The sequence below is a fragment of the Novosphingobium sp. AAP1 genome, assembly GCF_001295765.1.
Lineage (GTDB): Bacteria > Pseudomonadota > Alphaproteobacteria > Sphingomonadales > Sphingomonadaceae > Novosphingobium > Novosphingobium capsulatum.
The window spans coordinates 514,578-626,946 of record NZ_LJHO01000001.1 but is presented as its reverse complement, the minus strand read 5'-3'; the positions used below and the strand labels follow the sequence as shown (position 1 = coordinate 626,946).

The 112,369-nt window shown below is 66.4% G+C and carries 101 protein-coding genes, 3 tRNA genes and 1 riboswitch (1 of these 105 running past the window's edge); of the genes, 51 read left to right on the top strand and 53 right to left on the bottom strand.

Annotation, left to right across the window (positions count from 1 at the left end; all coding sequences use genetic code 11):
* The first annotated feature begins 83 nt into the window (after window positions 1–83).
* Window positions 84–473, top strand: a complete 390-nt coding sequence (locus IP65_RS02750; RefSeq protein WP_054130660.1) for a hypothetical protein — start codon at window positions 84–86, stop codon at window positions 471–473.
* On the opposite strand, the gene IP65_RS02745 is transcribed toward IP65_RS02750, so the two are convergent.
* Window positions 465–1,439: a glutaminase gene (locus tag IP65_RS02745; protein ID WP_054130659.1), complete on the bottom strand. Its 975-nt coding sequence runs from the start codon at window positions 1,437–1,439 to the stop codon at window positions 465–467. The two genes, IP65_RS02750 and IP65_RS02745, sit on opposite strands and share 9 nt — an antisense overlap.
* Before the next feature lie 98 nt (window positions 1,440–1,537).
* Between IP65_RS02745 and IP65_RS02740 the strand changes: the two genes are divergently transcribed.
* The 11 genes from IP65_RS02740 to IP65_RS02690 all read left to right on the top strand — a co-directional run bounded on the left by IP65_RS02740 (window position 1,538) and on the right by IP65_RS02690 (window position 10,978).
* Entirely contained in the window at window positions 1,538–2,392 is an 855-nt protein-coding gene (locus IP65_RS02740) for a rhodanese-related sulfurtransferase (RefSeq protein ID WP_082349718.1), read from the top strand.
* An 81-nt stretch (window positions 2,393–2,473) separates the two neighbouring features.
* Window positions 2,474–3,283: an IclR family transcriptional regulator gene (locus tag IP65_RS02735; protein ID WP_054130658.1), complete on the top strand. Its 810-nt coding sequence runs from the start codon at window positions 2,474–2,476 to the stop codon at window positions 3,281–3,283.
* Window positions 3,284–3,388: 105 nt separating this feature from the next.
* Window positions 3,389–4,393 (top strand): aldo/keto reductase, encoded by a 1,005-nt coding sequence (locus IP65_RS02730; protein WP_054130657.1) that lies wholly within the window; start codon window positions 3,389–3,391, stop codon window positions 4,391–4,393.
* The gene (locus IP65_RS02725; protein ID WP_054130656.1) at window positions 4,390–5,214 is read left to right on the top strand and encodes an amidohydrolase; all 825 of its coding nucleotides are present in this window, start codon (window positions 4,390–4,392) and stop codon (window positions 5,212–5,214) included. Before IP65_RS02730 ends, IP65_RS02725 begins: the two co-directional genes overlap by 4 nt.
* Window positions 5,195–5,521: a UxaA family hydrolase gene (locus tag IP65_RS02720; protein ID WP_054130655.1), complete on the top strand. Its 327-nt coding sequence runs from the start codon at window positions 5,195–5,197 to the stop codon at window positions 5,519–5,521. The genes IP65_RS02725 and IP65_RS02720 overlap by 20 nt, the downstream gene beginning before the upstream one ends.
* The gene (locus IP65_RS02715) at window positions 5,521–6,747 is read left to right on the top strand and encodes a UxaA family hydrolase (RefSeq protein WP_054130654.1); all 1,227 of its coding nucleotides are present in this window, start codon (window positions 5,521–5,523) and stop codon (window positions 6,745–6,747) included. The genes IP65_RS02720 and IP65_RS02715 overlap by 1 nt, the downstream gene beginning before the upstream one ends.
* Window positions 6,744–7,487 carry an SDR family oxidoreductase gene (locus IP65_RS02710; RefSeq protein WP_054130653.1) on the top strand — a complete coding sequence of 248 codons (744 nt, stop codon included), beginning with the start codon at window positions 6,744–6,746 and terminating at the stop codon, window positions 7,485–7,487. Before IP65_RS02715 ends, IP65_RS02710 begins: the two co-directional genes overlap by 4 nt.
* Window positions 7,488–7,547: 60 nt before the next feature.
* A complete protein-coding gene (gene fucP / locus IP65_RS02705; protein WP_082349717.1) occupies window positions 7,548–8,873 on the top strand; it encodes an L-fucose:H+ symporter permease in 1,326 nt (441 codons plus the stop codon).
* A gap of 1 nt (window position 8,874) precedes the next feature.
* Entirely contained in the window at window positions 8,875–9,222 is a 348-nt protein-coding gene (locus tag IP65_RS02700; protein WP_054130652.1) for an L-rhamnose mutarotase, read from the top strand.
* Window positions 9,219–10,064, top strand: a complete 846-nt coding sequence (locus IP65_RS02695; RefSeq protein WP_022674981.1) for a fumarylacetoacetate hydrolase family protein — start codon at window positions 9,219–9,221, stop codon at window positions 10,062–10,064. Before IP65_RS02700 ends, IP65_RS02695 begins: the two co-directional genes overlap by 4 nt.
* Before the next feature lie 176 nt (window positions 10,065–10,240).
* Entirely contained in the window at window positions 10,241–10,978 is a 738-nt protein-coding gene (locus IP65_RS02690; protein WP_028657496.1) for a GntR family transcriptional regulator, read from the top strand.
* 88 nt (window positions 10,979–11,066) lie between these two features.
* Here the strand turns inward: IP65_RS02690 and IP65_RS02685 are convergent, their stop codons facing one another.
* The 6 genes from IP65_RS02685 to IP65_RS02660 form a co-directional block, all read right to left on the bottom strand.
* Entirely contained in the window at window positions 11,067–13,775 is a 2,709-nt protein-coding gene (locus tag IP65_RS02685; protein WP_054130651.1) for a TonB-dependent receptor, read from the bottom strand.
* 460 nt (window positions 13,776–14,235) lie between these two features.
* Window positions 14,236–14,312 (bottom strand) — tRNA-Pro (locus IP65_RS02680).
* A gap of 61 nt (window positions 14,313–14,373) precedes the next feature.
* Entirely contained in the window at window positions 14,374–15,183 is an 810-nt protein-coding gene (locus IP65_RS02675) for a GNAT family N-acetyltransferase (protein ID WP_231627522.1), read from the bottom strand.
* Between the two features lie 152 nt (window positions 15,184–15,335).
* Window positions 15,336–15,411: transfer RNA gene (locus IP65_RS02670), tRNA-Ile, on the bottom strand.
* Window positions 15,412–15,487: 76 nt separating this feature from the next.
* Window positions 15,488–16,525, bottom strand: a complete 1,038-nt coding sequence (locus tag IP65_RS02665) for a polysaccharide deacetylase family protein (RefSeq protein ID WP_369801211.1) — start codon at window positions 16,523–16,525, stop codon at window positions 15,488–15,490.
* Between the two features lie 5 nt (window positions 16,526–16,530).
* A complete protein-coding gene (locus tag IP65_RS02660) occupies window positions 16,531–18,417 on the bottom strand; it encodes a histidine kinase dimerization/phospho-acceptor domain-containing protein (protein WP_054130650.1) in 1,887 nt (628 codons plus the stop codon).
* 318 nt (window positions 18,418–18,735) lie between these two features.
* Between IP65_RS02660 and IP65_RS02655 the strand changes: the two genes are divergently transcribed.
* Complete coding sequence (locus tag IP65_RS02655; RefSeq protein WP_054130649.1) at window positions 18,736–19,203, top strand: Lrp/AsnC family transcriptional regulator; 468 nt, start codon at window positions 18,736–18,738, stop codon at window positions 19,201–19,203.
* Between the two features lie 152 nt (window positions 19,204–19,355).
* Here the strand turns inward: IP65_RS02655 and IP65_RS02650 are convergent, their stop codons facing one another.
* Window positions 19,356–19,658 carry a chorismate mutase gene (locus IP65_RS02650; RefSeq protein WP_054130648.1) on the bottom strand — a complete coding sequence of 101 codons (303 nt, stop codon included), beginning with the start codon at window positions 19,656–19,658 and terminating at the stop codon, window positions 19,356–19,358.
* A 104-nt stretch (window positions 19,659–19,762) separates the two neighbouring features.
* On the opposite strand from IP65_RS02650, the gene IP65_RS02645 reads away from it, so the two are divergent.
* The gene (locus IP65_RS02645) at window positions 19,763–20,776 is read left to right on the top strand and encodes a polyprenyl synthetase family protein (RefSeq protein WP_022677958.1); all 1,014 of its coding nucleotides are present in this window, start codon (window positions 19,763–19,765) and stop codon (window positions 20,774–20,776) included.
* 33 nt (window positions 20,777–20,809) lie between these two features.
* On the opposite strand, the gene IP65_RS02640 is transcribed toward IP65_RS02645, so the two are convergent.
* Window positions 20,810–20,998 carry a hypothetical protein gene (locus IP65_RS02640; RefSeq protein ID WP_054130647.1) on the bottom strand — a complete coding sequence of 63 codons (189 nt, stop codon included), beginning with the start codon at window positions 20,996–20,998 and terminating at the stop codon, window positions 20,810–20,812.
* A gap of 140 nt (window positions 20,999–21,138) precedes the next feature.
* On the opposite strand from IP65_RS02640, the gene IP65_RS02635 reads away from it, so the two are divergent.
* Complete coding sequence (locus IP65_RS02635) at window positions 21,139–21,525, top strand: glutaredoxin (RefSeq protein WP_197279194.1); 387 nt, start codon at window positions 21,139–21,141, stop codon at window positions 21,523–21,525.
* Window positions 21,526–21,596: 71 nt separating this feature from the next.
* The gene (hrpB, locus tag IP65_RS02630) at window positions 21,597–24,143 is read left to right on the top strand and encodes an ATP-dependent helicase HrpB (protein WP_054130646.1); all 2,547 of its coding nucleotides are present in this window, start codon (window positions 21,597–21,599) and stop codon (window positions 24,141–24,143) included.
* 6 nt (window positions 24,144–24,149) lie between these two features.
* Here the strand turns inward: hrpB and IP65_RS02625 are convergent, their stop codons facing one another.
* From IP65_RS02625 to IP65_RS02605, 5 genes are all read right to left on the bottom strand, one after another.
* The gene (locus IP65_RS02625) at window positions 24,150–25,901 is read right to left on the bottom strand and encodes a cation:proton antiporter (RefSeq protein ID WP_054130645.1); all 1,752 of its coding nucleotides are present in this window, start codon (window positions 25,899–25,901) and stop codon (window positions 24,150–24,152) included.
* Between the two features lie 94 nt (window positions 25,902–25,995).
* Window positions 25,996–26,832, bottom strand: coding sequence for a helix-turn-helix transcriptional regulator (locus IP65_RS02620; RefSeq protein WP_082349715.1), 837 nt, complete (start codon window positions 26,830–26,832; stop codon window positions 25,996–25,998).
* Between the two features lie 95 nt (window positions 26,833–26,927).
* A tRNA-Thr gene (locus tag IP65_RS02615) sits at window positions 26,928–27,003 on the bottom strand.
* 27 nt (window positions 27,004–27,030) lie between these two features.
* A complete protein-coding gene (locus tag IP65_RS02610; RefSeq protein WP_054130644.1) occupies window positions 27,031–27,897 on the bottom strand; it encodes a hypothetical protein in 867 nt (288 codons plus the stop codon).
* Window positions 27,894–29,234, bottom strand: coding sequence for a replication-associated recombination protein A (locus tag IP65_RS02605; protein ID WP_054130643.1), 1,341 nt, complete (start codon window positions 29,232–29,234; stop codon window positions 27,894–27,896). The genes IP65_RS02610 and IP65_RS02605 overlap by 4 nt, the downstream gene beginning before the upstream one ends.
* A gap of 112 nt (window positions 29,235–29,346) precedes the next feature.
* Between IP65_RS02605 and IP65_RS02600 the strand changes: the two genes are divergently transcribed.
* Window positions 29,347–30,066 carry a PadR family transcriptional regulator gene (locus IP65_RS02600; protein ID WP_082349714.1) on the top strand — a complete coding sequence of 240 codons (720 nt, stop codon included), beginning with the start codon at window positions 29,347–29,349 and terminating at the stop codon, window positions 30,064–30,066.
* Window positions 30,067–30,192: 126 nt separating this feature from the next.
* Complete coding sequence (locus IP65_RS02595; RefSeq protein ID WP_156306361.1) at window positions 30,193–31,818, top strand: hypothetical protein; 1,626 nt, start codon at window positions 30,193–30,195, stop codon at window positions 31,816–31,818.
* Between the two features lie 45 nt (window positions 31,819–31,863).
* Here IP65_RS02595 and IP65_RS02590 read toward each other — a convergent pair whose 3' ends face one another.
* The 3 genes from IP65_RS02590 to typA all read right to left on the bottom strand — a co-directional run bounded on the left by IP65_RS02590 (window position 31,864) and on the right by typA (window position 35,642).
* Window positions 31,864–33,030 carry a glycosyltransferase family 1 protein gene (locus tag IP65_RS02590; RefSeq protein WP_054130641.1) on the bottom strand — a complete coding sequence of 389 codons (1,167 nt, stop codon included), beginning with the start codon at window positions 33,028–33,030 and terminating at the stop codon, window positions 31,864–31,866.
* A 200-nt stretch (window positions 33,031–33,230) separates the two neighbouring features.
* Entirely contained in the window at window positions 33,231–33,605 is a 375-nt protein-coding gene (locus IP65_RS02585; RefSeq protein ID WP_022677909.1) for a hypothetical protein, read from the bottom strand.
* Window positions 33,606–33,800: 195 nt separating this feature from the next.
* Window positions 33,801–35,642: a translational GTPase TypA gene (gene typA / locus IP65_RS02580; protein ID WP_022677908.1), complete on the bottom strand. Its 1,842-nt coding sequence runs from the start codon at window positions 35,640–35,642 to the stop codon at window positions 33,801–33,803.
* Between the two features lie 349 nt (window positions 35,643–35,991).
* Between typA and IP65_RS02575 the strand changes: the two genes are divergently transcribed.
* The 3 genes from IP65_RS02575 to IP65_RS02565 all read left to right on the top strand — a co-directional run bounded on the left by IP65_RS02575 (window position 35,992) and on the right by IP65_RS02565 (window position 39,645).
* On the top strand, window positions 35,992–38,664 hold the full coding sequence (locus tag IP65_RS02575; RefSeq protein WP_082349713.1) for a TonB-dependent receptor: 2,673 nt from the start codon (window positions 35,992–35,994) through the stop codon (window positions 38,662–38,664).
* Between the two features lie 118 nt (window positions 38,665–38,782).
* Window positions 38,783–39,208 carry a DUF805 domain-containing protein gene (locus IP65_RS02570; RefSeq protein ID WP_054130640.1) on the top strand — a complete coding sequence of 142 codons (426 nt, stop codon included), beginning with the start codon at window positions 38,783–38,785 and terminating at the stop codon, window positions 39,206–39,208.
* 20 nt (window positions 39,209–39,228) lie between these two features.
* Window positions 39,229–39,645: a DUF805 domain-containing protein gene (locus IP65_RS02565; protein WP_022677905.1), complete on the top strand. Its 417-nt coding sequence runs from the start codon at window positions 39,229–39,231 to the stop codon at window positions 39,643–39,645.
* On the opposite strand, the gene IP65_RS02560 is transcribed toward IP65_RS02565, so the two are convergent.
* Complete coding sequence (locus IP65_RS02560; RefSeq protein ID WP_054130639.1) at window positions 39,646–42,219, bottom strand: ABC transporter permease; 2,574 nt, start codon at window positions 42,217–42,219, stop codon at window positions 39,646–39,648.
* On the bottom strand, window positions 42,216–42,905 hold the full coding sequence (locus IP65_RS02555; protein WP_054130638.1) for an ABC transporter ATP-binding protein: 690 nt from the start codon (window positions 42,903–42,905) through the stop codon (window positions 42,216–42,218). Before IP65_RS02555 ends, IP65_RS02560 begins: the two co-directional genes overlap by 4 nt.
* 89 nt (window positions 42,906–42,994) lie before the next feature.
* On the opposite strand from IP65_RS02555, the gene IP65_RS02550 reads away from it, so the two are divergent.
* The gene (locus IP65_RS02550; RefSeq protein WP_054130894.1) at window positions 42,995–43,717 is read left to right on the top strand and encodes an arylesterase; all 723 of its coding nucleotides are present in this window, start codon (window positions 42,995–42,997) and stop codon (window positions 43,715–43,717) included.
* 4 nt (window positions 43,718–43,721) lie between these two features.
* On the opposite strand, the gene recF is transcribed toward IP65_RS02550, so the two are convergent.
* Both recF and pspF read right to left on the bottom strand, forming a co-directional pair.
* Window positions 43,722–44,795, bottom strand: coding sequence for a DNA replication/repair protein RecF (gene recF / locus IP65_RS02545; RefSeq protein ID WP_054130637.1), 1,074 nt, complete (start codon window positions 44,793–44,795; stop codon window positions 43,722–43,724).
* A 142-nt stretch (window positions 44,796–44,937) separates the two neighbouring features.
* Entirely contained in the window at window positions 44,938–45,969 is a 1,032-nt protein-coding gene (gene pspF, locus IP65_RS02540; protein WP_054130636.1) for a phage shock protein operon transcriptional activator, read from the bottom strand.
* 149 nt (window positions 45,970–46,118) lie between these two features.
* Here pspF and IP65_RS02535 point away from each other — a divergent pair, with 149 nt between their 5' ends.
* The 10 genes from IP65_RS02535 to IP65_RS02490 all read left to right on the top strand — a co-directional run bounded on the left by IP65_RS02535 (window position 46,119) and on the right by IP65_RS02490 (window position 50,633).
* Complete coding sequence (locus IP65_RS02535; protein ID WP_022677116.1) at window positions 46,119–46,319, top strand: hypothetical protein; 201 nt, start codon at window positions 46,119–46,121, stop codon at window positions 46,317–46,319.
* An 83-nt stretch (window positions 46,320–46,402) separates the two neighbouring features.
* Entirely contained in the window at window positions 46,403–47,146 is a 744-nt protein-coding gene (gene pspA / locus IP65_RS02530) for a phage shock protein PspA (protein ID WP_231627549.1), read from the top strand.
* Window positions 47,147–47,151: 5 nt separating this feature from the next.
* Window positions 47,152–47,463, top strand: coding sequence for an envelope stress response membrane protein PspB (pspB, locus tag IP65_RS02525; RefSeq protein ID WP_082349712.1), 312 nt, complete (start codon window positions 47,152–47,154; stop codon window positions 47,461–47,463).
* Window positions 47,460–47,837 (top strand): envelope stress response membrane protein PspC, encoded by a 378-nt coding sequence (gene pspC, locus IP65_RS02520; RefSeq protein WP_022677113.1) that lies wholly within the window; start codon window positions 47,460–47,462, stop codon window positions 47,835–47,837. The genes pspB and pspC overlap by 4 nt, the downstream gene beginning before the upstream one ends.
* Window positions 47,838–47,882: 45 nt before the next feature.
* A complete protein-coding gene (locus IP65_RS02515) occupies window positions 47,883–48,188 on the top strand; it encodes a hypothetical protein (protein WP_022677112.1) in 306 nt (101 codons plus the stop codon).
* Window positions 48,185–48,439, top strand: a complete 255-nt coding sequence (locus tag IP65_RS02510) for a hypothetical protein (RefSeq protein WP_054130634.1) — start codon at window positions 48,185–48,187, stop codon at window positions 48,437–48,439. The genes IP65_RS02515 and IP65_RS02510 overlap by 4 nt, the downstream gene beginning before the upstream one ends.
* Before the next feature lie 67 nt (window positions 48,440–48,506).
* Window positions 48,507–48,746 carry a hypothetical protein gene (locus IP65_RS02505; protein WP_054130633.1) on the top strand — a complete coding sequence of 80 codons (240 nt, stop codon included), beginning with the start codon at window positions 48,507–48,509 and terminating at the stop codon, window positions 48,744–48,746.
* A gap of 305 nt (window positions 48,747–49,051) precedes the next feature.
* The gene (locus tag IP65_RS02500; protein ID WP_054130632.1) at window positions 49,052–49,465 is read left to right on the top strand and encodes a SufE family protein; all 414 of its coding nucleotides are present in this window, start codon (window positions 49,052–49,054) and stop codon (window positions 49,463–49,465) included.
* An 8-nt stretch (window positions 49,466–49,473) separates the two neighbouring features.
* Complete coding sequence (locus IP65_RS02495) at window positions 49,474–49,827, top strand: YbaN family protein (protein WP_054130631.1); 354 nt, start codon at window positions 49,474–49,476, stop codon at window positions 49,825–49,827.
* Between the two features lie 8 nt (window positions 49,828–49,835).
* Window positions 49,836–50,633 (top strand): MOSC domain-containing protein, encoded by a 798-nt coding sequence (locus IP65_RS02490; RefSeq protein ID WP_054130630.1) that lies wholly within the window; start codon window positions 49,836–49,838, stop codon window positions 50,631–50,633.
* 56 nt (window positions 50,634–50,689) lie between these two features.
* Here IP65_RS02490 and IP65_RS02485 read toward each other — a convergent pair whose 3' ends face one another.
* Window positions 50,690–51,205 (bottom strand): sterol desaturase family protein, encoded by a 516-nt coding sequence (locus IP65_RS02485; protein WP_054130629.1) that lies wholly within the window; start codon window positions 51,203–51,205, stop codon window positions 50,690–50,692.
* Between the two features lie 216 nt (window positions 51,206–51,421).
* Here IP65_RS02485 and IP65_RS02480 point away from each other — a divergent pair, with 216 nt between their 5' ends.
* From IP65_RS02480 to leuD, 5 genes are all read left to right on the top strand, one after another.
* Window positions 51,422–51,814 (top strand): hypothetical protein, encoded by a 393-nt coding sequence (locus tag IP65_RS02480; RefSeq protein ID WP_022677105.1) that lies wholly within the window; start codon window positions 51,422–51,424, stop codon window positions 51,812–51,814.
* Window positions 51,815–51,962: 148 nt separating this feature from the next.
* Window positions 51,963–53,393: a 3-isopropylmalate dehydratase large subunit gene (leuC, locus tag IP65_RS02475; protein ID WP_054130628.1), complete on the top strand. Its 1,431-nt coding sequence runs from the start codon at window positions 51,963–51,965 to the stop codon at window positions 53,391–53,393.
* Between the two features lie 10 nt (window positions 53,394–53,403).
* Window positions 53,404–53,904 (top strand): DNA-deoxyinosine glycosylase, encoded by a 501-nt coding sequence (locus IP65_RS02470; protein ID WP_022677103.1) that lies wholly within the window; start codon window positions 53,404–53,406, stop codon window positions 53,902–53,904.
* 57 nt (window positions 53,905–53,961) lie between these two features.
* Window positions 53,962–54,126, top strand: coding sequence for a hypothetical protein (locus IP65_RS21225; RefSeq protein ID WP_022677102.1), 165 nt, complete (start codon window positions 53,962–53,964; stop codon window positions 54,124–54,126).
* A gap of 100 nt (window positions 54,127–54,226) precedes the next feature.
* Window positions 54,227–54,829 (top strand): 3-isopropylmalate dehydratase small subunit, encoded by a 603-nt coding sequence (gene leuD, locus IP65_RS02465; protein ID WP_054130626.1) that lies wholly within the window; start codon window positions 54,227–54,229, stop codon window positions 54,827–54,829.
* 9 nt (window positions 54,830–54,838) lie between these two features.
* Here leuD and IP65_RS02460 read toward each other — a convergent pair whose 3' ends face one another.
* The 11 genes from IP65_RS02460 to IP65_RS02410 form a co-directional block, all read right to left on the bottom strand.
* Window positions 54,839–55,732, bottom strand: coding sequence for a transglutaminase family protein (locus IP65_RS02460; protein ID WP_054130625.1), 894 nt, complete (start codon window positions 55,730–55,732; stop codon window positions 54,839–54,841).
* Window positions 55,729–58,233, bottom strand: a complete 2,505-nt coding sequence (locus tag IP65_RS02455) for a circularly permuted type 2 ATP-grasp protein (RefSeq protein WP_231627521.1) — start codon at window positions 58,231–58,233, stop codon at window positions 55,729–55,731. The genes IP65_RS02460 and IP65_RS02455 overlap by 4 nt, the downstream gene beginning before the upstream one ends.
* Before the next feature lie 5 nt (window positions 58,234–58,238).
* Entirely contained in the window at window positions 58,239–61,652 is a 3,414-nt protein-coding gene (locus IP65_RS02450) for a DUF2126 domain-containing protein (RefSeq protein WP_054130624.1), read from the bottom strand.
* An 88-nt stretch (window positions 61,653–61,740) separates the two neighbouring features.
* Window positions 61,741–62,451: a trimeric intracellular cation channel family protein gene (locus IP65_RS02445; RefSeq protein ID WP_156306359.1), complete on the bottom strand. Its 711-nt coding sequence runs from the start codon at window positions 62,449–62,451 to the stop codon at window positions 61,741–61,743.
* Window positions 62,452–62,473: 22 nt separating this feature from the next.
* Window positions 62,474–63,946: a DUF4403 family protein gene (locus tag IP65_RS02440; RefSeq protein ID WP_054130623.1), complete on the bottom strand. Its 1,473-nt coding sequence runs from the start codon at window positions 63,944–63,946 to the stop codon at window positions 62,474–62,476.
* A 142-nt stretch (window positions 63,947–64,088) separates the two neighbouring features.
* Window positions 64,089–65,504: a dihydrolipoyl dehydrogenase gene (lpdA, locus tag IP65_RS02435; protein ID WP_054130622.1), complete on the bottom strand. Its 1,416-nt coding sequence runs from the start codon at window positions 65,502–65,504 to the stop codon at window positions 64,089–64,091.
* Window positions 65,505–65,628: 124 nt separating this feature from the next.
* On the bottom strand, window positions 65,629–66,900 hold the full coding sequence (gene odhB, locus IP65_RS02430; protein WP_054130621.1) for a 2-oxoglutarate dehydrogenase complex dihydrolipoyllysine-residue succinyltransferase: 1,272 nt from the start codon (window positions 66,898–66,900) through the stop codon (window positions 65,629–65,631).
* A 45-nt stretch (window positions 66,901–66,945) separates the two neighbouring features.
* The gene (locus IP65_RS02425; protein WP_054130620.1) at window positions 66,946–69,783 is read right to left on the bottom strand and encodes a 2-oxoglutarate dehydrogenase E1 component; all 2,838 of its coding nucleotides are present in this window, start codon (window positions 69,781–69,783) and stop codon (window positions 66,946–66,948) included.
* A 283-nt stretch (window positions 69,784–70,066) separates the two neighbouring features.
* Window positions 70,067–71,029, bottom strand: a complete 963-nt coding sequence (gene mdh / locus IP65_RS02420) for a malate dehydrogenase (RefSeq protein WP_022675965.1) — start codon at window positions 71,027–71,029, stop codon at window positions 70,067–70,069.
* A gap of 388 nt (window positions 71,030–71,417) precedes the next feature.
* Entirely contained in the window at window positions 71,418–71,807 is a 390-nt protein-coding gene (locus IP65_RS02415; protein WP_231627520.1) for a hypothetical protein, read from the bottom strand.
* 190 nt (window positions 71,808–71,997) lie between these two features.
* Window positions 71,998–73,305: a cell wall hydrolase gene (locus IP65_RS02410; RefSeq protein WP_231627519.1), complete on the bottom strand. Its 1,308-nt coding sequence runs from the start codon at window positions 73,303–73,305 to the stop codon at window positions 71,998–72,000.
* A gap of 161 nt (window positions 73,306–73,466) precedes the next feature.
* Window positions 73,467–73,664, top strand: a riboswitch (cobalamin riboswitch).
* Between the two features lie 109 nt (window positions 73,665–73,773).
* On the opposite strand from IP65_RS02410, the gene IP65_RS02405 reads away from it, so the two are divergent.
* From IP65_RS02405 to uvrA, 5 genes are all read left to right on the top strand, one after another.
* Window positions 73,774–75,654: a TonB-dependent siderophore receptor gene (locus IP65_RS02405; RefSeq protein ID WP_231627518.1), complete on the top strand. Its 1,881-nt coding sequence runs from the start codon at window positions 73,774–73,776 to the stop codon at window positions 75,652–75,654.
* A gap of 33 nt (window positions 75,655–75,687) precedes the next feature.
* Window positions 75,688–76,602 carry an ABC transporter substrate-binding protein gene (locus IP65_RS02400; RefSeq protein WP_054130618.1) on the top strand — a complete coding sequence of 305 codons (915 nt, stop codon included), beginning with the start codon at window positions 75,688–75,690 and terminating at the stop codon, window positions 76,600–76,602.
* A complete protein-coding gene (locus tag IP65_RS02395) occupies window positions 76,599–77,582 on the top strand; it encodes an iron ABC transporter permease (RefSeq protein WP_054130617.1) in 984 nt (327 codons plus the stop codon). The genes IP65_RS02400 and IP65_RS02395 overlap by 4 nt, the downstream gene beginning before the upstream one ends.
* 14 nt (window positions 77,583–77,596) lie before the next feature.
* Entirely contained in the window at window positions 77,597–78,334 is a 738-nt protein-coding gene (locus IP65_RS02390) for an ABC transporter ATP-binding protein (protein ID WP_054130616.1), read from the top strand.
* Window positions 78,335–78,447: 113 nt separating this feature from the next.
* A complete protein-coding gene (uvrA, locus tag IP65_RS02385) occupies window positions 78,448–81,408 on the top strand; it encodes an excinuclease ABC subunit UvrA (RefSeq protein ID WP_054130615.1) in 2,961 nt (986 codons plus the stop codon).
* A 53-nt stretch (window positions 81,409–81,461) separates the two neighbouring features.
* Here uvrA and IP65_RS02380 read toward each other — a convergent pair whose 3' ends face one another.
* Window positions 81,462–82,292, bottom strand: coding sequence for a 23S rRNA (adenine(2030)-N(6))-methyltransferase RlmJ (locus IP65_RS02380; protein ID WP_054130614.1), 831 nt, complete (start codon window positions 82,290–82,292; stop codon window positions 81,462–81,464).
* A gap of 118 nt (window positions 82,293–82,410) precedes the next feature.
* The gene (locus IP65_RS02375; RefSeq protein WP_082349711.1) at window positions 82,411–83,979 is read right to left on the bottom strand and encodes a DHA2 family efflux MFS transporter permease subunit; all 1,569 of its coding nucleotides are present in this window, start codon (window positions 83,977–83,979) and stop codon (window positions 82,411–82,413) included.
* Window positions 83,980–84,097: 118 nt separating this feature from the next.
* Between IP65_RS02375 and IP65_RS02370 the strand changes: the two genes are divergently transcribed.
* A complete protein-coding gene (locus tag IP65_RS02370) occupies window positions 84,098–85,147 on the top strand; it encodes a type III polyketide synthase (protein WP_054130612.1) in 1,050 nt (349 codons plus the stop codon).
* Window positions 85,144–85,647, top strand: coding sequence for an isoprenylcysteine carboxyl methyltransferase family protein (locus tag IP65_RS02365; RefSeq protein ID WP_054130611.1), 504 nt, complete (start codon window positions 85,144–85,146; stop codon window positions 85,645–85,647). The genes IP65_RS02370 and IP65_RS02365 overlap by 4 nt, the downstream gene beginning before the upstream one ends.
* On the opposite strand, the gene IP65_RS02360 is transcribed toward IP65_RS02365, so the two are convergent.
* The 3 genes from IP65_RS02360 to IP65_RS02350 all read right to left on the bottom strand — a co-directional run bounded on the left by IP65_RS02360 (window position 85,637) and on the right by IP65_RS02350 (window position 88,027).
* A complete protein-coding gene (locus IP65_RS02360) occupies window positions 85,637–85,900 on the bottom strand; it encodes a hypothetical protein (RefSeq protein ID WP_028657822.1) in 264 nt (87 codons plus the stop codon). The genes IP65_RS02365 and IP65_RS02360 overlap by 11 nt on opposite strands.
* A 74-nt stretch (window positions 85,901–85,974) precedes the next feature.
* The gene (locus tag IP65_RS02355) at window positions 85,975–86,154 is read right to left on the bottom strand and encodes an SANT/Myb-like DNA-binding domain-containing protein (protein WP_054130888.1); all 180 of its coding nucleotides are present in this window, start codon (window positions 86,152–86,154) and stop codon (window positions 85,975–85,977) included.
* 706 nt (window positions 86,155–86,860) lie between these two features.
* The gene (locus IP65_RS02350) at window positions 86,861–88,027 is read right to left on the bottom strand and encodes an aminotransferase class I/II-fold pyridoxal phosphate-dependent enzyme (protein WP_054130610.1); all 1,167 of its coding nucleotides are present in this window, start codon (window positions 88,025–88,027) and stop codon (window positions 86,861–86,863) included.
* Window positions 88,028–88,122: 95 nt separating this feature from the next.
* Here IP65_RS02350 and IP65_RS02345 point away from each other — a divergent pair, with 95 nt between their 5' ends.
* The gene (locus tag IP65_RS02345) at window positions 88,123–89,868 is read left to right on the top strand and encodes an amidohydrolase (RefSeq protein ID WP_054130609.1); all 1,746 of its coding nucleotides are present in this window, start codon (window positions 88,123–88,125) and stop codon (window positions 89,866–89,868) included.
* A 31-nt stretch (window positions 89,869–89,899) separates the two neighbouring features.
* Here IP65_RS02345 and IP65_RS02340 read toward each other — a convergent pair whose 3' ends face one another.
* From IP65_RS02340 to IP65_RS02310, 7 genes are all read right to left on the bottom strand, one after another.
* Complete coding sequence (locus IP65_RS02340) at window positions 89,900–90,445, bottom strand: hypothetical protein (protein WP_054130608.1); 546 nt, start codon at window positions 90,443–90,445, stop codon at window positions 89,900–89,902.
* A gap of 11 nt (window positions 90,446–90,456) precedes the next feature.
* Window positions 90,457–91,005: a methylamine dehydrogenase light chain gene (locus IP65_RS02335; RefSeq protein WP_022676185.1), complete on the bottom strand. Its 549-nt coding sequence runs from the start codon at window positions 91,003–91,005 to the stop codon at window positions 90,457–90,459.
* Between the two features lie 37 nt (window positions 91,006–91,042).
* A complete protein-coding gene (locus IP65_RS02330; protein WP_054130607.1) occupies window positions 91,043–91,645 on the bottom strand; it encodes a methylamine utilization protein MauD in 603 nt (200 codons plus the stop codon).
* 6 nt (window positions 91,646–91,651) lie between these two features.
* The gene (locus IP65_RS02325) at window positions 91,652–92,230 is read right to left on the bottom strand and encodes a MauE/DoxX family redox-associated membrane protein (protein WP_231627517.1); all 579 of its coding nucleotides are present in this window, start codon (window positions 92,228–92,230) and stop codon (window positions 91,652–91,654) included.
* The gene (locus tag IP65_RS02320; protein WP_054130606.1) at window positions 92,227–93,429 is read right to left on the bottom strand and encodes an amine dehydrogenase large subunit; all 1,203 of its coding nucleotides are present in this window, start codon (window positions 93,427–93,429) and stop codon (window positions 92,227–92,229) included. Before IP65_RS02320 ends, IP65_RS02325 begins: the two co-directional genes overlap by 4 nt.
* 178 nt (window positions 93,430–93,607) lie before the next feature.
* The gene (locus IP65_RS02315; protein WP_054130605.1) at window positions 93,608–94,294 is read right to left on the bottom strand and encodes a TetR/AcrR family transcriptional regulator; all 687 of its coding nucleotides are present in this window, start codon (window positions 94,292–94,294) and stop codon (window positions 93,608–93,610) included.
* Between the two features lie 140 nt (window positions 94,295–94,434).
* Entirely contained in the window at window positions 94,435–96,858 is a 2,424-nt protein-coding gene (locus IP65_RS02310; RefSeq protein WP_156306357.1) for a TonB-dependent receptor, read from the bottom strand.
* A 497-nt stretch (window positions 96,859–97,355) separates the two neighbouring features.
* On the opposite strand from IP65_RS02310, the gene IP65_RS02305 reads away from it, so the two are divergent.
* Window positions 97,356–99,461, top strand: a complete 2,106-nt coding sequence (locus tag IP65_RS02305) for a tetratricopeptide repeat-containing sulfotransferase family protein (RefSeq protein ID WP_082349709.1) — start codon at window positions 97,356–97,358, stop codon at window positions 99,459–99,461.
* Between the two features lie 21 nt (window positions 99,462–99,482).
* Here the strand turns inward: IP65_RS02305 and IP65_RS02300 are convergent, their stop codons facing one another.
* Window positions 99,483–99,923: an organic hydroperoxide resistance protein gene (locus IP65_RS02300; protein WP_022676158.1), complete on the bottom strand. Its 441-nt coding sequence runs from the start codon at window positions 99,921–99,923 to the stop codon at window positions 99,483–99,485.
* Between the two features lie 196 nt (window positions 99,924–100,119).
* Between IP65_RS02300 and IP65_RS02295 the strand changes: the two genes are divergently transcribed.
* Complete coding sequence (locus IP65_RS02295; RefSeq protein ID WP_054130885.1) at window positions 100,120–100,587, top strand: MarR family winged helix-turn-helix transcriptional regulator; 468 nt, start codon at window positions 100,120–100,122, stop codon at window positions 100,585–100,587.
* 66 nt (window positions 100,588–100,653) lie between these two features.
* On the opposite strand, the gene IP65_RS02290 is transcribed toward IP65_RS02295, so the two are convergent.
* Window positions 100,654–102,078: an aldehyde dehydrogenase family protein gene (locus IP65_RS02290; RefSeq protein ID WP_054130603.1), complete on the bottom strand. Its 1,425-nt coding sequence runs from the start codon at window positions 102,076–102,078 to the stop codon at window positions 100,654–100,656.
* 151 nt (window positions 102,079–102,229) lie between these two features.
* Window positions 102,230–102,379, bottom strand: a complete 150-nt coding sequence (locus tag IP65_RS21220) for a lmo0937 family membrane protein (protein WP_022676155.1) — start codon at window positions 102,377–102,379, stop codon at window positions 102,230–102,232.
* Window positions 102,380–102,578: 199 nt separating this feature from the next.
* Here IP65_RS21220 and IP65_RS02285 point away from each other — a divergent pair, with 199 nt between their 5' ends.
* A complete protein-coding gene (locus IP65_RS02285; RefSeq protein WP_054130602.1) occupies window positions 102,579–104,870 on the top strand; it encodes a bifunctional diguanylate cyclase/phosphodiesterase in 2,292 nt (763 codons plus the stop codon).
* A gap of 287 nt (window positions 104,871–105,157) precedes the next feature.
* On the opposite strand, the gene IP65_RS02280 is transcribed toward IP65_RS02285, so the two are convergent.
* From IP65_RS02280 to IP65_RS02260, 5 genes are all read right to left on the bottom strand, one after another.
* The gene (locus IP65_RS02280; protein WP_022676153.1) at window positions 105,158–105,676 is read right to left on the bottom strand and encodes a CHAP domain-containing protein; all 519 of its coding nucleotides are present in this window, start codon (window positions 105,674–105,676) and stop codon (window positions 105,158–105,160) included.
* Between the two features lie 205 nt (window positions 105,677–105,881).
* Window positions 105,882–107,291 (bottom strand): type I glutamate--ammonia ligase, encoded by a 1,410-nt coding sequence (gene glnA / locus IP65_RS02275; RefSeq protein WP_022676152.1) that lies wholly within the window; start codon window positions 107,289–107,291, stop codon window positions 105,882–105,884.
* A 160-nt stretch (window positions 107,292–107,451) separates the two neighbouring features.
* On the bottom strand, window positions 107,452–107,790 hold the full coding sequence (locus IP65_RS02270) for a P-II family nitrogen regulator (RefSeq protein WP_022676151.1): 339 nt from the start codon (window positions 107,788–107,790) through the stop codon (window positions 107,452–107,454).
* A gap of 292 nt (window positions 107,791–108,082) precedes the next feature.
* The gene (gene map, locus IP65_RS02265) at window positions 108,083–108,913 is read right to left on the bottom strand and encodes a type I methionyl aminopeptidase (protein WP_054130601.1); all 831 of its coding nucleotides are present in this window, start codon (window positions 108,911–108,913) and stop codon (window positions 108,083–108,085) included.
* A 282-nt stretch (window positions 108,914–109,195) separates the two neighbouring features.
* Window positions 109,196–110,008 carry a PdaC/SigV domain-containing protein gene (locus tag IP65_RS02260; RefSeq protein ID WP_231627516.1) on the bottom strand — a complete coding sequence of 271 codons (813 nt, stop codon included), beginning with the start codon at window positions 110,006–110,008 and terminating at the stop codon, window positions 109,196–109,198.
* A 104-nt stretch (window positions 110,009–110,112) separates the two neighbouring features.
* Between IP65_RS02260 and IP65_RS02255 the strand changes: the two genes are divergently transcribed.
* The 3 genes from IP65_RS02255 to argC all read left to right on the top strand — a co-directional run.
* Window positions 110,113–111,510 carry a M17 family metallopeptidase gene (locus IP65_RS02255; RefSeq protein WP_054130599.1) on the top strand — a complete coding sequence of 466 codons (1,398 nt, stop codon included), beginning with the start codon at window positions 110,113–110,115 and terminating at the stop codon, window positions 111,508–111,510.
* Window positions 111,511–111,592: 82 nt separating this feature from the next.
* Window positions 111,593–111,961 carry an SH3 domain-containing protein gene (locus tag IP65_RS02250; RefSeq protein WP_054130598.1) on the top strand — a complete coding sequence of 123 codons (369 nt, stop codon included), beginning with the start codon at window positions 111,593–111,595 and terminating at the stop codon, window positions 111,959–111,961.
* Window positions 111,958–112,369, top strand: the start of a protein-coding gene (gene argC / locus IP65_RS02245; RefSeq protein ID WP_054130597.1) for an N-acetyl-gamma-glutamyl-phosphate reductase. 518 nt of this gene lie beyond the right edge of the window; 412 of the gene's 930 nt are visible here — the first part of the coding sequence; its start codon is at window positions 111,958–111,960; the stop codon falls past the right edge of the window. The genes IP65_RS02250 and argC overlap by 4 nt, the downstream gene beginning before the upstream one ends.

Genomic DNA, 112,369 nt, shown 5'->3' with positions numbered 1-112,369 from the left:
CTGGTGCTATTACCACCGATTCTGCGGCGCACAGGGATAGCGCGGGGGCGCAAGAGCATGGGGTTGCGATGACGCGATATGGAATGGGTGCTGCGCTGGCTTTGGCGCTGCTGGCATGCCCGGCACTGGCACAGGCCAAGGGGCTGGGGGTCGAGGCCACCGGCGGCAAGGCCGATGGGCAATGGGGCGCCGAAGTGGGCGCGAGCTACAGCATGGGCTTTGGCCCGTTTACCGTGCGGCCGGTTGTAGGGGCATTCATTCCCACGCAAGACGGCGCCAGCACCTCGATCTATGCCAAGGGTGAGGCAACGTTCACGATTCCGGCCGTGGCCGAACTGGGGCTGGGCGCGCGCCTGGCGCATGAAAAGGTGCGGGCCTATGCCCTGGCGGCCTTTCCGATCCTGCCCAAGTTCAAGCTGACCCTGCAGGGTGGCGAGCACTATGGCGCGGCGGGCCTGCGGTTTTCATTCTGAAGCGCTGCCCTGGCTCTGGCTTTGATCCTGGCCAAGGCCCGGTTCGAAGACCGACCAGCCGGTGTGCTGCACCAGCCGCTCCAGCGCCAGGGTGCCGGCCAGCGAATTGCCGCGCGCGTTGAGCCCGGGGGACCAGACGGCAATGCTGGCCACCCCCGGCGCGATCGCCAGGATGCCGCCGCCCACGCCGGATTTTCCGGGCAGGCCGGTGCGGAAGGCGAATTCGCCCGATCCGTCATAGTGCCCGCAGGTGAGCATCAGGGCGTTGATGCGCCGTGCGCGCTGGGGTGAAACCACGCTGCGCCCGGTATCGGGATTGCGGCCCCGCGCCATGAGATAGCGCCCGGCCATGGCCAACTGGCGGCAATTCATTGCCAGGGCGCACTGGTGGAAATAGAGGCCCAGCACCTTTTCCACCGGGTGGTGGATGTTGCCGAACGCGCGCATGTAGTTAGCCAGGGCCATGTTGCGATAGCCGGTTTCCTGCTCGCCGCGCGCCACCTCTTCATCCACCACGATGCTGTCATCCCCGGCGAGCGCGCGCACGAAGCGCAGCATCTCGCCGATTGCCTCACGCGGTTCATAGCGGCCGAGCAGGATATCGCTGACCACGATGGCCCCGGCGTTGATGAATGGGTTGCGCGGGATGCCGTGCTCGCTTTCGAGCTGGACGATCGAGTTGAACGCGCTGCCCGAAGGCTCGCGCCCCACCCGCTGCCACAGCGCATCGCCCACCGCGCCCAGCGCCATGGTCAGGGCAAAGACCTTGGAAATGCTCTGGATCGAAAAGGCTTCCTGCGCGTCGCCGGCCATGTGGCAGGTGCCATCGGCCATGACCACGGCGATGCCAAAGCGATCGGCCGGAACCGTCGCCAGCGCCGGGATATAGTCGGCCACCGTGCCCTTTTCGGGGTGGTTGCGCATTTCGGCGGCAATCTCGTGCACGATGGCGCCCAGGTCGGGCATGGCAATCTCCCTTTGGCAGCCTCCCTTTCACACCAGGCGGGGCCAGGGCAAGTGCGGGATAGCCAGCGCCCTGCTTAAGGGTTTATGGGGGCGTCGCCATGGACCCGATCACTGTTGCCGCGCTCTATCAGTTTGCCCCCTTTGCCGATCCGGCCGCGCTGCGCGCGCCGCTGCTGCAACTGTGCGATGAGCAGGGCGTCAAAGGCACGCTGCTGCTGGCGGGCGAGGGGATCAACGGCACGATCGCCGGCAGCGCGGCGGGGATCGCCGCCGTGGTGGCGCATGTGCGCAGCCTGCCGCATTGTGCCGGGCTCGACGTGAAGTATTCCACCGCCGCGACGATGCCGTTTGCCCGCATGAAAGTGCGCCTCAAGCGCGAGATCGTGACCATGGGCGTCGATGGGATCGATCCTTTGGCCAGCGTTGGCACCTATATCGATCCGCACGACTGGAACGCGCTGATCAGCGATCCCGACACCATCGTGATCGACACGCGCAACGATTACGAAGTCGCGGTGGGCACTTTTGCCGCGGCAATCGACCCGCAAACGCGCAGTTTTCGCGAGTTTCCCGCCTGGTTCCGCCAACAGCGCGATGCCTTGCTGGGGCAGGGGCGCCAGCCGCGCGTGGCGATGTTCTGCACCGGCGGCATCCGCTGCGAGAAATCGACTGCCTTTCTCAAGGGCGAGGGGGTGGATGCGGTCTATCACCTGAAGGGCGGCATCCTCAATTACCTGGAACAGGTGCCCGAGACAGAAAGCCTGTGGCAGGGCGAATGCTTCGTGTTCGACGAGCGCGTGGCGATCGGCCATGGTCTCAAGCCGGGCAGCCATGTGCTGTGCGGGCCGTGCGGCCGGCCGGTGGATGCGGCGGGCCAGCAATCGCCACTTTATCGTGCGGGCGTGTCGTGCCCGGCCTGCCATGGCGAAGGCAGCGGCGACGCCGACGCCTGAGTGTGGCTGCGCCCCTTGCCGAGCCGTGCCGCCAGGCGATAGCATCGCATGATACCGCAACAGGGTTGAGGATCTTTCCAGTTGAACGACATTCCGGGCATGCCGCAGGGCGACGATGAAGGCCGTGGCACCGGCAACCGCTATCGCGCGCCGGCGCTGGAAAAAGGGCTCGACGTGATCGAGTTGCTGGTCAATTCCGGCCGGGCGATGACCATGACCGAAATCTGCCAGCGCCTGGGCCGCTCGCAGGGGGAAATGTTCCGCATGGTGCAGGTGCTGCAGGCGCGCGGCTTTGTCGAACAGGACGGCGCCAACGACGGCTATTACCTGACCGACCTGTTGTTCACCATGGCGATGCGCCAGCCGCCCACGCAGAACCTGGTGGAAGTGGCGCTGCCGCGCATGCGCCAACTGGCGATGGACGTCGGCCAGTCGTGCCATCTGGTGTTCCACACGCGGGGTGAGATCGTGGTGGTGGCGCGCATGGAATCGAACGAGCAGATCGGCTTTTCGGTGCGCATCGGCCACCGCCTGGCGCTGCACCGGTCGGTATCGGGCGTGGTGCTGTTCGGCCACCAGCCGGCCGATATACAGCAGGCCTGGCTGGCACAGCTTTCCCCTGCAACCGATCGCGGCGAGATTGCCGCGTTCGTCAAGGCCGCCAAGGCCGCCGCCGCGCAAGGGCACGCGCAGGCGCAAAGCACGTTCGTGAACGGCATCAGCGATATTTCCGCCCCGATCATGCGCGGCGATCGCGCGGCGGCGGCGCTGACCGTGCCGTTCATTCATCACGGCAATCTGCAAAAGACCATGGACGAGGCGACTGGCCACCTGGTGGAAACCGCGCGGCAGATATCCGAGCTGCTGTCCACCGCCGACAGCCGGGTGTGAGCGCAAGGCGGGCGGTAAACATCGCCCTTGCAAATATGAAAGCTATTTTTGTATGTGAGAGGAGCGAGCTGGCCACCATGGCGCGGCGGTAGGAGTTTGGGCGGGATGCTGGGATTTGGCGGCGCAGCGCTGGGCAATCTCTATCGCGCCATCCCCGATGATCAGGCGCAGGCGACGCTGGCCGCCGCATGGGACGGCGGCATCCGCCTGTTCGACACCGCGCCCTATTATGGCCTGGGGCTTTCCGAACAGCGGCTGGGCGCGTTTCTGCGCGGCAAGCCACGCGCCGACTATGTGATTTCCACCAAGGTCGGCCGCCTGCTGGAATACGATGCCTCGCTGGAAGGCGCGGCCGAACGCCATGGCTTTGCCGACCCGCTGCCCTACCGCGTGCGGTTCGATTATTCCTATGACGGGGTGATGCGCGCCTTTGAAAGCAGCCTTGATCGGCTGGGGCTGGACCGCATCGATATCCTGCTGGTGCACGATATCGGCGAAGTGACGCATGGCGAAGACGCCGCCCGCCATTTTCGCGATCTGGCCGAGGGCGGCTATCGCGCGCTGGCGCAGCTGCGCGAGGCAGGCGTCGTGGGTGCGATCGGGCTGGGCGTGAACGAGTGGGACGTGTGCCTGGCGGCCATGGCCATCGGGCGCTGGGACCGTTTCCTGCTGGCCGGCCGCTATACCCTGCTGGAGCAGGAGGCGCTGCATACCTTCCTGCCGCAATGCCTGGATCATGGCGCCAAAGTGCTGCTGGGCGGGATATTCAACAGCGGCATCCTGGCCAGCGGCACGCGTGGCCCTGGCCCGTTCCATTACAACTATGCCCCCGCGCCGGCCGCCGTGGTGGACCGCGTGGCGCAGATCGAGGCGGTCTGTGAGGCCCACGGGGTGAGCCTGGCCGCTGCCGCGCTGGCCTTTCCCCAGGCGCACCCGGCGGTGGCCGCCGTGCTGCCGGGCCTGGCCAGCGTCGCCGAGGTGCACAGCGCCCTGGCCCTGGCGGCAACGCCGATCCCGCCGGCGCTGTGGGCCGATCTGGTGGCGCAAGGGCTGCTCGATCCCGCAGCACCAGTGCCCGTTGCCGAACGCGGGCAGGGCGCCCTGGCATGATCCTGGATGGCCACCAGCATTTCTGGGCACTGGCCAATCCATTCACGGATTGGCCCACGGCCGATCTCGCGCCGATCCATCGCGATTTTTTGCCGGCTGATTTTCCCGCAGACGCAGCGGTCTGGGGCACGGTGCTGGTGCAAGCCGCGCCCGATCCGGCCGAAACCGCGTGGCTCCTGCGCCTGGCGCAGGATCATCCGCTGGTGCGCGGCGTGGTCGGCTGGGCCGATCTCTCCGCGCCCGATGCGGCCGCCCAGATTGCCGCTTTGGCGCAGGAGCCACTGCTCAAGGGGTTGCGCCCGATGTTGCAGGGGCTCGACGATCCGCGCTGGATCTTGCGCGCCGACGTGGCCGATGGCCTCGATGCCATGGCCCGGCATGGGCTGTGCCTCGATGCGCTGGTGCGGGCGCCGCAACTGCCGGTGATCGCCCAGCTGGCCGCGCGCCATCCCGCCTTGCGCATCGCGCTCGATCATGCGGGCAAGCCCGATATTGCCAGCCATGGCTATGCTGCCTGGGCCAATGAACTGGCCGCGCTGTCTGGCCATGGCAATGTCTGGTGCAAGCTGTCTGGCCTGTGGACCGAAGCCGGCGGCCAAACCGACGATGCAACGATCGCGCCCTATGTCGATCACATCCTGGCCTGCTTTGGCCCGGATCGCGTGATCTGGGGCAGCGATTGGCCGGTGCTGCATCTGGCCGGGGACTATCACGACTGGCTGGCGCAGTGCCGCCGGCTGCTTTCGGGTTTCAATGAAACGGAACAGGCGCAGGTTTTCCTGCACAACGGGGTTGGGTTTTATGGTCTCGCCACAAGCTGATCTGGCGCAGGAAGCGTTCCTGCTGCTGGACCCGGCAGACAATGTGCTGGTGTGTATTCGCGATGCCGCGCTGGGCGAGATCGTGACGATCGATGGCGTGGCGGTGCCGCTGCCCCAGGCCGTGCCGCTGGGCCACAAGATTGCCCGCCATGACCTGGCCGTCGGCGACAAGGTGCTGCGCTATGGCGCGCCGATCGGCAGCATGAAGGCAGCGACCCCACGCGGCGGCCACGTTCATTCCCACAACCTGGCGAGCGATTACATTCCCGCCCATGGCCGCGATGCCAGCACGAAAGGCAGCAAGTGATGCAGCATCACCCCATCCAGGGTTTCCTGCGCGCCGATGGGCGCAAGGGCGTGCGCAATGTGGTGCTCGTCGCCTATCTGGTGGAATGCGCCCACCATGTGGCGCGGCGCATCGTCAGCGCGATCGACGATCCCGATGTGCAACTGGCCGGCTTTCCCGGCTGCTATCCCAACAGCTATGCCGCGCAGATGATGGCGGCGATTGCCACCCACCCCAATGTGGGCGGCGTGCTGGTGATTTCGCTGGGCTGCGAAGGCTTTGACCGCCAGACCCTGGCCGCGCAGGTTGCGGCCAGCGGCCGGCCGGTGGAAACCCTGGTGATCCAGCAGGCCGGCGGCACCCGCGCCACGATCGATGCCGGCCGAGAAGCGGTCGCCCGCCTGCGCGCCGCGGCCGAGCAGGCCCCGCGCGTGCCCATGGCCGTGTCGGAACTGGTGGTCGGCACGATCTGCGGTGGATCTGACGGCACCAGCGGCATCACTGCCAATCCGGCCGTGGGGCGCTGTTTCGATATGCTGGTGGCCGAGGGTGCCACCTGCATCTTCGAGGAAACCGGCGAGCTGATCGGGTGCGAGCAGGTCATGGCCGCGCGCGCGGTGACGCCGGAACTGGGTGACGAGATCGAGGCCTGCGTGGCCAAGGCCGCCCGCTATTATGCCACGCTCGGCTATGGCAGCTTTGCCCCCGGCAATGCCGATGGCGGGCTGACCACCCAGGAGGAAAAGTCGCTCGGCGCCTATTCCAAGTCGGGCGCCTCGCCCATTTCCGGGCTGATCCGCCCGGGCGAGCGGACCGGCGGGCCGGGGCTTTACCTCATGGACGTGGTGCCCGATGGGGAGGTGCGTTTTGGCTTTCCCAACATTTCCGACAACGCCGAAATCGTCGAGATGATCGCCTCGGGCTGCCACCTGATCCTGTTCACCACCGGGCGCGGTTCGGTGGTGGGATCGGCGGTTTCCCCGGTGATCAAGGTTTGCGCCAATCCCGAAACCTATGCCCGCCTGGCCGAAGACATGGACGTGGATGCCGGGCGCATCCTGCATGGCAAGGCCACGCTGGACGAGGTGGGCACCGAGATCTTCGATCAGGTGGTGGCCGTCGCTGCCGGGGCGCAGACCCGATCAGAAGCGCTGGGCCACCAGGAATTCATTCTCACCTACAAGCAATTCGAGCCGAGCGGTCCGGGATGCCTGCCGCTGGCCCACCGTGCAGGAGCCCTGACATGACGCATCACCCGTTCGACCTTACCGGCAAGCGCGCGATCGTGACTGGCGCAGGCCAGGGGATCGGCCGCGCCAGTGCCGAAGCCTTTCGCGATGCCGGGGCCGATGTGTTGGCACTCGATCGCAATCCTGCCGCGCTCGAAGAGCTGCCCGGCTGTCGCACCGCTGTGCTCGACGTGACCGATGCCGCCGCCATCACCGCGCTTGCCGCGCAAGAGGATGGTTTTGACATCGTGTTCAACTGCGCCGGCGTGGTGCACGGCGGCACGATCCTGGACTGCAGCGACGATGACTGGGCCTTTGCCTTTGATCTCAACGTCACGGCGATGTTCCGCCTGATCCGTGCGCTGCTGCCTGGCATGATCGCGCGGGGCGGCGGGTCGATCATCAACATGGCCTCTGTCGCCGGATCGGTGATCGGCGTGCCCAATCGCTTTGCCTATGGCGCCAGCAAGGCGGCGGTGGTCGGGCTGACCAAGGCCGTGGCGGCCGATTTCGTGCAGCAGGGCATCCGCTGCAACGCGATCTGCCCCGGCACTGTGCACTCTCCTTCGCTGGAACAGCGCCTGGCCGCCACCGGCGATTTCGATGCGGCCATGGCTGCGTTCAAGGCGCGCCAGCCAATGGGCCGTATTGGCGATCCGGCGGAAATCGCGGCGCTGGCGCTCTACCTCGCCAGCGATGCCGCCGCTTTTACCACCGGCCAGTGCCACATCATCGATGGCGGCTGGGCCAACAGCTGATCGCCCGCAGCGACGCTGCCGCCCCCTGCAAACCAGAACATAATCCAACGAGAGGTTACCATGGCCCCGATCACCATCGGCTTGAGCGACCAGGAACAAAGCGGCCCTGCCGACCGTGCATCCGCGGACACCCAGCGCGCCCTGCCGTTGGTGGCACGCGGCGCGCGGGTGGCCTTTGCCGTGGTCTGCTCGATGTTTTTCCTCTGGGCCCTGGCTAACAATTTCAACGATATCCTGATCAAGCAGTTTCAAAAGGCGCTCGATCTCACGCGGATGCAGTCGGGCCTGGTGCAGACCGCGTTCTATTGCGGCTATTTCACCTTTGCCCTGCCGGCGGGGTGGGTGATGAACCGCGTGGGCTATCGCAACGGGCTGTTGATCGGGCTGGTGCTCTATGCCGTGGGCGCGCTGCTGTTCTGGCCGGCCGCGCATGTCCAGGCGTTCGGCTTTTTCCTGGGGGCGCTCTACATCATTGCGGCGGGCCTGGCTTTCCTGGAAACGGCGGCCAATCCGCTGATCACGGTGATGGGGCCGGCCAGCACGGCGGCACGGCGGCTCAACCTCGCGCAAAGTTTCAACGGGCTGGGGGCCTTCGTGGCGCCGTTCGTGGGCGGGGCGCTGATCTTTTCCGGGGTGGAGCGCACGCCGGCGCAGCTGGCGGCAATGGCCCCGGCGCAAGTGGCGGCCTATCGCACGCAGGAAGCGCTGGCGGTGCAACTGCCCTATCTTGGCCTTGGCCTGCTGGTGCTGTTCCTGGCGCTGGTCGTGCGGCTGACGCGGTTTCCCGCCGTGGACGAGCCGGCGCAGGGGGAGGGCGGCAGCCTTGCCGCCGCGCCCTTGCTGCGCAGGGCGGTGATCGCGCAGTTCTTCTATGTCGGCGCGCAGGTTTCGATCTGGAGCTATTTCATCAACTTTGCCCAGGATGCCACGCGCATCGGTGAAATGCGCGCGGCGCATCTGCTGGGCTATAGCCTGATGGCGTTCATGGCCGGGCGCTTTGCCGGCACCGCGCTGATGAAGCGGGTGCCACCGGTGCGGCTGCTCACGCTGTTTGCGGTGATCGCGGCCGGGCTGTGTGCCGTTGCCATCATGGCGAGCGGGTGGACGGCGGTGATCGCGCTGGGGCTGTCGAGCTTCTTCATGTCGATCATGTTCCCGACGATCTTTGCCTTGGGCGTCTCGGGCCTGGGCAGCAAGACCAAGCTCGGTTCCTCGCTGCTGATCATGGCGATCATTGGCGGGGCGGTGTTCCCGCCGCTGGTCGGGCTGATTGGCGATCATCTCCATTCGCTCAAGACCGGCATGGTCGTGCCACTGGCCAGCTTCCTGGTGGTGGCATGGTTTGGCACGCAGGCGGCCCGCGCCGTGGCACAGGAAAGAGGCTGACATGCGCGAGGTTTTCCTGCTCGACCTGGCAGACGCGGGTGTGGCTGCCGCCTATGATGCCTGGCACCAGCCGGGCCGCGTGCCGGCTGGCGTGCTTGCCGACATTGTCGGATCGGGCGTGCGCGTGATGGAAATCTATCGCGTGGCCGATCGCCTGGTGATGATTACCGAAACCACCGGCGATGCCCCCGCCGCAGATCGCGTAGCCAGCGCTGACTCACATGCGTGGGAGCGCACTATGGACCCACTGCAAAAGCCGCTGGACGCCGCCCCGCCAGGGGTGAAATGGTTGGCGGCCCATCGCATTTTCAATCTGGCCGATCATTTAGACACAAAGGACCAAGCATGAAGCTGCTGCGTTTTGGAAACCCCGGGGCAGAACGCCCCGGCCTGCTCGATGCCCAGGGAGTGGTGCGTGACCTGTCCGGCGTAGTCGCCGACATTGCCGGCGATACGCTCTCGCCCGCCGTGCTCGACCAGTTGCGCGCGATCGATCCCGCTACGCTGCCGGCGGTGGAGCAGCCTGGCCGCCTGGGGCCGTGCGTGGCCGGCGTGGGCAAGTTCGTGTGCATCGGCCTCAACTATTCCGACCATGCCGCCGAAACTGGCGCTACCGTGCCGCCCGAGCCGGTCGCGTTCATGAAGGCGACCAGCGCGATCTGCGGGCCGAACGATCCGGTTATCAAGCCGCGCGGCAGCACCAAGCTCGATTGGGAAGTGGAACTGGCGTTCGTGGTGGGCAGCCATGTCAGCTATGCCGACGAGGACACCGCACGCGCCGCGATCGCCGGCTATTTCGTGTGCCACGACGTGTCGGAGCGGGCATTTCAGATCGAGCGCCACGGCCAGTGGATGAAGGGCAAGGGCTGCGACAGCTTTGGCCCGATCGGCCCCTGGCTGGTGACCGCCGATGAAGTGGGCGATCCTGGCGAACTGGCGATGTGGCTGGAAGTCAACGGCAAGCGCTACCAGGACGGTTCCACCCGCACCATGGTCTACAAGCCGGCCTTCCTGCTCAGCTACATGTCGCAGTTCATGAGCTTCCAGCCCGGCGATATCATCACCACCGGCACGCCCGCCGGCGTGGGCCTGGGCCTCAACCCGCAGGTGTTCCTCGACGTGGGCGATGTGGTGGAACTGGGCATCGAAAAGCTCGGCACCCAGCGCCAGGTGGTTGTCGCCGCGCCCTGAACCGGGCTGGCGCTTCAATTATGCGCAGCATGCAAGCCGCGCCGGGCCTTTGCGCCTGGCGCGGCTTTTGCGTGGCGGTACGGCCCAATATGTAACCTATGATGCCAGTTGTCTCGAAAGGGTCGGTACTCTAGTCTGGCCGAATAATACGAGCGCGTGGTTTCGAGGCGAACATGATGTCCTTCGTGCAGAGAGTTGGTCGATTGCGCGAAGATCTGCGCGCGCCACTCTATTTGCAGCTTCAGCAATTGGTGCGCCAGGCGATCGAGACCAAGGTCTTGACCCAGGATGACATGATCCCGGCCGAACGGGATCTGGCTCTCGAATATGGCGTGTCGCGCATTACCGTGCGCAAGGCGATCGATGGCCTGGCGCAGGAAGGCTTGGTGGTGCGTCGGCGTGGTTCGGGCACCTATGTGGCTGCGCGCGTGGAAAAGAGCTTTTCCAAGCTCTCGTCATTTTCCGAAGACATGCTGGCGCGGGGCCGCAAGCCGAGCAGCGAATGGCTGTCGCGCTCGGCGGGGCTGGTCACGCCCGAGGAATCGCTTTCATTGGGACTGTCGCCGGGGCGGCAGGTCTATCGCTTCCAACGCCTGCGCTTTGCCGATGACGTGCCGATGGCGTTCGAAACCTCGACCATTGCCGCCGATTGCCTGGCGGGGATCGATGCCGTCAAGGATTCGCTCTATGCCGCGCTGGAAGCCGAGGGCAACCGCCCGGTGCGCGCGCTGCAACGGCTGCGGGCCATGCCGTTCCCCGGGGAGCAGGCGCGGCGCCTGGGGGTGGAAACCGGCCACGCTGGCCTGCTGATCGAGCGGCGCGGGTTCCTGGGCGATGGACGCGCGGTGGAATATACCCAGTCCTATTACCGGGGCGATGCCTATGACGTGGTCGCGGAATTGAACGCCGGCTGATCGGCGCCCAGCACATCTTGCAGAAAAAAGGCCCGCTTCCCTTTCAGGAAGCGGGCCATACCACGCAAGGGTTGTGGCTTTCAGGGTCTTAGAAGCGCCCGGTCACGCTGGCGGAGAACACGCGGCCGTTCTTGTAGACCGACGTGGGCGCCTTGGGATCGGAGCTGTACTGGTAATAGGTTTCGTCCAGCAGGTTGGAGGCGGTCGCCGTCACCTGCACGTGATCGTTGATGGTATACGAGATCTGCGCATCGAGCTGGCGATAGGCGTCGGTATAGTCCTGCGACTGCTGGCGGCCGAAGCGGTAGAAGTACTTCGAGCGACGGTTGTAGCTGACCCGCGCCTGGAACGGCCCGTTTTCATAGTAGGGCGAGATCTGGATCGTGTTGCGCGACAGGAACGGCAGGCCGGTGGACGCCTGCGTGTCTGCATCGGCAAACGTGTAGGCGGCCTGGATGCCGAAGCCCCAGATCAGGTTGGTATTGCCCGAGAGCGAGAAACCGGTGACGGTTGCCTTGCCGCCGTTGACCGGGCGCGAGATCGCATAGGTGCGGGTCTGGCCGGTGATCGGGTTGGTCAGCGTGGTGTCGAGGGTTTCGTTGCCAACGTAGTTGCTGATATCGCGGTAGAACACTTCGCCCGAGAGGAAGCTGGACGGGGCGAAGTACCACTCGGCCGAAAGACCGAAGTTGGTCGCGAGATAGGGCTTGAGGTCGGGGTTGCCGCCGCCGCCGCTCAGCGTGCTGTCATCGAGCGAGAGATAGCCGGCAAGGTCGGAGTAGCGCGGACGCGCCATGACCTTGGCGACCGCACCGCGCAGCACCACGCTCTGCCCGGCATTGTAGATCACGTTGAGGGCAGGCAGGAAGCGGTTGTCGGTCTTGTTGTACTGCACCAGGTTCACGGTCGAACCGCTCTGGGCGTAGAAGTTGGATTCCACGCTGGTGCTGACGAAACGGCCACCGATGTTGCCGCGCAGCTTGCCGCTTTCGAAGTTGGCCTGGATATAGGCTGCCTTGATGCGCTCGTTGACCAGCCAGTAATCGCCCTTGGACAGGCCGCGATCGTCGGTGAAGTTGCCATACTTCTTCAGCGTGGCGATGATCCCGTCCTTGTCCATGCCGACATAGGGCGCCCCGTTGCCCGAGGTGCCCAGGCCATTGTAAAGGCCCGAGTTCAGCACGTTGTAGTCAAGATCGGCCAGCGTGTAGTTCTGGTTGGTGAAGATCGCGTTGCTGTAGGTGGTATTGCTGTTCTGGTGCGAGCTGTAGCGGCCACCGAACAGCAGCTTGTTGAACGGGCCGACGTTGATGTCGCGCACGAAGTTGGCTTCGCCGTACCATTCCTTGTCGACCGTGAAGCCTGACTGGGTGGGAATGCCGCCGATCTGCCGGCCGAAGAACTTGCGGCCATCGGTGGCCGTGACGTTTTCGCCGCCCAGCGCAGTGTAGTTGCTCAGCCACTTGGTGGGATCGGTGGCCGGGCGGTCCCAGTTGACGATCGTGTTGCGGCCATTGGCGCCCGAGGTGAAGCCCTGCTGGGTGCGGAAATCGAGCAGGTATTCGGGATCCTTGCCGCCCGAGGCGCGGGTGTAGCCGACATTGCCGGTGATCGCCCAGCCTTCCGGCTTCCAGTCATAGGCCAGCGAGTAGGTGTCGTTTTTGATGCGGGTGCGGCGATAGAGCGTATCGAGCTGGCCGGTGGCGCCGGTCTGGCCAGCCGGAATGCCCGAGAACGTCGCTTCGGTGACCAGGCCGTTGCCATACTTGGCCGAAATCAGGCGCGAGCCTTCATACCCGTAGGTATACATCGAATTCGACACGTTGTCGTAGTTGCCGCGAATGACCAGGCCCGTGGCGGTCAGCACGAGGTTGTCGGCCGGCTTGAGCTGGATCGCGCCGTTGAAGCCCAGGCGTTCGCGATCCTGCTTGAAGAATTCGCGCGCCAGGAACGAGGCAAAGCGGGCGTCGGAGAAATCGGCGCGTTCGGTGGCCGACAGGGCCGAGATCGGCTTGCCGTTGACCGTGGCGGTGGCGGGCGCGTTATCGAGCAGGGCCTGACCGGTACGATACCAGTACACGGCCACGCCGGCGCGGCTGAGCTGCTCCTTGTCGTAGTTCACCGCTGCCAGGATGCCGATGGTTTCGTCATCGTTCTTCCAGCTGTACAGGCCGCCGCCGCGGAAGCTGCCACGCTTGGCGCGGTCGTTGTATTCATAGCCGCCGTTGAAGCGGATGGTGTTGGCAGCCAGATCGAGTGGCTTGCGCGTGACGACATCGACGGTGGCGCCGATGGCGCCTTCCTGCAGGCGCGCCTCGGGAGTCTTGTAGACGACGGCCTGGCTGATGATCGCCGGCGAAAGCAGCGAGTAGTTGAAGCTGCGGCTCGAACGGTCGGACGGGTTGCCGCCCCAGTCGGCCGAGGCGACCGAGTGGCCGTCGATCGTCAGGCGGTTGAGCGCGGGCTCCACCCCAGCGATGGACAGCTGCTCGCCTTCGCCGAACTGACGGTCGACCGTGATGCCCGGCAGACGCGAGAGCGATTCCGCCACGTTGCTATCCGGGAATTTGCCCACGTCTTCGGCGCTGATCACGTCGACGATCGAGTTGGCGTTGCGCTTGATCTCGATGGCGTTGCGCAAGCTGGCGCGGATGCCGGTGACAACGATGCCCGAACCATCGCCCGAACTGCTGGAAGCGGTTTCGCCCGGTCCTTCCGCAGCGGTCTGCGCCTGCGCCGCAATCGGCATGGCGACCATCGCGGTTGTGGCGATCAAAAGGAAGCGCCGCACGTTCATTCCCATTCCCCCAGTTTTTCAGCGCACCGCGCTGATCCCTCGCCGAAGCCCGGTTCGGCCACGTAACTTTTCCCGTCTGGGGATGAGGCCCATTTTGTTACCAAACCCCCATTTGGTTATGCATATGTTATATGTCACACTTCGAGAATCCAGGAAAAAATTGGAAATGTCTTCAATATGTTTCATATTCTCTCTATGAGAATGAAATTTATATATAAAAATTGTTGCCCAAAATGATGGACGGCGCTGTCATTCCGGCGGGTGAAACGCGCAAACGCCGATGGCACCGCGAATCAGCGCGGGGCGGCGCTGGCGGTGTGAATAAGAACCAGTTGTTGATTGGTACTGTTTTGCGCGGCGTGGCGCGGGGCGATGGCGCCGGTGCGCCTCACGCAAGAATGCTCGCCGCTACCGCCCCTGGCGTGGGGCGGTATGGCTTGGCGATGTCAGATGATGGAAATGGTCGGGGAGACAGGATTCGAACCTGCGACCCTCTGCTCCCAAAGCAGATGCGCTACCAGGCTGCGCTACTCCCCGACACGAGCATGCCCTTAGGTTTGCAGGGCGTTGCGTGCAAGCGCGAAGTTGCAGCCGGGGATTATGCTGCCACGCTGAAGCGGGTGGCGTAGCGCTGGCTGATCTGTTCCACCGGCAGGACGACGCAGACATCGACAGTGTTGAACGCGTGATCGATGAACGCGCCATCGCCAAAGCGCGCGCCGCAACGCAGATAGCCCTTGATCAGCGGGGGCAGCGCCAGCATCGCGCGGCGCTCGTCATAGCTGCCGCGCGGCAGGCGTTCGAGCGGCACGGCGCAGCGGGCATTGGGCCGCACCTGCGGGCGCTGTTCTGCCGGGGCCAGGCAGGTGTGGGCCAGCAACGAGAGCGCGGCGGCATGGGCATCGGGATCGATGCCGGAAAACGAGGCGCAGCCGAACATCAGGCCGATGTCATGGGCGGCGATGTAATCGGCGATGCCACGCCAGAGCAGGGAAATCGTGGCGCTGGTGCGGAAGGTCGGCAGCACGCAGGACCGGCCCAGTTCCAGCAGTTCGCCGCCGACCCTGCCTTCACCGGCCATCAACGGGGCAAGATCGAATTCGCCGGCGCTGTAAAACCCGTCCGCCGCCCGCGCCACGCTTTCGCGCAGCAGGCGATAGGTGCCCACGACCTGGCCATCGGGCACAGTGGTGCCGGGCTGGTCTTCATCGATCACCAGCAGATGATCGCACAGCGCATCATAGGGATCAGCGTCAAGCTGGCTGAGCAAGCCGTGGGCCTGGGCGCCCATTTCATCGAAAAAGACCTGCCAGCGCAGCTTCTGCACTGCCACGAGATCGGCGCCGTCGCGCGCCAACCGCACGGCCAGACGCCGCTGCCGCTTGTCCATTCCGATCACTTCGCCCATCGAACGCGCCCTCCGTTCGGAACGCGATAGCGCACGGGCATGACGCCGGTTTTGCAGAATGATGATGATCGTGGGTCACTTGTGGCACGCGTGTCGCGCGCCTGTCGTAATTACAGCGCCGCAATTTGGGCGCCGCCATGCTCGCGGGGTGGTGGTAGGCCCGGCAGGATTTGAACCCGCGACCTAGCCGTTATGAGCGGCCAGCTCTAACCACTGAGCTACGGGCCCCCGTTGCGCCCCATGCCGTTAAAGCGCTGCCGCGCACTTGGCAAGAAAGCGTATGCGGCGCAGCGCGATGGCGGTTTCAGATCAGGGCGGCCTGCATGATGTCAGACACACTGGCAGGCTTGATGCCGCAGCAGGCCAGATGCGTGAACACCACGCGCCACCAGTCATAGAGCTGGTCAAGCTGGCGGGCATCGCGCACATAAGGTGTGTGCCCGGGGCGCAGCGACGGGCTGTGGAACGAAAACACCAGGATCGGTAGGCCATCGGCCAGCGTCAGGTCGATGCAGCGGATGGCTTCGGCCGCGGTGACGCCTTCGGGCGTGAACGGCACGCGGTTCATCAATCCGGCGCGGGCCATCGCCCCGCGCAGGCGCGGCACGCGCCACAGGCGGGGAAACAGCCAGGGCCCCTGGCGCCGCAGCGCACCCGAAAACACTGTGGTCAGCGGCAATTCCATCAGCCCGCCCTGGCGATCGACCCACCAGGGATGCAGCGGCAGCGCGGTGAAATCGGGGCCGCCCTGGCTGGAGTAATCGAAATGGCTGCGCACCGAGGTATCGATCGCGATGCCGGATTCGGCGAGGATCTGCGCCGTGGCCGACCCCACGCCATAGCGCCCGGCGCGATAGATGCGGGGCGCTTGGCCAAACGCGGCCGAGATCGTGTCGCGCAGCTTGACCAGCTTGGCGCGTTCCAGCGCCGGCGGCAGATTGCCGGCAAAGCTATTGAATACGTTCAGCTGTTCCTGGTGTGGCGGATTGACCCAGGGATGCAGCTGCACCCCGATTTCGGCGCGGCCATGGCGAACCGCATCGCCCAGCGCCATGCCCACGGCCGGATCGCTGGCGATGGGATAGTCGATCAAATAGATCGGGGCGACACCGAACCCCTCGCAAAACTGCTGGAACTTGGCGAGGCGCGGCACATGGCTCAGGCCGTGGCCGGTACGCTCGAACGGCTTGGCCCAGTCGAATTCCTCTTCGGTGTCGACGGTAACGACGAAACGCTGCCCGAATTCGGGGGCAAAGTGCACGCGGGCATCGGACGGGGGCGGGCGGGTGATCCGCGCCGGTGCGCCCTGGCGCTCGCCTTCGCCCCCAAGCCGCGATGGCACCGTGGTCAGCCCGCCTGCGCCGGGGTGGCGCTATCGCCGCCGACGAGAGCGTGCGGCGAGACAGCAGCGGGCAACTGTGCGAGCAGCCGCGCCCCTTCGCGGCGCAAGCCGCCGCCCATGGCACGCAATTCCGCCGCCGCCAGGCGCAGGGCAAAGCCATTGCCCATCATGCCGCCAGGGCCCAGGCCGCCGGCCTGCTGGCCACCGCCCTGGCTGCGGGCGCCATCGGCGGCAAACAGCGTGGCATCATCGCGCATGGCGAGCGTTGCCGGCAATGGCAGGTCGAGGCGCACGGCTGCTGGCGCGCTGTCGCCGGCAACGGGCGCGGCGAGTGCGATGGCCAGGCGCTCCCCCGGTGCTGCCGTGCTGGCGATTACGGCGAGCAGGCGCCATATCGCATGTTCGAGCTCGGCCGCAGGGGCTGCAACCCGTACCGGTTCTGCCGGGGGCTGCCAGCGCAGGCGCACTTCGCGTGGGCCGATCACCGGATCGAGCTGGGCCAACTGCCGGCTGACCAGCGCGGCCAGATCGATGCCGCTGTCGGGCGCGGGCATCTCGGCAGCGCCGGTTTCCAGCCGGGCCAGCCGCTCCAGGTCTTCAAACCCGGCCAGCATGCGGGCGGCATCGGCCGCGATGCTGGCGGCCAGGCTGCGGTATTGGTGCGGCGTGGCGCCAAACACCTGCTGCTGGATCATTTCGGCAAAGCCCTGGATCGCATTGATCGGGGTGCGCAACTCGTGCAGCGTCTGGCGCAGGCGATCGGCGCCTTGGGCCACCGGCGCCTCAGCAGCAGCCGGGGCGCTGGCCATGGTCGCGGCCGGGCGGCGCAGGCAGGCGCGATAGCCGGCAAAGGCGCCGCCAGCGCGGGTGAACACCGGCACGGCATCGCATTGCCAGGCCCCCGCCACGGCCGGCGCGCCATCGAGCATGAGCAGGCCGGCGGTGATCGGCAGCCGTGCGGCAAAGGCACGGGTGCTGCGCGCATCGACCCGCGCCGGCGCATGCGGCTGCGCGGTAAAGGGGCGGTGGCCCACCAGCATCGGCGCCCAATCGGCATCGGCGGCAACCACCGTGCCCAGCGCATCGATCGCGATGGCGATGCTTTCCGGATGCAGCGCGGCGGCAGGCGGTTCATCGGCAAAAGGCAGGCGCGGGTGCGGATCAGCCGCAGTGGCCAGGGCAGGAGCGCCGGGGCTGGCGGCACCGGTGGGGCGCGCCTCGCGGTCGCGGCGGAATGCCTCGATCCGCCGCACGATCGCGCCGATGCCCTCGCTCGCGCTGGCAGAAAGCAACGGGGCGGGCGATTCGGGCAGAACGGCCTCTATCGGCTCTGCTGGCGGCGCCTGCGCCACGATCGGATCGACCTTAGCCATCTGATCAACCGGCGCGGAGAGCGCAAAGTCATCAATACCCAGCCGCGCGAGCAAGGCTTCCACCGCCGGGCCCAGGTCACGGCGGTGGCGCAGGAAGCCGCGCGCGTGGATCGGCAGGCGTGGCACGAGCGCGAGCCAGTCTGCCTCGGCAAGCCGGGCGGCGCGGATCGCGGCCAGCGCCAGGCGCGGCGCCTGCGCGGCAAAGTGGCTGACCAGGCGGGGATGGCCGAGCGGCGTGCCGGCGAGCAGCGCGGCAGCGCCTTCGTGCCCGCCCGGCGCCGTGGCGATTTCGTGGAACAGCGCATCGAGCCGGGCAAGGGCGGCATCGTGCGGCGCTGCCCAGGCGTCGGGCGCCACGCGGCCAAGCAGATCGGCAAGCTGCCGGAACTGCACCCGCATGCCCGCCGGCCCGGCGGCGCGGGTGCGCAGCACGGTTTCCAGCCGATCGTCCACCACCAGGGCGGCGCCAGCCGTTGCGGCATGCGCAGGCGTCAGGGAAGGATCAAGATCGGCAGGCATCGCTCTGGCGCCAAGGCATCCTGTTGTGCGGTCTTCTGCCATGGGGCAATGCCTGGCGAGAGGCAAGCCGGTTACGGACCGTTTCGGAACTCATCCTTGTGCCTTTATCGGTCAGGTTTTTAAGAAAGTGTGGCGAACCCGCTCGCCATGCGGTGAATGGTGATCCGTTCATCGTGGAGCGGGTTTTTCCACACTATGCACTGGCTTTGGTGATGGTGCGTTGCATTGCAGGACAATTGCGATATGAGCTAATAATATTAGCTTCACTGCCAGCGGTGACGCACAATCTTGCGGGTCGAGCGGCTAAAGAACACGAACATGGCGACATTGGACGGAATTGACAGGCGGCTGCTGGCCGAGCTTCAGGATGAGGGCCGCGTAACCAACGTGGAACTGGCCCAGCGCGTGGGCCTCACGGCGCCGCCCTGCCTGCGCCGCGTGCGCGCGCTGGAAGAGGCCGGCGTCATCCGCGGCTATCACGCCGATCTCGATCCGGCCAAGCTGGGTTTCGCGATCACGGTCTTTGCGCTCGTCAGCCTGAAAAGCCAGGCCGAGGAATCGCTGCGCCAGTTCGAAGAGCATATGCGCACGCTGCCCGAAGTGCGCGAATGCCACATGCTCAATGGCGAGATCGACTTCATCCTCAAGATCGTCAGCCGCGATCTGCAAAGCTTCCAGGAATTCCTGACCAGCAAGCTGACGCCCGCGCCCAATGTGGCCAGCGTCAAGACCTCGCTTACCATTCGCACCGCCAAGCAGGTGCCCGGGGTGCCGTTTACCGAGTAAATCGGGCCTATGCTCCCCATCTTGTTTAGATGCGGGGGGCGGCGGGGGGTGGACGCCTTTTGCATGGTTTCACACCACCCCCGGCCCCTCCTCTGAAGAGGAGGGGAGGAAGTATACGGGCGCCCTTTAGGGCAAGGAACCGCGCGTGGCGATTACTGCGCGGCCTTGGCCTGCTTGTGGTGGCGGATCACTTCCTCGATGATGAAGCGCAGGAACTTTTCGGAAAATTCCGGATCGAGCCGTGCGTCCTCGGCCAGCTTGCGCAGGCGCATGATCTGGCGCTCTTCGCGGCCGGGATCGCTGGCTGGCAAGGCTTTTTCGGCCTTGTAGGCACCCACGGCCTGGGTGATGCGAAAGCGTTCGGCCAGGATGTGGATCATCGCGGCATCGATGTTGTCGATGCTCTGGCGATAGCCGGCCAGAACCGGATCGGTGCCTTCGGCGGATGCGCTCATGTGCTTTCGGGCCTTTGTCAGTGGGGTATGCAAAAGTGTCGCTCTGCCGCTACCGTGCAACTTGCGACTTGCCAAGCCGTGCACCACGCGCCAAGCGGGCAGCAATGACTGCTACCCTCCATACGCTCCCCCGCAAGGCCGAACCCTCGCTGGCGCCGCTGATGGCGCTGGTGGCCGACGGCATGAACAGCGTCAACGCCGTGATTCTGGATCGCATGCAATCGCGTATCCCGTTGATCCCGGCGCTGGCCGGCCACCTCATCGCCGGCGGTGGCAAGCGCATGCGCCCCATGCTCACGCTCGCCGGGGCGGCCCTGCTGGGCTATGGCGGCAGCCGCCATTTCAAGCTGGCCGCAGCGGTGGAGTTCATCCACACTGCTACCCTGCTGCATGATGACGTGGTCGATGGATCGGACATGCGCCGCGGCAAGAAGGCCGCCAACATCATCTATGGCAATCCGGCCACGGTACTGGTGGGCGATTTCCTGTTCTCGCGCAGCTTTGAACTGATGGTCGAGGATGGCTCGATCAAGGTGCTGCGCATCCTGTCGGGCGCATCGGCCGTGATTGCCGAGGGCGAGGTCGACCAGCTGGTGGCGCAGCGCCAGGTGGAAACCAGCGAAGAACGCTATCTCTCGATCATCAACGCCAAGACCGCGGCCCTGTTCGCCGCTGCCTGCCGCATTGCCGCCGTGGTGGCTGAGCGGGACGAGGCAGACGAACTGGCGCTCGACGCCTATGGCCGCAACCTGGGCATTGCGTTCCAGCTGGCGGACGACGCGATCGACTATGATTCCGACGCTTCGGAAATGGGCAAGGACCAGGGCGACGATTTCCGCGAGGGCAAGATGACGCTGCCGGTGATCCTGGCCTATGCGCGCGGCAATGAGGAAGAGCGCGGGTTCTGGCGCGATGCCATCGCCGGCAATCGCAACAGCGACGCTGATCTGGCCCATGCCATCACCTTGATTCGCAAGCATGATGCGGTGAATGCCACGCGCGAGCGGGCGCGCCATTATGCCCAGCGCGCGATCGATGCCATTGCCGGCTTCCCCGCCAGCGCGGCCAAGGCGGCGATGGGCGAAGCGGCCGAATTTGCGGTGGCGCGGCGGTATTGATCAGGGCGTGACGAAGCCTGGTGCTGCGCCGCTTCAGCGGAATGCGTGCACCAGCCCGTCGATCACTGAAGATCCGGCCAGCGGGCCGATCAGCATCATCACCAGGTTGATCGCCACCAGCACCACCACGATGCGCTGCCGGCGCGGGGTGAGCCTGGGCGCCGGTTCGGGCTGTCGGTTGGGTGGGGCTGGCGGCCACGGATCTTTCAGGTCAAGAAACATGGGTCCTCTCGGGGCAGGCCGTGCCGCGATCGGGCACCGTTGCCCATTGTGGTATCATGAATCTGACCGCGTCGCACCGGCCCTCATGGGAAGTTTGGCCCGATTCGGCGCTACCGGCTTGTTTCCCAACGCATAAAGGCATGACCATGACTGCAGCAGCGTTTCGCCCGGTTCTCTATCTCAAGCGTTCGTGCCCGTTCTGCCTCAAGGCGGTCGCCTTCCTGACCGAGGCCGGGCAGCTCGACAGCGTGGAACTGCGTGCATTCTGGCCCGGTGACGAGGACGAAGCGCCGATCCGTGCGGCTCTGGCGCCGCATCTCGACAAGGTGACCTTTCCCACGCTGGAAGTGGAGCCGGGCCGCTTCATCGCCGATTCCGATGCCATCGTCGCGCTCTATGCGCAAAAGGCCGGGCTCGATCCCGCGACAGCGCCGTTCTACCAATATGTCATGGCCGGGCCGTTCCGCCGCCTGCGCGAGGCTTTTGCCGAGCAGCAGGAACTGGAAAAGCTGCGCGCGCAAGGGTGATGTAGCGGGGCCTTGGTGGCACGCTGTGCCGGCCCTCGCCAAGGCCGGGCCAAGGCGATAAGGGCAGGCGGGTGACCGACCTGCCCATCCACGCCGTCTTGCCCGATCTGCTGGCTGCCCTGGCCGCCAGCCCCAATGCCGTGCTCATCGCGCCCCCGGGCGCGGGCAAGACGACCACGGTGGCCACGGCGTTGCTGGGCGAGGCGTGGTGCACCGGCACGGTGATCCTGCTCTCTCCCCGCCGCGTGGCGGCGCGCGCGGCGGCCGAGCGCATGGCCGACCTGCTGGGCGAGGCACCAGGCGAGACAGTCGGCTATCTCACCCGGCTCGACAGCAAGCGATCGGCGCGCACCCGCGTGCTGGTGATGACCGAGGCGATCTTTGTCGCCACGATCCTGGCCGATCCCGAACTGACCGGCGTTTCGGCCGTGCTGTTTGACGAAGCGCACGAGCGGCATCTCGATTCCGACCTCGGCCTGGCGCTCGCGCTGGAAGCGCAAGGCGTGCTGCGCGACGATCTGCGCGTGGTGGTGATGTCGGCCACGCTCGACGGCACGCGCTTTGCCGGGCTGATGGGTGCCGGTTCAACGCATGGCGCGGCGGTGATCGAAAGCGCCGGCAAGGCCCATCCCTTGCGCGTTCGCTGGCTGGGCAGCAGTCCGCAGTTACGCACCGAGCAGGCGGTGGCCAATGCCATTGCCCTGGCCTGGGGCGAAGAGACAGGCGACATTCTGGCGTTCCTGCCCGGCGTGCGCGACATCGATCGCACGGCCGAAATCCTCGCACAGCGCCTGCCCCACGCGCTGGTGCTGCCGCTCCACGGGCAGGTCGATCCGGCAGGTCAGCGCGCCGCGATCCGCCGCGATCGCGAGGGCCGGCGCCGGATCGTGCTGGCGACGGCGATTGCCGAAACCTCGTTGACGCTTGATGGCGTGGCAGTGGTGGTCGATGCGGGACTTTCGCGCCGGGCAGAGTTCGACAAGGTGGCAGGGGTGACCCGCCTGGTCACCACCCGCGCCAGCCAGGCCGCCGCCGCGCAGCGCGCCGGGCGTGCCGCGCGCCAGGGGCCGGGCGTGGCCTATCGCCTGTGGGAAGAAGCCGCCCACGCCGGGCGTGCGCCGTTCGATCCGCCCGAAATCCTCAATGCCGATCTGGCCCCCCTGGCGCTGACTCTGGCGCAATGGGGCGCGGGCGATCCGGCGGCGATGGCCTGGATCGATCCGCCGCCGGCTGCGGCGATGGCCGCCGCGCAGGCCAGCCTCGCCGCCTTGGGCGCGCTGGATGGGGAAGGGCGCATCACTGCCCACGGCCGCGCCATGGCCAGCCTGCCGATGGAGCCGGCGCTGGCGCACATGCTGCTGTTTGCCGCCCGCCATGGCGCGGCGCAGGATGCGGCACGGCTGGCGCTGCTTTTGCAGGAACGCGGCCTTGGCGGCTGCGGCGATGATCTCGCCCGCCGGTTCGATCGCTGGCAGGGCGATCGCGGGGCGCGGGCCGATGCTTCGCGCAAGCTGGCCGCGCGCTGGGCCAATATGGCGGAACGGGCGGCGCGGGGGGGCTTCGACAAGCGCAGCCCGAACGGGGGGGAGGGCATGTCCCAAGGTTCCGTTCGCCCTGAGCCCGTCGAAGGGCGCCAGCGCAACGCCGCAAGGCCGCCGCTAGCCGTGCTGCTCGCCGAAGGCTTTCCCGATCGCATCGCCCGCGCGCGCGGCGCCAGCGGAGAGGAATGGCTTTCGGCCGGTGGGCGCGGCTATCGCCTTGATCCCGCCTCTCCGCTGGCCACGGCGCGCTGGCTGGTGATCGGCGATGCGCAGGGAGAGGCCAAGGGCGCCCGCATCATGAGCGCGCTGGCGCTTGACGAGGACGACGTCACCACCTGGCTGGCCCACCGCATGGACCAGCGCCACACCCTGACATGGAACGCCGGCGAGGGCCGGGTGGAAGCCCGGCTGGAGCGGCGGCTGGGCGCGATCGTGCTGGCGCGCGTGCCCGATCCGTCGCCACAGCCGGCAGCGGTTACGGCGCTGCTGCTTGATGTGGTGCGACGCGAAGGGCTGGCGGCGCTGCCGCTGGGCGCTGCGGCGCAAGCGCTGCTGACCCGCGCCCGCTATGCCGGGCTGGCCGCGCTCGACGAAGCGACCCTGCTCGCCGATCTGGAGGAATGGCTGGCCCCCTTGCTGGCCGGGCGGCGCGATCTGGCCATCGCGGCAGGCAAGCTGCACGAGGCGCTGGAAAACCGGCTGGACTGGAACGAGCGGCAGACGCTCGACCGGCTGGCGCCGCCGCACTATCGCTCTCCGGCGGGGACTAGCCATGCCATCGACTATGCCCACGAAGGCGGCCCGGCGGTGGAACTGCGGGTGCAGGCATTGTTCGGCCTCGATCGCCATCCCACGATCGGCCAGCCGCCGCGCCCGTTGCTGCTCTCGCTCACCTCGCCCGCCGGCCGGCCGATCCAGACCACGGCCGATCTGCCCGCGTTCTGGCGCGGATCGTGGCGCGATGTGGTGAAGGACATGAAGGGCCGCTATCCCCGCCATCGCTGGCCCGAACAGCCGTGGACCGAAGATCCCAGCCTCAAGACCCGCAACGCGTTCGAGGCGACGCGAAAGAGCTGAGCAAAATCAGCTTTCCTGCGCCTGTGGCTCGGTAATGATCCGTTCGCGCGCAGCGCGCAGGTCGCCGCCTTCGATCTGGATCTTGAGCCGCTCCTTGTCGCGCGCGCGGTACATGTCTTCGGCGCGGGTGATGATTTCCTCGCTAACCCCGGTTTCGGCCAAGGCCAGGCGCGCCATCTTCACCGCGGATTCCATCACCTCGCGGATCACCCACTTGGCCGGCGAGCCGCGCAGCCGCACCACCGCGCGCCGATCGAACGCGCGCACGAAGATGGCTGCCTGGGGAAAGGCCTGCTGCACCGCTTCCAGCGCGGCGGCATCCATCTGGTCGCCATCCATGCAGAACAGGATCAGCGCGGCCTCGTCCGCACCAGCCTGGCGCAGCAGGTCGAGCCGGGTGCCATCACCGAAATAGACCTTGGCCCCGAAATTGCTGGCCACGTCGATCATTTCCACGTCGGTATCGATCAGCGTAACCGTCAGGCCGCTGGCATTGAGCATCTGCGCCACGGTCTGGCCAAAGCGGCCATAGCCCACGATCAGCGCATTGGCGGCGTCGCCGGTGGGCCCTTGGCGTTCGCCCTTCACCGCGCGCGGATCGTTGCGCAAGGGCTTGGTCAACGCCATCAGGAACGGCGTGGTGGCCATCGACAGGGTCACGATCGCGCCAAACAGGCTGGCCGCCTCGGGCGCGATCAGCTGGGCATGCTGCGCCTGGGCAAACAGCACAAAGCCAAATTCGCCGCCTTGGCTCAGCAGCAGGCCCAGCGCCAGTGCGCCGCGCCACGGCATGCGGAAGGCAAGGCCGATGCCCATGATCATCGCTGCCTTCACCGCCACCAGCGCCAGCGCCATGGCAATCACGAACAGCGGCCGCTCGGCAATGGCATGAAGATCGAGCATCATGCCCACGGCCAGGAAGAACAGCCCGAGCAGGATGGAGCGGAACGGCTCGACATCGGCTTCCAGTTCGTGGCGATAGGGGCTGTCGGCCAGCATGACCCCGGCGATGAACGCGCCGAGCGCGGTCGACAGGCCCAGCGCCTCCATCACCGCGGCTGAGGCCATGACCGTGAACAGCGCGGCGACCACGAACATCTCGCGCTCGCCCAGGTTGCCGATCAGGCGGAACAGCGGCCGGATCAGATAGCGCCCGGCCAGGATCAGCCCGGCGATCGCCAGCACGGTATAAAGCCCCAGTTGCCAGCCCGGCGGGCCATTGGCATCGGCCGGATTGCGGCTGAGCGCAGAGATCAGCGTGATCATGGGGATGATCGAAAGGTCCTGGAACAGCAGGATGGCAAAGGTCCGCTCGCCAAACGGCGTGCGCAACCGGCCCGAGGCCTGGAGCATCGGCAGGACCTGCGCGGTGGACGAGAGCGCCAGCGGCAGGCCCAGCGCGATGGCGGCCGTCAGGCTGAAATCGGTGCCGAAGTTGATCACTGCCGTGATCGCCGCGCCGCACAGGACCACCTGCAACAGCCCCAGGCCGAGGATATCGCGCTTCATCCGCCACAGCCGCGACGGGTTCAGCTCCAGCCCGACCAGGAACAGCAGCAGCGTGATGCCGAGTTCGGCAATGCCCAGCTTCTGCTCGGCCTCGCCCACCAGGCCCAGCACCTGCGGCCCGACCACGGCACCCGCCAGCAGGTAGCCCAGCGTGGCCCCCAGGCCCAGCCGGCGGAACACCAGCACGAAGACCATGGCAAAGCCAAGCAGCAGAAAACCATCGTGAAGCATCGAGGGGGGCTGGTTCATGCCTCCTGCCTCGCCTTCCCTGCCGCCCGCGTCAACCCATCGTGGGCAAGCCGCGGCAACAAGGCGGCCGGGAACGGCGGCGCGTTGCGGGCGATCACTCCACGCGGTGGAACGTGGTGGTTTCAAGGCCGGGAATGGCATTGCCGGGCCAGATGATCGTTTCAGTCATCGATCGCTGGTCTTTGGCGACCGCATAGACGCGCGTAGAAACCGGGGCGCCGTTCTTGCCCAGGGTCATCACCAGCGTGTTGGGCGCAGGCTGGCGCAGCGATACCGTGTCGATGAAATCCATCGTTCCCGTCACCGGCGCGGGCACGCCATCGAGCGCCGCCGTCGATTCCGCCTTGTGGGCGGTGCCATCAGGACCGATCATGTCGACCATGGTTGTCCAGCGGCCGTCGGCGGCCTTGGCGAAGGCAATGGTGACCTTCTGCGGCCGCTCCTCGGCGGGAATCCGCGTCACATCGAGCGACCAGCGGCCGAGCAGCGGCATGGCCTTGGCGGGCGTCGCCTGCGCCGTTGGAGCGGGTAGGGCGGCCCCGGTGCGGGGCGGCAGCACCTGTCCGGTGGAAACCAGCAGGCCTGCGGCGGCAAGCGAAAGTGCGGTAAGCATGGCAAGCAATCCTTTCGACCATCGGCGCCCGACGATGCGGGGCGCCCCTGCCGTATCGGGCGCCTTGCCCGGGCCGGTAAGCTCAGGATTTCTGTCCCAACTTTTTTGGGCCGCCAGCATGCGCGCCAACTCGCGGCTGCTGCCCACCCCGGTCTTGCGCCGCGCATCGCGCAGCCGCTCGTTGATCGAGGCTTCCGACCGGCCCAGTTGCAGCGCGATGGATTTGACCGTGTGCCCCGCCGTCAACAGGCGCAGGATCTCGCGTTCCTTGTCATTCAAAGCCGCAAGCGAGACGGGTGCAGGTTCCGGGGCTGCCATGCCCCTTGCTCACCACAGGTGCCCCACAGCGTCCATCCCAAATTTCTTGGGTGACGATGGCATGCGTGACGCGGTGGATGTCGTGGGTGCAAAAATGGTGCCGGCTAGAGGAATCGAACCCCTGACCCCCTGGTTACAAAGCAGGTGCTCTACCAACTGAGCTAAGCCGGCATCGGTGCGTGGGTTTCGCGCATAGCCTCAAGTGGCCCCGAACGTCCAGCCCTCGGTGCGGGCAATTTCGGGGGTGAGGGCTGCGGGGTGCCACAGGGCGGGCGTGTGCGCCACGGTGCGCAGCCACGCGGCGGTGATCAGGGCGTCGCTCTGGTGATCGTCGATCGCGCCGGCGTGCCCAAAGGGGGCACTGCCCAGCGTGGCGAGGGCGTGGTCAAGGCTGGCGCCGTCGCGGATCTTGGAGCGGCTGGCAGGGCGGCCGGCCGCCATGGCGGCGATGGTGGTATAGATTTCGCAGACCACGCTGCCGCGCGCGGGCAGGGGATCGATCGGCCAGACGCTGATCTGCCCATCCAGGCGGTGCAGCACGCGCATGCCCGAGAGGCTGGACTTGCCCACTTGCGCCGCGCCCACCAGGTTGAAGTTGCTGTATGGCTTGCAGCCCATCGCCTCTTGCGCGCGCTCGGTCACGCGCAGGCGGCCGCGGCCGGCCGGAAAGCGATCGCCGCAGCGGCCGCCGTGGCGGCGGAAATGGTGCGACGGCTCTGTGGCATCGACGAAGCGGTTGACGCCCAGATGCGGCTCATCCGCGCATAGCGTATCGACCATGGCCCACAGTGCGCGCGCGTCGGCCGGGCTGGCGTCCCAGCCGGGAAAGAACGCGCCGCAATCGGCAAAGGGCAGCGACTGGCCCAGGTCCATGCCCACCAGGCTATCGGACGGCAGGTGGTGCAGCAGCCAGTCGAGCACCTCTTGCCGCGACCAGCGATGGCCGGGGCGCACCAGCACTGGGGCTGCGTCACCCGTTGTGCAGTGGGCGAGAGCGATGCCCTTGTGGCGCTCTCCCGCCGCGCCTGACCAGTCGACCGCCACGAAATGGGCAAAGCGGCTCATTCGTCCTCGATCGGCGTTTCGCCTCGCCGCTCGCGCCGCTTGCGGTCCCACCAGTCCAGCCGCTTGACGATCTCGCGCTCGAACCCGCGCTCGACCGGGCGATAGAAAGCCTGCGCGGCCATCTCTTCGGGCCAATAATCGGCGCCGGAAAAGCCATCGGCGGCATCGTGGTCATAGGCATAGCCCTTGCCATAGCCGATGTCCTTCATCAGCTTGGTCGGGGCGTTGAGGATATGCGCCGGCGGGCTGAGCGATCCGGTCTCGCGCGCGGCTTTCCATGCCGCCTTCATCGCGCCATAGGCGGCGTTGGATTTGGGCGCGGTGGCGCAATAGAGGCAGGCCTGGACGATCGCCAGTTCCCCCTCGGGCGAGCCGAGGAAAGTGTAGGCATCCTTGGCGGCCAGGCACTGGGTCAGCGCCTGGGGATCAGCCAGGCCAATGTCTTCGCTGGCAAAGCGGACCAGGCGGCGCAGCACGTACATCGGGTCTTCGCCCGCGACCAGCATGCGCGCCATCCAATAGAGCGCTGCCTGCGGATCGGACCCGCGCAACGATTTGTGCAGGGCGGAAATGAGGTTGTAGTGCCCGTCGCGGTCCTTGTCGTACACCGCCATGCGCCGCATCAGGAAGGCAGACAGGCCTTCGGGATCGAGCGGCGCGGGCAGATCGACATCGAGCAGCGTTTCGACCTGGTTGAGCAGGAAGCGCCCATCGCCATCGGCCGAGGCGACCAGCGCCTCGCGCGCGGGGGGCGTCAGCGGCAGGGCAAGCCCGGTTTCCTCTTCCGCGCGGCGCAGCAGCTCTTCCAGCGCGGCAGCATCGAGGCGGTGCAGGATCAGCACCTGCGCGCGGCTGAGCAGCGCGGCGTTGAGCGCAAAGCTGGGGTTCTCGGTGGTGGCACCGACCAGGGTGATCGTGCCGTTTTCCACCACCGGCAGGAAGCCATCCTGCTGCGCGCGGTTGAAGCGGTGAATCTCGTCAACAAACAGCAGCGTGCGCCGCCCGGCCAGCGCCATGGCTTCGGCCTCGGCAAACAGCTTTTTCAGATCGGCCACGCCCGAAAAGATCGCGCTGATCGCGATGAAGCGCATGCCCACGGCATCGGCCAGCAGGCGCGCGATCGAGGTCTTGCCGGTGCCCGGCGGCCCCCACAGGATCATCGACGAGAGCTTGCCGGCAGCAACCATGCGGCCGATCGCGCCTTCCGCGCCGGTGAGGTGGCCCTGGCCGATCACCTGGTCGAGCGCGCGCGGGCGTAGCCTGTCGGCCAGCGGGCCGTGGTCAAGCGGCTGGGATCGCGGGGTTTCCTGGGGTGGCGGGGCAAACAGATCGGCCATGCGGCACCGAGATAGGGCCTGCGCGCGAAAATTTCTCGAAAAATTTTAACCGGGGTCTTGCGCAGATGCTATTAAGATATATCTTAGCTGCATCGTGATGAAAGGAATAACGATGCGATTTGATAGTGAACGCCCCGGACGGGGCAAATTCGGTGGCTGGCGCGGAAGCGCTGGCGAAGGCCATGGTGGCCACTGTGGCGGCGGCCGGTTCGGCGAGCGCCTGGCGCGCAAGTTTGCCGGCCGTTTTGACGATGAAGGTGGTCCTTTCGGTGGAGGCCCCTTTGATGGTGGCCCCTTCGGCGGCGGCCCGTTTGGTGGCGGTCGGGGCGGGCGCGGCGGCGGCGGGCCGTTCGGCCGTGGCCGGGGTGGCCGTGGGCGCATGTTCGCCGCTGGCGAATTGCGCCTCTTGCTGCTGAGCCTGGTGGCCGAGCAGGACCGCCACGGCTATGAACTGATCAAGGCCGTGGAAGACCTCACCGGCGGGCAATATGCCCCGAGCCCGGGCGTGGTCTATCCCACCCTGGCCCTGCTGGTGGACGAAGGCCTGATTGCCGAAGCAGCGGGTGAAGGCACGCGCAAGGCGTTTACCGCGACCGAGGCCGGCCGCGCCGAACTGGCGGGCAAGACCGAGGAACTCAAGGTCATCGTCGATCGGCTGACCAGCTTGGCCCAGGCCGGCGCCCGCGAGGCCAGCCCGCCGGTGCGCCGCGCCTTTGCCAACCTGGCGTTGGCGTTGCGGCAACGCGTGGCGGGCGGTTCGTTCGACAACGACACGGCGCTCGCGGTGGCCGATATCCTGGATGAGGCCGCGCGTAAGATCGAGCGGCTGTGACGACACCACGCCGGAGTGGCCAACAGGCCGCTCCGGCGCCTTGGTGGGGGACACGATTGGAATTGCCAGACAGTTTGCGTCGCTTTAAGTCCGGGGCAGACTTGAAAGTACGTGATCCTGCCAGTGATGCCTGTAACCGATGAACCCATTGCCCGGTTGCACGCGGCCGAGATCGCGGCGTTTCCTTCCAATGAACTGATCACCACGCAATGGCTCCAGGCCAAGTGGCTCTGGCTGGTCGCGATGCTGCTGGCCGCATTGCCGCTGGCCCTGCCGCCCGTGGTGCCGCTGACCGACCTGGCGGGCCATCTCGGGCACTATGCGGTGCAGGTCGATCACGGTCGCTCGGCCGACCTCAGCCGATGGTACAGCTTTCACTGGAACCTTATCCCCAATCTTGGGGTCGATCTCGTCATGGAAGTGCTGGCGCCGTGGCTGGGCCTTGAGCCCGCCTTGCGGGCGGTGGCCGTCGCCATTCCGGTGTTGCAGGTTCTGGGGATTTTCTGCCTGGCGCGCAGCCTGCATGGCCGGATCACGCCGCTCGTGCTGTTTGCGCTGCCTTTGGCCTATAGCTATCCATTGCAGTTCGGCTTCCTCAACTTTGCCTTGGGCCAGGCGCTTGCAACCCTCGCCCTGGCGCTGTGGATTGCCATGGGGCGGCGCGGCTGGATTGCGGCGCGCTGGGCGCTGTTCATCCCGGTTTCCGCATTGCTGTGGACGTGCCACTTGGTGGCCTGGGTTTTGCTGTGTGTGTTTGCCGGCATGGATGAACTTGCCCGGCGCTGGCAGCCCGATGCATCGCGCAAGGGCAGGTGGCGCGCGCTGTGCCGGGCTGGCTGGGATGCTGGGCTGGCGGCCAGTTGCCTGGCTGCGCCGCTGATCTTGCGGATCGTCTGGCCGCTGCCACCCAGCGGACATGGGCCGACCGAGGATTTCTTCAACCCCGCGCTCAAGCTCACCTACCCGTTGATGCCGCTGCGCGATCGCTGGCTCGTGTGGGACGTGGCGGGCGCCATGTTGCTGTTGGGACTGGTGTGGTGGGGGCTGCGCCGCACAGGTGGGGACCGCGCCAGGCGTGTGGGCACCATGGGTTTGTGGTGGGGGTGCGCCGTTCTGGCCCTGGCCTATGTCCTGCTGCCCGCCACGTTGATCGGTGCCAGCCTGGTCGACATGCGGCTTGTACCCATTATGCTGATGGTGGCGCTGGTTGCGGCTTCGCCACGCTACCCGGATTCCGGCTGGCTGCGCTGGGCAAGTCTGGCATGGCTGGGGGCGGGATTTGCCGTTGCCCGCCTGCTGGGCAATGTCCTTAGTCTATGGCTGGCCGGGCAAACCATGGCGTCAGACCTGGTGGCGCTTGATGCGGTGCCGCGCGGCAGCCGCGTTGCGTCGCTGGTGCTGGAAAGCTGCAACGTATCGATCCTGCCATGGCAGCGGGAGCGGCGCACGCATCTGGGTGGCTATGCCATCGCGCGGCGCCATGCCTTTTCCAACGAGCAATGGATGGTGCCCGGCGGCCATCTGCTCCAGGTAAAGGCGCCATTGGCTGGGGCATTTGCCACCGACGATTCCGAATTCGCCAAGCCCGATGACTGCGCCAAGCCCAACACGATCAGCCGGCGCCTGGCGCAGCTGCCGCGCGCGGCGTTCGATTACATCTGGATCATCGATACGGCTGCCGTGCGTCCGGTGGCCGGCGCGATGCCGGTGCGGCGCACGCCCGGCAGCGTGCTCTATCGCATCGTGCGCTGAACGCGCGATGCTCTATGGCATTGTGCGCTGAACGCGCACTGGCGGCTATTTGCGTGTGCGCTTCTGCCGTACCAGGCGAACATAGGTATCGGCCACGGCCTGGTTGATGCGGTCCCAGCTGAATTCCTGGGCGCGCAGTTCGCCCGCCGCGCCATGCTGCGCACGCAGTTGCGGATTTTCCACGTAGGCGCGCAGCGCTTCGGCAAACTGGTGCACTGCGCCCGGCGTGATCAGGCGGCCGGAGACATGATCGTCGACGAGGCTCTGGCTGCCGGTGGCGGCTGAAGCCACCACGGGCAGGGCGCAGGCCATTGCCTCGAGCGTGACATTGCCGAACGTCTCGGTGACGGAAGGGAAAAACAGCACGTCCATGCTGGCCACGCCCCGGCCGAGATCGGCGCCAGACATGAACCCGGCGAATACCGCGTCGGGCAGGCGGGTTTCCAGCCATTCGCGCGCCGGACCTTCGCCGATCACCAGCACGCGGAACTTGGCGCCGCGTCGCTTCAATTCGTCGATCGCGTCGGAAAAGACGTCGAGCCCCTTTTCCATCACCAGGCGGCTGAAAATGCCGATCACCACATCGTCATCGGCCAGGCCCAGCGATCGGCGCCATTCCATGCTGCGCCGCTCGGGCGTGAAGATGTCGCGATCGACCCCACGTGACCAGATGCCGATATCATAGTTCATGCGCTGCTCGCGCAGCACCTGGGCCATGGATTCCGACGGGGCAACCAGCGCATCGCAGCGGCGATAGAACCGGCGAAGCATGGCCTCGATCACCGGTTCCAGCCAGGCCATGTTGTAATAGCGGAAATAGGTTTCGAACCGGGTGTGCACCGAGGCCAGCACCGGCAGGCTGTGCCGGCGCGCCCAGGTGACCACGCGGTGGGCGGCAACATCGGGCGACGAGACATGGACGACATGCGGATCAAACGCCGCCAGATCGCGCCGCACCCGGCCCGACAGCGCGATCGGCACGCGATATTCGGCGCGGCCCGGCACGGCCAGGGCAGGAATGCCGATCAGCGTGCCGGTGGGCTCGAACGCCGGATGTTCCACCTTGGGCGAATAGACCCGCACTTGTGCACCCTGGCGCATAAGATGCCCGACCAGGCGATTGAGTGCCTGGTTGGCGCCATCGCGGACATAGTTGTAGTTGCCGCTGAACAGCGCGATGCGCAGCCCGTCGAGCCGACCAGTGGCCGTCATGGTACGAAGATCAAGTGCCTGAGGATCAGGTGTGGTCTGGTTCACGGGGTGGGAACTCGTCATGGCGGCGCCATAGCGGGCGCGGGGCGGGATGGCGAGAGGCCGGCGCGACAAATGCCAAGGCGCCAAATGGCAACGCGCCCGCCGGACTGGTCCGACGGGCGCGCCTGTCAGGGTTTCACGCTATGCTGGCGGCGGGTTTACCAGCCGCGATGCCAGCGCGGATAACCGCCATAACCGTAATAGGCCGGGCCGCTGCGATAGACTTCGCGATAGACATAGGTCCGCGGGGGCGGCGGCGGCGGGGCATAATAGCCGCCATAATAGGCCGGGCCTTCATAGTAATAGCTCGGCGGCGGGGGCGGCGGGGCATAGCCTTCTTCCACCACATAGCCGCGGTGCGGATGGTCCGACGCGATCGCAGCACCCACGGCCAGGCCCAGGATACCGGCGCCAATCGCCAGACCGGCGCCACCGCCACCACGATGCCAGCCATGGGCCTCTGCCGGGGCGGCAGTGGCCATCACGGTGGCGCCCAGGGCGCCGGCCAGCAGAACCTTGCTCAAAAGCTTCATGGCTCGTCTCCAACCCGCTGCCTTGTCCAAAAGAGCCTCATGCTCGCAGCGGGGTTCGTTGCAGCAACCTTATGCAACACGCGCTGAACCGGCGATGAAACCTTTGTTCAGGCAATGACAGACATGAAAAAAGGCGCCCCGTTGCCGGAGCGCCCCTTTTCGCTGATCAAGCCTGGCCCGCAAAGGGCCGCAAAATCAGGCGTTTTCCTTCTTGCGGCTGGCCTTCTTGCGCTCGTTGGGATCAAGGATCGCCTTGCGCAGACGCACCGTCTGGGGGGTCACTTCGACCATTTCATCGTCGTCGATATAAGCGATGGCCTGCTCCAGCGTCATGATGCGCGGGGGGGTGAGGCGAATCGCGTCGTCCTTGCCGGTCGAACGGAAGTTCGTCAGCTGCTTGGACTTCATCGGGTTGACTTCGAGATCGTCGGGCTTGGCGTTTTCGCCAATGATCATGCCTTCATAGACCTTGTCCTGCGGGCGCACGAACAGCACGCCGCGGTCTTCCAGGCTGTTGAGGGCATAGGCCACCGCTTCGCCGGTCGCGTTCGAGATCAGCACGCCGTTCTGGCGGCCTTCGATCGCGCCCTTGTGCGGGCCATACTTTTCGAACAGGCGGTTCATGATCCCGGTGCCGCGCGTGTCGGACAGGAATTCGCCGTGGTAGCCGATCAGCCCGCGCGACGGAGCCGAGAAAGTGATGCGGGTCTTGCCGGCGCCCGAGGGACGCATGTCGGTCAGCTCGGCCTTGCGGCGCTGCATCTTTTCGACGACCGTGCCGGAGAATTCGTCGTCCACGTCGATCAGCACGGTTTCATACGGCTCGGTGCGGCCGTTTTCGTCGGTGCCGAACAGCACGCGCGGGCGGCTGATGCCCAGTTCAAAGCCTTCGCGGCGCATCGTTTCGATCAGCACGCCCAGCTGCAGTTCGCCGCGGCCGGCCACTTCGAAGCTGTCCTTGTCGGCGCTTTCGGTGACGCGGATGGCCACGTTGGTTTCCGCTTCGCGCATCAGGCGGTCGCGGATCATGCGGCTCGTCACCTTGTCGCCTTCGCGGCCGGCAAACGGGCTGTCGTTCACCGAAAAGCGCATCGCCAGCGTCGGCGGATCGATCGGCTGGGCGGCAATCGGGGTCGAGACCGAAGGATCGGCCACGGTGTTGGCCACGGTCGCCTTTTCGAGGCCGGCGAGCGCGATGATGTCGCCAGCGCGGGCTTCTTCCACCGGCACGCGTTCCAGGCCGCGGAACGACAGAATCTTAGAGGCGCGGCCCACTTCCAGCACCTTGCCATCGCGATCGATCGCGTGGATCGGCTGGTTGAGCTTGATCGTGCCCGACTGCACGCGGCCGGTCAGCACGCGGCCCATGAAGTTGTCACGATCGAGCAGGGTGGCCAGGAAGCTGAACGGACCATCGACGTCGAGCGACGGGGCCGGCACGTGGCTGACGATCTTTTCGAACAGCGGCAGCAGGTTGCCTTCGCGCACGGTTTCGTCGTTGCCGGCATAGCCGTTGCGGCCCGAAGCATAGAGCACGGGGAATTCAAGCTGTTCGTCGTTGGCATCGAGGCTGACGAAGAGATCGAACACTTCGTCGAGCACTTCCTGCGGGCGGCCATCGGGGCGGTCGATCTTGTTGACCACCACGATCGGCTTGAGGCCAAGGGCCAGCGCCTTGCCGGTGACGAACTTGGTCTGCGGCATCGCGCCTTCCGAGCTGTCGACCAGCAGGATCACGCCATCGACCATCGAGAGGATGCGTTCCACTTCGCCGCCGAAGTCGGCGTGGCCGGGGGTGTCGACGATGTTGATTCGCGTCGTCTCGTTGGTGGCCGGATTGGTCCACTCCACCGAGGTGCACTTGGCCAGAATGGTGATCCCACGTTCCTTTTCCAGGTCGTTGGAATCCATCGCGCGTTCTTCCACGCGCTGGTTGTCGCGGAACGTGCCGGATTGGCGGAACAGCTGGTCAACCAGCGTGGTCTTGCCGTGGTCGACGTGGGCGATGATCGCAATATTGCGCAAGGGCAGTGACATGAAAGGCTTTCTTCGACAGACCGTAACGTGCGGCCGGGATACTGGAGCTTGCAGCAGGCGCTGTGTCGGGAAGATCCCGTCATCTCGGTTCTGGCCGCACTTGGGCGCGCGCTTACTCGTTATTGTGCGTTGCCACAAGGGCGACTGGCAAAAGAGCCTGCCGCGATGATGTGGCGCAGGCGCAACAGTACCGCCAAAACGCCGCCAAATCCGGCCGAAATGCCCGGAAATGACACGGATTGCGGTTTATGGCCGAATGTAACCGCGCTAGCAGAAAGGCGCGGCGTGGCCGGCCAACACGGGGGGTGTTGCCAGCCACGCGGTCAACAGGGCGCGCATACCACAAGACATGCAGGGTCGGGGCGAACACAGCGATGATGCACGGCGGCGCCGGCTTGCGGTAAACCGCAAGCTGCTGATTACGGCCGCTTGGCTGCCGCTTGGCCTAGCCATCGCGCCCACCGCCCATGCTGCCGGCGATGGCCCGGCCGAGGTGGCCGCAAGCGGCGAGGGGGCAGATGGCACTATCGTCGTCACCGCGACCAAGCGTGCGGCCAGCCTGGAAGACGTGCCGGTGGCGGTCAGCGTGGCCAGCGGCGAGGCCATCGCGCGGGCACAGATCCGCGATCTGAAAGACCTGACCAGCCTGGTGCCCTCGCTGTCGATGCAGCAGTTGCAGAGCCCGGCCAACGTCAACATCTACATCCGTGGCTTTGGCAACGGCGCCAACAACAGCGGAATCGAACCCTCGGTCGGGGTATTCGTCGATGGCGTCTATCGCTCGCGCACGGCAGCGCAGATTGCCGATCTGCCCGATGTGGAGCAGGTGGAAGTCTTGCGCGGCCCGCAATCCACGCTGTTCGGCAAAAACGCGTCGGCCGGGGTCATCTCGATCATTACGCGCCTGCCGCAGTTCACGCCCGGCGCGGATTTCGAGGCGAGCTATGGCAACTATAACGCCCAGGTGTTCAAGGGTTTGGTCACTGGTCCCTTGACCGATACCCTGGCGGTGAGCGTGGCGGCCGGGCGCAACCGGCGCGACGGCTTTATCGTCGATCCCGATAGCGGCCAGCGCAGCAACGGCCGCAACCGCTGGTTCGTGCGCGGCCAGGCGCTGTGGCAGCCCGGCGATGATCTGTCGCTGCGGGTGATCGGCGATTACGGCCTGATCGACGAGGTGTGCTGCGCGCCGGTCAATGTCCAGTCCTCTGCCGCGACCCAGGCGGTCTTGGCGATCGGCGGCAAGGTCAATGCGCCCGATGCGATCTATGCCGATCAGGCCTGGTGGAATTTCGATTCGACCAACCGCATCGCCAACTACGGCTTTTCCGGTCAGCTCGACTATAAGGCCAGCCGGTTCAAGCTGACGGCGATTTCGGCGTGGCGGCGGCTGACCTCGGCCACCAACCAGGATTCCGATTTCACCAGCGGTCAGATGCTGGCGCGCAATGCCCAAGACCTGACGCTGTCGACCTTTACCGAGGAACTGCGCCTGGCGACCGACCTGCCCGGGCCGTTCAACGCGCTCGCCGGGGTCTATTACTTCAACGAGGCGCTGGACCAGCGCAATGCCATCGCCTTTGGCCGGGACATGCGCGCCTATGCCAACCTGCTGGTGCAGGGGGCGAGTGCCGGAGCATTGAGCGTGCCGTTGCTGGAGCAGGTGCTGGGCGGCCTGGACGGCGATCCCGCCCGCTATGCCGGCCGCTTCTTTGCCAGCGGGCAGGGTTCCAACGAACGCTATCGCCTGCGTAACGAGGCGTTCTCGGCATTTTTCCAAGGCGATCTCAAGCTCGGTGGCGCGCTCACGCTGACGGCGGGTGCTGCCTTTACCAGCGATACCAAGCGCTATGCGATCGTCGGCGAAACCACCGACGCTTTTGCCGGCGTGGACCTTGACGGTCGCGCCTATGCCCCGTTCCGGCAGCAACTGCTGGCCGCCGCCGGTTTTCGCGCGCGTGGCGTCAACCCGCAGAGCCCGGCGGCGATCGCGGCCTTTGCCCAGGCCGATCCCCAGGGCTATGCCGCCGTGTTGGGGCGCGCTGCGGCCAATGCCAACAACCCGGCGGCCAATCCGCTTGGCGCCCTGCGCCGGCTGCAGCTTTTCCCGCCCTATGTTGACGTGCCCAATGCGGTGGAACCGGGCCGCACGCATGACCAGCGGCTGACCTGGACAGCACGTGCAACAGTCATGCTCAACCGGCGCGTGCACGCCTATGCCAGCGTCGCCACCGGGTTCAAGGCCAGCTCGATCAACCTGTCGCGCGACAGCCGCCCGTTTCCGGCCGACCAGGCCGCGTTGGAGGCCGCCGGCCTGGCCCAGGTCAACCAGACCTATGCCACCCGCTTTGCCGGGCCAGAGCGTACCACCGTCTATGAGCTGGGCCTCAAGGCGCAGTGGGGGCTGGCCACGGCCAATATCGCGGTGTTCGACCAGACCATCAGCGGCTTTCAGTCCAACGTCTTTACCGGCATTGGTTTCGCACTGGTCAACGCCGGCAAGGAGCGCGTGCGCGGGGTGGAAGTGGAAACCGTGCTGCGCCCGGCGCCAGGCCTGACGCTTTCGGGCAGCGCCACCTGGCTCGATCCGCTGTACCATGATTTCACGATGTCGGCGGTGGGCGATCTGTCCGGACGGCGGCCGGCCGGCATTCCCGCCCTGTCGTTCACCCTGGCGGGGCAATACGAGCACCGCCTGGGCCGCACCGCGCGCCTGTTCTTGCGGGCGGATTTCCATCATGAAAGCCCGGTGATCACGGAAGAGGGGCTGCCCGGTTTCCTTGATCTGGGCACGGCCGCCGCGATCGCCGCGTCGGCGCAATACAAGCGGCGCATCGACGAAGTGAATGCCGCGCTGGGCCTGGCCCCCCGCGCCCGCACCGAATTTACGCTGTGGGCGCGCAACCTGACCAACAACCGCACACTGACCAAGGTTTTCGATTCGGTGGCCCAGCCTCTGGCAATTTCGGGTTACACCAACCAGCCGCGCACCTATGGTGCATCGGTGCGTTATCGCTTCTAACCCGGACGCGAAGCGCAAGACTTGCAAGGGGGCTGCCTGGCGGCCCCCTTTTTCTTGTCATGTCGATATTTTTCTGGCTGTTTGCCCATGGCGACCAACCGGCATCGGCCGGTGAGCGATGGGGGTGTTCGTGTACTGGCTGATCCTGCCCTACAGGCGCATGTTCGAGTTTCGCGGGCGCTCGCGACGGCGGGAGTTCTTCTCGCTGGTGCTGTCGGGGATCGCAGTGTTCCTGCTTTTCTTCAGCGTGTTCATGCCGGTGCATCTTTGGGACAAAGCCGCTGCACCGGAAACAAACCGCTGGGATATCGTTGCCATCTCCGGGATGGCGATCCTGGTGCTGGTCTGGGCGTGGGCGCATATGGCGGTGTGTATTCGCCGCTTTCATGACCAGGACCGCACGGGGTGGCTCTACCTGATCAGCTTCGTGCCTTACGTTGGCGGGCTGATCGTGTTCGTGATGATGTTCCTGCCCGGCACGCCCGGGCCCAACCGCTATGGTGCCGATCCCAAGAACCGCGATCTGACCGACGTGTTTGGCTGAAACCGCCAGGAGAACTGCGCATGAATTGGATGCTGTTGCCCTATCGCCGCTATTTCCAGTTCGCTGGCCGATCGCGCCGCAAGGAATACTGGATGTTCACGCTGTTTGGCCTGCTGGTGAACCTGGCGCTGACCATCGTTTTCGGCCGCACCACCTATACCACAATGGGCTGGTATACCGGGGTCAGCACCCAGCTCAACGGCGTGGGTGATGCCTTGTCTGGGCTGTTCGCGCTGTTCAACTTCATCCCCAGCCTGGCGGTGTCGGTGCGGCGCCTGCACGATATCGATCGTTCGGGCTGGTGGTTTCTGTTGATCTTCCTGCCGATCCTGGGCTGGTTCGCGCTGCTGGTGTTCATGTGCCTGGACGGCACGCGCGGCTCCAACCGCTATGGCTCTGACCCCAAGAACCCCTACGAAGCCGACGTTTTCCAGTGATTACAATTCCCTGAGCGCCTGGGCGGGCCGCGTGCGCAACACGCCGAGCGACCCGCCCAGCGCCATGGCCATCACCACCGCGAGCGCGCCGCCGAGCACGGCCAGGATGGTGCCCCAGCCGGGCAGCCAGGCAAAATCGAACAGCTGCGTCACCACCGCCCAGGCGCCTGCGGTGCCGAGCCCCAGCGCGACACCGGCCAGCAGCACGGCCAGCAAAGCCTGTTCGGCCAAGACCAGCACCAGCAACTGGCCCGATCCGGCGCCCAGCACGCGGAGTACCACTGCGTCATAGTGCCGTTGCGCCCGCGCGGCAGCGATGGCGCCGGCCAGCACCGCCATCCCAGCCAGGATCGCCACGCTGGCGGCGGCAAAGATCGCCACGGCCATCTGCCCCAACAGGCTGCGCGCCTGCGCCAGCACCGGCCCCACCTCGATCACCGAGCTGGACGGCAGGGCGCGCACCAGGCCTGACAGGATCGCGCGCGACACGGCCGGATTGCCCTGCGCCTTGCCCAGTTCGATCGTGGCGGCAAGATTATAGGGGGCATCGGCCAAGGCATTGGGGCTGAACACCAGGACATAGTTGAAGCCATAGCTGTCCCAGTCGATCCGCCGGAACGAGGCGACGCGCGCGCTGCGTTCCACCCCCAGCAGCGACACCGTGATCCTGTCCCCCAGCTTGAGGTGGATGGCCTGCGCCAGCTTTTCATCCACTGATACCAGCGGTTCGCCGCGATAGCCGGCCGGCCACCAACGCCCGGCGGTCAGGACGTTGCCCTCGGGCAGGGCATCGGCAAAGGTCAGCCCGCGATCACCGCGCAGCGCCCAGGCATCATCGGGAATGCGCACCAGATCGGCAACGCGGATCATGTGATCGGCCGGGCCGAACGCCACGATCGTGCCGCGCATCGCCGGCACGGTGCGGATGCGCGCAGCAGGCGCCGCGCCGCGCACCACGCGTTCGAACGCGGGCAGGCCGGCGGGCGGCACGTCGAGCACGAAATAGTCGGGCGCGCGTTGCGGCACGCGCGCGGAAATATTGGCGTCAAGGCTGGTCTGCACCCCGGCGAGCAGCACGAACGCCGCCATGCCAAAGCCCAGCGCGGTGACCAGTGCCCCGGTCTGCGCGCCGGGGCGGTGCAGGTTGGCCAGAGCCATCCGCGCGATCGGGTGGCGCGGACGCGGCAGGCGGGCGGCGAGCCACACCAATGCCCAGCCCAGCGCCGCCAGCAGGGCCAACACGCCGCCCGCCGCCGCCAGGAAACCGGCGGCCAGCCAGGGCTGCTCTGCCCCAGCCACCGCAATGGCGGCAATCGTGGCGAGGCCAATGCCCATGGCGAGCGCGCGGCTACGCCAGCCGTCGCGCGGGGGCACCAGGCGGCCGCGCATCAGCGCCATGGCCGGCACGGCACGGGCGCGCAGCAGCGGCGGCGCGGCAAAGGTGGCGGCAATCAGCGCGCCCTGCAGCGCGGCCAGGGCGAGCGCACCGGGCGCCAGTACCAGGCCGGCGGGGATCGGCAAAAGATCTTTCAGCGCCAGGCCGATCAGCGGGGTGGCCGCCACCCCCAGCGCCAGGCCAAGGCCGATTGCCAGCAGCGTGGCCAGACCCAGTTGCAGAAGATAGATCCGTGCAATGTCAGCCCCGGTGGCGCCCAGGATCTTGAGCGTGGCGATCGCCCCGCGCCGCGCCTCAAGGTAGGAGGCCACGCCATTGCCAATGCCGATGCCGGCAATCAGCAAGGCGGCCAGCGCTACCAGCGCCAGGAATTGCCCCATGCGTGAAACAAAGCGATCGAGCCCGGGCGAGGCCTTGTCACGCGTACGCAGTTCCAGCCCGGCATTGGGGAACTGGTGGGTCAGCGCGTCAGCCACGGCCTGCGGCTGGGCAGTAGGGGGAAGGCGCAGACGGTATTTCCAGCGCACCATGGCGCCGGGCTGAACCAGGCCGGTGGCGTCGAGCCCGGCGCGGCTGATGATTACCGTGGGGCCCAGGCCAAAACCTTCGCCCAGGCGATCGGGCTCGTCCGCGATCACCCCGCCGATGCGGAATGTGGCGCTGCCGATCTTCAAGGGCTGGCCAGTGGACACGCCCAGCCGCTGCGCCACGCCCGGCGCGATCCACGCGGTTGTGGCGTCGGGCGCGCCCACCGCGCGGCCATCGGCCAGGGTGAAACGGCCATAGAGCGGCCAGGCGCCGTCCACTGCCTTGAGTTCGATCGGCACGGCGGTGCCATCGGCGCCGGGCACGGTGGCCATGGCCCGCATGCGTGCCCCGATCGAGAGCGTGCCGGCGCGGGTAAAGGCCGCCTGTTCCGGGGCAAAGGCCTGGCGCCCGGCCAGTTCCACCTCCACATCGCCGCCCAGCATCGCCTGGCCGCGTTGATCGAGTTCGCCGCGCACGGCATCGGTCAGCGTGCCGATCGCGGCCAGTGCCGCCACGCCCAGCACCAGGCAGACGACCAGCAGGCGCAAGCCCTGGAATTTCCAGTCCAATCCCCGCCGCGCCAGTGTCCAGGCGGTGCCCCAGCCCAGGCCTCGCTTTTGGGTGTCGCCGGCCAGCGCCGTGGCGGTCATCGGGTCTCGTCCGCCACGATGCGCCCATCGGCCAGGCGCAGGATGCGGCCACAGCGCTGGGCCAGCGCTTCATCGTGCGTGACCATCAGCAAGGTTGCCCCGGCCTGGCGCGCGCGATCGAACAGCAGATCGGCCACGGCGGTGCCGGTCGCGGTATCGAGGTTGCCGGTCGGTTCATCGGCAAACAGCAGCGCCGGGCGCGGGGCCAGCGCGCGGGCAATGGCCACGCGTTGCTGCTCGCCACCCGAAAGCTGGCCGGGATAGTGATCGAGCCGATGGGCCAGGCCCACGGCGGCCAGTTCCGCTTCGGCCCGCTGCATGGCATCGGCCATACCGGCCAGTTCCATCGGCGTGGCGACATTCTCGCGCGCGGTCATCGTCGGCAGCAGGTGAAACGCCTGGAGCACGATGCCGATGCGCCCCCGCCGCGCGGTGGCAAGGCCATCTTCATCGAGCGTGGAAAAATCCGCGCCTGCGATAAGCAGCGTGCCGCCGCTCGCCCGTTCAAGCCCGGCCAGCACCGCCAGCAGCGATGACTTGCCCGAGCCGGACGGCCCCAGCAGGGCCACCGTTTCCCCGGCCATCACCGCAAGGTCCAGACCCTTGAGAATATCGACACGGGCGGCGTCGCGGCCAAGGGAAAGGGTGAGTGCGCGGGCGGAAATGAGCGGGGCAGGGCTGGTCACCGCGCGGGAGTGGCATAGACCGCAAGCATCTTGCAACCGGCCATTCCACCAACGACATGGGGGCAGCACCTGTCTTTATGGGAAACCCGATGCGCGCGCCTGTTTATGCTGTTCCGGTTCTTGCTGCCCTGGCTGCGCTGTCGCTTGCCGGCTGTTCGCGCGACAAGGCGCCCGATGCGCTGGAAACGCGGGGCGCGACCACGGCTGCAGGTGCGCCAGTCGCCGCCGCTGTGCCGGCAGACGCGCCGGTGATCCTGGCATTTGGAGACAGCCTCTATGCCGGATACCAGCTGGACCAGGGGCAAAGCTATCCGGCGCGGTTGCAGGCGGCGCTCAATGCCGCGGGGGTCAAGGCGCGGGTGATCAATGCCGGCGTTTCGGGCGATACCACGGCGGCGGCGCGGCAGCGGCTGGCCTTCACGCTGGATAACCAGCCGCGCAAGCCGGCGCTGGTGATGGTCGGCCTGGGCGGCAACGACATGCTGCGCGGCCTGCCGCCGGCACAGACCCGCGCCAACCTCGATGCGATCCTCGCGGAACTCAAGCGGCGCGGCATTCCCGTGATGCTCACCGGCATGCTCGCCGCGCCCAACATGGGGGCGGATTACGTGGCCGCGTTCAACCCGATTTGGCCGGCCCTGGCGAAAAAGTATGATGCCGCGCTGGTGCCGTTCTTCCTGCAACCGATCATTGCCCGGCCGGCGCTGCAATTGCCCGATCACATGCACCCCAATGCGCAAGGAGTGGATGCGATCGTTGCCGCCACCCAGCCAGCCGTGGCCCAGGCCCTGGCCAAGGCACTGAACGGCTAGGCATTCAGGCCCGCACTGCCGCTCCATCGTGCACGTGCCACATCGCCGCTTCACCGGCGATTTCGGCAAAGGGCGCCGCTTCGGTGCCAGTCATCCACACTTGCGCGCCCGAGGCAGCGAGCCGTTCATAGAGCGCGGCGCGGCGCAGCGGATCGAGATGGGCGGCGATTTCATCGAGCAGCAGCAGGCGCGGGCGCGGGCCGGCGGTGAGTTCGGCATGGGCCAGCACGATGGCGATCAGCATCGCCTTCTGCTCTCCGGTGGAACAATCGGCGGCCGGGGCATCCTTGGTGGCCAGGCGCACGGCAAGATCATCGCGGTGCGGGCCAATCAGCGTGCGCCCGGCCGCGCGATCGCGGCGGCGGCCTTGGCGCAAGGCGCTGCGCAGGGCCTCTTCATCGGCCGGGGTTTCGCTGGCATAGGCCAGCGACGGCCGGGCAAAAGGCTGTTCGGGAACGGTTTCCAGCACGGCGCCCAGATCGGCCACCAGGTCGGCGCGCGCCGCGACGATCGCTGCGCCGGTCTGCGCGAGTTGCGTTTCCAGCGCGTCGAGCCAGGCGGGATCGGGTTCGCGGTCGTCTGCCAGCAGGCGGTTGCGTTCGCGCAAGCCGTTTTCATAGCGGGCGCTGGCCTGGGCATGGCCGGGCAGGCGGGCCAGCACCAGCCGATCGAGGAAACGCCGGCGGTTGCCGGCACTTTCGGCAAACAGCCGGTCCATCGCCGGGGTTAGCCAGGTGAGCGAGAGCCATTCCGCCAACCGCGCCGCCGGTGCCTGCGCGCCGTTGACCTTGACCAGGCGGCGGCCGGGCGCGGCGGGCTGGGTGTGGGTGCCGAGCACAAGTTCGCCCTCTTCCATCTCGGCCGCTACGGCAAAGCTGCCATCACCATGGCGCGCGGCCATTTCGGCCGGCTGGGCACGGCGCAGGCCCCGGCCCGGCGCCAGCAGTGACAGCGCTTCGAGCACATTGGTCTTGCCCGCGCCGTTTTCCCCCACCAGCACGTTGAAGCGCGCCATGCCATCAAGCCGGGTGGCCGCATGGTTGCGAAAATCGCGCAGGGTCAGGCGGGTTAGCGCCATGGGTTTTGTGGGGGGCGCTTGGCTTCCACCACCCCCCGACCCCCTCCTCTGAAGAGGAGGGGGAGAGTGACAGGAAAAGCCCCCTCCTCTTTAGAGGAGGGGGTTGGGGGTGGTGCGAAACCTGAAACAACACCTGCAGACATCACCCCTGTCCACGCTCCAGCAGACCGTGCTTTTTCAGGCAGTGGCGCAACTGGTCATAGGTCACGCCCAGCGCCTTGGCGGTCTGCCGCTGGTTATAGCGGTTGCGACCCAGGTGATGCTCCAGAATGGCGCGCTCGTGGGAGTCGACTGCGGCACGCAGATCCTGGATCGTATCGAAATCCGCGGCACTGGTCGCATGTTGCATCACCGTAGTGCAGGCATCGGTGGTTGCCGGGGCCATCAAGGCGGCGGGCTTCCACGGGCTTTCGAACGGATCGAATTGCACATGGGCGATCGGCCGGTCAGGATCGTCCCAGCGATAGACCGCGCGTTCCACCACGTTGCGCAATTCGCGCACGTTGCCGGGCCAGGCGTGGGTTTCCAGCTGCTGCTGGGCATGGGGGGCAAACCCCGGCCAGGCATCCCATTGCAGTTCGGCCGCCATGCGCCGGCCGAAATACTCGGCCAGCACGGCCACGTCACCCTCGCGCACGCGCAGCGGGGGCAGGGTGATCACCTCGAAGCTGAGGCGATCGAGCAGGTCTGGGCGAAAGCGGCCTTGCGCCGCCATCCTGGGCAGATCCTCGTTGGTGGCAGCGACGATGCGCACGTCCACGCGGATCGGCCGGCTGGCGCCGATGCGCGTCACCTCGCCATATTCCACCGCGCGCAGCAGGCGTTCCTGCGCGCCCATCGACAGCGTGCCCAACTCGTCCAGGAACAGCGTGCCTTTGTCCGCCTCTTCAAAGCGGCCGACGCGCGCGCGGGTCGCGCCGGTAAAGGCGCCGGCCTCGTGCCCGAAGAGTTCGGCCTCGATCAGGGTTTCGGGCAGGGCGGCGCAGTTCATCGTCACGAGCGGTTCCTGCCAGCGCGTGGACAGGCGGTGCAGGCGTTCGGCGATCAGTTCCTTGCCAGTGCCGCGTTCACCGATCACCAGCACCGGGCGGCGCATCGGCGCGGCGCGGCTGGCCCGCTCGACCGCGTCGAGAAAGGCGCTGGATTGGCCGATGAACTGAACTTCGCGATCCATGGCCCAACATTTGGCATATTTTCCCAAGTGCGGGCAAGATGCGCCATTCTACGGGGCGGAGAATTTTCGCAAAACGGCGAAAATCAGGCACTTTTCAAATTTGGCACGGGCCTTGCTGAACACAGGACAACCGCTTTGGAGTAACCCCGATGACCACCGCCCCGTTCTTCTCCACCCGTCTTGGCCGCGCCGCCCTGGTCAGCATTGCCGCGATGCTGGCGATGAATGCAGTGGTCCTGGCCAACCACATGCCGGAACTGCCCGGCCTGGGCCACAGCGTCCACGCCGCGTCGGCTGGCCACACCGGCATCACCCGCTCGGTCGCGGCCATCACCGGGGGCCTGGCATGAATTCCATTCTCGAACCCGTGCCGGCAGGCCCGCAGTCTTCCGGCGGTTCCTCGCGCTTTGACGATGCGCTGCGGGCCGCGCGGATGCGGCCCTCGTCGGGGACCGGCCAAAGTGATACGAACGCCGCAAGGCCCTTTTTCAACGGAGCAAACCTGATGGGCATCTTTTCGCGCACGCGCGATATCATTGCCGCCAATTTCAACGATCTGTTGGACAAGGCCGACGATCCGGCCAAGATGATCCGCATGATCATCCTGGAAATGGAAGAGACGCTGGTTGAGGTGCGTGCCTCTGCCGCGCGGACCATTGCCGACCAGAAGGAAATGCTGCGCCACGTGGCCAAGCTTGACCGCCTGCAGGCCGATTGGGCCGACAAGGCGCAGCTCGCCCTGTCGAAGGACCGCGAGGATCTGGCCCGTGCTGCCCTGATGGAGCGCAAGAAGGCGGCCGACATGGCCGACCAGCTGCGCAGCGAAGTGGCGGTGCTCGACGATTCGATGCGCGCCTATGAGCAGGACATCGAAAAGCTGCAGACCCGCCTGCGCGAGGCCCGCAGCCGCCAGACTGCCATCGCCGCCCGCCTGGAGAGCGCGGAAAACCGCGTGCGCCTGCGCGCCCTGATGACCAGCGAGCGCGTGGACGAAGCGCTGTCGCGGTTCGACCAGCTCGAACGCCGCGTCGATTATGCCGAAGGCCGCGCCGATGCGCTGAGCATCGCCGAAAGCGGGACGCCCAGCCTGGCCGATGAGATTGCCGCCCTCGCCGGGCAGGACAAGATCGACGAGGAACTGGCCGCGATGAAGCGCGCCATGGGCAAGGAGGGCTGATCACCATGGGCGATATGGACCTGACGCCGTTCTTTGCCCTGGTAACGCTGTTCGTCGCGCTGCCATGGATCGTGCTGCACTACATGACCAAGTGGAAGACCGCCGCAACCCTGACCAGCGGCGATGAGCAACTGCTGGAAGAGCTTTATCGCGTCGCGCGCCGCCTGGAAGAGCGGATGGACACGGTGGAGCGCCTGGTTGCCAGCGAAAACCCGCAATTCCGCCCGGCCAGCCTGGCGGCCGAGCGCACCAACCACCAGGCCGACCTGTCTGAACTCGATCGGCTGATGACGCAAACCAAGGGGACCGTGAAATGAGCGCTGCCCGTACCCGTTTCTATCGCGACAAGGTCAACGGCAAGTTCATGGGCGTGTGCGCCGGGATTGCCGACTACACCGGGGTTGATGTGCTGTGGGTGCGGCTGGCGCTGATCGTCGGCACCTGCTGCGGGCTCGGCTTCTTGCCGATCATCTATCTCGCGCTGGGCTTCCTGGCTGAAAAGAAGCCGGCCTCGCTCTATGCCGATCGGCAGGAGCAGAAGTTCTGGCAGGGCGTGCGCCAATCGCCGGCCCGTTCGGCCCGCGAAGTGCGCGCCTCGTTGCGCGACATCGATCGCCGCTTGGCCGAAGTCGAACACTTCTATGTCTCGAGCAATCCGCGCCTCGCCCAGGAAATCGAAAGCCTGCGCTAAGCCACCATTCCATCCCATCCCGGCACTTCGAAGGGGACTGCTGCCATGGATCACGGAACACTTGCCCTGCTTATCCCGCTTGCCCCGTTCATGATCGCAGGCCTTGCGATCTGGACCCGGCACAGCCGGCGGATGGCGGAAATCCAGGCCAACGCCACGGCCGAAAAGGCCGCCCAATATGCCGTCCAGAACCAGGCGCTGGAAGATCGCGTGCGCGTATTGGAACGCATTGTCACCGATGGTGGCTATGACGTGGCGCTGCAGATCGAGGCCCTGCGCGATGTCAACCGCATCGAAGGCAGCCAGCACGACGGCGCCGCCCGCGCCCCGGTTTCGGGCAAGCTGCAATGACTGCCGCCGGTGCCATCGTCCTGCTGGCATTTGCCACCCTGGCCACTTTGCTGGTCGGCCTGGCAATGGCGGCGCAGGCCTGGTCGCGCCGGATGGATCAGCGCGAGCGGGAAATCATCGCCACCACCCGCGCCACGGCTGAGCAGGCCGCGCAATATGCCGCCCAGACCGCCCGGCTGGAGCAGCGCGTGCGCGTGCTGGAAGGCATGATGCAGGGGCGCGAGGCTTCGGCCATGCCCCAGTTCAACTGACCGCGTTTACCCGCCCTTTCTTTTCCCCCCGCCCGATTTACCCGGTCCAGCCAAGGATTTCCTACCCGTGAGCTTTGGAGCCACTCTTGTTGCCATCGTCGCGATCCTGGCCTGGGCCAGCCTGCGCCATCGCCGCCACAGCGCCCAACAGGATACCTATCCCATCGCCGATGCGGCGGAAAATGCCGCCCTCGCGCGCGAAGTGGCTGCGCTGCGCAGCCGGGTTGAGGTGCTGGAGCGCATCCTGACCGACCAGCGTGGATCGACCGACCTTGCCCGTGAAATCGAATCCCTGCGCGATCGTTGAGGGTTGAGGTGGGCTGGTTCCCGCATTAGGCGGCGTGGACAAATTCCGCAGTGCCACGGCTGGAAGCAAAAACCGCCAGTTCAAGGAGGCGAGGAAGCGGAATATCGGGAATATTGCGCGACGAGCCGACGCGGAAATGGCGGTTTTTGGTCCAGCCCCGGAGGGGTTGCCCTGCAAGAGGCCCTGGCAGCGTTGCTCCGCCTTGAAAGAGGCCCACTCTTCCTGCGGCCTCGCGCCTCGCCAGGGCCTCTTGCAGGGCAACCGTGGCATTGCGGAATTTGTCCACGCCGCCTAAGGCCCAGCCTATGCGCACCCTTGCCGACATTCTCGAAGAGTACGAGTTCAGCGATGGCGATGAACGCTATCGCTTGCTGATCGACCTTGGGCGAGAGCTTGAGCCGATGCCCGATGCGCTGAAAACCGATGCCACGCTGGTGCGTGGCTGCTCGGCAGCGGTATGGGTCTATCCCACTGAGGGGGAGGGCGGCGCCCTGCATTTCCTGGCCGATAGCAACGCAGCGATCACCAAGGGCATCATTGCCCTGGTCCTGGCCGCCGTGCAGGACCGGCCCGCTGCTGAGGTGGCAGGCATGGACATTGCCGAGGCGCTGGCGCCGTTCAATCTCAAGAACCAGCTTTCATCCAACCGCACGCAGGGCCTGCCCAACATGATTGCGCTGGTGCGCGAACACGCCGCGCGCCTGGCTGCGGCGGGCTGACGGCGGGCATGGTCCGCCGCCATCTCTGGACGGCTGCGGGCCTGTTCTTTGTCGGGCTGGGCACGGTGGGCGCGTTCCTGCCACTGCTGCCCACGGTGCCGTTCCTGCTGCTGGCGGTGTTCTGCTTTGCGCGCGGCAACCCCGCGTGGGAGCAGCGCCTGCTCGATCATCCCAAGTGGGGGCCGCCCTTGCGCGAATGGCGCACCCGGCGCGCCATCCCCCGCCGTGCCAAGAAGGCGGCACTGGCGACCATGGCGCTGAGCGTGGGGGTAACCGCGTTCACTGCCGGCTGGCCCTGGGTGCTGATCCCGGCGGCGGTCATGGCCTTGAGCGGCACCTGGATCTGGACCCGCGCGGAATAGGACGTCGCATGCAGCTTGCCGCCATCCATCGCTATCCGGTCAAGTCCCTGGGGGGAGAAGCGATGGAGCGCGCCACGATCACCGCGCAGGGCGTGGCGGGTGATCGGCGCTGGATGGTCGTCAATCCGCAAGGTCGCTTTCTCACCCGCCGCGAACTGCCGGCGATGGCCCTGCTGCGCGCCGTGCCGCATGCCGATGGCGGCGTGACACTGCACCATGCGGCTGCGCCATCGGTAAAGGTGGCGGTGCCGACCACGGCCGAGCGCCGCGCGGTCAAGGTGTGGGGAGACAGCCTGGCCGCCACCCCCGCTGGCGCCGAGGCCGACGCCTGGCTTTCAGCGCGGCTGGGCCAGCCGGTTCACCTGGTGCACATGGGCGATGACGTGATCCGTCCGGTCGATCCGCGCTATGGCCAGCCGGGTGATGCCGTGGGCTTTGCCGATGGCTTTCCGCTGCTCGTCACCACGCAGGAATCGCTCGACGCGCTCAATGCGCAGTTGCCCGCGCCGATCACCATGGCGCGCTTCCGCCCCAACCTGGTGATCACCGGCGCGCCTGCGGCCTTTGCCGAAGAGGGCTGGAACAGCTTGCGCATCGGCGCGCTCACGCTGCGGCTGGTCAAGCCCTGCACGCGCTGCGTGATTACCACGCAAGACCCGCAGACGGGGGAAAGCCATGACCGCGAGCCGCTGGCCACGCTGCGTCGCATGGGGCGGCTGTGGCAGCGCCAGCCGGTGTTTGGCATGAATGCCATTCCCGATGGCGCGGCCGATCTGGCCGTGGGGGATGGGGTGGAGCTGGGCTGAACGCCCCTCCGTCAGGCCTGCGGCCTGCCACCTCCCCGCCATGCGGGGAGGATCTTTTACTCGACCGCTTCGCGCAGCACGGCGATGCCGGCGGCGCGCTGTTCGCGCAATTCGCGCTTGAGCACCACGGGATCGCGCGCGACGACAAAGCCGAAGCTGACTCCGCCTTCCTTGCCGATCGTGGCATGGTGCAGCTTGTGCGCCTGGACCAGTCGCTTGGCATAGCCACGCTTGGGCACCCAGCGGAACCAGCGCTGGTGCACCAGGCCATCGTGGATGAAGGTATAGATCAGGCCATAGACCAGCACGCCCATGCCGATCCAGGTGCCCGGCCACCAGGCATGCGCGCCCAGCACCACGGGGCTGCCAACCGCGAACATCGAAATCGAAATGGCCGCGCCGACCACGGCATAGAGATCGTTCTTTTCCAGGAAACCATCGTGCGGTTCGTGGTGATCACGGTGCCACGCCCAGCCAAAGCCGTGCATGATGTATTTGTGGCTGGACCAGGCGACCAGTTCCATGGTGGCAGCAGCGCCCAGCACGATCATGATGGCAAGCAGGATATCCATGGCCAGCGCCCATAGCGCAATGCGCGCGCGGCGGCGATGCGTTTTATCGGGCAGGGCTGGGGGCGTTGGGCGAGTTATCAAGCGCACCCCGCCATCCTTGCTGAAACCCGAACGCGCGGATCGCGTTTGGTTCAGGATCACTTTGCCACACCATGATCATCAAACGGCGCCGGCGCTCAATCGCCAGGCGTCGCTGACAAGCAAGGAGTAAAGCCCATGAAAAAGCTCATTCTCGCCGCGCTGATTCCGGCCACGGTGGGCCTGGCTGCCCCGGCCTTGGCACAGCCTGCGCCGCCGCCGCCCGGTGGCTGGCACCACGGCCCTGGCCCGGCGATGGGCGGCTGGATGACGCCGCGCCGTGACGCTGCGATCCGCCAGGATATCGGCCAGCTGCGCTTTGCCATCGACCGCGCTGTGCGCAACCGCACCATCTCTCCGCGCGAAGCAGCGCCGTTGCGCCGCCAGGCCATGGTCGTGCAGCGCCAGTACAAGATGTATGCCCGCGATGGCCTGAGCCGCGACGAAGTGCGCTGGTTGGCCAGCCGGGTGAACCAGATCCGCCAGCAGCTGCGCATGGAACGCGCAGACTGGGATCGCGATCGCTGGTGATCGGTGCCAGTCAGGCTCGCCCTGGCATCGCCTGAACCCCGGTTTGAGGCGTGCCAAGGCAGCGCCGGGACAGAAAATGACGCATGCCCCCGCGTGTTCTTGCCGTTTGGTGCTTGAAATGCGCGGGGGCGATGCTTAACCGCACTGCATGACCAGCACCGGCAAGACGCTCTACGAAAAGATCTGGGATGCCCACGTCGTGGAAAACCGCGAGGATGGCACCAGCCTGATCTATATCGACCGCCATCTCGTTCACGAAGTGACGAGCCCGCAGGCGTTCGAGGCGCTTCGCATGGCCGGGCGCAAGGTGCGCCGCCCCGATCTGACGTTGGCGGTGCCCGATCACAACCTGCCCACCACCGCGCGCCGCGATGCGGCTGGCCATCGCATTCCCATCGCCGATCCCGAAAGCGCGCAGCAACTTGCCGCGCTGGAGCGCAATGCGCCCGAGTTTGGCATCCGCTATATCGGCGATGCCGACGCGGCGCAGGGCATCGTCCATGTCGTTGGGCCAGAGCAGGGTTTTTCCCTGCCCGGCGCCACGATCGTGTGCGGTGACAGCCACACCGCCTGCCACGGTGGCCTGGGGGCCTTGGCCTTCGGCATCGGCACGTCGGAAGTGGAGCATGTGCTCGCCACGCAGACCCTGCTGCTCAAGCGCAGCAAGACCATGGAAGTGCGTGTCGAGGGTACGCTCACGCCGGGCGTTTCGGCCAAGGACGTGGTGCTGCACATCACCGGCGTGCTCGGTGCGGCAGGTGGCACGGGCTACGTCATCGAATATACCGGCCAGGTTATCCGTGACCTGTCGATCGAGGGCCGCCTGACGGTTTCGAACATGGCGATCGAGCATGGCGCCCGCGCCGGCCTGATCGCGCCTGATGACAAGACCTTCGCCTATGTGAAGGGCCGCCCCTATGCGCCCAAGGGCGCCGATTGGGACAAGGCCGTGGCCTGGTGGAAGAGCCTGGCGACCGATGCCGGCGCGCAGTATGACAAGATCGTGGTGATCGATGCGGCCGATATCGCGCCGTCGGTCACCTGGGGCACCAGCCCCGAAGACGTGCTGCCGATCACCGCCACGGTGCCCGCGCCGGAAAGCTTTGCCGATCCGTCGAAGCAGGATGCTGCGCGCAAGTCTTTGGAATACATGGGCCTGGCGCCGGGCACGGCGCTCAACACGGTGGAAATCCAGAACGTGTTCATCGGCAGCTGCACCAACAGCCGGATCGAAGACCTGCGCGCCGCCGCCGCGATCCTCAAGGGCCGCAAGAAGGCCGACACCGTGCGCTGGGCGATCGTCGTGCCCGGTTCGGGCCTGGTCAAGGCCATGGCCGAAGACGAAGGGCTGGACGTGATCTTCAAGGACGCGGGCCTTGAATGGCGCGAGCCGGGCTGCTCGGCGTGCCTGGGCATGAACCCCGACAAGGTGCCGGCTGGCGAGCGCTGCGCCTCTACCTCGAACCGCAATTTCGTCGGTCGCCAGGGCCCCGGCGCGCGCACCCATCTGGTCAGCCCGGCCATGGCCGCTGCGGCAGCGGTGACCGGCCGGTTGACTGACGTGCGCGAGCTGGTGTGACCGCACCGGTTTGAACGACTCGCGCAAATCCGCCTTTGCCCCGGTAGTCGATGCGCAGACCCGCGTGCTGGTCTGCGGCAGCCTGCCGGGAGAGGCGTCGCTGGCCGCTGGCCGGTATTACGCGCATCCCAAGAACCAGTTCTGGCGGCTGGTGGGTGGGGTGATCGGGCGCGATCTGGTCACGCTCGATTATCCCGAGCGGCTGGATGTGCTGCGCAGCACGGGCATCGGCCTGTGGGACACCGTCGCCAGCGCCACGCGCCGGGGCAGCCTCGATACCGCGATCAAGGCGGCGCAACTGGCACCCCTGGCACAACTGGCCGCCCGCCTGCCGGCCTTGCGCGCGATCGGCTTCAACGGGGCGACCGCGGCGCGCCATGGCCGCGCGCAAATGGCCGATCTTGCTGAAATTTCATTCATTCAACTGCCGTCAAGCAGCCCGGCCTATTGTGCGGTGACACTCGCGCAAAAGCAGCTGGAATGGAATTCTCTGCGGAAATTCCTCGATTGAGCGTTGCATTGTGCGGCAAGCGGGCCAATTCTTGCAGCCCATAAGAAGGAGGAAGGCGTGTCCAAGAAGGAAAACTGGGCCGGAACGGCTGTCCTGGCAGGAGCGGCGGCCGTCGGGTCTGCTGCACTGGCGGCGGCGCTGCTCTATACCAACCGCCGCAAGGAACGCGCCCAGAAGGTGGCCGACAAGACCCCGCTGGGCGATGCCCCCGAAACCGATTGAGGCCCCAAGACCGAACGACAGCAGGCGGGGCTGATCGTTTCCTGCCTGCACAGGCTATTTCCGCCGTTGCGCAGGGCGCGGCGGCGGCTATAGCGGGGGCATGGAACCGGTAAACCACATCGAAGGCCGCGCCATTCCGTTCGGCCGCAAGAACATCGACACCGACGTGATCATCCCGGCCAAGTGGCTCAAGACGATCAGTCGCGAGGGGCTCGGCCGTGGCGCGTTCGAAACGCTGCGCGCAGACCCTGACAACCTGTTCGACAGCGAAACGTTCAAAGGCGCGCCGATCCTCATCGCGGGCGACAACTTTGGCTGTGGTTCCAGCCGTGAACATGCCGCTTGGGCCCTGCTCGACCTGGGCATCAAGGCGGTCATCGCGCCGTCGTTTTCCGATATCTTTTCGGGCAACGCGTTCAAGAACGGCATCCTCACCGTGGTGATGCCGCAGGAACAGGTCGATCGCCTGCTCGAAGTGGCGCAGACCGATCCGATCGCGATCGATCTTGAGGCGCAGTCCGTGACCACGCCGTTCCAGGACCGCTTCACGTTCGAGATCGACGCGTTTCGCAAGCACTGCCTGATCAACGGGCTGGATGAAGTGGGCCTGACCTTGGCGCGCAGCGACGCGATCGGCGCATTCGAAGGCCAGGTGGCCGAGGCGCGGCCGTTCCTGGCACAGGGCACCGGCGTTCCGGCCTGATCGAGGCCGTCAGCCGACCGGCTCTGTCACCGGCGCCACGTCCACCGATACGGCCACGGTCTGCCCGCCGCCGCCGTGGAACACGCCGTCCATCGGCGCGACATCGGCATAGTCGCGGCCCATCGCGGTAAACACGTGGTCGGTTGAGGCCAGCATCGCGTTGGTGGGATCAAACCCCACCCAGCCCAGCGCGTCCCCACACCACAGCGCGGCCCAGGCGTGGGTGGCATCCGCGCCCACCAGGCGCGGCTGGCCCGGTGGGGGCAGGGTGCGCAGATAGCCACTGACATAGGCCGCGGGCAGCCCGTGGCCCCGCGCCGCCACGATCATCACATGGGCAAAATCCTGGCACACCCCATGGCGCGCGCGGAACGCGTCGAGCGGCGGGGTTTCGGCCGTGGTGGCGCTGCCATCATAGGTGAATTCATCGTGGATGGCGTGCATCAGGGCCAGCCCCGCATCCATCACGCTGCGCGCGCCGGCCAGGATCGGGCCGGCCCAGCCCACGATCTCGGGCGAAAGCGGGGTCATCGACGAGGGATAGATGTAGCTTGCCGGGCCCAGCGCGGAAAGATCGCGATGGGCGGCCGCCCGCGCGCCGATTTCGGCCACGCTGGGTGTCTTGGCCAACGCCAGTTCGGGATCGGGGGCGCGCACTTCCACGCGGAAGCTGCTTTCCACTTCCAGCGCATCGAGCGGCTCGCGAATGAACAGGCGGCTGCGGTTGACCAGGAACGGCCCGGCTTCTTCCTCCATCGACCACGGCACGGGCGCTACCGCCAGGCGGAAATCGCTGACGGATTGCGTGGGCCAGGGCGCGGGGCGCAGGCGCAGGTTGAACCGGGCGAGCCGCACTGGGGCGGCATAATCCACGCGGGTCTTGTGGCGGATATCGTAGATCATGCGAGCAAGCTGCTGCTGGCGCCACCGCCAGCCTTTTCGAACTGCAGGAAGTAGCGGGTGGAGATGGTGTCGGACAGCGTCAGCAGGCGCTGTTCCGCCTCGGCCAGCCGCGCCAGGTTCCACGCTTCCACCGGCAGGCTCGACAGCGGCGCCAGGATCGCACGCGCTTCCAGAAGCGGGGCTTCGGGCAGGTTGTCTTCGCGCAGCGCGGGCAGCGCCTCGATATGGCTGACCAGGGCCTGCGCCTGAAACGCCAGGGAGCGCGGGTTGGTGGGATCGAGCAGCAGCAGATCTAGCACCGGCGCCGTGCTCGGCGCGGCCAGATAGCGCGCGCGATAGGTGATCTGGCTGTCTGACAGATCGAGCAGCACGCCCAAGGCCTCTGGCGTTTCTATCCGGGCTGACAGCGCGCGCAGCGTCTGGCACAGCGCCACAGCGCGTTCCAGGCGGCGGCCCATGTCGAGGAAATGGCGCGAGGGGCCAAGCGTGAAGTTTTCCGCCAGCAGGCCCGACAGCGCCGAAAGCCGCTCGATCAACTCGCGCGCGGTGCGCAGCAACGCGCCGGCGCGATGGCCGTCCACCGGCGGCAGGGGGCGGCTGGCAATGCGCCAGAAATCGGTGGTGAAGCGATCGCGCAGGGTGAGGGCCGTGGCACGGATCGCGGCAAACAACGCGCCGACAGAGCCGTTCATCGCCGTGTCTGACAGCGCCGCGGCGCAGGCCTGGGGCATCGGCAAATCGGCCTCTTCGCGCGAGAGGGCGCCCCAGGTTACCATCAGATCAACCAGCCGCGCGATCACCTCGGGGCTGTGGCCGGCGGCGGCATCCACCTCGATCGAATTGCCCAGCACCGCGCGGATGATCCGCACTGTCGCTTCTGCGCGCTCGACATAGCGGCCGAACCAGAACAGGTTGTCGGCCGCCTGGCTTGCCAGGATACCACCGCCGCGCCGCACCGGGGGCGGCGCGCCCAGCGCCGAGGGCGTGGCGTTGACGGCAGCGGCATCGGCCTTGGTATCCACCACGCAGACATCGGCGGAAATATCGCCTTCGCCCATCATCGTGTTGACCATTTCGCCCGAGGAGGAGAGCCGGGCAAAGCCGCCGGGCATCACTGTCCACTCGCCCGCCGCATTGCGCGCCACGAACGCGCGGACGGTAAAGGCGCGCGGCACGAATGCCTCGCCGATTAGCGCCGGCGTGGTCGACAGGGTGACGATTTCCTGGCCGCAATAGTCCACCGGCCGGCGTGCCATGGCCGCCAGCAGGGCGCCGCGCTGCGCCTTGTCGAGGCTGCGCCCGGCTACGGCGCGGCCATGGGGCAGGCCTTCCACCCCGGCGCCGAACGCGGGGGTGATCATCAACTGGTCGAGGCGCGCGGCCACGTCCTGCGCCTCGCGCGGCTGGCCGCACCACCAGGTGGCGACATTGGGCAGGATCGGCGCTTCACCCAGCAGCACCGAGAACAGGCGCGGCATGAACGCGGCAAAGGCCGGTGCTTCCAGCACTTCGGCGCCGGGCCAATTGGCCAGCGTCAACCCGCCGCGGTCCAGCGCCTCGAACAGGTCGGGCACGCCGATCTCGGATCGCGCATCAAAGCGCAGCGGATCGAGCGCATTGGTATCGATCCAGCGCCACACCGCATCCACCCGCTTGGGCCCGGCAATGGTGCGCACATAGACGCGATCATCGCTGACCGTCAGGTCGCGCCCTTCCACCAGCGGAAAGCCGAGGTAGCGCGCCAGGTGTGCCTGTTCGGGATAGGACTGGTTGAAGCGGCCGGGGGTGAGCAGGGCGATGCGCGGGTTTTCGCGCTGGCATTCGCGGGCAATGCCGCCGCGCAGATCGGAAAAGAACTGCGCCAGGCGGCGCGCGCGCATGTCGGTCAACAATCCGCCGGTGACGCGCGAGAGCGCCAGGCGGTTTTCCAGGGCATAGCCGATGCCGTTGGCCAGCCGCAGCCGATCGCCCAGCACGCGCCACTGCCCGCGCGGCCCGCGCGCCAGATCGACCGCATAGACGTGGATATGCGGCCCGCTGCGCGGCGCCACACCCACCATCGAACGTGCAAAATAGCGGCTGCCGGCAATCAGTGCAGCGGGCAGATGGCCATCGGCCACCAAGCGCCCTTCGCCATAGATATCATCGACCACTGCTTCGAGCAGGCGCGCACGCTGCACCAGGCCGCGCTCTACCTCGGCCCATTCCTGCGCGCCGACGATCAGTGGCATGGGCGACAGCGGCCAGTCGCGCTCGTCATCCTCACCCGTCAGGCGGAACGACATGCCCAGGTCCAGGATCTGGCGCCCGACCAGTTCCTGCACGGCTACGCCAGCCTCTTCGCGCAGCGCCAGCAGGCTTTGCGCCGCGCGTTGCCAGGTCTGGGCCACATCGGGCGCGGCATCGCGATAGAGATCGCCCGCCCCCACATCCACCGGATAGGCGGCCAGGCCCGGCGCCGCGGCCGGATCAGGTTTGGCCGCCATGGTCTGGGCTGCCATCGGGTTCAGGCCAGCCCGGCGGGGCGGCGCAGATCGAGCGTCATGGGAAACTCCCCGGGCATTTCCGCCGGCGGCACGGGCAGGTGGCCAGGCGAATGGCCATGATCCTGGAACCGCGCCTTGCGCCGCGCCTGGGCTTCATAGCCGTTGACCGGTACCGAATCGTAATTGCGCCCGCCCGGATGGGCCACATGATAGACGCAGCCGCCCAGCGAGCGCTGGTTCCAGCTATCGAAGATATCGAAGGTTAGCGGGGCATGGGGCGGCAGCATCGGATGCAGGCAGTTGGCCGGCAGCCAGGCCTTGTAGCGCACGCCGCCCACGGCCTCTCCCGGCGTGCCGGTAAAGTTCAGCGGCACGCGGCGGCCATTGCAGGTGATGACATGGCGCCCTGGCACCAGGCCGCTGGCGCGCACCTGCAACCGCTCGGTCGAACTGTCGACATAGCGCACAGTGCCGCCGATCGCGCCGGTTTCACCCAGCACGTTCCATGGCTCCAGCGCGTGGCTCACTTCCAGGTGCACGCCCCCGCCTTCCACTTCGCCGTGCACGGGAAAGCGGAACTGGCGCTGCGCCTCGAACCACACGGGATCGAAATCATAGCCCGCGCCGCGCAGATCAGCCAGCACATCGAGGAAATCGGCCCAGACGAAGTGGGGCAGCATGAACTTGTCATGCAACTGCGTGCCCCAGCGCACCAGCGGGCCATCAATGGGTTGGCGCCAGAACCACGCGCATAGCGCGCGCAGCAGCAGTTGCTGGGCCAGCGACATGCGCGCGTCTGGCGGCATCTCGAACCCGCGAAATTCCACCAGGCCCAGCCGCCCGGTGGGGCCATCGGGCGAAAACAGCTTGTCGATGCAGATTTCGGTGCGGTGGGTGTTGCCGGTCACATCGACCAGCAGGTTGCGGAACAGGCGATCGACCACCCAGGCCAGCGGTTGCGGCTGATCGGGGCCGGGCACCTGGGCCAGCGCGATTTCCAGTTCATAGAGCCCGTCGTGCCGCGCCTCGTCGATGCGCGGCGCCTGGCAGGTGGGGCCGATGAACATGCCCGAAAACAGATAGCTGAGGCTGGGATGCCGCTGCCAATAGATCACGAAAGACTTGAGCAGGTCGGGCCGGCGGATGAATGGGCTGTCGAGCAGGGTGGGGCCACCCAGCACGATGTGATTGCCCCCGCCGGTGCCGATGGCGCGCCCGTCAACCATGAACTTGTCGGCGGTCAGCCCCACCTCGCGTGCGCATTGGTAAAGTGTTTCGGTGATCTCCACCGATTCGGCCCATGACGCGGCGGGCTGGATATTCACCTCGATCACGCCGGGATCGGGCGTGACCTTGAGCACCATCAGGCGCGGGTCGGGCGGCGGCGGATAGCCTTCGATGCGCACCGGCAGGCGCGTTTCCTCGGCCACCGCCTCGACGCTGGCGATCAGGTCGAGATAGTCTTCCAGCGTTTCGACCGGCGGGATGAACACGCACAGGTGATCGCCCTTGGGCTCTACCGAGATCGCCGTGCGCACCGCGCCTTCGATGGCGATGGTCTGTTCCACGCGGGTCTGCCGGCCCGGGCTGGCGCTGTGCAGGTCATGGCCCTGGGCGCGCGCCTCGCGGCTGCGGTCCTCGTGCGACATGGTGTCTGGCGTTGCCGCATCGCGCGTTTGCACCGCCCGTTCGATCGCCTGGGCCCGAAAATCGGCCAGGGGTTCGCGCGGCTCGGCCGTGTCGCGCGGGTGGATATAGGGATAAGCGGCCGGCGGCACGTGCGGCAGCGAATTGAGCGGCAGGCGATAGCCCAGCGCGCTGTCGCCGGGCACGGCAAACAGGGCGCCGCGGCGCAGCTTCCACTTTTCCGAATACCACTGCCGCAGCCCATGGGCACGGCGGGCCTGCCACGGTTGCTGGCGCTGGATTGGCAGAACATGGCCCACCGGCTTGGTCAAGCCGCGCTGGAACGTGCGGACAAAGCGCTGGCGCACTTCGGGATCGTCCAGCTTGGGATCGGTGGGCTCGGTATTTTCGGGCAGTTCGGCCTCGCGCACGATCCATTCGAGCGCGTCTTCATAAACCGGGGCGACGTTTTCCGGCGCCACGCCAAGCACAGTCGCGGTTTCGCGCAGGAACAGCGCGGCGTCATCGGCGTCAACTGTGGCGATGGCATCGGGCGTCGGCCGGTCGGGTGCGATCAGGTTCTCATCGCGCCAGATCGGCACGCCATCCTTGCGCCAATAGATCGAATAGCCCCAGCGCGGCAGGCTTTCCCCCGGATACCACTTGCCCTGGCCATGGTGCAGCAGCGATCCCGGCGCGAAATGGCCACGCAGCTTGCGGATCAGCTGGTCGGCATACCAGGCCTTGGTCGGCCCCACCGCGCTGCTGTTCCATTCCGGCGCCTCGAAATCGCCGTCGGCCACGAAGGTTGGCTCACCACCGATGGTCAGGCGCACGTCTTGCGCGGCGAGATCGGCATCGACCTGTTGGCCGAGCGCGTCGAGCGCGTCCCAGCGCGCCTCGGTGAACGGCTTGGTTATGCGCACCGCCTCGGCCAGGCGGGAAACCTCCATCTCGAAATGGAAATCGGAATGGACCGGCTCCAGCACCACGCCCTCGATCGGGGCGGCGGTGCGATAATGCGGCGTGGCGCACAGCGGAATGTGCCCTTCGCCAGCAAAAAGCCCCCAGGTGGCATCCAGCCCGATCCAGCCCGCACCGGGCAGATAGACTTCGGTCCAGGCATGCAGATCGCACACGTCCTGTGGCACGCCGGCCGGGCCATCCACCGCCGCGACATCAGGCGTCAGCTGGATCGAATAGCCCGAGACAAAGCGCGCGGCAAAGCCCAGGCGGCGCAGCAGCTGCACCAGCAGCCAGGCGGAATCGCGGCACGATCCAGTGCCCACGTCCAGGGTTTCTTCCGGCGCCTGCACCCCCGGTTCCATGCGGATGACATAGCCGATGCGCTGGTTTACCGCCTGGTTGATCGCCACCAGGAAGTCGATGGTGCGGCCCTCGTACCCGGTGAACTGGGTGAGGATTTCCTCGAACAGCGGGCCCTGCGTCTCGGTTTCGCGGTAGGCGGCCAGATCTGCCTGCAATTCCTCTGCATAGGCAAAGGGATAGGTTTCGGCATAGTCTTCAACAAAGAAGTCGAACGGATTGATCACGACCAGATCGGCCAAAAGATCGACGGCAATCTCGAAATGATCGATCGGATCGGGAAAAACGATCCGGGCCAGCCAGTTGCCGTAGGGGTCTTGCTGCCAGTTGATGAAGTGATTGGCCGGGCTGATCTTCAAGGAGTAATTGGGCACTGCGGTGCGGCTATGCGCCGCCGGCCGCAATCGGATCACCTGCGGCCCCAATCGAACCGGCTTGGCATAGGAATAGCGCGTGAGGTGATGGAGGCCCGCCTTGATCATGGCTGTGGAGGTTGCCCCAATTCATGCTGCGCTGCAACGCACAATCGAACGGCGCGCGTAGCCTCGCACCACCCCCAGCCCCTCCTCTTCAGAGGAGGGGGGCGAGGGGTGGTGGAAGCTGCTCACCGAGGTCAGCCTTCTTGCCCCCACCATAGGCCGGGATCGCCAATTTCCAGCGGATCGCCGCAGCGCGCAGGGCAAAGCCGGCCAGCGCCGATACCGCCCAGACCCAGCCCTTGGGCAGGTGCAGCGCCTGCCCCGCCGAACACAGCGCGGCGGCCAGCGCGGCGGCGGTGACATAGAGCTCGGGGCGCATGATGATCGACGGGCGCCCGGCCACGCAATCGCGGATCACGCCGCCCACGCAGCCGGTGATCACCCCCATCATGAAGGCCGGCACCGGCGGAATGCCATAGGCCAGCGCCTTGGTCGTGCCCAAGACGGCATAGGCGCCCAGGCCCACCGCATCGGCCCATTCCAGCGCGGCGCCGCGCCACCAGCGGTGCGGGGTGAGCCAGCACAGCACTGCCATGCCCAGGCATACCAGCGCGACCCAGCGATCATGCACCCAGAACACCGGCGCACCGATCAGCAGATCGCGCACCGAACCGCCGCCCACCCCGGTGATCACCGCGAAAAAGCACATGGTCACCAGGGTCTGCCGCATGCGCGCGGCCACCAGTGCGCCCGACAGCGCAAACACGGCGATGCCGGCCAGATCGGCCAGGCCAATCACGGCGGGCAGAGCGGGCGCCACCGCATGGGGCAGCGAGGTGGGCAGGGGAGGAACCAGGGGCATGGCACTACCCTTGCCTTGGCGATCAGTGCATGTCGAGGCTGACCGTGGCGGTTCCGGTGCCTTCGACCGGCAGATACAGCCCCTGGCCGGCTGCCTTGAGCTGGCCAGTGCGCACATCCTCGATCCGCGCGCGGATGATGAAATCGCCGGTGCGCTTTTCGGTCAGCGCGCGGTCGATCTTGCCCATCAGCTTGGCATAGTCGTTCTCGAAATTCTGGGCGAGCGCTGCCGCGATCGTTTCGGAAAGGCCCGGCGCATTGGCGAGGCCCAGCAGGACATCGGTGCCGGTGCTGTCGGTCACGCCGGAAACCGCCAGATCGGCAAAGCCGACCTTGCGCGAATTGGGCGCGTTGACCGGGGTGCCGGTCAGCCACACGGTGCCATGCGCCGTGTGGGGCGCAGCATCGACGGCAAACTGCACGCCCACCGCCACCTTGCCGCCGCGCGTGCCATAGCACGTCACTTTGCCAAAGCGGGCGGTGATCGGGCCGAGGCCCGGCACATCGAACGGTCGGGCCGATCGCTTGACCAGCGCGCGGGCGATCACCGGCTCCAGTTCGCGGTAATCGGCAATCACCGGAATGACGAACAGCATCCGCCCCGGCGTGGTTTCCAGCTTGCGCACGGGCGGCAGCGGCGTGACGGCCGGATCGGGCGGCCGGTTGCCGACAAAGGTTTCGGTCTGCGCATGCATGCCCAGGCGCAGCACCAGGCGCCGCCCTTCCACAGCATAGCCGCCATAGCGCAAGTCATGCGGCGTGACCCGCATCCACACCGGGGGATTGGCGTGGTTGAGTTCCAGCGAGGTGAACGCGCTGGCCCAGGCCTTGCCAATCTCGCGGTCGAGATGCAGCTTGTCCAATTCCTGTGGTAGCGTGCGCTCCAGCCGCGCGACCACGTCCTTGAGCTTGGCATCAGCCTTGTCGGTAAAGGTGATACGCTGGCCCAGGAAATCGATGCCGGGGGCTTTGGTCCAGTCATAGTGGATATCGAGCGTGGCGCGCGGTTTCCAGTCGTTGGCCAGCGACAGCCGCACATGGGCGTGCACCACGGCATCGCCAGTGGCGGTTTCCTGCTTGAACACGCCGGCAATATCCTTGGCGCGCAGCGTGGCATGCAGCGGCAGCGTGACCACCAGATCCTGGCCCTGGCCCGCCAGCGTGATCGGCCCGCGCACCACATCGCCCACGATGCGGCATTCCACGCGCGGTGTCTTGAGCTTGACCCCCAGCACCTTGACTCGCTGCGAGGCCAGGCAATCCTGCCCGGGCTTGTCGATCGACCACAACTGGCGCGGCACCTCGCGTTCGAGCGCGGCGCTCAGTTCGTCCAGCCGGGCGACGATCGGCACGGCGATAGTCGAGGCCTGGGGCGGCACGGCGATGGCATCGTTGGCGCGCGGCGGCGCCTCTGTCACCGGGCTGTGGTGGCAGCCGGCCAGCAGGATCGATGCGGTCAGCGCCGCTGCGCTGCCGACCTTACGCGAGAGTGTCATGTGCTGTTGCCCCGTTTGGGCGCACTACGCACCAAGACCGGGCAAAGTTCCCGGCGCCATGATGGCGCCCGTTCGCCCATGAAAAAGGCCGCGCCCGGTTGCCCCGGCGCGGCCTTGTTTCATCGGTTGTGCCAAAAGGCGATCAGATGTGGATCGGCTTTTCGCGGATACCCATTGCCGCTTCCTTGAGCGCTTCCGAATGGGTCGGGTGCGCGTGGCAGGTATAGGCGATGTCTTCCGAGGTAGCGCCAAATTCCAGCGCCAGCGCGGCTTCGGCGATCATCGTGCCGGCCACCGAGGCAATCGCCCACACGCCCAGCACGCGGTCGGTCTGCGCATCGGCAATGACCTTCACGAAGCCATCGGGCTCGTGGTTGGTCTTGGCGCGGCTGTTGGCCAGCATGGGGAACTTGCTGACCTTGATCTTCGACTGGTCGCCGCCGGCCTTTTCCAGCGCGGCTTCCTGGGTCAGGCCCACGCCGGCAAATTCGGGGAAGGTATAGACCACGCCGGGGATCACGTCGTGGTTGACGATCCCCGTCAGGCCCGCGATGTTTTCGGCCACGGCAATGCCTTCGTCCTCGGCCTTGTGCGCCAGCATCGGGCCGGGGATCACGTCACCGATGGCCCACACGCCGTCCACCTTGGTGCGGAAATCGTGGTCGGTTTCGATCTGGCCGCGACCGTTCAGTTCCAGGCCGATCTTGTCGAGCCCGAGGCCATCGGTGTTAGGCTTGCGGCCGATGGCCACCAGCACGCAATCGGCTTCGATCGTTTCGGCAGCGCCGCCGGCCGAAGGCTCGACCGTGAGCGTCGCCTTGCTGCCTTCCACGGCCACGCCGGTGACCTTGGTCGAGAGCTTGAGCGCCATGCCCTGCTTCTTGAAGATCTTGGCGGCTTCCTTGCGCACGTCGCCGTCCATGCCGGGCAGCAGCTGGTCAAGGTATTCCACCACAGTGACCTTGGCACCCAGGCGGCGCCAGACCGAACCCAGTTCCAGGCCGATCACGCCGCCACCGATCACCACCAGGTGTTCGGGCACGCGGTCGAGCGCGAGGGCACCGGTCGAATCGACCACCACGCCGGCGTCATTGTCCACGGTCACGCCCGGCAGCGGGGTGACCGACGAACCGGTGGCGATGACGATGTGCTTGGCCGAAATCTTTTGCCCGGCCACGGTGACGCTGTGCGCGTCTTCGAACGTGGCATAGCCCTTGAGCCAGGTGATCTTGTTCTTCTTGAACAGGAATTCGATGCCGCCGGTCAGGCCCTTGACCGAGTCGAGCTTCTGCGCCTGCATGGCAGAGAGGTCCAGTTCCACCGGGCCGGTCTTGATGCCATAGTTGGCAAAGGTGCCGTTGACGGCTTCGTCGTACTTTTCCGAACCGTGCAGCAGCGCCTTCGACGGGATGCAGCCCACGTTGAGGCAGGTGCCGCCCAGCGTTTCGCGCCCTTCGGCGCACGCAGTCTTGAGGCCCAGATGGGCCGCGCGGATCGCCGCGACATAGCCGCCCGGGCCAGCGCCGATCACCAGGACATCATAATCATATTCAGCCATTGCGGCCTCCTGTTCGCGCGTTCCCGAAAACGGTGGCGGGACTGGCGCGACTTATCACACAAGTTCGCGTGGATGCACGCTGGCGCGCCCGGCGGTGGTCACCGGGCGCGCCGTGCAGTGCCGATCAGAGATCGATCAGCAGGCGGGTGGGATCTTCGATCGCTTCCTTGATGGTCTTGAGGGCGGTAACCGCCTCGCGACCGTCGATGATGCGGTGGTCATACGACAGGGCGATGTACATCATCGGGCGGATCACGATCTCGCCGTTGCGGACCACGGGGCGGTCCTCGATGCGGTGCAGGCCCAGCACGGCCGACTGCGGCGGGTTGATGATCGGGGTGGACATCAGGCCACCAAACACGCCGCCGTTGGAAATCGTGAAGGTGCCGCCCTTCATGTCTTCCATGGTCAGCGCGCCTTCGCGGGCCTTCTTGCCGAAATCGCCGATCGCCTTTTCGATGCCGGCGAACGAGAGCTTGTCAGCGTCGCGCACCACCGGAACGACCAGGCCGTTCGGCGCCGAGACGGCCACCGAGATATCGACATAGTCGTGATAGACGATTTCATCGCCCTGGATCTGGGCGTTGACGGCCGGAATGTCCTTGAGCGCCAGGCACGAAGCCTTGGCGAAGAAAGACATGAAGCCCAGCTTCACGCCGTGCTTCTTCTCGAACACGTCCTTGTACTTCTCGCGCGCGGCCATCACCGCCGACATGTCCACGTCGTTGAACGTGGTGAGCAGGGCAGCGTTTTCCTGCGCGCTCTTGAGGCGCTTGGCGATGGTCTGGCGCAGGCGCGTCATCTTGACGCGTTCCTCGTTGCGGCCGGGAGCAGCAACGGCCGCAGGCACGGCAGCCGTGGCGGCCGGCGCCGGCGAGGCTGCCTTGGCCTGGGCTGCGGCGAGCACGTCTTCCTTGGTCAGGCGGCCGTCCTTGCCGGTGCCCTTGACGGTGGAAGGATCGATGCCGTGCTCCAGCACCGCGCGGCGCACCGCCGGCGACAGCGCGGCAGCGCCGGCATCGTCACCAGCAGGGGCCGAAGCAGGGACAGCCGCAGCAGCAGCCGGGGCCGGCGCGGCGGCCGGAGCCACTGTGTCGGACGCGGGCGGCACGGGCTTTTCCTCGCGCGGGGCAACCGGCACGTTGCCGGCTGCGGCAACGCCGTCTTCCACGGTGCCGAGCAGCGCGCCAACCGTGACGGTTTCGCCTTCGGCAACCAGGATCTGGCCCAGCACGCCGGCAACGGGCGAGGGCACTTCGACGGCAACCTTGTCGGTTTCGAGGCTGACGATGGGCTCGTCCAGAGCCACCGCTTCGCCGGGCTTCTTCAGCCACTGGCCGACCGTCGCTTCGCTGACGCTTTCACCGAGCGTCGGAACCTTGACTTCGATGGACATGACTTGGTGTTCCTTGGGGAGAATTCAGGTGGACGAAACGGCCGGTCAGGCCTTCTTCTTGCGGCGGATTTCCTCGCGCACCGACAGCGCCAGCGCATCGGCCACCAGGGCGGCCTGCTCGGCATTGTGGCGCTTGGCCAGGCCCGTGGCGGGCGAGGCCGAGGCGGAACGGCCGGCATAGCGGGGGCGCGTGACCTTGCCCTTGGCAGCCTTGAGCGATTCCTCGATCAGCGGCTCGGCAAAGAACCACGAACCGTTGTTCTTGGGCTCTTCCTGGCACCACACCACGTCTTCCAGATTGGTCATGCGCGACAGGCGCAGAGCCAGCGGCTCACCCGGGAAGGGATAGAGCTGCTCGATCCGGATGATCTGGGTATCGGTGATGCCGGCCGCATCGCGTGCCTCGATCAGGTCATAGGCGACCTTGCCCGAGCACAGCACCACGCGGCGGGTGTCGCGGTCTTCCGGTGCCGACGGATCGGACAGGATGCGCTTGAACTGCGCTTCACCCAGGAAATCGGTCGCGGTCGACTTGGCCAGCGGGTGGCGCAGCAGCGACTTGGGCGTCATGATGATCAGCGGCTTGCGGAACGAGCGGTGCATCTGCCGGCGCAGCACGTGGAAGTAGTTGGCCGGGCTGGTGATGTTGCAGACCTGCAGGTTGTCTTCCGCGCAGAGCTGGAGATAGCGCTCAAGGCGGGCCGAGGAGTGTTCCGGACCCTGGCCTTCATAGCCGTGCGGCAGCAGCATGACGAGACCGTTGGCGCGCAGCCACTTGGCTTCCGATGCGGCGACGTACTGGTCGATCACGATCTGGGCGCCGTTGGCAAAGTCACCGAACTGCGCTTCCCACAGCACAAGCGTCTTGGGATCGGCGCTGGCATAGCCGTATTCGAAGCCGAGCACGCCATATTCCGACAGCGGGCTGTCGAGCACTTCGAAGCGGCCGTGGGGCAGCGTCGCGAGCGGCACGTACTTGTGCTCGTCGGTCTGGTCGACCCACACCGCGTGGCGCTGGCTGAACGTGCCGCGGCCGCAATCCTGGCCCGAGAGGCGCACGTTGTAGCCTTCGGTGACCAGGCTGCCATAGGCCAGCGCTTCGGCCGTGGCCCAGTCGAACCCGTTGCCGGTGTTGAACATCTCGCGCTTGGCATCGAGCACGCGGCCCAGCGTCTTGTGGACGGTCAGGCTTTCGGGAACCGAGGTCAGCGTGCGGCCCAGGCTGTCGAACAGCTTCTGTTCGATGCCGGTGGCCACGTTGCGGCGCGCCGTCACCGGGTCGGCCGGCTTGTTGAGGCCTGCCCATCGTCCGCCGAACCAGTCGGCCTCGTTGGCCTTGTAGCTCTTGGCGGCTTCGAACTCGTTTTCGAGCGTGGCGGTGAAGTGGTCTTCCACGTCACCCTTCCAGCCCTTGTCGATCACGCCCTCGGCGGCCAGACGCTCGGCATAGAGCGTCGAGACGGCCGGATGCTTCTTGATCTTGGCGTACATCAGCGGCTGCGTGAACGAGGGCTCGTCGCCTTCGTTGTGGCCGAAGCGGCGGTAGCACCACATGTCGATCACGATGTCGCGGCCGAACTGCTGGCGATAGTCGATCGCCAGCTTGCACGCGAAGGTCACCGCTTCGGGATCATCGCCGTTGACGTGGATGATCGGCGCCTGGACGCCCTTGGCCACGTCAGAGGGGTAGGGCGAGCCGCGCGAGAACTGCGGGCTGGTGGTGAAGCCGATCTGGTTGTTGATGATGAAGTGGATGCAACCGCCGGTGTTGTAGCCCTGCACGCCGGAAAAGCCGAAGCATTCCCAGACGATGCCCTGGCCGGCAAAGGCGGCGTCGCCATGGATCAGCACCGGCAGCACCTGCTTGTGCTTGCCCGGGCCCACGTCATCGCGGAACTGCTGCTGGGCCAGCGTCTTGCCCAGCACGATGGGGTCCACCGTTTCCAGGTGCGACGGGTTGGGCAGCAGGCTCATGTGCACCTTGGTGCCGTCGAACTCGCGGTCGGTGCTGGTGCCCAGGTGATACTTCACGTCGCCCGAACCGCCCACGTCTTCGGGGTTGGCGCTGCCGCCCGAGAATTCGTGGAAGATCACGCGATAGGGCTTGGCCATCACGTTGGCGAGGATGTTCAGGCGGCCGCGGTGGGCCATGCCATAGATGATTTCCTTCACCCCGCGCTGGCCGCCGTACTTGATCACCGCTTCGAGCGCGGGGATCATCGACTCGCCGCCGTCCAGGCCAAAGCGCTTGGTGCCGACATACTTCTTGCCGAGGAACTTCTCGTACTGCTCGCCGCGCACCACGGCCGACAGAATCGCCTTCTTGCCCTCGGGCGTGAAGTCGATCGACTTGTCGCCGCCTTCGATGCGGTCCTGCAGGAACTTGCGCTCCTCCACGTCGGAGATGTGCATGTATTCCAGGCCGACCTTGCCGCAATAGTTCTTGCGCAGGATCTCGACCACTTCGCGCACGGTGCCCCATTGCAGGCCCAGCGTTCCGCCCAGATAGATCTTGCGATCCATGTCCTTGGGCAGGAAGCCATGGTATTCGGGGCTGAGGTCGGCCGGCAGGTACTGCTTGGACAGGCCCAGCGGATCAAGGTCTGCCGCCAGGTGGCCGCGCACGCGATAGGTGCGCACCAGCAGCATCACGCGCAGGCTGTCGTTGGCCGCCTGTTCCAGCGCGGCTTCGTCCAGCGCGGCGCCGGCCTTCTTGGCGGCCTTGGCGACCTCGACCTTGATGGTCATGGGATCGAGCGCACGGGTCAGATCATCGCCGGCGAGCGCGTCGGTAATCGGCCAGCGCTTGGACTGCCAGGACGGACCCTGCTGCGGCGCATCCTGTGAAGGATCAACTTCGTACTCGTGCACGTCCTGTGCCATGGTCAATTCACTCCTGTGCCCCCGGGGAGGGGAGGGGCTTCGGAAAAAGGTTGTGGGCAGAGTGCATACCGGCGCAGCCTGCCTGTGACTGTCATCGCTTTCCCGCCGCCATGGCCGGACCGGCCGCCCTGCGCATGCCTTGCGCGCAATGGGCCAGGTATCCTTAATGGCGTCTGGTCAGCGCCCTTCGCAAAGGGTCTTATCGCTTTTGCCGGCCTGAAAAACAGCCCGGTAGAAGGTGCCGCGGCCGCCCGGGAAAGGACGGCCGCGAACCATGCTGCCATCAGGCGAGCGAGGGATCGATGCCCTTGCACGCCACCAGCAGTTCCTTGACCGCGTCGACCGAGACCTGGAGGTTGGCCTTGGCGGTTTCATCGAGGTTGATCTCGATGACCTTTTCCACGCCGCCGGCGCCGATCACCACCGGCACGCCGACATAGAGGCCGTCAACGCCATAGGCGCCGTCGACATGGGCGGCGCAGGGCAGGATGCGCTTCTGGTCGTTGAGATAGGCTTCGGCCATGGCGATGCCCGAGGCGGCCGGGGCATAGAACGCCGAACCGGTCTTGAGCAGGCCGACGATTTCGCCGCCGCCCGAACGGGTGCGGGCGACGATCGCGTCGATCTTTTCCTGGGTGGAAGCGCCCATCTTGATCAGGTCGGTGACGGGAATGCCGGCGACGGTGGAATATTCCACGACCGGAACCATGGTGTCGCCATGGCCGCCCAGCACGAACGAGTTCACGTCACGCACCGAAACGCCGAATTCCCAGGCGAGGAACGTGCTGAAGCGTGCCGAGTCGAGCACGCCAGCCATGCCGACCACCTTGTTGGCGGGCAGGCCGGAGAATTCGCGCAGCGCCCAGACCATCGCGTCGAGCGGGTTAGTGATGCAGATCACGAAGGCGTCGGGCGCGTTGTCGCGGATGCCTTCGCCGACCGACTTCATCACCTTGAGGTTGATGCCGAGCAGGTCATCGCGGCTCATGCCGGGCTTGCGCGCCACGCCAGCCGTCACGATGATGACGTCCGCGCCAGCGATGTCCTTGTAATCGTTGGTGCCGATGATCTTGGCGTCAAAGCCTTCGACCGGGCCGCACTGCGAGAGATCGAGGGCCTTGCCCTGCGGAACGCCTTCCACCACGTCGAACAGGACGATGTCGCCCAGTTCCTTCTGCGCGGCCAGATGCGCCAGAGTGCCACCGATGTTACCCGCGCCAATGAGCGCGATCTTCTTGCGTGCCATGTGCTTTACGGTCCTTTCCCGGAGTCGTCGCGGGACAAGCGTTCAAGCGTTGCCGACTCAAGCCCCCGGATGGAGGTCCCCCCGCGCCCGCGAGACGGGAAGGGTTGCCGGCAAGTGGAGGGGCACGTAGGCCTGCCCGAGAGGGATTGCAACCGCAAAAAACCCCGCATCTGCGGGTTTCTTTGATATCAGTTCGCAATAGCGTTAAGTGGTAAATCTACCGTTCATACGAATGCGACAGGCAAGCCCTTTGCCGCGTTTCAGAACGGTGCGGCCGCCGGGTTTTTTCAGGCGTGCCGGCGATGGGCGCAGCCATGACCGGCTCGGCACGATGGTGCGACGAACCGGGCAGCGTTTGACGAAGCCTTTTCGGCTTGCTGCGTGAAATTCATCCGAGCCCGGCAAGTTCCCGGCGCAGGGCAATGGCCTTGCGGCGATCGAGCGTGTGGCACACCTGCGCCCACCAATCCGCCTGTTCCGCGTCCCCGGCCATCGCCGCGCGGGTGGCGGCGCGGGCAGCTTGCCCGGCAGCGGCATGGCCATGACTGGCAAACAGGCGCAGCGCTTCGGCCAGCAGGGCGTCCTCGGCCAGTCGATCAGCGAGGCGCCCGGCCATGGCGCGTACCGGCGAGGGATAGTCCTGGGCTGCCTGGAGCGACCAGGCCGGATTGTCGTTGGCAGGGCGCGGCACGCGGCCGGCGGGCCGGCGGAGACAGGGCGAGATCATGCCATAGCGAGGGGCGAAACGCAGCATGCGCGGGTGGTCTCCGTTCTTCATCGCGACACCGAAAGTTCGGCTTTTTTCGTGTTCAAAGCCGATTTCGGGGTAAACTTCCTGGCGGCTCTGCCGTCCTTCTACGGGGCGTTGCGCTAACAGGGCGTGAGATGAGACGGTAAACGGGACATTGATGTTCCCGCCGACGCGGCCAAGCGTGCCGATGCAGCGCCTGGCCGGGTTCAATCAGCCTTTAGCCATGCGGCTGGGCAATCCATTTTCCGGCGTTTTCATAGGTTTCCCGCGCTTCCGGGCGAAGCTGCGGGCTGGGGGCGCCGGGCAGCGGCGTGGCCGGTGGCGGCGCGGCGCTGGCCGAGATCGGCCGCTGCGGCGCCTGGCTGGGGCTGTCCATGATGCTCACCGTGGCGCCCAGGGCCGAAGCACCGGTGTGTTCGAGCGCGCTGATGCGGCCTTCCTCGAACGCCTTTTCCAGCGTCACGGGATCGGCCACGTCGGCCGCGGCCGGCACCCAGCTGCGCGGATGGGGCGCGGCGAGCGGTTCGCCGCCGTGATAGCTGGCGTTGAAGGCGGCGGGCTGCCCGGCCGATCCGGCCCAGCGATAGAAGCGATGCGCGCCGATCGTGCCGATGAAGGCCAGCTTGTCTGACCATAGCGGATGGACCGCGCTGGTATGGTAATGCGTGGCCAGGCCCACCGGGGCAAACACGTTGCCCGCCAGGGCATCGGCTGCCACGCGCCGGGCGCGGTCCCAGAACTGTTGCACCGGACGGCGCGCCATCGCGCCGTCGCAGGCAAAGCTGAACTGGCAGCCGGGGCGTTCCGATCCTTGGAACACCACGCCGCAAACCGTCTTGGGAAAGGCCGGGTGCGCCACGCGGTTGAGCACGACCTGCGCCACCGCGCGCTGCCCGGCATCCGGTTCGGACGCGGCTTCGTAATAGATCGCGGTGGTCAGGCATTGCAGTGCGCGCCAGCGGTCTTCGCCGCTGCCGGTGGCAAACAGCGGGCGTGCTGCCGGATTGGCAGACCAGGGCGTGGTGGTGGTGCCATCATCGGCGTCGCTGCGGATGGCGCCCACTTGCCTGTCCCAGGCGCGGGCGGCGTCCTGCGGGGCAAGCAGGCCGCTGTCTTGCGCCGACACATAATAGAACGCCGAGCCGGGAAAGCTTTCGCCCGCCCGCTCGAAAGGTTGCAGCCCGCCGTTGCGATCCTGCGCTGCGGCGGCATCGCTGCCGGGCGAACCCCAGCCGATCGCGCCGAGCACCAGGCCCAGCGCGCCGATCGCGGCAATACCGGCGGCCCGCTCGGCCAGGCGCGAGGGCGCGCGATGCTGGTGGCGCCACGAGGTCATGTCGCGGCGGCGGATGCGTGCGGCAAAATCGCGGGGGCGCACCGGCGGCAGCGTAAGCGCCGCGATCAGCGCGCCATCGGCCTGCCGCTGCCCGGCCAGGGCGACGCGCTCTTCCGGCCCCGGCGGCGGCATCAGCGCCTTGGGCGGAAGGGTGGGCGTGGCGCCGGTGAAGGGAATCGGGTCTGGCATAGGGCGTGAAACAGGGCAGGCTTGGTCTGCGCCATGGTGCGTTACGCGTTGCACTGCAACCATGCACGGCAGGAATCGTCCTCGTCCCGATAAGGCACAGGCTGCTACGGGTTGGTTAATCACGGCTGCGGGCTTGCCCCTTGGTGCAGGTGTCGCTATCCGCCCCGCCTGACGCCACCGGTGCCCGCAACCATGCGGGCTAAGAGGGAAGCCGGAACCAGCCGGCGCTGCCCCCGCAACTGTTTCCGGACGAGCGCCGCGCCCTTGCGCGCCACTGGCCCCTTGGCGGGCTGGGAAGGCCGGCGTGTCGCGTTGACTTCGGATGAGCCAGGAAACCTGCCGGTGTGTGGTCGTTCCGCGGCCGGGCGGGGTGTACCGGGCGCAAGCGTGACGAGTCTTCCGCCAGGGCCCGGCGGACCCTCGCGCCATGGACGGCAAGACTGTCCATGGGCCGGGAGGAAAAGAACCGTGAAGACATCGCTTGTTGCACTGGCCACCGCCGTGATGCTGGCCACCCCTGCCTATGCCGATGAAGCCCCCGCCAGCGATGGCGCGCAGATCACTGTATTGGCCACCGGCAACGACCTGTCGCTCGACCAGACCGGCCAGGCCATCACCGTGTTGCCGTTGCAGACGATCGAGGCGGTGCAGGGCGTTGACCTGACCCGCGTGCTCGATCGCGTGCCGGGCCTGACCTGGTCGCGCACCGGGGGTCTGGGTGCGCAAACCGCCGTGCGCCTGCGCGGCGGGGAAGGGCAGCACACCCTGGTGCTGGTCGATGGCGTGCGCGTGGAAGATCCCTCGGCGCCATCGGGCGGGTTTGACTTCGGCACGCTGACGAGCGGCGGGATCGAGCGGATCGAAGTGCTGCGCGGCTCCAACTCGGTGGTCTGGGGCAGCTCTGCCATTGGCGGGGTGATCGCGGTTACCACGCGCGAGATCGACGGCGTCGAAGCCTCGGCCGAGGCCGGCTCGCGCCGCAGCTATGATGCCGATGCTGTCGCCGGCGTGAAGCGCGACCGCTATGCCTTCTCGATCGATGGTGGCTATGCCACCACCGATGGAGTTTCGGCCGCTGCCAGCGGGACCGAGCGCGATGGCTATGACCAGTGGCGCGTGGGCGGCAAGGCGCGGGTCAACCTCACCGAAACGCTGTCGCTGGTCGCCAATGCCCGCTATGCCGATGGCAAGACCCAGATCGATGGCTATCCCGCGCCCGATTATGTCTTTGCCGATACCCCGGAATACACCACCACGCGGCAGTTCTTCGGCCGCGCCGGGCTGCACTATGCCGGCGGTCCGCTGACGCTCGATGCCGGCTATGCCCTGTCCGACACGCGCCGCCGCTATTACACCGGCGGGGCCGACAACGCGTTCGAATATGGCTACAACGGCCGCAGCGAGCGGGTGGAATTGAACGGCCGCTATAGCCTGCCTGCTGATTTCGCGATCGATTTCGGGGCGGATCGCGAATGGACCCGGTTCGACAGCACCTATGACACGCGCCAGAACGCGCATCTGACCAGCGGCCATGCCATGCTCGGCTGGTACACCGCCAAGGCGAGCCTGGCCGCCGGCGTGCGCTATGACGAACAGAGCCAGTTCGGCAGCAATGTCAGCCTGGGGGCCAACGGCACGGTGGAAGTGGTGCGCGGGCTGCGCCTCAATGCCAGCTATGGCGAAGGCTTCCGCGCGCCCACGCTCTATCAGCTGCTCTCGCCCGATTACGGCAATGCCGCGCTCGCTCCCGAACGCAGCCGCAGCTATGACCTGGGCGTGGTCTATGCCAGCCAGGATGGCGGCTTCCATGCCGGCGTCACGCTGTTCCGCCGCGATACCCGCAACCTCATCGCCTATGTCTCGTGCTTCATGGCGCAAACCGCGCTGTGCCAGGGCCATACCTATGGCGTCTATGACAACGTCGGCAAGGCGCGCGCGCAAGGCGTCGAGCTCGATGTGGGCGCCGCGCTCAGCAGCCAGGTCAAGGGCACGATCGCCTATGCCTATACCGAGGCGACCGACCGCACGCCTGGCGCCGCCACGTTCGGCAACGACCTGGCGCGCCGCCCGCGCCACGCGCTGACCACCTCGCTCGATTGGACCACGCCCTGGGCCGGCCTGGCCCTGGCCGCAGACCTGCGCTTCCAGTCGGAAAGTTTTGACAACGCGGCCAATTCGATCAAGTTGGCGGGCGGTAGCGTCACCACCGTGCGCGCCAGTTTGCCGATCCTTCATCAGGCCGAACTTTTCGGCCGGGTGGAAAACGTGTTCGATCGGCCGCTGGTGACGGCAGCGGGCTATGGCGCGCTGGGTCGTTCCGTGTTCGGTGGCGTTCGCCTGCGGTACTGATGGCGTTGCGCCGGTTGGAGGAATGGCTTTGCCGTGAGCGGCCGCATCGTGCCTGACTTTGCCTTGCTCTGCCGGCGCATGGGGCGCGGTGCCGTGGTGCTGGCGCTGATGCTGGGCGGGTGCGCGCAGGTGGCTCCCGCCGATCCGCAGGCCACCGATCGTCTGCCCCGGATCGTGTCGCTCAACCCTTGCAGCGATGCGATCCTGGCAGAAGTGGCCGATCCCGCGCAGATCCTGGCGCTGTCTTCCTACAGCCGCGATCCGGCACAAACCTCGATGGACGTGGCGCAGGCCATGCGCTTTGCCACCACCGATGGCGCGGTAGAAAGCGTGCTGGCGCTGCATCCCGATCTGGTGGTGACCAGCACTTATGCCGATCCGGCCACGCTGGCGGCGTTGCGCGGGCTGGGCCTGCGCGTGGAAACGGTGGGCATTGCCGAATCGCTCGATGCCGCGCGCGCCCAGGTGCGCAGCCTGGCCGGCTGGGCCGGGCAGCCGGCGCGCGGCGCCGCGCTGATCGCGCGGATCGACCGCGCAGTCGCCGCCGCGGCGCCGCCGCCGGGCACGGCGCCGATCACGGCCGTGCTGTGGGAACCGGGCGGCCTGGTGCCGGGCCAGAATACCCTGGCATCAGACCTGATGATGCGTGCCGGCTTTGCCAATTTCAGTGCGCAACGCGGCCTGGGCCAATCCGAACGCCTGTCGCTGGAGCGCATGCTGGCCGATCCGCCGCGCGTGATCATGGCCGTGGGCACCCCGCGCGGCACCCTGGCCGATCAGGCCGCGCCGCAGGAAGACCGCCTGCTGTTCCATCCCGCGCTGGCGGCGCTGCGCCACACCGCGCGCGTGCCGATTTCCCCCAACCTGATCTATTGCGGCGGCCCAACCATTCCCCGGTTCCTGAACCGCATGGTGGCGGTGCGCCAAGAGCTGGAAGCGATGCCATGAACCGTGCTGCCTTGCCCCTGGTGCTGGGTGGCTTGCTGCTCGTGCTGTTTCCGCTGTGCCTGCTGGCCGGGCAGGTGTGGATCAATCCGTTCGATCCGGCCGGTGCCAATGCCACGGTGATCCTGGCGCAACTGCGCCTGCCGCGCGCGGTGCTGGCGGTGATCGTCGGGGCCGGACTGGGCGCGGCGGGTGCGGCGATGCAGGGCTATCTGCGCAATCCCCTGGCCGATCCCGGCCTGTTCGGGGTGGCGCCGCTCGCCGCGCTAGGTGCGGTGCTGTCGCTGTTTACCGGCTTTGCGGTGCAGCCTTTCGCGCTGCCGGCGATGGCCCTGGCGGGCGCCGCTGGGGGCATGGTGCTGCTGGCACTGATCGCGTCGGGACCGCGCACGGGCCTGGCCGGGGGCGTGGCGCTGTTCACGCTGGCCGGCATGATGCTGTCCAGCCTGGCTGGCGCATTGACCAGCCTGGCGATCAGCCTGGCGCCCAATCCCTTTGCCCTGACCGAGATTGTCACCTGGCTGATGGGCGCGCTGACCGATCGCAGCTGGCACGATGTGGCGCTGGCCGCGCCGCTCACCGCGCTGGGGCTGGTGCTGCTGTGGCGTGCCGGGCCGGCGCTCGATGCCTTGACCCTGGGCGAGCTGGCGGCCCGCTCGATGGGCCTCGATCCGGCGGCCTTGCGCGGATTGATGGTGGTAGGCGTGGGCCTGGTGGTGGGGGCCGGGGTTTCGGCGGCCGGGGTCATCGGCTTTGTCGGGCTGATGGTGCCGCATATCGTGCGCCCGTTCACCGATCGCCGCCCATCCAGCCTGCTGCTGCCCAGCGCGTTGGCGGGGGCGCTGTTGCTGCTGCTCGCCGATACGCTGTGCCGCTGCCTGCCGCTGGCGGGGGGTGAGCTGCGCCTGGGCATCGCGCTCAGCCTGCTGGGCGCGCCGTTCTTCCTGCATCTTCTGCTGCGCCTGCGGCGCGGCCTGGCTTGAGAGGCACCGGGGCCATGGATCTTGTTACCGATGCCGTCACCATGGTGGGCCGCCTGCGCGATGTGCGCGTGGGGCTGTCGCCAGGACGCCTGACCGCGATTTGCGGGCCGAACGGAGCAGGCAAGTCCACGCTGCTTTCGGCGCTTGCTGGCCTGGAAGAGCCCGATGGCGGGCACGTGTCTTTGGGGCAGCATCGCCTGGCCGAACTGACGGCGCGCGAACGCGCCATTGCCATCGGCTATCTGCCGCAAGCGGGCGAGGTGGCGTGGAACGTGACGGTGGAAACGCTGGTGCGGCTCGGCCGCCTGCCGCACCGCACACCGCTGCGGATCGACGCGGCCGCAACCATGGCAGCCTTGCAGGCGCTTGACCTTACCGGCCTTGCCGGGCGCGAGGTGGGCACGCTGTCGGGCGGGGAGCGGGCACGCGCGCTGCTGGCGCGGGTCCTGGCCGGGCAGCCGCGCTGGATTCTGGCGGACGAGCCGCTGGCTGCGCTCGACCTGGCGCACCAGCAGGCGCTGCTCGCCCATTTTCGCCGTCTGGCGGGGCAAGGCGTGGGCGTGGTGGTCGTGCTGCACGATCTGGCCCTGGCGATGAACCATGCCGATCACGTCATCGTGCTCGACCGTGGCACCGTGGCCGCCAATGGCGCGCCGCACCTGGCGCTGGCCGAAGGCGTGCTAGCCGGGGTCTGGGGCGTCAAGGCACGCTGGGTGGGCGATGGGCGCACCCGCGCGCTTGCGATCGGCTGATCGGCTCCCCACATCAGGGGTCAATCGCCCTTGCCCACCGAGCCATCTTGCGCAGTTCTTGCTGCGCTGCGACAGGCTTGCGTGAATCGAACAAATCTGGAACATTGCCCTTCATGTCGACCGCCCCCACACGTGCGCCCGGTGCCGCTCGCTCCGCGCTGACCACCCTTTCCGTGCGCGGCGCGCGCGAGCACAACCTGAAGGGGATCGATGTCGATCTGCCGCGTGACAGCCTGGTGGTGATCACCGGCCTGTCCGGTTCGGGCAAGTCCAGCCTGGCGTTCGACACGATCTATGCCGAAGGGCAGCGGCGCTATGTCGAATCGCTGTCGGCCTATGCGCGCCAGTTCCTGGAAATGATGCAGAAGCCCGATGTGGAGCACATCGACGGCCTCTCGCCGGCCATTTCGATCGAGCAGAAGACCACCAGCCGCAACCCCCGCTCCACCGTGGCGACGGTCACCGAAATCTATGACTATATGCGCCTGCTCTGGGCGCGGATCGGCGTGCCCTATTCGCCGGCCACCGGCCTGCCGATCAGCGCGCAGACCGTCAGCCAGATGGTCGATCGCGTGATGGCCCTGCCCGAGGGCACGCGCGCCTATCTGCTGGCGCCGGTGGTGCGCGGCCGCAAGGGCGAATACCGCAAGGAACTCGCCGAGTGGCAGAAGGCGGGCTACACCCGCGTGCGCATCGATGGTGAGCTTTACGCGATCGAAGACGCCCCCGCGCTCGACAAGAAGTACAAGCACGATATCGAGGTGGTGGTCGACCGCATTGCGGTGAAGGACGGCATCCAGACGCGCCTGGCCGACAGTTTCGAGCAGGCGCTCAAGCTGGCCGATGGCCTGGTCTTTATCGACCTGGCCGATACGACCGTGGCCGAATTGAATGGTGAGGCGCCGCCGGAAAAGGCCAAGAAGGGCACTGCTAAAGGCCAGCTCAAGGGCGCCGGCCTGCCCGACAACCGCATTGTCCTGTCGGAAAAGTTTGCCTGCCCGGTTTCGGGCTTCACGCTCGATGCGCTCGAACCTCGGCTGTTCTCGTTCAACGCGCCGCAGGGGGCGTGCCCGGCCTGCGACGGGCTGGGCGAAAAGCTGCTGTTCGACCCGCAACTGGTCGTGCCCAACGAGCATTTGAGCCTCAAGCAGGGCGCGATTGTGCCCTGGGCCAAGTCCAACCCGCCCAGCCCCTATTACATGCAGGTGCTGGCCAGCCTGGCCGATCACTTCGGCTTCAACCTCGATACCCCGTGGGACAAGCTGCCCGGCGAGGTGAAGATCGTGATCCTGCATGGCACCGCGGGCAAGGCCGTGCCGCTGACCTTCATCGACGGCAAGAAGAGCTATACCGTTTCCAAGGCGTTCGAAGGCGTGATCGGCAATCTCAATCGCCGCATGCTACAAACCGAAAGCGCCTGGATGCGCGAAGAACTGGGCAAGTTCCAGACCGCGCAGCCCTGCGAAACCTGCAACGGCGCGCGGTTGAAGCCCGAGGCGTTGAGCGTGAAAGTGGCCGGCAACGACATTTCTGCCAGCACGCGCCTGTCGGTCAGCGATGCACTGGACTGGTTCGCCACGCTCGACGCGAAGCTGACCAGCCAGCAGAGCCAGATTGCCAAGGCGATCCTCAAGGAAATCAACGAGCGTCTTGGCTTCCTCAACAATGTCGGGCTCGATTACCTCAACCTCGATCGCACCTCGGGCACGCTGTCGGGCGGGGAATCGCAGCGCATTCGCCTGGCCAGCCAGATCGGTTCGGGCCTGTCGGGCGTGCTCTACGTGCTCGATGAACCGTCGATCGGCCTGCACCAGCGCGACAACGACCGCCTGCTCGAAACCTTGAAGCGGCTGCGCGACCTGGGCAACACGGTGATCGTGGTAGAGCATGACGAGGACGCGATCCGCGCGGCGGACTATGTCGTCGATCTCGGCCCCGGCGCGGGCGTCCACGGCGGCGAGATCGTCGCCCAGGGCACGCTCGAGGATATCCTCGCCAATCCCGACAGCCTGACCGGGCAATACCTGACCGGCGCGCGCCGGATCGAGGTGCCCAAGAAGCGCCGCAAGGGCAATGGCTTGTCCCTGGTGGTGGAAGGCGCGCGGGCCAACAACCTCAAGAACGTGACGGCCAAGATTCCGCTCGGCACGTTCTGCTGCGTCACCGGCGTGTCCGGCTCGGGCAAGTCCAGCCTCACCATCGACACGCTGCAGGCCGGTGCTGCCCGTGTGCTCAATGGCGCGCGCGTGGTGGCCGGCGCCCATGACGCGATCAAGGGCCTGGAGCATTGCGACAAGGTGATCGAGATCGACCAGTCGCCGATCGGCCGCACCCCGCGCTCCAATCCGGCGACCTATACCGGTTCGTTCACCCTGATCCGTGACTGGTTTGCCGGTCTGCCCGAGGCGCAGGCGCGCGGCTACAAGGCCGGGCGGTTCAGCTTCAACGTCAAGGGCGGACGCTGCGAGGCGTGCCAGGGCGATGGCCTGATCAAGATCGAGATGCATTTCCTGCCCGATGTTTACGTGACGTGCGAGGAATGCGGCGGCAAGCGCTATAACCGCGAGACGCTGGAAGTGAAGTTCAAGGGCCACTCGATCGCCGACGTGCTCGACATGACGATCGAAGACGCGGTGGAGTTCTTCAAGGCCGTGCCCCCGATCCGCGATCGCATGGCCATGCTGGGCGAAGTGGGCCTGGGCTATGTCAAGGTGGGGCAGCAGGCCACCACGCTATCGGGCGGCGAAGCGCAGCGCGTGAAGCTGGCCAAGGAACTGGCCCGCCGCTCCACCGGCAAGACGCTCTACATCCTCGATGAGCCCACCACGGGCCTGCATTTCGAAGACGTGCGCAAGCTGCTGGAAGTGCTGCACCGCCTGGTGGAGCAGGGCAACAGCGTGGTGGTGATCGAACACAATCTGGATGTGATCAAGACCGCCGACTGGATCATCGACATGGGCCCCGAAGGCGGCGTGCGCGGCGGCGAAGTGGTGGCCGTGGGCACGCCGGAACAGGTCGCCAAGAACAAGGCGAGCTTTACCGGCCACTATCTGGCGCCGTTGCTGAAGCGGTGAGCGCCAAGCCCCTCGCCGCCGTGCGGGGAGGGGCTACGCGGCAGGTCGCCCGATCACGCGCCCAGCCAGGCGGCTGCAAGCTCGCCCCGGTGCCCCTCTGGCGCCAGCGCGGCGCGCAACGCTTCGAGCATGGGCGGCAGTGCCTGGGTAAAGGCGTAGGGCGGGTTGACGATGAACAGCCCGGCGCCGTTGTAGATGCCGGGCTGGTCGGCATCATAGAGCCAGTGCTCGATGGTCAGCAGTTTCGGGATGCGCAGCTTGCGCAATTGGTCCTTCCAGCGGACATGGGCGGCGCGGTCCTTGAGCGGGTACCAGATCACCGTCACGCCATGGGCCCATTTGCGCTGGGCCGCGGCAAGCGTCGTGACGATCCGCGCGCGTTCGTCGGTCTGTTCATAGGGCGGATCGACCACCACCAGCCCACGCGCCGTGCGTGGCGGCACCATCGCCAGCCATAGCTCATAGGCATCGCGCTGATGCACGGCCGCGGGCGTATCGCGCATTGCGCCGCGCAGGGCATAGGCATCGTCGGGGTGTTTTTCGTTCAGGATCAGCAGATCCTGCGGCCGCAGTAGCTGCGCCAGAAACCGTGGCGAACCGGGATAGAGCTGTGGCTCCGCGCCATCGTTCACGGCTTGCACGGCGGCGCGATAGTCGTCCAGCAGGGGGTTCTGGTCGGCAAAGGCCCGCATCACACCCTGCGTCGCTTCGCCGGTGCGCTGGGCCGCGTCGCCGCGCAGGTCGTAAATCCCGCAGCCGGCATGGGTGTCGATCAGGGTCAGCGCGCCGTCTTTTTGCTGCAAGGCCCGCACCAGCGCGATCAGCAGGGCATGCTTGACGACATCGGCGCTGTTGCCCGCATGGAAGGAATGGCGGTAATTCATGCTGCTTCAAAATCCTGACGGTCTGCCGAGATGCGGGCACGCGGGCTGGCACGCCCTGGCCGCACCGCTGCGACAGCGCCCTTAGCCTGCGACGTCACTCTTCACCAGACCAGCCGTGTCAGTCGCGCAGCGCCGCGTCCCGGCGCACGAACCACAGCGCCAGGACCGCGAGCGCGACCAGCACGCCGCATAGCAGCCACGCGGCATTGACGGCGGGAACGAGCGCGGCCTTTTCCACCAGGGGCCGCACCATCTCGGTGGTGAAATCGTCGAGCGGTTGGCCGCGCTGTTCCAGGAAAGCGTCGCGCGGAATGCCGATGCGCACGGCGGTGGCTACGTCGCCGGCGCGCAACTGGTCGGCGATGTGGTTGCCGGCGGTGGCGGCGCGGCTGAAGATCGTGGTGTCGATCAACGCCAGGCCAACCGCACCGCCCAGATTGCGCATCATGTTGAACAGCCCACTGGCATCGGCCACGAGCCGATCGGGCAGCCGCCCCAATGCCATGCGGGTTGGCGGCAGCAGGCAGAACATGATGGCGGCGCCACGCACGATCTGGGGCAGAATCATCGCCTGAAAATCGGTCTGCTCAGTCTGCCTGGTGCTGAGCAGCAGGCCGATGGCGAACAGCACGAAGCCGAAACCGGTGAGCAGGCGCGGGTCCATCCGGCGTTCGGCATAGACGGCGATCGGCGCGACCAGCAGCTGGGTGCAGCCGGTTACCAGCATGATCTCGCCAATGCGCAGCGGGCCGTGTTCGCGCACCAGGCCGAGGAAGAAGGGCATGAGATAGGTGGAGCCGAACAGCCCGAAGCCGAGCACGAAGCTGAGCAGGCAGCCGATGGTGAAGTTGCGATCGGCAAAGCAGCGCAGTTCCACCAGCGGGGCAGAGGATGTCACCGTGCGCCAGACAAAGCCGATCGCGCTGATGCCCGACGCGCAAAGCAGCGCGACCACGCGCAGGTCTGCCCAGCCGCGCGACGGCGCGTCCTTGAGGCCGAGTTGCAGCGCCACCAGCGCGGCGGCGAGCAGCACCAGCGCCAGCGCGTCTATCGGCCGGCCAGCCTGGCGGCCGGTCTGCTTGCCGCGCAGGAACAGCAACACCCCCAGGCTGGCAACGATGCCGGGCACGATGTTGACGCGAAACAGCCAGTGCCAGGAATAGGACTGGGTGATCCACCCGCCCACGATCGGGCCGATGGTGGGCGCCAGCACCGCCGCCACGCCGGCGATCGTGGTGGCAAGGCCCTGGCTGCGCGGCGGAAACAGCAGGAACACGGCGGCGAACACCGCCGGGATCAGCGTTCCCCCGGCAAAACCCTGGACCACGCGCCAGGCGATCAGCTGGGCAAAGCCGCTACTGGCCGCGCACCCTGCCGATGCCAGTGTGAACAGGCAGGCCGCTGCCACGAACAGCCAGCGCATGCCGAGCCGCGCGGTAAGAAACCCGGTCAACGGGATCGCGACGATTTCGGCGGTGAGATAGGCGGTCTGCACCCACACCATGCGATCGGGCGCGATGCCGATCGCCGCCTGGATGGCGGGCAGCGAGGTGGCGACGATCTGGATATCGAGAATGGCCATGAACATGCCCAGGCACATCAGGATAAAGCCGATCCATTCGCGATAGCTTGCGCCGTCTCTTTCGCCTAGGCTCGGGGCGTCCGTGCCAACCATGCGTCCAGCCATCGATTCTCCTGTGCGAAATCGCCCTTGTCCTATCGCAGGCAAGGAACTCGCTCTCGTCAAAATCGTTTCGGGCTGCACCTTTTTCACCGGTTCGCCGGTCTTGCAGGCGATACCGTAGATGCTGCCCGTTTCAATTCTCTCGCTTGCCACCCAAACTCCCCCGAATATCCTGCCCCAGGAAGAGGCGATCGCCACGGCGCGTACGCTCATTGGCGGGCATTTCGCCGATTTCGAGCGGCTGGCCGCGGTCTATACCAACGCCGGTGTCCACACCCGGCAACTGGCGCGGCCGGTGGCCTGGTATCGCCAGGAACGCAGCTTTGCCGAACGCAGCGCGGTCTATCTGGAGGTGGCGCTCGATCTGTGGGTCGCGGCGGCGGAGCAGGCGCTGGCCCAGGCCGATCTGCGCGCCGACCAGGTGGATACCATCGTTACCGTGTCGTCCACCGGCATCGCCACCCCCAGCCTGGAGGCGCGCGCTATGGCACGGATGCTGTTCCGCACCGATGTAGTGCGCGTGCCGGTGTTCGGGCTGGGCTGCGCCGGCGGCACAACCGGGCTGGGCCTGGCAAGCAAGCTCGCCCGCGCCACGCCCGGATCGCACGTGCTGTTCGTCACGGTGGAGCTGTGCAGCATGGCCTTGCGCACCGACCGGGCGGACAAGGCCGATATCGTGTCGACCGCGCTGTTCGGCGATGGCGCGGCGGCCTGCGTGCTGCGCAGCGGCGAGGGCGGCTTTGCGCAGATTACCGCCAGCGCCGAAAAGACCTGGCCCGATACGCTCGACATCATGGGCTGGCAGGCAGAGCCAACCGGCCTGGGCGTCGTGCTCAACCGGGCCATTCCCGCCTTTGCCCGGCAGGAAATGCGCCAGGCGATGGAGGAGATGCTTGCCCCGCAAGGCTTGCGGATCGACGACGTTGACCGCTTCATCTGCCATCCCGGCGGGGCCAAGGTGGTCGATGCATTGGAAAGCGCCCTTGCTCTGAACCAGGGCGCACTGGTCAAGGAGCGCGAGGTTTTGCGGGATCACGGCAATATGTCTGCACCAACGGTGCTGTTCGTGCTGGATCGCTATCGGCAAGAGGGGCTGCCGCCGCTTTGCGTGATGAGCGCGCTGGGGCCGGGGTTTACTGCGTCGTCGCTCACGCTGCGGTGTGCGGCATGAACGCGGCCTATGCCATCATGGCCTTTGTCACGCTGCAACGCCTGAGCGAGCTGGTGATCGCGCGGCGCAACACCGCGCGGCTGATGGCGGCCGGGGCGCGCGAAGTGGGCGCCAATCACTATCCGGTGATGGTTGCCATGCACACCGCATGGCTGGCGGTCTTGTGGTTCACGGTGGGTGACCGCCCGATCTTTCTGCCCCTGCTGGCGGTATTTGCCGTGCTGCAGCTGATGCGGGTGTGGGTGCTGGCCACGCTGGGCCCGCGCTGGACCACGCGCATTATCGTCACGCGTGACGCGCCGCTGGTAAAGCGTGGGCCGTTCCGTTTCGTGCGCCACCCCAACTACATGGTGGTGACCGCCGAAATCGCGGTGCTGCCGTTGACGTTTGGCCTGGTGTGGGTAGCGCTGCTGTTTACTGTGCTCAACGCCGCCATGCTGACGGTGCGGATCAGGGCAGAGAACAGCGCGCTCTACGGCAGCGCCGGAATCAGCGCTTAGCGGCCGCCTGGCGTTCTGCGCGGATGCGCAGCATCGCGGCGTGGCACACGGGGGAAGTCTCATTGATCTTGGCGATCATGCAGGCTTCCACCTTCTTGCGGCTCAACGATTTCATCTCGGCCGGGCACAGCCGCCGCGCTTCCTGCACGCAGGCCTTCTTGCCGGGATCAGCCTCGGCCAAAGCGGGCGTCTGGCTCATGCCGATCAGCATGGCACCAAGACCCAGAATAACGCTGGCAGCACGTGCATTCATGAACGGTTTCCTTGCAAACAGGGTGCGGTTGCGACGGCCCACCGTATTGATTGGACTGCCTGAACCCAAGCTTGTCAACGCAGCTTGGCAATGCTCAGGCCATCGGCCTTGGCCCGGTCCTTGACCGATTCCTCGGTGCGGGTGAGCGCCTTGGCAATGGATTTGAGGCCCATGCCCTTTTTGGCGAGGGTGTGAAGCTTCTGGAGTTCAGCAGGAGTCCAGGGCTGGCGATGACGTTCGAACTTTTCGGCCATGGCCGCGCGGTAGGGCATGGCGGCGCCGCTGTCCAAGGAAACGGCAAGCCAGATAAAACGGGGGCCGGCATCGCTGCCGGCCCCCAATGCGCCTGTGGCCGATTGATTCGGCGTTGTGTTCGGCCAGAGCCAACGGGCTGCGGGCGGGGGCCGTTCAGGGCACGAAGCCCCTGGGCCGTCGGCGGCATCTGGCAAGGCCAGGCGGCGCCAAAGCTCCCGTGCGTGGTCCGTATCGCCCGCTCGGGGAAGAGCGAGGCCCGACCTGCTGCGCAACGCCGCTTGCGGGCGGCATCACGGGCGTGGCCTTTGCCTCGAAGCACCGCTCCCACGCGCGCCGATCATGAACGCACGGGACGGACCCCGCCGGGGCAAAGGACAGGCATATGGTGGTTGCGAAACAGTTCCAGGCCGCGTGTCCAGACACCAGCCAAGGCGGAATTGCTGCGCACAAAACCATTGCCGCAAGCCCCCTCGCGGGCGCCGTCACACCCGCTCACCATGCCGTGAAGGCACGAGCGGACATGGCCGGTGTTCCGTTTGGCAAAAGGCTTGCACTTCAAGAAAATAGCGCCGTAAATCATCGGCTTGTACCAGCTGATCGGCGGCACGTTTTCCTGTCGATAAAGGGATGCTGCGCCTGTCTTTCGAGTCGCGCAAGAGGGAATTTTGCGGATGGTTTGACAGGCGGGACGAGCGGTTCAACCTGTCACAAACCATCGCGCCACGCGGCGAGCTTTCCCACGGCGGCGCGCAGCATGGGCGGCGGCTTGCAGTGGCACAGCCGCACGATATGGCGCGGCGCGGGCGGGCCTTCCCACAGCGCGGAAAGCGGAATGGTTGCCACGCCCGCTTCGGCGACGGCGCGCGTGGCGAAGGTGCGATCATCCAGGGGCACGCCGCTCTGCGCCAGATCGATGCACGAAAACCAGGTGGCGCTGCCGGGCAGGGTGGCAAAGCCATGGTGGGCCAGCGCTTCCAGCAGCGCCTGGCGCGATGCCGCCCAATCGGCCACCTGGGCATCGATCAGCGCATCATCGGTCAGCCCTTCTGCCACGGCCCATTGCAGCATCGGCGGCGTGGTAAACGTCAGGAACTGGTGCGCGCGCGCAACCACCGTGGCCAGTGCCGGATCGGCCACGAGCCAGCCCACCTTCCACCCCGTGGCGCCAAAGATCTTGCCGGCCGATCCCACCTTGATCGTGCGCGCGGCCATGCCCGGCTCTGCCATCAGCGAGGCATGGCGCAGGCCATCGAACCGCACCACCTCCCACACCTCGTCACAGATGGCGATCAGGTTGGCGGAAACGCAGAGCTGCGCCAGCGCCGTCCGCTCTGCCGCGCTGGTCACCGTACCGGTGGGATTGAGCGGATCGTTGAGGATCAGCGCGCGGGTGCGCGGCGTGATCGCGGCGCGCAGCGCATCGATCGGCATGGCCCAATCGGGCGGCGCCAGGCCCACGAACACCGGCACCCCGCCAGCGCGGCGCACCAGCGGGGCATAGGCGTCATAGGCCGGCGCCAGCACGAGCACCTGGTCTCCGGCGCGGACAGTGGCAAGGATCGCCGCTGCCACCGCCTCCGTCGCGCCCGACGTAACGATGGCATGCTCGCGGCCCAGGGCCAGGCCCTGCCGCCGGGCATAGAACGCGGCGACCGCATCGCGCAGTTCGGGCACGCCGGCCATCGGGGGATATTGCTGCGATCGTTCCGCCATGGCCCGCGCGGCGGCTTGCGCCAGGGCGAGCGGCGGCGGGCCATCGGGAAAGCCCTGGCCGAGGTTGATCGCGCCATGCTCCCGCGCGAGGGCCGACATCGCCTCGAAAATCGTGGTGGGCATGGTGGCATAGAGCGGGTTCAGCGGAGGCGCGGTCATCCAGCGATCTTAGGCACCCGATGCGCCGACGCAAAGCCCGTTGCACTGAGATCACAATTTGCTAGCCTCTTTCAGGCGAACCGGGGGGCAAGGCAATGCGCAAGGCTTGGCAGGCAGGCGTGGCGGGATTGGCACTGGTGCTGTGCGGCGCCAGTGGGGCGCAGGCGCGCCAGATGGCAGACCTGATCCTGCACAATGGCCAGGTGCTGACGGTGGACAAGCGTTTTGCCGTGGCGTCGGCTGTGGTGGTGCGCGGCGATCGTATTGTTGCGGTGGGCGGGGAAGGGCTGCTCAAGCGCTTTGCGGCGCGCGATGTGGTCGATCTCAAAGGCCGCACCCTGATGCCCGGCTTCATCGATACGCATCTGCATCCCGCGCCGATCAAGCCCAGCGACATTGCCGTGGCCAGCGCCACCAGCATGGCACAGGTGCAGGCCATGCTGCGCGACAAGGCCCGCGCGCTGGGGCCAGGGCAATGGATCACCGGCTATGGCTGGCAGGAAGCCAACCTGGCGGAAAAGCGCAACATAACCCGTGCCGATCTCGATGCGGCCGTGCCTGACAATCCCGTGCTGCTGGTGCGCGCCGGATCGCATTCGGCCGTGGCCAACAGCCTGGCGCTGAAGCTGGCAGGGATCGACCGCAACACGCCCGATCCCGCCGGTGGGCTGATCGAGCATGATGCCAGTGGCGAGCCCAACGGTATCATCCGCGAAAGCTATGGCGCGGTGCTGCGCCTGATCCCCCAGCCCGGCTGGGACGTGATGAAGCCGGCAACGGTCACCTGGCTCCGCTCCATCCTGGCGCTGGGCATAACCAGTTTCCACGATGCCAGCGGATCGATCGACGACGAGCCCTATGGTGCGGGCGGCCCGGCGCCCGGCGAGCAGGGGCTGGACCTGCTGGGCGCGGGAATGACCTTTCGCCGCGCGCGCGAACTCTATGCGGAAATGGGTGACCGCCTGCCGCGCGTGACCATGTACATCAGCTATCCCGGCGCCGCGCGGCTCAAGGCCTTCCCGCATCACACCGGTTATGGTGACAATCATGTGCGCCTGGGCGCGATTGGCGAGAACGCGGTGGACGGCGGCTTTACCGGCCCCACCGCGTGGCTGCTGGCCGATTACAAGGGGCAGCCTGGCTTTCGCGGCAAGGGCCGCTTCACCGACGCGCAGCTTCAGGAGATGGTCGATACCGCGGCCGCGGCCGGCTGGCAGATGGGCCTCCACTGCATTGGCGACGCGGCCATCGTGCAGACCGTCAATGCCTATGACATGGCGCTCAAACGCCTGGCGGCGCAGGGCAAGATGCCGGCTGACCACCGCTGGTTCACCGATCATTTTACGATCATGCCGCCCGATGCCACGATGCAGACTATGGCGCGCGACAAGGTGATGATCGCCCAGCAGCCCAATTTTCTCTACAACCTGGAAGACCGCTACACCCAGGTGCTGGACGATTGGCGTCTGGCGCATAACAATGCGGTGGCCACGCCGGTAAAGAAATTCGGCCTGTTCATGGCCTTTGGTAGCGACAACCTGCCGGTGGGGCCGCTCGTCGGCCTCTATGCCGCGATCACCCGCAAGGGGCCCAGCGGCGTGGTGCACGGCGCGGAAGAAGCCGTTTCACGTGCCGAGGCGATTCGCATGTACACCGCCAATGGCGCCTATCTGTCTTGGGAAGAAAGTCAGAAGGGCACGCTGGAACCCGGCAAGCTGGCCGACATGATCGTGCTGCCGTTCGATCCGCTGACCGCGCCACCCGAAGCCCTGCTCAAGGGCAAGGTGGATATGACGTTCGTGGGTGGCAAGCTGGTCTACGACAGCCGCCTGCGTCGCTGACGGGCATCGGCCCTGCGCCGATCGGCGCGAGTCAGTGCGCCGTCGCGGGATTGTAGCCAGGATAGAGCAGCTTGATATCCTGCGGGGCATGGCACTGCTTTACCGCAGTCGTGGCATGGCGCAGCCGCTCTGCGGTGAGCGAGGCGTTGGACAGCGCATGCTGGCGCTCGCGGCCCACTTCATCGGCGGTAAACGGACGGGTGCCGGCCGGCACGCTATGCCCGCCCAGCACGAAGACCACATAGTTCATCAGATCGGCCAGCTCGGCATTGTCGCGGATGCGGCTGTGCGCGACGTTGGGCAGGCGCAGCAGATAGGCACGGCTATCGGGCGTGCACATGAACCAGCCGACGCGGCCCAGCAGTTCGGGCAGTTGCGCCGGCACCGTGCTGCCGTTCACGCCGTGGCAGCCGCCGCAATTCTCGATATAATCCACCCGCGCCTGGTTGGGATCTTCCATCACCGGTTGCGCTAGAGCGGGGGCGGGCGCGGCATCGTGCGCGGCGCTCAGCCGCGTGGCGAGGCTGGCGCTGAGCAATGCCGTGGCCGCCAGCAGGGAAAGACGCGCGATCTTCATGGCCGCTGCGCTCAGGCCGCGCCGACCAGCACGGCGGTGGAGCAGTGGTATTCCATGCTCTGCGTACCGAAGCACCAGATGATATCGTTGTTGAGCTGCGGCACATAGATCTGCGTTTCGCGGTCGGCATTGTCGCAATTGCACTTGTTGCAATAGGATTTACCGCAGCAATCGCGATAGGCGATCAGGTACGACTTGCCGTCTTCGGGATTGACGCAGGTGCCCACCCACGACACCGGCGAGGGTTCGGCCCCGGCCGGGCAGGTGTGTACCCCGCCGCCGCAGCAGGTGCACAGCGCGCCGTCGATCGCGCAATAGCGCCAGTAATCGCACTTGGTATTGTCAGTTACCTGCGCGCCACGGGCAAAGGTGGTCTTCGCCTCTGGCCCGCGATCGGGCTTGGCCGGCGCGGCATTGGCGCGGCTGACCGGCAGCACGGGGAATAGCGGCGCGGCTACCAGTGCGGTGCCGAGCCGGGCCAGAATGCCCCGGCGCGACGTGCCGCCGGCAAAGCGCCGCAAGACCTTTTCGCCCAGGCTGTCAGCATCGAAATGGATCATGATCGTTGCCCCTAGAACTCTTCTCGTAGCGTTTGCGTCAGGCCACCGCGCCATGCATGCGGGCGACATAGTCCTGCACCGAGTGAACCCCCATTTCGTGGGCAATCACCAGGCTTTCGAGGTGCTCGCGGCTGTTGACCAGCCCCTTGGACAGGACCACGCCCTGGTCATCGAGCAGCACGGCAAAGGGCAGCTTGCCCACGGCAAAGGCCTGGCCCACTTCCGGCCCATTGACGAAGGGATAGGCTTCCAGGCCATGGCGGGCGATCATCTCGCGCTGAGCGTCCACCGTATCGTCGCCCACGAAGGTCAGCGCCACGCGCTCGTCGCGGGCGAAGGACTTGGCCATGGGGATCAGGTTCTTGCACAGCGGGCAAGAGGCCGAAACGAACATCAGCAGGCGCAGCGGCGTGCCCGGGGCCGCGCCGCCCACGCTGATCGCCGCGCCATCGAGCGTGTGGCTGGCCACGGCCTGGCTGGCCGCACCCACCGCCGGGCCGCCCGCCGTGGTCAGCGCGCCGGCCGGGGCCACGCGCATGTGCAGCACGCCCACCTGGCGGGCCAGGGCCAGCAGCGCCACCACCAGCAGTGCGATGATCAGCCAGGAAATGCCTTGTGAAACGATCAGAGCCGTCATCATCGCCCGCTACCCTTTTCGCGCCGGGGCCAGCGGAGAACCCGCCAGGGCCACGATCGCATTGAACAATTGCACCAACAGAAACAGCACGATTCCCCCAGCCGCGCCCAGCAGCCAGGCCTGCCCCGGCAGTGGCGCCGTGGCCAAGGCCGGCAGCAGCAGCGCGGCTAGCACCACGTTGCGCATGACCAGCGGCCAGGCCAGCGGCTGGCGCAGCGCGGCATGGCCGCAGCCGCAATCGATATGCCCACGCCCGCGCCGCAGGTTGACCGCCATGGCCCAGGCGAAAATGCCCAGCAGCAGCGCGGCAACGGCGGCTGCTGGCGGCGTCATCAGGCCAGACAGCAGCCAAGCGCCCAGGATCAGTTCTGCCACGGGTAGGGCGCTGGCCACAGGCGCCACCAGGGCCGGCGGCAAGAGGCGGTAATTGGCGATCACGCCGGGTAGCAAAACCCGATGGCGCAGCTTGCCCGCTGCCGCAGTAAGGAACACCAGCCCCACGCCCACCGTGGCAATGCGCCCGGTCAGCGCCACGGCCATCAGGCCGATCGCCGCAGAGGCCGCATCCGGGGCGCCGAGCGCGATCACTGCGGCTGCGCCACCGTGATCACACCATTGCCGGCATGATCCAGCTTCCACGCCTGCTTGCCGGTGGCCAGGTCATAGACGTAGACCGTCTCGTCCTCGCCAGCAAAGACCAGGTGGGGGGCGGCTTCCTGCGTCACGGCAATCATGCGCGGTTCGCCGGGCACGGCCATGCGCTTGACCACCTTGTGGCTGGCCAGGTCGAGCTGCCACACTTCGCTCGCGCCGGCTTTGTGCGACCAGAACTCGCCCATGTGCATCAGGATATAGACCTGGCCGGTGGCGCGGTGCAGGGCCATCTGTTGCACCCCGCCCGGATACCAGTTGACCTGGTTGGGCGCGGCCGATCCGGCCGGCACGCCGGCGGCTTCCTGCAAAGAGAACGGCGCGGCAATCACCGGCTTGGCCCCCAGCGTAGCGGTATAGACCTTGCCGGTATAGCTCAGCATCACGATCTGGTTGTGCCCGCGATCGACTTCGAAATTGTCGAAGATCGGATCGTCGGTGGCGGAAAAGAACGGATCGCTGCGGGTGATCTGGCTTTTCCCGCCGGCCAGGCTCAACGTGGCGAGCGAGCCATCGGAGCACAGCGCCGACAGGCCCACGCCGGGCACCGGAACCAGGCTGGCGCAGCCGGGCAGTTCCACCGTCTTGACGAACTTGCGCGCCGTCAGATCGATCACGTTGACCGACGAGGCCGGGCTCATGTTGTAGACATAGCCGAACTTGCCATCGGGGCTGACCACGAAATTGTTCATCCGGCCGCCCACCAGCAGCCGGCCCGGCATGGCAATATCTGCCTGAAGCTTGAGATCGACGCTGTCGAACACCGAGACATAGTCCTGCCGCGTTCCGCGCAGGCCCTTGGTCCACAAGGTGGACGACACGTAATAGAACTTGCCCGCAGGATCGAGCGCCAGGTCGGTCAACTGCGGGGTTTCGACGTGGCCGATCAGCTTGCCACTGACGGTATCGTAGATGACCGAGGAATTGGACGTGAACCCGCCGTTGATGAAGAACCAGCTGGTCTTGGGCGGCGTCAACTGCGCCACGTCAGACTGTTCGGGTTCCACCGACGCGATCGGTGCGGCGACCGGGGCCGCCATGGCCGACGGCGCCAGCGCCCCAGGCAGGCCGCCGGCCAGCGCCACGGCCAGTGTTGCAGTTGCGAGAAAACGCCCCTTGATGGCAGCAAACGTCATCGTGGCCGGCCCCTGTTCGAATGTGACAGCCCGTGGTGATCGCGGCATTGGCAAGGGCGCGAAGGACCGGGTGTTTGCCCGAGTCCGGCATGCCCCCACATGCCATTGCGATCACAAGTTTTGACGAATGTCCTATTTCAGTCAAGCGACATTCGCAGGTGCCGCAAAACTTTTCTCGCTATCTGGCATCACATGGATCGCGGGTGGGCATGCCCAGCCCGGCAATGTCGTCCGGGGTGATGGTACAGGCCAGTTCCACCAGCGCCTTGCCGGCGATTGCGATGAACGCCGGCATGCGATCGGCCCAGGGCTTGCGATAGCCGAGAAAGGGTGTCGCCCCTTCCATCGAGGCGCTGATGTAGAGCGCCACGGTCTGGGTTTCGGCCGCAGACAGCGCGGGGTTCAGCGCGCTGACATATTCGCAGATAACCCCGTGGACGCGGGCATAGAACTGCGCCACCCGCTCTGCCACCACGGCGTTGTGGTTGGCCATGGCCCACAGTTCGGTAAACAGGCGCGTGGTGCGCATGCCGGCAATATCTTCCAGGCACAGCGCGATCACCCGGCGCAGCCGCTCCTGCGCGGTAAGGCCGGGCTGGCGCACCTCGTTATCGAGTACCTTGTCATAGCTTTCCAGCATGTCGTCGAGCATGAGCTGGACCAGCATTTCCTTGCGCGGGAAATGATAGCTGACATTGCCCACCTTCATCCCGCATTCGGCGGCGATACGGCGCACGGTGAACTGCGCGGCGCCTTCCTCGATCAGCACCTTGTGCGCGGCCTTGACGATGGCTTCGGCCGTGGCCGCGCCACGGGCATAGCCACCGGGACGCGGGGTGGTGATGGCACGGTCTGCTGGTGTCATTCCCGCCAGGCTACCACGGGCAGAGCGAAACGGCCAGTTGTCCGTGGCAGCTGCGCCGGCAGATAAAACGACCCCCGCCGCGCCGGGGCGCGACGGGGGCAAGGGTGGAAAGTGCTCTGGCGGTTGGCGAGAGCGCCGCGTCAATAGCGCATGGAATATTTCAGCCCGAAATACTGAGGCTTGATCGGCATGGTGCGCGAAGAGCCCGAGCAGTATTCGATCGCGCAGAACGTGTTCTTGGACAGCTCGCCACGGCGATCGAACACGTTTTCGATGAAGGCCGTCAGCGTCCAGTTGTCCTTCGATACGCCGGTGGAGAAATCGAAGCTGACGAAGCCCGGCGTGTTGCCCAAGAGGCTGTTCTTGTAGGTGTCGAGGTTGGAGGTCGACAGCGTCTGGGCGTGCATGGTCACTTGCGCGAAATCGTTGAGCGAGCCCAGATCGCCTTCATACCGCGCCGAAAGCTGGCCCTTGAAGCGGGGCTGGCGCGGCAGGCGCGTGCCCTTGGCGGCGGCGATCTCGTCTGGCTTGCCGGTGCAATCGCTGATCGGGGTGAGGGTGGCAGGGTCGAGCACGCAGAAATCCTGCGTCAGCTTGGCATCGTTGTATGACCCGGAACCGCTGATCGTGAACTGCCCGAGCTTGAGATCGAAATCGGATTCGATGCCGAACACTCGCGCCGCACCAGCATTGACCGTGCCGCCGTTGCCGAAATATCCCAACGGGATGACGGTGTATTGCACACCGGTCCACTTTTCATAATAGACCGCCGCGTTCCAGCGCAGCTTGTTGTTCCAGCTGGTCTTGACGCCCACTTCGTAATTGGCCAGCCGATCGGCCTTGTAAGTGCCCATCTCTGGCAACTGGTTGGTGCCGCCAGGGCGGAACCCGGTGGAATAGGTGGCATAGACCATCTTGTCGGACGTGACCTGCCAGGTCACGCTCACCTTATGGGTTTCGCCGGTCTCGTTGTAGGCCGGCTTGTTGTTGTTGACGCAGGAAAACCGCTGGTCGGCCGGGAACGGCACGGTACAGCCAAGTTTAAGCGCCTGGCTGGCGACGCCGCTGAATCCATAGACCGAGTTGTTGGCCTTGAACACGCGGATGCCGCCGGTCACCTTGATCTGCGAGGTGATCGGCACGGTGCCTTCGGCAAACACCGCATAGTCGCGGAATCGCTGGTTGAGATCCTGGTTGTAGAACGCGTCGCGTTTGATCGCCGGGTTCCACTGGCAGCCATCGGCGCATGAGGTGGCGAGGTCGATCTGGCTCAGGCCGGGGATCTGGTAATCGTCGTCCTGGGCCATCTTCTGGAACTGGAAGAAGCCGCCTACGGTCAGGTCGAAACCCCATTCCTTGGGCACCGAAAGGCGCAGTTCCTGCGTCACCTTGGTCTGGGTCAGGCGGCCGATATAGGACTGCGTCGGGTTGATGAAGTTGCCGCTCTTGTCACGGAACTTGAGATAGTTTTCATAGCCCGGACCAAGCTGGTCATAGTGGACCGAGTAATAGGTATAGTCACTGGTATTGTGAATCTTGCGGCGGAAATAGCCCGACGAAGACACCAGGTCGAAATCGCCGATCTTGCCCTGGATCGTCAGCGAGGCCTGGACCCACTTGTCGATATTCTCGGTCGGGCTGTAATCGTGCACCTGCAGATCGCCGACGCGCGGATCATAGTTGAAGAAGCCCTTGGCATCGAGATACTGATAGGTGACGGAAGGATAGAGCTTCCAGTCGCCCGCCTCGATCGTGGCATTGACGCGACCGCCATAGCTATCGACCGGGTTGTAGTTCTTCTGCACCAGCGTGGCGTTGTTCACGGTATAGGTCGTGTTGGGATCATCATCGCCCAACTGATAGGTGTACGTGCCGTGGGTGTTGTCGATGTAGCCGCCCTCGTGATCGTAGAAGCCCATCATGCGCACGGCGATGTGCTCGTTCACCGGGATGTTGACGAAGCCTTCGACCATCGCGCCGGCCGCGCCCTTGCCATAGGCATCGACCTGGACATCGGTGCCGGCCTCGAACTTGCCGATCTTGGCCTTGTTGGTGATGATGCGCAGCGTACCCGCCAGCGAGCCGGCGCCATAGAGCGTCCCTTGCGGGCCCGACAGCGCCTCGACCCGCTCGATATCGTAGATGTGCACTTCGGGCATCCGCCCCGGCTGCGAAATCGGCACGTCATCGAGATAGGTGCCGCTGGTCGACAGTGCGCCACCATCCACGGCAATGCCGCGGAAATAGACTTCGCTCTGCCCTGGCCCGAGCCCGGAAAAGCTGACCGAGGGCAGCATGCTGGCGTAATCGGCAAACGTGCTGACCTGGTGCTGTTCCAGCTTTTCCGCGCCCAGCGCCTGGATCGAGATCGGCACCTTCTGCACGCTTTCGGCCTTGCGCGTGGCGGTGACCACGATTTCGCCAAGGCCGCCGGTGCCATTGTCTGCAGCGGCCGCATCGGGGGCCGGGGCGGGCGCTGGTGCCGACTGGGCCAAGGCCGCAACCGGCAGCGCCATGCTGGAAAGGACGGTCGAGGCGCCGAGAATACCCAGTGCACGCCTCATCTGCGACCGTTGTTCAAACACCATTGTTCATGCCCCCTGATGGCCTGAAGTTCTTTTTCTGCCGTCTTCCTGCGAACGCTTGTTTTTATGATTGTCGTTTGGTGATGATCTTGGCGGCGGTGTTGTAATTATGCCGCTTTTTGTGCAGTCGCCGTGCCGATTTGCGCACCGGTGCGATCAAACCCTTGTGGCGCCCGATTGCCGTGGCGCGCCATGCCGCTAACAGCGCGAGTGATCTGCGGCATTGCAGCGCAGCGATTGCAAGCTGTTGATTCTACACAATAGTGCCGCGATGCGGCGCGGTCTCAATCACTATCTTGTTGCGGATAGTGCCAGCAAAACGCCGGCTGTCAACAAAATTCAGCGATCTGGCATCGCAGATTGTGCAGGCGATTGAGCCGGCCTGGGGGAGGAGCTGTTCGCAGTTGCGTAATCGCGCGGGCATGTCATGTTTCCGGTCATGGTGATCGGGGCAAAACCGCAAGGCAGGATCTGTGATGGCAAATGACGTGGCCGGCCGGCATGGCGTGGGAACCGCACCTGCTGATGCGGGTGGTTCGGCCAGCGGAACGGTTGATGCAGCGCTGGGCCATGCGGCCCGCCTGATGGCGCGCCAGCCGGCGCTGGCCCTGGCCCAGGCGCGCGAGATCCTGCGCGCGGTGCCGGGCCACCCTCACGCCCTCCTGCTCGAAGGCCAGGCCCTGCGCGTGCTGGGCCACCTGGCCGAGGCGCGCAGCGTGCTTGCTGCGCTGGTGGCGAGCCAGCCGCGCGCGGCAGCTGCGGCGGCCGAACTGGGGCTGACGCTTGCTGCCTTGGGCGAAGACGCCGCAGCGATGGCGCAATTGCGCCGGGCCGTGGCGCTCAAGCCTGATCTGGCCCATGTCTGGCAGGCGCTCGCCACGCTGCTGCGCGCCAGCGGTGACGAAGCCGGCGCCGGCCAGGCCGAAGTGGCCGGTATCGAGGCCGCGGCCAAGGACCCCGTTCTGCTGCGGGCCGCCCTGGCCATGGGGGAAGGGCGGCTGGACGAGGCGGAAACCCATGTCCGCGCGCGCCTGGCGATGATCCCCACCGATCCTGCCGCGCTGCGCCTGCTGGGCGAGGTGCTATGGCGGCAGGGAGAGATCGAGGCGGCGCTGCCGCTGCTGCGTGCCGCCGTGGCGCGCGCGCCCGCTTTCGTGGCGGCACGTGAATTGCTGGTGCGCATCCTGGCCATGGGGCCCGATGTGGCCGAGGCGCTGGACCATGCCAGCCGCCTGGTGGCCGATGATCCCGAGCATGGCGGCCATGCCATGCTCAAGGCCTCGTTGCTGGTGCGCATTGGTGACCAGGAGGGCGCGCGCGATCTCTATCGTGCCATCCTGGCGCGCGATCCTGGGCGGCCACGGGTGTGGCTCAATCTCGGCCACGTTGAAAAGACCATCGGCAACCAGGCCGCCGCGATCGAGGCCTATCGCCGCGCCGCCGCGCTCGATCCGGCAACGGGAGAGGCGTGGTGGAGCCTGGCCAACCTCAAGACCGTGCGACTGGAACAGGCAGATATCGCCGCGATGCGCGCGGCCCTGCCTCACGATGCCGTGGGGGACGAGCGTGCCGAAGACGTGGCGCAGATGCACTTTGCCCTGGGCAAGGCCTTTGAAGACCTGAGCCGCGACGAGCCTGCCGCTGCCGAAAGCGCCTTTGCCCATTATGCGCGCGGCAATGCCCTGCGCCGCAGCGTGCTGGATTATGATCCGGCGCGCACCGCCGCCGCGGTCGATCGCCATGCCGCCCTGTTCACGCCTAAGTTTCTGGCAGAGCGGGCCAGCTGGGGCTGCCCGGCCGCCGATCCCATCTTCGTGGTGGGCCTGCCGCGCAGCGGATCGACGCTGGTGGAGCAGATCCTGGCCAGCCATTCGCAGATCGAGGGCACGATGGAGCTGCCCGACATGATGCTGATTGCCGATCGCCTGCAATCGCGGGTGGATGCCAATGACGGCGAAGGGGGCGAGTTTGCCGACATGGCGGCGCTGCTCGCCGCGCTTGGACCGGACGATTGCCGCCAGATGGGCGAGGAATATATCGAGCGCACGCGCATCCACCGCAAGACCGATCGTCCCTACTTCGTCGACAAGATGCCCAACAATTGGCAGCATGTGGGGTTGATCCGCCTGATCCTGCCCAATGCGACAGTGATCGATGCGCGGCGCCATCCGCTCGGCTGCTGCTTTTCCGGATGGAAGCAGTATTTCGCCCGCGGCCAGGTGTTCAGCTATGACCTGAGCGAGATCGGGCACTACTATGCCGCCTATGTGCGGCAGATGACCGCGTTCGATCGCGCGATACCCGGCGCGGTGCACCGTGTGATTTATGAGGCAATGGTGGCCGATACGCCGGGCCAGGTGCGCGCGCTGCTGGGCGCCGTGGGGGTGCCGTTCGAAGAGGGCTGCCTGGCGTTCTGGCAAAACCGCCGCGCGGTGCGTACCGCCAGTTCTGAGCAGGTGCGCCAGCCGATCTATACCGATGCGGTGGAGCATTGGAAGCGGTTCGAGCCCTGGCTCGATCCGCTGCGCGCGGCGCTTGGCCCGGTGCTCGACAGCTATCCAAACGTGCCGGCGGGGTGGTGACCCCGCCGGCCTTCGCCGTCATCAGGCGACGCTGAGCGTCACATCGATGTTGCCGCGCGTGGCGTGGCTGTAGGGGCAGATTTCATCGGCCTTGGCCACCAGCGCTTCGGCTGCGGCGCGGTCCACGCCGGGCAGGTGCACGGTCAGGGCCACGGTCAGGCCAAAGCCGCCATCGCTGCGCGGGCCGATGCCGACGGCCGAATCCACCGCGATGTCAGCCGGAACGCGGGGCAGGGCCTTGTCCTGGCTGGCGGCAAACTTCATCGCGCCGATAAAGCATGCGGCATAGCCGGCGGCGAAGAGCTGTTCGGGGTTGTTGCCGGCGCCATTGCCACCCAGTTCCTTGGGCGTGGCCAGGGTGATGTCCAGGCCATTGTTCACGCCGTCTTCGGCAATCGTGGCGCGGCCATCGCGGCCACCAGTGGCCTTGGCATGGGCGGTGTAAAGCGGCTTGATCGACATGACAGAGTTCCTTTCGTGGGTTAATATCGAAAACGATTAAATCGTGTGCGATCTAAATAGGTGAGTCGCGCGGAAAGGTCAAGCACTTGCGATTTGATCGCACGCGATTTATCTTGTCGATATGGAACAGACCCCGTCAGACCCGCTCGATACCGCGCTTTCCGGCCCCCAGGCGGCTGCCGAGCTGGCGGCACAGATGGCGGCCGGCGGAGCACCCTTGGCCACCGGCACGGCTGACAAACCCTTTGCCAACATGCTGTGCTTTTCGGTCTATGCGGCGCAACTGGCGTTCAACCGGCTCTACAAGCAGCTGCTGGCGCCCCACGGCCTCACTTATCTGCAATATCTGGTGCTGGTGGCCCTGGCCCAGGCGGAAGACCGCACCGTGGGCGAACTGGGCGAAGTCCTGTTCCTGGAATCCAACACGCTCACGCCGCTGCTCAAGCGGATGGAGGCTGCCGGGCTGGTGGTGCGCCGGCGTGACGCGGAGGATGAGCGCGTGGTTCGCGTGGCGCTCGCTCCGGCCGGCGCAGAGGTGGTGGCCCAGGTGGAATGCGTGCCGCTCGATGTGCTGTCCGCGCTCGACATGCCCTTGGGCGATTTGCAGCAGATGAAGGCGGCGATCGACCGGCTGGGCAGCGAACTGCGCAAGTCCACCACCTGAAATCGCCGGCCGGTGTTGGCATGGCCAGAGCCGCACGATCACGCGTGGCTCTGGCCGGAATGCAGATTACGCAGGCAAGCCGCTGATCGCCTTCATTTCCATGAAGTCCTTCAGGCCATAGAGCCCGCCTTCACGGCCATTGCCCGATTGCTTGTATCCGCCGAACGGGGCGCCGGGGGTGGGGCCCCAGTTGTTGATCGCCACCATGCCGGCGCGCAGGGCCGGCACCACGTCTGCCGCCTTGGCCGGATCGCCGGTGATGCAGGCCGAAAGGCCATAGCTGGTGTCGTTGGCGATCTCGATCGCCTCGTCCAGGCTGTCATAGGGAATGATCGTGGCCACCGGGCCAAAGATCTCTTCCTTGGCAATGCGCATGTCCGGCGTGACATTGGAAAACAGCGTGGGCGCAATGTAATAGCCGCGGTTGACCTCGGCCGGCAGGTCAGGGCCGCCGCATTCCAGCGTGGCGCCTTCGTCGATCGCCGACTGGATCAGGTCGCGGATCTTGTCGTGCTGCGCCTTGTTGACCACCGGGCCGAGGTGGCTGCCTTCCTCCAGTGGGTTGCCGACCTTGGCGGCGGAATACATTGCCTTGACGAACGCGGCGGCCTCGGCCTGGCGTTCACGCGGGACAAGGATGCGCGTGGGGGAGATGCAGCTTTGCCCCGAATTGACCAGCGGGCCAGAGGCGGTCGCCGGCAGCTGGCTGGCAAAATCGGCATCGGGCAGCACCAGGTTGGGCGACTTGCCACCCAGTTCCTGGTGCACGCGCTTGACCGTGTCGGCCGCCGCCTTGGCCACCATGATGCCGGCGCGGGTTGAGCCGGTGAAGCTGACCATATCGATATCGGGATGGCTGCTGATCGCCGTGCCCACACCGGGGCCATCGCCCTGAACCAGGTTGAACACGCCTGCCGGCACGCCGGCGGCGTCCATGATTTCAGCGAGAATGGCGGCGCAGGTGGGGCATTCTTCCGAAGGCTTGAGCACCATGGTGTTGCCGGCGGCCAGAGCTGGCGCCACTTTGAGCGCGATCTGGTTAAGCGGCCAGTTCCATGGGGTGATCAGGCCGACCACGCCGATCGGCTCGTGGGCCACCTTGAAGGCGCCATTGTCTTCCACGAACTGGAAGTTCTTGAGGGCCGCGATGGTCCCCATGAACCCACCGATTCCGGCGCCAACCTGGGCCGTGCTGGCAAAGCTCAACGGCGCGCCCATTTCCTCGGCCATGGCGTGGGCCAGATCGGGGATGCGCTTCTTGTATTCCGCAACGACGCGGTCGAGCAGCGCAAGGCGCTCTTCGCGAGTCGTCCGGCTGAAGGTCTTGAAGGCGCGGCGCGCAGCGGCCACGGCAGCGTCAACGTCTGCAGCAGTGCCGAGCGTGATCGCGGCGCAGGGTTCTTCCGTCGCCGGGTTGATCACCTCGTGGCGGCGGCCGCCCTGGCTGTTGACCCATTGGCCATCGATATAATGCTGAAGGCGTTCGCGCATCGCGCTTCTCCAATCAATAAGTTAGGTTGGCTAACTTTTAGGGAGCGCAGGCGGCGATGGCAAGCGGAGGGTTTGTGCAGAATGGATAGGGTTTCGCGCCGTGCACCACCAAACGGCAATGCACGGCGCCTTATCCGGAAACGAGCGTCTGTTAGACGGTTCGGCGGCCGGTAAACAGCTGCACCAGACCGATGATCAGGGCGAGCACCAGCAGAATGTGGATGACGCCGGCGGTCACCTTGAAGGCGAAGACGCCCAGCGCCCAGAGCACGAGCAGAACGAGAGCGATGGTCAAAAGCATGGCGGGGCTCCTGGAACGGGTGGCGCCCCGCCTGTGGCGGTGGCGCGGATTGGCATCCTTGTGTGGCTGGTAAACGGTGCACCAAAGGGCTGGTTCCCGAATTTGAAAATCGTCGGGAATAGGCGATTCACCGTAGGCTTGGGGCGGGCGCTAACCATTTATTGGTAATATTCCTCCACGCTTCCCAAGTGGTTGGTGCGTGACGCGCCAGATCCACGGGCCGGGGGACACGAGGTTGAGCGAGGAACAGCGCACGGGCTGGATTGTCGGTGCCACGTTCGCGGCACTGCTGGCCCTGTCGGGCGCGCTAATGGCAGCGCTCAATCATTCCATCCATGTGGCCGATGCCTTTACCCGCAAGGATGAGCGCGAGATGGTCGCGCGCTATCTCGATACGCGGGTGCGTACGGTAATCATCGGCCAGACCGGGCAACTGGTGTGGGATGATTCGGTCCAGCATGCCGTGCGGCACACTGATCTGCCATGGATGGACCGCGAACTGGGCGTGTTCCCGTGGACTAACCAGGGCGCCGAAGAGACCATGCTGGTCGAACCCAACGGCACGCTGGTGCGCGGCTGGCGGCACGGCCAGGTGATGCCCGACTATCCCTATGCCAAGGCGCGCTGGCAGGTGGAATCGGTTTTGTCCCAGGCGCGCAGCAACCGCCGCGTCTATGGCCAGGTGGCGCAGTTTCGCCGCGTGGGCGGGGCGCTGTGGCCGTTCGATGCGCGCGGCGCGCCGCTTTCGCGGTGGGGGTCGTCGCTGGTTTGGCATGACGGCCGGCTGATGCTGTTGACCGCCGCGGCCATCGTACCCGATCGGAACTATGCGTTGCTCACGACCGAGCCGCGCTATCTCGTTTCGCTGCGCCTGGTCGATGATCGCGTGCTGCACGCGCTGGCGGCCGATCTGCTGCTGCCCGATTTTCACTTCGTGCGCACGCTGCCGCCGCTGAGCACGGTCAATTCCCTGCCGCGCTTCAGCGCCGATGGCACGCGGGTGGGCTTCTTCGTGTGGACGCCGCAATTGCCCGGGCCAGCCATCTGGCGCGGCACGGCGCCGCTGCTCGCCACCTGGATTTTCCTGTTCCTGGCGGTGTTGGCCGGTGGCGTGATGATCGTGCGGCGTATGCGCGCCACCACGCAGCATCTGCAGTTGAGCGAAGCCCAGGCGCAATACAACGCGCTGCATGATCCCATGTCTGGCCTGGCCAATCGCCTGCACTTTGCCGAACGCCTGCGCGAGGAACTGGCCGATGCCAACCGCCAGCGTCAGGCAGGCGGCCAGGGCGATGTGTTCGTGGGCTATATCGATCTCGATGCGTTCAAGACCGTGAACGACACGATGGGGCACCATGTGGGCGACGAACTGGTCACCCAAGTGGCGCAGCGCCTGCGCGGCGGATTGCTGCAGACTGACCTCATCGCACGGTTTGGCGGCGACGAGTTCGTGGTCCTGCGGCGCACCACGGGCGGGCTGGGTGCGGCCAATGCGCTGGGGCGTCAGATCGTGGGCCTGATGGCCGAGCCGTTCATCATCGCTGGGCACAGCCTGGGCGTGACATGCTCATGCGGGATCAGCTGGGGGCCGGGGCAAACCGACGATGCCGCCGAACTGCTGCGCCGTGCCGACATTGCGCTCTATCGGGCCAAGCAGGGCGGCCGCGCGCGCTATCGCTGCTATACTAACGGCATGGACGCTACCGAGCGGCTGGCGCGCGAACTGGAGCTGGAACTGCGCCGCGCCATCGCCAACGACGAACTGGAGGCGCACTTCCAGCCGATCGTCGATCTCGCCACGTGGCAGATCGAAGGGTTCGAGGCGCTGTTGCGCTGGCCGCACCCCGAGCGCGGCGATATCGGGCCGGGCGTGTTCGTGCCGATTGCCGAACAGTCCGGGCTGATGGTGCCGCTAGGCACCTGGATGCTGCGCCGTGTGTTCATGCAGTGCCGGCACTGGCCTGCCGCCGATATCTCGATCAATCTTTCGCCGATCCAGATCATGGCCCAGGGCTTTATCGAAACGATCGCGGCGTTGGTGCAGGAAACCGGCATCTCGCCGCAGCGGGTGATCCTGGAAGTGACCGAGGGCGTGATGCTCGATCGCAGCGACCATGTGGCGCAAACGCTCACGACGCTTCAGGACATGGGCTTCCGCATCGCGCTGGATGATTTCGGCATCGGCTATTCCTCGCTGAGCTACCTGCGCTCGTTCCAGTTCGACCGCATCAAGATCGATCGCTCGTTCGTGCAGAACATCGAAAGCGACCTCGATGCGCAATCGATCCTGGGGGCAATCGTCGCGCTGGGGCAGACCCTGCGCATGAAAGTGGTGGCCGAAGGGGTGGAAACCGAGCTGCAACGCCGCCTGGTCCACGCCGCCGGGTGCGAGTTCGTGCAAGGGCACCTGTTCTGGCCCGCGCTGCCGGCCGATCAGGCCTGCGCTCTTTTGGCCCGCAACGCCGCCCAGCACATGCAGCAGGCGATCTGACGCCCAGGATCCTCCCTCACACCGTGGGGGAGGTGGCGGACCGCAGGTCCGTCGGAGGGGGAGTGCAGACTATGCGGTTTTCTGTGCCAAGGGCCAGTGGCTGGCGCAGAATAGTGGGACCCCGGATCAAGTCCGGGGTGACGGTAAGTGTCTAGCGCCTATGTGAATTTCGTCACCCTGGGCCTGATCCGGGGTTCCGCTGCTTGATCGTTCCACACCCAACACCCCGGCCAACAAAAAACCGCCCGAAACGGGCGGCTTTGTTGCTTCGGCGTAGCGCGGAGCGTTCAGCCCTGCGCCTTGTCCACCATGGCCAGTTCGATCGCGGCGGTCTGGGTAACCGGGGCGGCGCTGGCGGGGGCGCCGTGGGGGTAGATGAAGCCGAAGGCGGGCGAGGGGCGCATGCCGAGCGATTGGGTCGGGCCGTACCATACGCGCACTTCCGACCAGTCACCAGCGGCCGACACGTCAACCGCCATCACGCCGCGTTCGACCATGCCAGGGCGCGACCAGTTGGCATGGTTGATCATCACGTGGCGGGCATCGACCACCTTGCTGACCACGGCGACGTGGCCATAGGGCATGGAGTGTGAAGCGCGGAATGCGAGGACGGCACCGGCCTTGGGCTCTTGCCCGCGGGCATAAGTGCCAGCCGCATTGCCCCACCAATCGCGCGCATTGCCCGAAAGCTGAACGTCGGAAACCTGGCGGGCATAGGTCACGCACTGGAGCCGGGCATGGGCCACGTTCGGCAGTGCAGCAAGCGAAGCGAAGGCGGCCAGGGCGGTGAGTGCGGTGCGAAGCATGGCCTGCACCTTAGGGTTTGCGGCGGATTCTGGAACCGGGGGTTCCCACGCTTCACCGCTCGCGCCGGGCCGTTTATCCTGCATTCATCCTGGCTGTGGATAACTTTCGCAATGCAGCATGGCGGACACGAAAAACGCCCGGACCGCTTGGGTCCGGGCGTCTGTCTTTCGTGCCTGCCGCATCGCTGCGGCAAGGCCAGCTCGCTTACGAGCTGTAGTACATGTCGAATTCGACGGCCGAAGGCGTGGTTTCCCAACGGAACACTTCGGGCCACTTGAGTTCGATGTAGCTTTCGATCTGGTCCTTGGTGAACACGCCGCCATCGAGCAGGAAGTCGTGGTCAGCGGCCAGCGAGTCCAGCGCTTCGCGCAGCGAACCGCACACGGTCGGCACGGCGGCGAGTTCGGCCGGCGGCAGATCGTAGAGGTTCTTGTCCATGGCTTCGCCCGGGTGGATCTTGTTCTTGATCCCGTCGAGGCCAGCCATCAGCAGCGCGGCATAGGCGAGGTAGGGGTTGGCCATCGCGTCGGGGAAACGGAATTCCACGCGCTTGGCCTTGGCGCCGGCGCCATAGGGGATGCGGCACGAGGCTGAACGGTTGCGGGCCGAATAGGCCAGCAGCACCGGCGCTTCATAACCCGGCACCAGGCGCTTGTAGCTGTTGGTGGTGGGGTTGGTGAACGCGTTCAGCGCCTTGGCGTGCTTGATCACGCCACCGATGAAGTACAGGCACATGTCCGACAGGCCGGCATAGCCATTGCCAGCGAACAGGGGCTTGCCCGAATCCCAGATCGAGATGTGGGTGTGCATGCCCGAGCCGTTGTCCTTCATGATCGGCTTGGGCATGAACGTGGCCGTCTTGCCATAGGCCTGCGCGACCTGCTGCACGACGTACTTGTAGATCTGCATGCGGTCGGCCGTCTGCACCAGGGTGCCGAAGGTCAGGCCCAGTTCGTGCTGCGCGGCGGCCACTTCGTGGTGGTGCTTGTCGCAGGGCAGGCCCATTTCGAGCATGGTCGAAACCATTTCGCCGCGGATGTCGACGCAGCTGTCGACCGGGGCAACGGGGAAGTAGCCACCCTTGGCACGCGGACGGTGCGCCAGGTTGCCGGCTTCGTAGTCCTTGTTCGAGTTGGTCGGCAGCTCGATGTCGTCGATCTTGAAGCCGTTGCCGTCATAGCCGTCATAGAACTTGACGTCGTCGAACAGGAAGAATTCCGCTTCCGGGCCGACATAGACGGTGTCACCGATGCCGGTCGACTTGAGGAAGGCTTCGGCGCGCTTGGCGGTCGAACGCGGATCGCGCGAATAGAGTTCGCCGGTCGACGGTTCGACGATGTCGCAGTTGATGATCAGCATCGGCGTGGCCGAGAACGGATCGACATAGACCGAGTCGAGGTCGGGCTTGAGGATCATGTCCGACTCGTTGATGGCCTTCCAGCCTTCGATCGACGAGCCGTCGAACATCAGGCCGTCTTCCAGTTCGTCTTCGCCCAGGACCGACGACACCATGGTGAGGTGCTGCCACTTGCCCTTGGGGTCGGTGAAGCGGAGATCAACCCACTCGATTTCCTCTTCCTTGATACGGGCGAGGATGTCCTTTGCACTTGCCATCGCTGGTCCTTCTGTTTGCCCGCTGGATAAAGACGCGGGCTTCAGGGGTGGTTGGAAAAGGAGGCCGCCCGTCCCAAGGCCACCCCCGCTTCACCCGCCGCACCGCCGGTCTGCCCTCCACCCAGGGTGGAGACCAGGCGCACGCTGCGGCGAAATTCGTTCAGATCGCGTCGTTGTCGCGTTCGCCGGTGCGGATGCGCAGGGCGCTTTCGATGGGGATCACGAAGATCTTGCCATCGCCGATGCGGCCGGTCTGTGCAGCAGCCGCCACGGCTTCCACCACGCGCTCCACCAGGGCGTCGGCCACGACGACCTCGAGCTTCACCTTGGGCAGGAAATCGACGACGTATTCCGCGCCGCGATAGAGCTCGGTATGGCCCTTCTGGCGGCCGAAACCCTTGGCTTCGGTCACGGTGATGCCCGAAACGCCGATTTCGTGCAGCGCTTCCTTCACTTCGTCGAGCTTGAAGGGTTTGATGATCGCTTCGATCTTCTTCACCGGTTCCTGACCCCTGCACCTGATGCCGCGCTGCACCACGCAAGTGTGGGCAGGCGCATGTTCCTCGTGTCCGCAGACCCGATCCTAACAAGAATCGTGCCACTGTTAAGCACAGTGCCCTAGGCCATTGCCGCCCGGTGCGAAAGCGGGAAATTCAGGGGGAAAGAAAGAATGCAACCCAACCCTGTGCAAAATCATGCGGGTTGTTGCGCAGATGCGACGGAAAAATGCTTAAATAAAAGGCAGGGGTTGCCTGTTTTTTGGGCAGCCCCTGCCTGTGCAGCGCAGCGGATCAGGCGGCGTAGGGCGGCTTGTGCAGGCCTTTGGGGCTGGTGGTGAAAATCTCGCAGCCGTCTTCGGTGATGCCGATCGAATGTTCGAACTGAGCAGACAGCGAACGGTCGCGCGTCACGGCCGTCCAGCCATCGTCGAGGATTTTCACGGCGGGCTTGCCCAGATTGATCATCGGTTCGATCGTGAAGAACATGCCGGGCTTGAGCACCGGGCCAGTGCCGGCGCGCGCGGCGTGCACCACTTCGGGCGCATCGTGGAACAGGCGGCCCAGGCCGTGCCCGCAGAAATCGCGAACCACGCCATAGCGCTGCTTTTCGGCATGGGCCTGGATCGCCGCGCCGATATCGCCCAGCCGCGCGCCGGGCTTGGCCTGCTCGATGCCGATCATTAGACACTCATAGGTCACGTCGACCAGGCGGCGCGCCTTCAACGGCACGTCACCAACCAGATACATCCGGCTGGTATCGCCGTGCCAGCCATCGAGCAGCGGCGTCACGTCGATATTGACGATGTCGCCGTCCTTGAAGGTCTTGTCCGACGGAATGCCGTGGCACACCACATGGTTTATCGAGATGCAGCACGAATGCGCATAGCCGCGATAGCCCAGCGTCGCCGGCACCGCGCCGGCGTCGAGCGTCATCTGCCGCACGACATCGTCGATGGCGGCAGTGGTCACGCCGGGCTGCACCAGCGGCGCCACGGCATCAAGGATTTCGGCCGCCAGGCGCCCGGCCTTGCGCATGCCCTCGAACCCGGCGGGGCCATGGAGCTTGATCGTTCCGTCGCGCAGGACGGTTTCGGTGTCGTCTACGGTCACATATTCGGTCATCGCCACGATATAGCGGGGCGCGCGCGAAATTGCGAGGTTGGATCGTGCGGCGCAGGCTGCCCAGCTGGCAGGATATCTTCACACGAAGGCACGAAGATGGCATTTCGCTACGTGGCTTTGTGCGCGAAGATCGCATGAGGCTGGCAAAGCAGATAGCTGGACCCCGGATCAAGTCCGGGGTGACGAAGAAAAAATCACCATAAAGACTATCGTCACCCCGGACTTGATCCGGGGTCCAGCTTCTTTGTCGGCGCAACAAACCCCGTAGTCGCGAGCCGCACTTTACTGCACAGCAAAAGCCCCGCGCCATTCCGGCTTCACGGCCGCCAGCACCGCCGGCGTGACCGGCAGCGTCACTTCATACGATCCCTCGGCATAAGGCCCGGCTTCATAGGGCGCGATCAGGAAGCCGATGCGGTCGAACGCCTTCTTGCCGCGCGAGCCCAGGATCACCGTCTGCGCCAAGGGATCGACGCAGGCGTCAAAGCCACTGTCGCCGCCCAGGCTGGCATGGCCGCCGCGCTTCTTGGCGCGTTGCGCGTCCAGTGCCTTGCAGAAATCGGCGTGGATCGCGCCGGTGAGCGCGGCGCGGGCGGTGAACAGGTCTAGCGCATTGCGGGCCTGGCCGGCGCGCTTGTCCCACAGGATCGCGGCATAGCCATAGTTGGGATGGGCGCCGCCGCTGTCGTTGCCGACCAGGCTCGACAGGCTGAGCCAATCGGGCAAGTCGGCGACAACCTGCCATTCCTGCCAATGGCCAAAGGCATGGAACGGATACTTGTCGCGCGCCGCTTCCTTCTGCCCCTGCTCGGCATCGTGCTTGAGCGTGGCGCGCTGGGCGGCCTCGTCTGCCGCCAGGCGGGCGCGCAGGGCGGGCTGGGCATCGGCCGCAGCAGGCCAGGAATAGCTGAATTCATAGGCATCGGTGCTTTCCTTCACCGCATGCCCGGCGGTGGAAGATTGCGTCGCCTGGGCGCTGGCGTGGCTGGTGGTGGCGCTGGCCGTGGTCGTGGTCGTGTCAGGCGGCGCGGCCTGGCTGGCCGGGGCGGGCGTTGCCGGCTGGCGGTTGCAGGCGGCAAGCATGGCCAGGGTCATCAGGGCAGGCAGCAGGGCAGAGTGGCGGGGGGCTGGCATAAGGGGCATCGCGGGGCATTTTCCTCTCGATCTTGGCGCCGTCCTGCGCCAAGGTCTGGTCCAAGATGACCGACAAGAACGCGTTGATCCAGCCCGATCGCGACCAGAGCGCGATTGCCCTGCACATTGTCGACAAGGCAGGCCTGCCCGATTGGCTGCGCGCCCGCAGCGGCCAGGCGCGTGCCCTGCTGACGGCACAAGCCTTTGCTGGCGCTGCCGGCGAGGTGGCCGTCGTGCCCGAGGGGGATGGCGATGGCTGGATCGCGGTGGCGGGCGTCGCCGATCGCGCCAAGCTCGGCACCTGGTGCCTGGCCCGCGCGGCAGAGCGGCTGCCTGCCGGCACCTATCGCCTGGCCGGCGTGGGCGATGCTGCCCCCGCGCTGCATGGGTGGGTCACCGCGCAATACCGGTTCGATCGCTATCGCAGCCAGGGCAGCGAGCCCGGCCCGCGCGTGCTGCTGACCAGCGCGGTGCGCGCCCTGCCGCTGGCCCTGGCCGAAGCGGCGGCGGTCACCATGGTGCGTGATCTGGTCAATACCCCCGCCGAAGACATGGGCCCGGCGCAATTGGAGGCCGAAGCCCGCGCCCTGGCCAAGGCGCACCACGCCACGATCCATGTGATTGCCGGCGACGTGCTGGAGCGGGACTATCCGATGGTCCATGCGGTGGGCCGCGCCGCCGCGCGCAGCCACGCCCCGCGCCTGATCGAGCTGGAATGGGGGAACCCCAGCCATCCCCGCGTGGCCGTGGTGGGCAAGGGCGTGTGCTTTGATTCCGGCGGCCTCGATATCAAGCCCGCTTCGGGCATGGCGCTGATGAAAAAGGATATGGGCGGCGCGGCCCATGCCCTGGCGCTGGCCGGGCTGATCATGGGGCAAAACCTGCCGGTGCGGTTGCATCTGCTGGTCCCGGCAGTGGAAAATGCCATTTCCGGCAACGCTTTCCGTCCGGGAGACATTCTGCGCACGCGCCAGGGCTTGAGCGTGGAAGTGACCAACACCGATGCCGAAGGGCGCCTGGTGCTGGGCGACGCGCTGACCCGTGCGAGCGAGGCCAAGCCCGAACTGGTGATCGACTTTGCCACGCTGACCGGCGCAGCGCGGGTGGCACTGGGCCCCGATCTGCCGGCGATGTTTGCCCGGCGCGACGAGACGGCGCAGGCTCTGCTCGCCGCCGGGATCGGGCGCGATGATCCGTGCTGGCAGTTGCCGCTGCACGATGCCTATCGCGAGTGGCTGAAATCCGATGTCGCCGATCTGCAGAATTCGCCCAGCAATGGTTTTGCCGGGGCCAGCGTGGCGGCGCTGTTCCTCGATCGCTTTGTCGGCGAGGGGATCGATTGGCTGCATTTCGATACCTTTGCCTGGCGCCCGGTGGGCAAGCCGGGCCGGCCCAAGGGTGGTGAAGCGCTGGGCCTGCGCGCGGCCTGGGGCCTGCTGCAGGGGCGCTACGCGGCGGGCTGAACGCGGCGCGGATGGCGCAAAACTTGAATCCCGGGGCAAGGGCGGCTAAGCGCGCGCCTTTGCGAATGTCCGGGAACCCGCCTTGTCTGCCGAATCCGATCTTGCCCTTGTCGTTTCCCCGGCCGTAGCGCCCGAGGGAGAACTGGCTCTGTCCGGCCCTTCGGCCAAGGTCGATCCGCTGCGCCTGCCGGTTCGTGGCGATCTGGCGCATGTCCGCCTGGCTGGCCGCGTCTTCGTGCCGCACTATGCCGTGCCGATGCCGCACCGCGTGGTCGCTGAAACGGCCCTGCTCAAGGCCGGGCGCAGCGATGCCGAGGCCATCGCGCAACTGCCGGCGGGCGAAACCTTTGCCGTGCTCGACATGGCCGGCGGCTGGGCCTGGGGCCAGGCATCGGATGAAGGCGGCCTGGTGGGCTATGTGCCGCTTTCTGCGCTGGAGTTGGTAGCATGACCACGCAGGTTTTCATCGATGGCGCTGCCGGCACGACCGGCCTGGAAATTGCCGAGCGGCTCGCCGGGCGTAGCGAATTTGCGCTGATCACGCTGGACGAAGCCCGCCGCAAGGATGATGGCGCCCGGGCCGAGGCGATCAACGCCGCCGACGTGGTGATCCTGTGCCTGCCCGACGATGCCGCGCGCGCGGCCGTGGCGATGGTCGCCAACGATACCACGCGCGTGATCGATGCCTCCACCGCGCACCGCGTGGCCGAAGGCTGGACTTATGGCCTGCCCGAAGTGGTCGGTCGCGATGCCGTGGCCAATGCGCGCCGCGTGTCCAATCCCGGCTGTTATCCCACCGGCTTCATCGCCCTGGTCGCGCCGCTGGTGCGCGCTGGCCTGCTGCCGGCCAACTGGCCCT

What these genes read in the sequence shown, in the direction of transcription:
- IP65_RS02480 (WP_022677105.1), top strand. Translation starts at nt 51,422, where the DNA reads ATGAAAAAGCTCATTCTCGCCGCGCTGATTCCGGCCACGGTGGGCCTG.
- IP65_RS02305 (WP_082349709.1), top strand. Translation starts at nt 97,356, where the DNA reads ATGGCAAATGACGTGGCCGGCCGGCATGGCGTGGGAACCGCACCTGCT.
- IP65_RS02640 (WP_054130647.1), bottom strand. Translation starts at nt 20,998, where the DNA reads ATGTTTCTTGACCTGAAAGATCCGTGGCCGCCAGCCCCACCCAACCGA.
- IP65_RS02360 (WP_028657822.1), bottom strand. Translation starts at nt 85,900, where the DNA reads ATGAATGCACGTGCTGCCAGCGTTATTCTGGGTCTTGGTGCCATGCTG.
- IP65_RS02415 (WP_231627520.1), bottom strand. Translation starts at nt 71,807, where the DNA reads ATGAAGAACGGAGACCACCCGCGCATGCTGCGTTTCGCCCCTCGCTAT.
- IP65_RS02330 (WP_054130607.1), bottom strand. Translation starts at nt 91,645, where the DNA reads ATGATGACGGCTCTGATCGTTTCACAAGGCATTTCCTGGCTGATCATC.
- IP65_RS02535 (WP_022677116.1), top strand. Translation starts at nt 46,119, where the DNA reads ATGACCACCGCCCCGTTCTTCTCCACCCGTCTTGGCCGCGCCGCCCTG.
- IP65_RS02300 (WP_022676158.1), bottom strand. Translation starts at nt 99,923, where the DNA reads ATGTCGATCAAGCCGCTTTACACCGCCCATGCCAAGGCCACTGGTGGC.
- IP65_RS02350 (WP_054130610.1), bottom strand. Translation starts at nt 88,027, where the DNA reads ATGACCGCGCCTCCGCTGAACCCGCTCTATGCCACCATGCCCACCACG.
- IP65_RS02725 (WP_054130656.1), top strand. Translation starts at nt 4,390, where the DNA reads ATGATCCTGGATGGCCACCAGCATTTCTGGGCACTGGCCAATCCATTC.
- IP65_RS02315 (WP_054130605.1), bottom strand. Translation starts at nt 94,294, where the DNA reads ATGACACCAGCAGACCGTGCCATCACCACCCCGCGTCCCGGTGGCTAT.
- IP65_RS02310 (WP_156306357.1), bottom strand. Translation starts at nt 96,858, where the DNA reads ATGAGGCGTGCACTGGGTATTCTCGGCGCCTCGACCGTCCTTTCCAGC.
- IP65_RS02390 (WP_054130616.1), top strand. Translation starts at nt 77,597, where the DNA reads ATGGATCTTGTTACCGATGCCGTCACCATGGTGGGCCGCCTGCGCGAT.
- IP65_RS02335 (WP_022676185.1), bottom strand. Translation starts at nt 91,005, where the DNA reads ATGATCCATTTCGATGCTGACAGCCTGGGCGAAAAGGTCTTGCGGCGC.
- IP65_RS02410 (WP_231627519.1), bottom strand. Translation starts at nt 73,305, where the DNA reads ATGCCAGACCCGATTCCCTTCACCGGCGCCACGCCCACCCTTCCGCCC.
- IP65_RS02575 (WP_082349713.1), top strand. Translation starts at nt 35,992, where the DNA reads ATGCAGGGTCGGGGCGAACACAGCGATGATGCACGGCGGCGCCGGCTT.
- IP65_RS02365 (WP_054130611.1), top strand. Translation starts at nt 85,144, where the DNA reads ATGAACGCGGCCTATGCCATCATGGCCTTTGTCACGCTGCAACGCCTG.
- pspA (WP_231627549.1), top strand. Translation starts at nt 46,403, where the DNA reads ATGCGGCCCTCGTCGGGGACCGGCCAAAGTGATACGAACGCCGCAAGG.
- IP65_RS02345 (WP_054130609.1), top strand. Translation starts at nt 88,123, where the DNA reads ATGCGCAAGGCTTGGCAGGCAGGCGTGGCGGGATTGGCACTGGTGCTG.
- IP65_RS02550 (WP_054130894.1), top strand. Translation starts at nt 42,995, where the DNA reads ATGCGCGCGCCTGTTTATGCTGTTCCGGTTCTTGCTGCCCTGGCTGCG.
- leuC (WP_054130628.1), top strand. Translation starts at nt 51,963, where the DNA reads ATGACCAGCACCGGCAAGACGCTCTACGAAAAGATCTGGGATGCCCAC.
- IP65_RS02490 (WP_054130630.1), top strand. Translation starts at nt 49,836, where the DNA reads ATGCAGCTTGCCGCCATCCATCGCTATCCGGTCAAGTCCCTGGGGGGA.
- leuD (WP_054130626.1), top strand. Translation starts at nt 54,227, where the DNA reads ATGGAACCGGTAAACCACATCGAAGGCCGCGCCATTCCGTTCGGCCGC.
- IP65_RS02710 (WP_054130653.1), top strand. Translation starts at nt 6,744, where the DNA reads ATGACGCATCACCCGTTCGACCTTACCGGCAAGCGCGCGATCGTGACT.
- IP65_RS02570 (WP_054130640.1), top strand. Translation starts at nt 38,783, where the DNA reads ATGGGGGTGTTCGTGTACTGGCTGATCCTGCCCTACAGGCGCATGTTC.
- pspF (WP_054130636.1), bottom strand. Translation starts at nt 45,969, where the DNA reads ATGGATCGCGAAGTTCAGTTCATCGGCCAATCCAGCGCCTTTCTCGAC.
- IP65_RS02445 (WP_156306359.1), bottom strand. Translation starts at nt 62,451, where the DNA reads ATGCCCCTGGTTCCTCCCCTGCCCACCTCGCTGCCCCATGCGGTGGCG.
- IP65_RS02610 (WP_054130644.1), bottom strand. Translation starts at nt 27,897, where the DNA reads ATGAGCCGCTTTGCCCATTTCGTGGCGGTCGACTGGTCAGGCGCGGCG.
- IP65_RS02355 (WP_054130888.1), bottom strand. Translation starts at nt 86,154, where the DNA reads ATGGCCGAAAAGTTCGAACGTCATCGCCAGCCCTGGACTCCTGCTGAA.
- IP65_RS02715 (WP_054130654.1), top strand. Translation starts at nt 5,521, where the DNA reads ATGCAGCATCACCCCATCCAGGGTTTCCTGCGCGCCGATGGGCGCAAG.
- IP65_RS02660 (WP_054130650.1), bottom strand. Translation starts at nt 18,417, where the DNA reads ATGCCTGCCGATCTTGATCCTTCCCTGACGCCTGCGCATGCCGCAACG.
- odhB (WP_054130621.1), bottom strand. Translation starts at nt 66,900, where the DNA reads ATGTCCATCGAAGTCAAGGTTCCGACGCTCGGTGAAAGCGTCAGCGAA.
- IP65_RS21220 (WP_022676155.1), bottom strand. Translation starts at nt 102,379, where the DNA reads ATGCTTTTGACCATCGCTCTCGTTCTGCTCGTGCTCTGGGCGCTGGGC.
- IP65_RS02340 (WP_054130608.1), bottom strand. Translation starts at nt 90,445, where the DNA reads ATGAAGATCGCGCGTCTTTCCCTGCTGGCGGCCACGGCATTGCTCAGC.
- uvrA (WP_054130615.1), top strand. Translation starts at nt 78,448, where the DNA reads ATGTCGACCGCCCCCACACGTGCGCCCGGTGCCGCTCGCTCCGCGCTG.
- pspB (WP_082349712.1), top strand. Translation starts at nt 47,152, where the DNA reads ATGGGCGATATGGACCTGACGCCGTTCTTTGCCCTGGTAACGCTGTTC.
- IP65_RS02450 (WP_054130624.1), bottom strand. Translation starts at nt 61,652, where the DNA reads ATGATCAAGGCGGGCCTCCATCACCTCACGCGCTATTCCTATGCCAAG.
- IP65_RS02260 (WP_231627516.1), bottom strand. Translation starts at nt 110,008, where the DNA reads ATGACCCTGGCCATGCTTGCCGCCTGCAACCGCCAGCCGGCAACGCCC.
- IP65_RS02395 (WP_054130617.1), top strand. Translation starts at nt 76,599, where the DNA reads ATGAACCGTGCTGCCTTGCCCCTGGTGCTGGGTGGCTTGCTGCTCGTG.
- mdh (WP_022675965.1), bottom strand. Translation starts at nt 71,029, where the DNA reads ATGGCACGCAAGAAGATCGCGCTCATTGGCGCGGGTAACATCGGTGGC.
- IP65_RS02510 (WP_054130634.1), top strand. Translation starts at nt 48,185, where the DNA reads ATGACTGCCGCCGGTGCCATCGTCCTGCTGGCATTTGCCACCCTGGCC.
- IP65_RS02500 (WP_054130632.1), top strand. Translation starts at nt 49,052, where the DNA reads ATGCGCACCCTTGCCGACATTCTCGAAGAGTACGAGTTCAGCGATGGC.
- IP65_RS02585 (WP_022677909.1), bottom strand. Translation starts at nt 33,605, where the DNA reads ATGAAGCTTTTGAGCAAGGTTCTGCTGGCCGGCGCCCTGGGCGCCACC.
- glnA (WP_022676152.1), bottom strand. Translation starts at nt 107,291, where the DNA reads ATGGCAAGTGCAAAGGACATCCTCGCCCGTATCAAGGAAGAGGAAATC.
- IP65_RS02455 (WP_231627521.1), bottom strand. Translation starts at nt 58,233, where the DNA reads ATGGCAGCCCAGACCATGGCGGCCAAACCTGATCCGGCCGCGGCGCCG.
- IP65_RS02495 (WP_054130631.1), top strand. Translation starts at nt 49,474, where the DNA reads ATGGTCCGCCGCCATCTCTGGACGGCTGCGGGCCTGTTCTTTGTCGGG.
- IP65_RS02730 (WP_054130657.1), top strand. Translation starts at nt 3,389, where the DNA reads ATGCTGGGATTTGGCGGCGCAGCGCTGGGCAATCTCTATCGCGCCATC.
- IP65_RS02295 (WP_054130885.1), top strand. Translation starts at nt 100,120, where the DNA reads ATGGCGGCCGGCGGAGCACCCTTGGCCACCGGCACGGCTGACAAACCC.
- IP65_RS02425 (WP_054130620.1), bottom strand. Translation starts at nt 69,783, where the DNA reads ATGGCACAGGACGTGCACGAGTACGAAGTTGATCCTTCACAGGATGCG.
- IP65_RS02675 (WP_231627522.1), bottom strand. Translation starts at nt 15,183, where the DNA reads ATGGGCGAAGTGATCGGAATGGACAAGCGGCAGCGGCGTCTGGCCGTG.
- IP65_RS02320 (WP_054130606.1), bottom strand. Translation starts at nt 93,429, where the DNA reads ATGACGTTTGCTGCCATCAAGGGGCGTTTTCTCGCAACTGCAACACTG.
- IP65_RS02645 (WP_022677958.1), top strand. Translation starts at nt 19,763, where the DNA reads ATGACTGCTACCCTCCATACGCTCCCCCGCAAGGCCGAACCCTCGCTG.
- IP65_RS02290 (WP_054130603.1), bottom strand. Translation starts at nt 102,078, where the DNA reads ATGCGCGAACGCCTTCAGCATTATATCGATGGCCAATGGGTCAACAGC.
- IP65_RS02375 (WP_082349711.1), bottom strand. Translation starts at nt 83,979, where the DNA reads ATGGCTGGACGCATGGTTGGCACGGACGCCCCGAGCCTAGGCGAAAGA.
- IP65_RS02745 (WP_054130659.1), bottom strand. Translation starts at nt 1,439, where the DNA reads ATGCCCGACCTGGGCGCCATCGTGCACGAGATTGCCGCCGAAATGCGC.
- IP65_RS02690 (WP_028657496.1), top strand. Translation starts at nt 10,241, where the DNA reads ATGTCCTTCGTGCAGAGAGTTGGTCGATTGCGCGAAGATCTGCGCGCG.
- IP65_RS02685 (WP_054130651.1), bottom strand. Translation starts at nt 13,775, where the DNA reads ATGAACGTGCGGCGCTTCCTTTTGATCGCCACAACCGCGATGGTCGCC.
- IP65_RS02280 (WP_022676153.1), bottom strand. Translation starts at nt 105,676, where the DNA reads ATGCTTCGCACCGCACTCACCGCCCTGGCCGCCTTCGCTTCGCTTGCT.
- IP65_RS02370 (WP_054130612.1), top strand. Translation starts at nt 84,098, where the DNA reads ATGCTGCCCGTTTCAATTCTCTCGCTTGCCACCCAAACTCCCCCGAAT.
- IP65_RS02700 (WP_054130652.1), top strand. Translation starts at nt 8,875, where the DNA reads ATGCGCGAGGTTTTCCTGCTCGACCTGGCAGACGCGGGTGTGGCTGCC.
- IP65_RS02515 (WP_022677112.1), top strand. Translation starts at nt 47,883, where the DNA reads ATGGATCACGGAACACTTGCCCTGCTTATCCCGCTTGCCCCGTTCATG.
- IP65_RS02590 (WP_054130641.1), bottom strand. Translation starts at nt 33,030, where the DNA reads ATGACGGCCACTGGTCGGCTCGACGGGCTGCGCATCGCGCTGTTCAGC.
- IP65_RS02720 (WP_054130655.1), top strand. Translation starts at nt 5,195, where the DNA reads ATGGTCTCGCCACAAGCTGATCTGGCGCAGGAAGCGTTCCTGCTGCTG.
- IP65_RS02635 (WP_197279194.1), top strand. Translation starts at nt 21,139, where the DNA reads ATGACCATGACTGCAGCAGCGTTTCGCCCGGTTCTCTATCTCAAGCGT.
- IP65_RS02695 (WP_022674981.1), top strand. Translation starts at nt 9,219, where the DNA reads ATGAAGCTGCTGCGTTTTGGAAACCCCGGGGCAGAACGCCCCGGCCTG.
- recF (WP_054130637.1), bottom strand. Translation starts at nt 44,795, where the DNA reads ATGGCGCTAACCCGCCTGACCCTGCGCGATTTTCGCAACCATGCGGCC.
- IP65_RS02255 (WP_054130599.1), top strand. Translation starts at nt 110,113, where the DNA reads ATGACCGACAAGAACGCGTTGATCCAGCCCGATCGCGACCAGAGCGCG.
- lpdA (WP_054130622.1), bottom strand. Translation starts at nt 65,504, where the DNA reads ATGGCTGAATATGATTATGATGTCCTGGTGATCGGCGCTGGCCCGGGC.
- IP65_RS02560 (WP_054130639.1), bottom strand. Translation starts at nt 42,219, where the DNA reads ATGACCGCCACGGCGCTGGCCGGCGACACCCAAAAGCGAGGCCTGGGC.
- IP65_RS02655 (WP_054130649.1), top strand. Translation starts at nt 18,736, where the DNA reads ATGGCGACATTGGACGGAATTGACAGGCGGCTGCTGGCCGAGCTTCAG.
- IP65_RS02620 (WP_082349715.1), bottom strand. Translation starts at nt 26,832, where the DNA reads ATGGCAGCCCCGGAACCTGCACCCGTCTCGCTTGCGGCTTTGAATGAC.
- pspC (WP_022677113.1), top strand. Translation starts at nt 47,460, where the DNA reads ATGAGCGCTGCCCGTACCCGTTTCTATCGCGACAAGGTCAACGGCAAG.
- typA (WP_022677908.1), bottom strand. Translation starts at nt 35,642, where the DNA reads ATGTCACTGCCCTTGCGCAATATTGCGATCATCGCCCACGTCGACCAC.
- IP65_RS02600 (WP_082349714.1), top strand. Translation starts at nt 29,347, where the DNA reads ATGCGATTTGATAGTGAACGCCCCGGACGGGGCAAATTCGGTGGCTGG.
- IP65_RS02605 (WP_054130643.1), bottom strand. Translation starts at nt 29,234, where the DNA reads ATGGCCGATCTGTTTGCCCCGCCACCCCAGGAAACCCCGCGATCCCAG.
- IP65_RS02380 (WP_054130614.1), bottom strand. Translation starts at nt 82,292, where the DNA reads ATGAATTACCGCCATTCCTTCCATGCGGGCAACAGCGCCGATGTCGTC.
- IP65_RS02595 (WP_156306361.1), top strand. Translation starts at nt 30,193, where the DNA reads ATGCCTGTAACCGATGAACCCATTGCCCGGTTGCACGCGGCCGAGATC.
- map (WP_054130601.1), bottom strand. Translation starts at nt 108,913, where the DNA reads ATGACCGAATATGTGACCGTAGACGACACCGAAACCGTCCTGCGCGAC.
- IP65_RS02650 (WP_054130648.1), bottom strand. Translation starts at nt 19,658, where the DNA reads ATGAGCGCATCCGCCGAAGGCACCGATCCGGTTCTGGCCGGCTATCGC.
- IP65_RS02565 (WP_022677905.1), top strand. Translation starts at nt 39,229, where the DNA reads ATGAATTGGATGCTGTTGCCCTATCGCCGCTATTTCCAGTTCGCTGGC.
- IP65_RS02485 (WP_054130629.1), bottom strand. Translation starts at nt 51,205, where the DNA reads ATGGATATCCTGCTTGCCATCATGATCGTGCTGGGCGCTGCTGCCACC.
- IP65_RS02460 (WP_054130625.1), bottom strand. Translation starts at nt 55,732, where the DNA reads ATGATCTACGATATCCGCCACAAGACCCGCGTGGATTATGCCGCCCCA.
- IP65_RS02740 (WP_082349718.1), top strand. Translation starts at nt 1,538, where the DNA reads ATGGACCCGATCACTGTTGCCGCGCTCTATCAGTTTGCCCCCTTTGCC.
- fucP (WP_082349717.1), top strand. Translation starts at nt 7,548, where the DNA reads ATGGCCCCGATCACCATCGGCTTGAGCGACCAGGAACAAAGCGGCCCT.
- IP65_RS02750 (WP_054130660.1), top strand. Translation starts at nt 84, where the DNA reads ATGGGTGCTGCGCTGGCTTTGGCGCTGCTGGCATGCCCGGCACTGGCA.
- IP65_RS02625 (WP_054130645.1), bottom strand. Translation starts at nt 25,901, where the DNA reads ATGAACCAGCCCCCCTCGATGCTTCACGATGGTTTTCTGCTGCTTGGC.
- IP65_RS02440 (WP_054130623.1), bottom strand. Translation starts at nt 63,946, where the DNA reads ATGACACTCTCGCGTAAGGTCGGCAGCGCAGCGGCGCTGACCGCATCG.